The 102,413-nt window shown below is 38.6% G+C and carries 85 protein-coding genes, 1 tRNA gene and 2 pseudogenes (1 of these 88 only partly in view); 49 read left to right on the top strand and 39 right to left on the bottom strand.

The window, feature by feature from the left end; all coding sequences use genetic code 11:
* Positions 1-307: pseudogene (ssb, locus tag UXI14_RS04495) on the top strand (single-stranded DNA-binding protein); the annotation flags it as partial.
* Between the two features lie 393 nt (positions 308-700).
* Here ssb (UXI14_RS04495) and UXI14_RS04490 read toward each other — a convergent pair.
* The 8 genes from UXI14_RS04490 to UXI14_RS04455 form a co-directional block, all read right to left on the bottom strand.
* Positions 701-1,219, bottom strand: a complete 519-nt coding sequence (locus UXI14_RS04490) for a ferritin (protein ID WP_335965052.1) — start codon at positions 1,217-1,219, stop codon at positions 701-703.
* A 208-nt stretch (positions 1,220-1,427) separates the two neighbouring features.
* Complete coding sequence (locus tag UXI14_RS04485; RefSeq protein ID WP_335965058.1) at positions 1,428-1,529, bottom strand: hypothetical protein; 102 nt, start codon at positions 1,527-1,529, stop codon at positions 1,428-1,430.
* Between the two features lie 168 nt (positions 1,530-1,697).
* On the bottom strand, positions 1,698-2,171 hold the full coding sequence (locus tag UXI14_RS04480; protein ID WP_335965051.1) for a GNAT family N-acetyltransferase: 474 nt from the start codon (positions 2,169-2,171) through the stop codon (positions 1,698-1,700).
* A gap of 198 nt (positions 2,172-2,369) precedes the next feature.
* Positions 2,370-3,182 (bottom strand): alpha/beta hydrolase, encoded by an 813-nt coding sequence (locus UXI14_RS04475; RefSeq protein WP_335965050.1) that lies wholly within the window; start codon positions 3,180-3,182, stop codon positions 2,370-2,372.
* Positions 3,183-3,406: 224 nt separating this feature from the next.
* Positions 3,407-5,533: a Tex family protein gene (locus UXI14_RS04470; RefSeq protein WP_335965049.1), complete on the bottom strand. Its 2,127-nt coding sequence runs from the start codon at positions 5,531-5,533 to the stop codon at positions 3,407-3,409.
* Between the two features lie 22 nt (positions 5,534-5,555).
* A complete protein-coding gene (gene metG, locus UXI14_RS04465; RefSeq protein WP_335965048.1) occupies positions 5,556-7,652 on the bottom strand; it encodes a methionine--tRNA ligase in 2,097 nt (698 codons plus the stop codon).
* Positions 7,653-7,738: 86 nt separating this feature from the next.
* Positions 7,739-9,415, bottom strand: coding sequence for a DUF1501 domain-containing protein (locus UXI14_RS04460; protein ID WP_335965047.1), 1,677 nt, complete (start codon positions 9,413-9,415; stop codon positions 7,739-7,741).
* Positions 9,416-9,422: 7 nt separating this feature from the next.
* Complete coding sequence (locus UXI14_RS04455) at positions 9,423-10,868, bottom strand: DUF1800 domain-containing protein (protein ID WP_335965046.1); 1,446 nt, start codon at positions 10,866-10,868, stop codon at positions 9,423-9,425.
* Between the two features lie 365 nt (positions 10,869-11,233).
* Between UXI14_RS04455 and UXI14_RS04450 the strand changes: the two are divergent.
* The 3 genes and pseudogenes from UXI14_RS04450 to UXI14_RS04440 all read left to right on the top strand — a co-directional run.
* Positions 11,234-11,320: pseudogene (locus tag UXI14_RS04450) on the top strand (endonuclease); the annotation flags it as partial.
* A gap of 6 nt (positions 11,321-11,326) precedes the next feature.
* The gene (locus UXI14_RS04445) at positions 11,327-11,449 is read left to right on the top strand and encodes a hypothetical protein (protein ID WP_335965059.1); all 123 of its coding nucleotides are present in this window, start codon (positions 11,327-11,329) and stop codon (positions 11,447-11,449) included.
* A 94-nt stretch (positions 11,450-11,543) separates the two neighbouring features.
* A complete protein-coding gene (locus tag UXI14_RS04440; RefSeq protein ID WP_277900235.1) occupies positions 11,544-12,203 on the top strand; it encodes an aspartate kinase in 660 nt (219 codons plus the stop codon).
* A gap of 4 nt (positions 12,204-12,207) precedes the next feature.
* On the opposite strand, the gene UXI14_RS04435 is transcribed toward UXI14_RS04440, so the two are convergent.
* The 4 genes from UXI14_RS04435 to UXI14_RS04420 form a co-directional block, all read right to left on the bottom strand.
* Complete coding sequence (locus UXI14_RS04435; protein ID WP_335965045.1) at positions 12,208-13,518, bottom strand: TlpA disulfide reductase family protein; 1,311 nt, start codon at positions 13,516-13,518, stop codon at positions 12,208-12,210.
* A gap of 52 nt (positions 13,519-13,570) precedes the next feature.
* Complete coding sequence (gene mfd / locus UXI14_RS04430) at positions 13,571-16,933, bottom strand: transcription-repair coupling factor (RefSeq protein WP_335965044.1); 3,363 nt, start codon at positions 16,931-16,933, stop codon at positions 13,571-13,573.
* A 164-nt stretch (positions 16,934-17,097) separates the two neighbouring features.
* On the bottom strand, positions 17,098-18,117 hold the full coding sequence (galE, locus tag UXI14_RS04425) for a UDP-glucose 4-epimerase GalE (protein WP_335965043.1): 1,020 nt from the start codon (positions 18,115-18,117) through the stop codon (positions 17,098-17,100).
* Positions 18,118-18,140: 23 nt separating this feature from the next.
* Positions 18,141-19,286: a DegT/DnrJ/EryC1/StrS family aminotransferase gene (locus UXI14_RS04420; protein ID WP_335965042.1), complete on the bottom strand. Its 1,146-nt coding sequence runs from the start codon at positions 19,284-19,286 to the stop codon at positions 18,141-18,143.
* Between the two features lie 99 nt (positions 19,287-19,385).
* On the opposite strand from UXI14_RS04420, the gene UXI14_RS04415 reads away from it, so the two are divergent.
* Complete coding sequence (locus tag UXI14_RS04415; RefSeq protein WP_335965041.1) at positions 19,386-20,630, top strand: glycosyltransferase N-terminal domain-containing protein; 1,245 nt, start codon at positions 19,386-19,388, stop codon at positions 20,628-20,630.
* Positions 20,631-20,744: 114 nt separating this feature from the next.
* The gene (locus UXI14_RS04410) at positions 20,745-20,993 is read left to right on the top strand and encodes a hypothetical protein (protein WP_277900229.1); all 249 of its coding nucleotides are present in this window, start codon (positions 20,745-20,747) and stop codon (positions 20,991-20,993) included.
* A 70-nt stretch (positions 20,994-21,063) separates the two neighbouring features.
* On the opposite strand, the gene UXI14_RS04405 is transcribed toward UXI14_RS04410, so the two are convergent.
* The gene (locus UXI14_RS04405; protein WP_335965040.1) at positions 21,064-21,885 is read right to left on the bottom strand and encodes a glycoside hydrolase family 16 protein; all 822 of its coding nucleotides are present in this window, start codon (positions 21,883-21,885) and stop codon (positions 21,064-21,066) included.
* Positions 21,886-22,159: 274 nt separating this feature from the next.
* Here UXI14_RS04405 and UXI14_RS04400 point away from each other — a divergent pair, with 274 nt between their 5' ends.
* The 23 genes from UXI14_RS04400 to UXI14_RS04290 all read left to right on the top strand — a co-directional run bounded on the left by UXI14_RS04400 (position 22,160) and on the right by UXI14_RS04290 (position 57,634).
* Complete coding sequence (locus tag UXI14_RS04400) at positions 22,160-25,336, top strand: TonB-dependent receptor (protein ID WP_335965039.1); 3,177 nt, start codon at positions 22,160-22,162, stop codon at positions 25,334-25,336.
* A gap of 38 nt (positions 25,337-25,374) precedes the next feature.
* Complete coding sequence (locus UXI14_RS04395; protein ID WP_335965038.1) at positions 25,375-27,174, top strand: RagB/SusD family nutrient uptake outer membrane protein; 1,800 nt, start codon at positions 25,375-25,377, stop codon at positions 27,172-27,174.
* Between the two features lie 12 nt (positions 27,175-27,186).
* Positions 27,187-27,846, top strand: a complete 660-nt coding sequence (locus tag UXI14_RS04390) for a basic secretory protein-like protein (RefSeq protein WP_335965037.1) — start codon at positions 27,187-27,189, stop codon at positions 27,844-27,846.
* Between the two features lie 22 nt (positions 27,847-27,868).
* Positions 27,869-29,698, top strand: a complete 1,830-nt coding sequence (locus UXI14_RS04385; RefSeq protein WP_335965036.1) for a discoidin domain-containing protein — start codon at positions 27,869-27,871, stop codon at positions 29,696-29,698.
* 425 nt (positions 29,699-30,123) lie between these two features.
* The gene (locus tag UXI14_RS04380) at positions 30,124-32,358 is read left to right on the top strand and encodes a hypothetical protein (protein ID WP_335965035.1); all 2,235 of its coding nucleotides are present in this window, start codon (positions 30,124-30,126) and stop codon (positions 32,356-32,358) included.
* Between the two features lie 37 nt (positions 32,359-32,395).
* The gene (locus UXI14_RS04375) at positions 32,396-34,681 is read left to right on the top strand and encodes a GH92 family glycosyl hydrolase (protein ID WP_335965034.1); all 2,286 of its coding nucleotides are present in this window, start codon (positions 32,396-32,398) and stop codon (positions 34,679-34,681) included.
* Between the two features lie 35 nt (positions 34,682-34,716).
* Positions 34,717-38,409 carry a glycoside hydrolase family 2 TIM barrel-domain containing protein gene (locus tag UXI14_RS04370; protein WP_335965033.1) on the top strand — a complete coding sequence of 1,231 codons (3,693 nt, stop codon included), beginning with the start codon at positions 34,717-34,719 and terminating at the stop codon, positions 38,407-38,409.
* A 320-nt stretch (positions 38,410-38,729) separates the two neighbouring features.
* Positions 38,730-39,944 (top strand): site-specific integrase, encoded by a 1,215-nt coding sequence (locus UXI14_RS04365; RefSeq protein ID WP_335965032.1) that lies wholly within the window; start codon positions 38,730-38,732, stop codon positions 39,942-39,944.
* A gap of 486 nt (positions 39,945-40,430) precedes the next feature.
* A complete protein-coding gene (locus UXI14_RS04360) occupies positions 40,431-44,894 on the top strand; it encodes a CusA/CzcA family heavy metal efflux RND transporter (RefSeq protein ID WP_335965031.1) in 4,464 nt (1,487 codons plus the stop codon).
* An 11-nt stretch (positions 44,895-44,905) separates the two neighbouring features.
* On the top strand, positions 44,906-46,138 hold the full coding sequence (locus UXI14_RS04355; RefSeq protein WP_335965030.1) for an efflux RND transporter periplasmic adaptor subunit: 1,233 nt from the start codon (positions 44,906-44,908) through the stop codon (positions 46,136-46,138).
* Positions 46,139-46,328: 190 nt separating this feature from the next.
* Complete coding sequence (locus UXI14_RS04350) at positions 46,329-46,688, top strand: P-II family nitrogen regulator (protein WP_335965029.1); 360 nt, start codon at positions 46,329-46,331, stop codon at positions 46,686-46,688.
* Positions 46,681-47,097, top strand: coding sequence for a transcriptional repressor (locus tag UXI14_RS04345; protein WP_335965028.1), 417 nt, complete (start codon positions 46,681-46,683; stop codon positions 47,095-47,097). The genes UXI14_RS04350 and UXI14_RS04345 overlap by 8 nt, the downstream gene beginning before the upstream one ends.
* A gap of 9 nt (positions 47,098-47,106) precedes the next feature.
* Complete coding sequence (locus UXI14_RS04340; protein ID WP_335965027.1) at positions 47,107-47,550, top strand: transcriptional repressor; 444 nt, start codon at positions 47,107-47,109, stop codon at positions 47,548-47,550.
* A complete protein-coding gene (locus UXI14_RS04335) occupies positions 47,547-47,906 on the top strand; it encodes an STAS/SEC14 domain-containing protein (RefSeq protein WP_335965026.1) in 360 nt (119 codons plus the stop codon). The genes UXI14_RS04340 and UXI14_RS04335 overlap by 4 nt, the downstream gene beginning before the upstream one ends.
* Positions 47,907-47,923: 17 nt before the next feature.
* Positions 47,924-49,912: a heavy metal translocating P-type ATPase gene (locus UXI14_RS04330; protein ID WP_335965025.1), complete on the top strand. Its 1,989-nt coding sequence runs from the start codon at positions 47,924-47,926 to the stop codon at positions 49,910-49,912.
* 112 nt (positions 49,913-50,024) lie between these two features.
* On the top strand, positions 50,025-50,921 hold the full coding sequence (locus UXI14_RS04325; RefSeq protein ID WP_335965024.1) for a cation diffusion facilitator family transporter: 897 nt from the start codon (positions 50,025-50,027) through the stop codon (positions 50,919-50,921).
* A gap of 10 nt (positions 50,922-50,931) precedes the next feature.
* Positions 50,932-52,887 carry a heavy metal translocating P-type ATPase gene (locus UXI14_RS04320; protein WP_335965023.1) on the top strand — a complete coding sequence of 652 codons (1,956 nt, stop codon included), beginning with the start codon at positions 50,932-50,934 and terminating at the stop codon, positions 52,885-52,887.
* Positions 52,888-53,101: 214 nt separating this feature from the next.
* The gene (locus UXI14_RS04315; RefSeq protein WP_335965022.1) at positions 53,102-53,593 is read left to right on the top strand and encodes an asparaginase domain-containing protein; all 492 of its coding nucleotides are present in this window, start codon (positions 53,102-53,104) and stop codon (positions 53,591-53,593) included.
* 5 nt (positions 53,594-53,598) lie between these two features.
* On the top strand, positions 53,599-54,513 hold the full coding sequence (locus tag UXI14_RS04310; RefSeq protein ID WP_335965021.1) for a helix-turn-helix transcriptional regulator: 915 nt from the start codon (positions 53,599-53,601) through the stop codon (positions 54,511-54,513).
* A gap of 275 nt (positions 54,514-54,788) precedes the next feature.
* Entirely contained in the window at positions 54,789-55,625 is an 837-nt protein-coding gene (locus UXI14_RS04305; protein ID WP_335965020.1) for an RteC domain-containing protein, read from the top strand.
* 321 nt (positions 55,626-55,946) lie between these two features.
* Positions 55,947-56,231: a helix-turn-helix domain-containing protein gene (locus UXI14_RS04300; protein WP_335965019.1), complete on the top strand. Its 285-nt coding sequence runs from the start codon at positions 55,947-55,949 to the stop codon at positions 56,229-56,231.
* Between the two features lie 4 nt (positions 56,232-56,235).
* On the top strand, positions 56,236-56,988 hold the full coding sequence (locus UXI14_RS04295) for a hypothetical protein (RefSeq protein ID WP_335965018.1): 753 nt from the start codon (positions 56,236-56,238) through the stop codon (positions 56,986-56,988).
* A complete protein-coding gene (locus UXI14_RS04290) occupies positions 56,972-57,634 on the top strand; it encodes an ATPase (protein WP_335965017.1) in 663 nt (220 codons plus the stop codon). The genes UXI14_RS04295 and UXI14_RS04290 overlap by 17 nt, the downstream gene beginning before the upstream one ends.
* Positions 57,635-57,789: 155 nt before the next feature.
* On the opposite strand, the gene UXI14_RS04285 is transcribed toward UXI14_RS04290, so the two are convergent.
* Entirely contained in the window at positions 57,790-58,401 is a 612-nt protein-coding gene (locus UXI14_RS04285; protein WP_335965016.1) for an N-acetylmuramoyl-L-alanine amidase, read from the bottom strand.
* A 219-nt stretch (positions 58,402-58,620) separates the two neighbouring features.
* Here UXI14_RS04285 and UXI14_RS04280 point away from each other — a divergent pair, with 219 nt between their 5' ends.
* Genes UXI14_RS04280 through UXI14_RS04240 form a run of 9 tightly spaced genes read left to right on the top strand, consistent with a single transcriptional unit; the run spans position 58,621 to position 65,772 of the window.
* On the top strand, positions 58,621-58,908 hold the full coding sequence (locus UXI14_RS04280) for a hypothetical protein (RefSeq protein ID WP_121847539.1): 288 nt from the start codon (positions 58,621-58,623) through the stop codon (positions 58,906-58,908).
* Positions 58,908-59,186: a hypothetical protein gene (locus UXI14_RS04275; protein WP_335965015.1), complete on the top strand. Its 279-nt coding sequence runs from the start codon at positions 58,908-58,910 to the stop codon at positions 59,184-59,186. Before UXI14_RS04280 ends, UXI14_RS04275 begins: the two co-directional genes overlap by 1 nt.
* Positions 59,179-61,581, top strand: coding sequence for a TraG family conjugative transposon ATPase (locus tag UXI14_RS04270; protein WP_335965014.1), 2,403 nt, complete (start codon positions 59,179-59,181; stop codon positions 61,579-61,581). Before UXI14_RS04275 ends, UXI14_RS04270 begins: the two co-directional genes overlap by 8 nt.
* 4 nt (positions 61,582-61,585) lie before the next feature.
* Positions 61,586-62,167, top strand: coding sequence for a conjugal transfer protein (locus UXI14_RS04265; protein WP_335965013.1), 582 nt, complete (start codon positions 61,586-61,588; stop codon positions 62,165-62,167).
* Positions 62,168-62,169: 2 nt separating this feature from the next.
* Positions 62,170-63,012, top strand: a complete 843-nt coding sequence (locus UXI14_RS04260; RefSeq protein WP_335965012.1) for a hypothetical protein — start codon at positions 62,170-62,172, stop codon at positions 63,010-63,012.
* A gap of 11 nt (positions 63,013-63,023) precedes the next feature.
* Positions 63,024-63,647, top strand: a complete 624-nt coding sequence (locus UXI14_RS04255) for a conjugal transfer protein TraK (RefSeq protein WP_335965011.1) — start codon at positions 63,024-63,026, stop codon at positions 63,645-63,647.
* Positions 63,628-64,557, top strand: a complete 930-nt coding sequence (gene traM / locus UXI14_RS04250) for a conjugative transposon protein TraM (protein WP_335965010.1) — start codon at positions 63,628-63,630, stop codon at positions 64,555-64,557. Before UXI14_RS04255 ends, traM begins: the two co-directional genes overlap by 20 nt.
* Positions 64,554-65,393, top strand: a complete 840-nt coding sequence (locus tag UXI14_RS04245) for a DUF4138 domain-containing protein (protein ID WP_335965009.1) — start codon at positions 64,554-64,556, stop codon at positions 65,391-65,393. The genes traM and UXI14_RS04245 overlap by 4 nt, the downstream gene beginning before the upstream one ends.
* Positions 65,394-65,400: 7 nt before the next feature.
* On the top strand, positions 65,401-65,772 hold the full coding sequence (locus UXI14_RS04240) for a hypothetical protein (RefSeq protein WP_335965008.1): 372 nt from the start codon (positions 65,401-65,403) through the stop codon (positions 65,770-65,772).
* Positions 65,773-65,781: 9 nt separating this feature from the next.
* Here the strand turns inward: UXI14_RS04240 and UXI14_RS04235 are convergent, their stop codons facing one another.
* The 21 genes from UXI14_RS04235 to UXI14_RS04135 form a co-directional block, all read right to left on the bottom strand.
* Positions 65,782-67,152 carry an RNA-binding domain-containing protein gene (locus UXI14_RS04235; protein ID WP_335965007.1) on the bottom strand — a complete coding sequence of 457 codons (1,371 nt, stop codon included), beginning with the start codon at positions 67,150-67,152 and terminating at the stop codon, positions 65,782-65,784.
* Between the two features lie 42 nt (positions 67,153-67,194).
* Positions 67,195-67,713: a hypothetical protein gene (locus UXI14_RS04230; RefSeq protein WP_335965006.1), complete on the bottom strand. Its 519-nt coding sequence runs from the start codon at positions 67,711-67,713 to the stop codon at positions 67,195-67,197.
* Between the two features lies 1 nt (position 67,714).
* Positions 67,715-69,865 carry an AAA family ATPase gene (locus UXI14_RS04225; RefSeq protein ID WP_335965005.1) on the bottom strand — a complete coding sequence of 717 codons (2,151 nt, stop codon included), beginning with the start codon at positions 69,863-69,865 and terminating at the stop codon, positions 67,715-67,717.
* On the bottom strand, positions 69,862-70,092 hold the full coding sequence (locus tag UXI14_RS04220; RefSeq protein WP_335965003.1) for a hypothetical protein: 231 nt from the start codon (positions 70,090-70,092) through the stop codon (positions 69,862-69,864). Before UXI14_RS04220 ends, UXI14_RS04225 begins: the two co-directional genes overlap by 4 nt.
* A gap of 10 nt (positions 70,093-70,102) precedes the next feature.
* Positions 70,103-72,307 carry a DEAD/DEAH box helicase family protein gene (locus tag UXI14_RS04215; RefSeq protein ID WP_335965002.1) on the bottom strand — a complete coding sequence of 735 codons (2,205 nt, stop codon included), beginning with the start codon at positions 72,305-72,307 and terminating at the stop codon, positions 70,103-70,105.
* Complete coding sequence (locus tag UXI14_RS04210) at positions 72,300-73,457, bottom strand: cysteine desulfurase family protein (protein WP_335965001.1); 1,158 nt, start codon at positions 73,455-73,457, stop codon at positions 72,300-72,302. Before UXI14_RS04210 ends, UXI14_RS04215 begins: the two co-directional genes overlap by 8 nt.
* Entirely contained in the window at positions 73,454-74,689 is a 1,236-nt protein-coding gene (locus tag UXI14_RS04205) for a DNA sulfur modification protein DndB (RefSeq protein ID WP_335965000.1), read from the bottom strand. Before UXI14_RS04205 ends, UXI14_RS04210 begins: the two co-directional genes overlap by 4 nt.
* Positions 74,689-75,216, bottom strand: a complete 528-nt coding sequence (locus UXI14_RS04200; RefSeq protein ID WP_335964999.1) for a hypothetical protein — start codon at positions 75,214-75,216, stop codon at positions 74,689-74,691. Before UXI14_RS04200 ends, UXI14_RS04205 begins: the two co-directional genes overlap by 1 nt.
* A 19-nt stretch (positions 75,217-75,235) precedes the next feature.
* Complete coding sequence (locus UXI14_RS04195) at positions 75,236-76,339, bottom strand: phosphoadenosine phosphosulfate reductase family protein (protein WP_335964998.1); 1,104 nt, start codon at positions 76,337-76,339, stop codon at positions 75,236-75,238.
* A complete protein-coding gene (locus UXI14_RS04190) occupies positions 76,336-79,554 on the bottom strand; it encodes a hypothetical protein (protein ID WP_335964997.1) in 3,219 nt (1,072 codons plus the stop codon). Before UXI14_RS04190 ends, UXI14_RS04195 begins: the two co-directional genes overlap by 4 nt.
* Complete coding sequence (locus UXI14_RS04185) at positions 79,544-80,413, bottom strand: DUF4007 family protein (RefSeq protein ID WP_242937766.1); 870 nt, start codon at positions 80,411-80,413, stop codon at positions 79,544-79,546. The genes UXI14_RS04190 and UXI14_RS04185 overlap by 11 nt, the downstream gene beginning before the upstream one ends.
* 392 nt (positions 80,414-80,805) lie before the next feature.
* Entirely contained in the window at positions 80,806-82,152 is a 1,347-nt protein-coding gene (locus UXI14_RS04180; RefSeq protein ID WP_335964996.1) for a type IV secretion system DNA-binding domain-containing protein, read from the bottom strand.
* 98 nt (positions 82,153-82,250) lie between these two features.
* Positions 82,251-83,282, bottom strand: coding sequence for a MobB family relaxase (mobB, locus tag UXI14_RS04175; RefSeq protein WP_335964995.1), 1,032 nt, complete (start codon positions 83,280-83,282; stop codon positions 82,251-82,253).
* A 37-nt stretch (positions 83,283-83,319) separates the two neighbouring features.
* On the bottom strand, positions 83,320-83,718 hold the full coding sequence (locus UXI14_RS04170) for a BfmA/BtgA family mobilization protein (protein ID WP_335964994.1): 399 nt from the start codon (positions 83,716-83,718) through the stop codon (positions 83,320-83,322).
* A 432-nt stretch (positions 83,719-84,150) separates the two neighbouring features.
* Positions 84,151-84,348, bottom strand: coding sequence for a hypothetical protein (locus tag UXI14_RS04165; RefSeq protein WP_335964993.1), 198 nt, complete (start codon positions 84,346-84,348; stop codon positions 84,151-84,153).
* Between the two features lie 12 nt (positions 84,349-84,360).
* Positions 84,361-84,741: a DUF6876 family protein gene (locus tag UXI14_RS04160; protein ID WP_335964992.1), complete on the bottom strand. Its 381-nt coding sequence runs from the start codon at positions 84,739-84,741 to the stop codon at positions 84,361-84,363.
* 74 nt (positions 84,742-84,815) lie between these two features.
* Positions 84,816-85,172: a single-stranded DNA-binding protein gene (ssb, locus tag UXI14_RS04155; RefSeq protein WP_335964991.1), complete on the bottom strand. Its 357-nt coding sequence runs from the start codon at positions 85,170-85,172 to the stop codon at positions 84,816-84,818.
* 775 nt (positions 85,173-85,947) lie between these two features.
* Entirely contained in the window at positions 85,948-86,355 is a 408-nt protein-coding gene (locus UXI14_RS04150; protein ID WP_335964990.1) for a VOC family protein, read from the bottom strand.
* Positions 86,356-86,366: 11 nt separating this feature from the next.
* On the bottom strand, positions 86,367-86,741 hold the full coding sequence (locus UXI14_RS04145; RefSeq protein WP_335964989.1) for a DoxX family protein: 375 nt from the start codon (positions 86,739-86,741) through the stop codon (positions 86,367-86,369).
* 5 nt (positions 86,742-86,746) lie between these two features.
* Positions 86,747-87,244 carry an SRPBCC domain-containing protein gene (locus tag UXI14_RS04140; protein WP_335964988.1) on the bottom strand — a complete coding sequence of 166 codons (498 nt, stop codon included), beginning with the start codon at positions 87,242-87,244 and terminating at the stop codon, positions 86,747-86,749.
* A gap of 42 nt (positions 87,245-87,286) precedes the next feature.
* On the bottom strand, positions 87,287-87,613 hold the full coding sequence (locus tag UXI14_RS04135) for a metalloregulator ArsR/SmtB family transcription factor (RefSeq protein ID WP_335964987.1): 327 nt from the start codon (positions 87,611-87,613) through the stop codon (positions 87,287-87,289).
* A 500-nt stretch (positions 87,614-88,113) separates the two neighbouring features.
* Between UXI14_RS04135 and UXI14_RS04130 the strand changes: the two genes are divergently transcribed.
* A complete protein-coding gene (locus UXI14_RS04130) occupies positions 88,114-88,923 on the top strand; it encodes a LytTR family DNA-binding domain-containing protein (protein ID WP_335964986.1) in 810 nt (269 codons plus the stop codon).
* A 90-nt stretch (positions 88,924-89,013) separates the two neighbouring features.
* Positions 89,014-90,219, top strand: a complete 1,206-nt coding sequence (locus UXI14_RS04125) for an intradiol ring-cleavage dioxygenase (protein ID WP_335964985.1) — start codon at positions 89,014-89,016, stop codon at positions 90,217-90,219.
* Between the two features lie 38 nt (positions 90,220-90,257).
* Here the strand turns inward: UXI14_RS04125 and UXI14_RS04120 are convergent, their stop codons facing one another.
* Both UXI14_RS04120 and UXI14_RS04115 read right to left on the bottom strand, forming a co-directional pair.
* Positions 90,258-91,046, bottom strand: coding sequence for a DUF932 domain-containing protein (locus tag UXI14_RS04120; protein ID WP_335964983.1), 789 nt, complete (start codon positions 91,044-91,046; stop codon positions 90,258-90,260).
* A gap of 59 nt (positions 91,047-91,105) precedes the next feature.
* Positions 91,106-91,270, bottom strand: coding sequence for a hypothetical protein (locus UXI14_RS04115; RefSeq protein WP_335964982.1), 165 nt, complete (start codon positions 91,268-91,270; stop codon positions 91,106-91,108).
* A gap of 295 nt (positions 91,271-91,565) precedes the next feature.
* Between UXI14_RS04115 and UXI14_RS04110 the strand changes: the two genes are divergently transcribed.
* The 4 genes from UXI14_RS04110 (at position 91,566) to UXI14_RS04095 (ending at position 93,821) form a co-directional block, all read left to right on the top strand.
* The gene (locus tag UXI14_RS04110; protein WP_094998160.1) at positions 91,566-92,570 is read left to right on the top strand and encodes an IS110 family transposase; all 1,005 of its coding nucleotides are present in this window, start codon (positions 91,566-91,568) and stop codon (positions 92,568-92,570) included.
* A gap of 66 nt (positions 92,571-92,636) precedes the next feature.
* Entirely contained in the window at positions 92,637-93,008 is a 372-nt protein-coding gene (locus UXI14_RS04105) for a metalloregulator ArsR/SmtB family transcription factor (RefSeq protein ID WP_335964981.1), read from the top strand.
* Position 93,009: 1 nt separating this feature from the next.
* Positions 93,010-93,612 carry a mercuric transport protein MerTP gene (merTP, locus tag UXI14_RS04100; protein WP_335964980.1) on the top strand — a complete coding sequence of 201 codons (603 nt, stop codon included), beginning with the start codon at positions 93,010-93,012 and terminating at the stop codon, positions 93,610-93,612.
* A complete protein-coding gene (locus tag UXI14_RS04095) occupies positions 93,612-93,821 on the top strand; it encodes a GDCCVxC domain-containing (seleno)protein (RefSeq protein WP_335964979.1) in 210 nt (69 codons plus the stop codon). The genes merTP and UXI14_RS04095 overlap by 1 nt, the downstream gene beginning before the upstream one ends.
* Before the next feature lie 420 nt (positions 93,822-94,241).
* Here the strand turns inward: UXI14_RS04095 and UXI14_RS04090 are convergent.
* A tRNA-Leu gene (locus tag UXI14_RS04090) sits at positions 94,242-94,323 on the bottom strand.
* 273 nt (positions 94,324-94,596) lie between these two features.
* On the opposite strand from UXI14_RS04090, the gene UXI14_RS04085 reads away from it, so the two are divergent.
* The 5 genes from UXI14_RS04085 to UXI14_RS04065 all read left to right on the top strand — a co-directional run bounded on the left by UXI14_RS04085 (position 94,597) and on the right by UXI14_RS04065 (position 101,695).
* Positions 94,597-95,985 carry a dipeptidase gene (locus tag UXI14_RS04085; RefSeq protein WP_335964978.1) on the top strand — a complete coding sequence of 463 codons (1,389 nt, stop codon included), beginning with the start codon at positions 94,597-94,599 and terminating at the stop codon, positions 95,983-95,985.
* A 375-nt stretch (positions 95,986-96,360) separates the two neighbouring features.
* A complete protein-coding gene (locus tag UXI14_RS04080; RefSeq protein WP_335964977.1) occupies positions 96,361-97,749 on the top strand; it encodes an aminopeptidase P family protein in 1,389 nt (462 codons plus the stop codon).
* Between the two features lie 18 nt (positions 97,750-97,767).
* On the top strand, positions 97,768-99,999 hold the full coding sequence (locus UXI14_RS04075) for a DPP IV N-terminal domain-containing protein (RefSeq protein ID WP_335964976.1): 2,232 nt from the start codon (positions 97,768-97,770) through the stop codon (positions 99,997-99,999).
* Between the two features lie 112 nt (positions 100,000-100,111).
* Complete coding sequence (locus UXI14_RS04070; RefSeq protein ID WP_335964975.1) at positions 100,112-100,522, top strand: hypothetical protein; 411 nt, start codon at positions 100,112-100,114, stop codon at positions 100,520-100,522.
* A gap of 72 nt (positions 100,523-100,594) precedes the next feature.
* Positions 100,595-101,695 (top strand): DUF4407 domain-containing protein, encoded by a 1,101-nt coding sequence (locus tag UXI14_RS04065; protein ID WP_335964974.1) that lies wholly within the window; start codon positions 100,595-100,597, stop codon positions 101,693-101,695.
* 8 nt (positions 101,696-101,703) lie between these two features.
* Here UXI14_RS04065 and UXI14_RS04060 read toward each other — a convergent pair whose 3' ends face one another.
* Positions 101,704-102,413, bottom strand: the final stretch of a protein-coding gene (locus tag UXI14_RS04060) for a hypothetical protein (RefSeq protein WP_335964973.1). It continues 868 nt past the right edge of the window; the window shows 710 of its 1,578 coding nt (coding positions 869-1,578); its start codon lies beyond the right edge, outside the window; the stop codon is at positions 101,704-101,706.

The raw sequence follows: 102,413 nt of genomic DNA, 5'->3' as shown, positions 1-102,413 counted from the left end.
GTTAATAGGTAATTTAGGAAATGATCCTGAGATTATCAATTTAGAAAGCGGAAAAAATTGGCAAAATTTTCCATTGCTGCCAACGATAGTTATAAAAACCAAAATGGAGAACTAATTAAGGACACCCAATGGCACCAAGTGGTAGCGTGGGGGAACACCGCAAAAATCGTCGAGAAATACTTGGTTAAGGGAAACGAGGTAGCCATAGAGGGAAAAACTAACCTCGAGAACCTATCAGGACAAAGAAGGTGTAAAGCGTTATGTTACCGAAATAAATTGTAACGAATTGCTAATGTTGAGTAAATAAATTTTTTGCATAGTTTGAAGAAAGCAAAAAAAGCCCCTAAAATTGAGATTTTAGGGGCTTTTTATATTGAACTCATCTTGACTTTTTTTGATGGAAATGTAAATAACAATCTTGGGCTTGATTGAATATTTTTTATAAGGAAAACTATGCGGCCTTCTCTTTAATCAGGTCAAAGCAAGGACATTTTTTACAACGCTTGGACTCGCTTTTTTTATATTTTTCGCAACATTTAGATTTTAAGCCTTTAATTTTAAGCTCTTTAACCTTTTTGTTTTTCTTCTTCTCTTTGTCTTTTTTCTTCTTGCCCAACGGAAAAAATATTTGATTACCGAGGACAAATATATTTATTTATACTTAATCTAAATAAACTTTAACATTTTTATGGTCGAAAAACTATTCGTCGGGAGTTGAAGCCGAACTGGTTACCGTTAATTGCTGTATGTCCCGATCGAATAAATACAAACCGCCCTTATCGTCGCCTATAAGGTTTATTTTGTCCAGAATGGTCCTGGCCATGGCTTCTTCTTCAATTTGTTCGGCAACGTACCATTGCAGGAAGTTATGTGTGGCATAATCTTTCTCTTCTAAAGTAATATGGACAAGGTTGTTGATGCTTTCTGAAACAAGGATTTCATGGTCATGGAGCATTTGAAACATTTCCTGAAAACTTCCAAAAGTTACATTGGGGGCTTTTAAGGCCGAAATCTTTGCATGGCCGCCACGCTCGTTTATAAATTTTACAAGTTTGAGCATATGTTCACGCTCTTCGTTGGATTGGTCGTACATAAACTGCGCAACGCCTTCTAGGCCTTTAACTTCCGCCCAACAGGCCATTGCCAGATATATTTGGGAAGATTCGGCTTCTACGGTTATTTGGTTATTTAATACAGTTTCTATTTTTTTTGCTAACATGATCTTTTTTTATAAAGTTAAGGAAATATCGGTTTGCTCCTATAATTTAAAAGGACAGGGATGTAATTTATAAATAGTCTAATTTTTAGTAGTCAAAAAATGGAGGGAGTAATTGTTTTGCTTATTGCAGGGAAATATTTAAAAGGCTTTTGCAGTTGTTTTTATAAATATCGGTTTGTGCAATGGCTACTATTGTTGGCAAACGTTTTTATATTTGTAAAGTCAGGTTCAATTTTACTCCTAATGCATTGAAAATTTTCATCACAGTTTCAAAAGTTACATTTCCTGTGCTATTTTCAAGTCTTGAAATCTGAACTTTTTTACTCCAACTAATTCGCCCAATTGTTCTTGTGTCAATTTTCTCTTTTTCCGAGCGGTTTTAATCATATCTCCAATTAGCTCAAGTTTTAGTTCAAATTCATATTCATCTCTTTCTTTTGTTCCTTTTTACCGCTAAATCTAAAATGATTTTTCCAACTTACTTTTTAGTTGATTTCCAGATGACTTTAATTCCGTTGATGTTTTTCTTTTTCAGTTGAATGTCTGTTCGTATTTCAAATCCGTTCTTGCGATAAAATCCAATCGGTGATAAATAGTTTTCCCCATTTTGTTTGGGTTCGTCGTCATTGTCAATAACCCATCCGTTCAATTCTGAATTTCGTTCTTTTGCCAAATTTAAAAATCTGGAACCTAACCCTTGTCCTTGCAGGGAAAAATCCACGAGCATCGCAAAACACTGCTCATTATCCCTTATAAAATAAATTAGCCATCCTTTTACAGTTTCGTTTTCATCGAAAAGCAATATGTGGTTTTTGTCGGAAAGTTTATCAAGATATTGGTCGAATTCGACTAAATTGAGGAGGCTTAACCCTTTTGGGTATTCGCTGTTCCACAATTGAATTACCTCAAGTTTTTGTTTCTCATTCAAGATTTCTGTTTCCGTAAAATTCATTTTCCGATTCCAATTTTGATTCTGGGTATAATTTTTTTTCAGCTTGCTTACAACGTTTAGTATATGCAAAGTAGGTGATTTCGGGCTTCAAACTTATCAAACCGTTGAGAAGTTGATGCGGTCTACAGCCCATGAATTTACTACTATCTCGCCTATGTGTTTGTATAGCATTGTTGGCAACTGTTTTTCTTTTATTCATTATTTTTTCAAATATTTATCCGATTGTGTCTTGTTATCTATTCCACCAAGGAATTTAAGTGCTTTTGAAGTGAACGGAATCTTTGCGTCATAAATTGGTACATGTTCGCCACCTGAAATAATCCATAATTCGGAATTCGGAATAAAACGTTTCATGCTTTCAGAAATTTCAATCGGGAAAAAGTTATCACAATCTCCTTGTACAATAAGCGTTTGAGCAGTAATGGCTGATAAATCTTGTTCAGTTAAACTCATATCGTCATAGTTTTCTCCCAATGCGTTAAATTGAGCAATAAGTTGACGTATTTGTTCATCTCCACGTTTTGCACACTCTCGATACATTTCTCGTACTTCCTGTGGCAAGGTTTCAAATGAAGCTCTGCGCATAATGGCTCTTGCTTGTTCGGGGAAATAAGAAGTTGCACTAATTAATATCATTGAATCAATGCGCTTGGGTTGGTTTATTGCCATATGCAGTAGAGTCATACCACCGGAACTCATTCCCATGGCAGAAAAACTGTCAATCCCTAACTTGTCAAGCAAAAAGAACACGTCATTTGCAGAATCCTGATGAGTGAATTTATTCACTGGATTTGTTGAATATCCATGTCCGCGCATATCTATGACTATCAAACGATAATTCTCTGAAAGTTTAGATATAAAAGGATGCCAATTCTGTGAACAACCACCAAATCCATGCAAGAGCACTAATGGTTTTCCATCTCCGTATTCCTCGTAGTACATCTCAAAATCATTAATCTGAACGGTATGACCAAAAGAATTTGTCTTTTTAGATGCGTATTTAGTTTTCAAGTGTATCTCTTTTAAATGGTTGCCAACTCCCAAATATCATTAGTCAGTTTTTTAAAGAATTTTGGGTCAGAATGTTGTTTAGCTCTTTTTATGTTCTGAAATATTTTCTTTCTTTTAAGTCTTGTTTTGCACAAATTTAAATACTTCTTTCAATATATTTACAACCAACTCCCTCACCATCCAAAACTGGGTTTACATCACCTTCAAAGATACCTTTTTTAGACTTAAAAATTCATGGAAAGCTGAATACGTTTACGTTGCATGTCAACTTCCAATACTTTTACCTGTACATGTTGTTGGAGCGTTACCACTTCGTTAACATCGGTAACATAAGCATTGGTGAGGTTTGAAATATGCACCAAACCGCTTTCTTTTATGCCAATATCCACAAAACAGCCAAAATTGGTGATGTTGTTTACAATCCCCGGAAGGATTAGGCCGGATCTTACATCGTTTATGGTTTTAATATTGGGGTCAAATTCAAACATTTTTGCCTTTTCTCTTGGGTCAACGCCGGGTTTTTCCAGTTCTTTAAGAATGTCTTCAAGCGTTGGCAGGCCAACTTGGGCGGTGCAATATATACGGAGATCAATTTTTTTAATCAGCGGTTTGTTTCCTATCAGTTCGTTTACGGCAATTTTCATGTCTGTTGCCATTTTTTCTACAATTTGATAGCTTTCGGGGTGTACGGAAGAATCGTCTAAAGGGTTGTCGGCATTTTTTATGCGAAGAAACCCGGCACTTTGCTCAAAAGCTTTGTTTCCTAAACGGGCAACATTCTTGATTTCTTCCCTTGATGTAAACGGACCGTGTTCTTCACGATATAAAACTATATTTTCTGCCAGTTTCTCACCAATTCCCGATACATAGCTCATAAGCGGTTTACTGGCCGTATTTATGTTTACGCCAATTTTGTTTACGCAACTTTCCACAACACGGTCGAGCTTATTTTTAAGTTTGGTCTGGTCCACATCGTGTTGGTACTGGCCCACGCCAATAGATTTTGGTTCTATTTTAACGAGCTCGGCCAAAGGATCGGCCAACCTTCTCCCAATGGAGACCGAGCCCCTTACGGTAACATCGTAATTTGGAAATTCTTCCCGGGCAATTTTGGAAGCCGAATAAATAGAGGCACCCGCTTCGCTAACCACAAAAACCTGTACATCGCTATCAAAACGGATGCGTTTTATTAAATTCTCGGTTTCTCTGGATGCGGTTCCGTTACCAATGGCAATGGCCTCAATTTTATAGGCGCTTACCAAGGTGTTTATTTTTTTAATGGCCTGTGTGGCTTCTTTTCTTGGTTCGTGTGGGTAAATGGTTTCGTTATGAAGCAGTGAGCCTTGTTTATCGAGGCAAACAATTTTACAACCGGTCCTAAAACCGGGGTCTATGGCAAGAATTGTTTTTTCGCCAAGCGGCGGACTTAACAATAATTGTTGCAGGTTTTTTTCAAAAACGGTTATGGCCGTTTCGTCTGCCTTTTCTTTTGCATTGCCCAATGCTTCATTTGATAAGGCAGGGGCCAACAACCTTTTAAACGCATCTTTTACGGCCAATTCTATTTGGGCTGCGCATTCGTTGTTGGATTTAATAACACGATTCGCTATCATATCCAGTGCCCGGTCTTCATCAATGGTGACTTTTGTTTTGATAAAGCCTTCGTTTTCAGCTCTTAAAATCGCCAACAACCTGTGCGACGGGCATCTTTTTAACGGTTCTGACCAATCAAAATAATCCCTGAATTTTTGAGCTTCTTCTTCTTCCTTTTTTGTTTTTACAATTTTGGTAGAGATTTCTGCATACCGTTCGTATTGGTTTCTTAACAAATTTCTAATATCAATCCGTTCATTAACCCATTCGGCAATAATATGCCGGGCACCTTCCAAAGCTTCTTCTTCTGAAGAAATGGTATTATTGATGTATTTTGAAGCAACAAACTCCAAATCATTGGCATTTTGGGCCATGATTATTTTTGCAAGCGGTTCCAGGCCGTTTTCCCGTGCCGTATCTGTCTTGGCCTTTCGGGTTTTCTTGTACGGGAGGTACAAATCTTCCAAATCTACCAAATTGATGGTTGTTTCAATTTTTTGTTGAAGCTCGTTTGTAAGTACTTCTTGTTCTTCAAGCGATTTCAAAATGGATTCTTTTCGCTTTTGAAGAGTTTCAAATTCTTTTTTAAAACTATCAATTTCACCAATTTGTACTTCGTCTAAATTTCCAGTGACTTCTTTTCTATACCTAGAAATAAAGGGAATAGTACAATCCTGTTCAAGAAGTGCAATGGTATTTTCAATGCTCTTTTTTGAGACTGAAGTTTTAACACCGATGTATTCAATGAGTGTTTGCATGATTGTTTTAAACCGTTTTGATTTAGCTAATTAATTTTCCATTGCCTACTTGGTCTTCGTCTGGGTTGATAAATACAATTTTTCCGTCGTTGTTTTCGGTCATCAATATCATTCCTTCGCTCATAACGCCACGTAGTTTTCTAGGCGCAAGGTTTACCAAAACAGTTACTCTCTTACCAACAATGTCTTGTGCTTTAAAATCTTTTGCAATACCGGAAACAATAGTTCTCGTGTCAATTCCGGTATCGACTTTTAGCACCAGCAATTTATCGGCTTTTGGCATTTTTTCGGCTTCCAAAATGGTTCCTGTACGGATGTCGAGCTTTACAAAATCGTCGTAAGTAATGGTTTCCTTTTGTGGCTCTGTTTTAGGTGTATTTGCTTCGTTTGCGGCTTTGTTCTCTTTTTTGGTAGCTTCCAATTTGTCTAATTGTTTCTGTATTTCCCCGTCTTCTATTTTAGTGAATAACAATTCGGCTTTGTTAATGGTATGTGCCGCCGGCAATAAAATATTTTCTTCGGCAATATCGTTCCATAACGGAGCCTTGTCCAATGTATTAAAAGCAAGGATATCTTTTAGTTTTTCTGAAGTAAACGGTAAGAAAGGCTCGCTTAAAACAGCCAATGCAGAAGCTATTTGCAAGGCAATGTACATAACGGTTTTAACCCGTTCTTCGTCTTGTTTTATTACCTTCCATGGTTCTTCATCGGCCAGGTATTTATTGCCGAGCCTGGCAAGGTTCATCAATTCTTGCGAGGCTTCCCTGAAACGGTATTTTTCCATGGAAGCCGATAAAATACGGGGGTATTTTTTTAGTTCTGAAAGGGTTTGTTTGTCAATTTCAGAAAAAGTAGCTGGCTTGGGAATTTCTCCATTGTAATATTTATGGGTTAAAACCACGACACGGTTGATGAAGTTGCCAAAAATGGCCACCAATTCGTTATTATTGCGGGATTGAAAGTCTTTCCAAGTAAAATCGTTGTCTTTGGTTTCAGGGGCATTGGCGGTAAGTGTATATCTTAAAGCATCCTGTTTTTCAGGGAAATCCTCTAAATATTCATGCAGCCAAACGGCCCAGTTTTTAGAAGTTGAAAGCTTGTTGCCCTCCAAATTTAAAAATTCGTTAGCGGGAACATTCTCCGGTAAAATATAATCTCCGTGCGCTTGTAACATGGAAGGAAATATAATGCAATGAAAAACAATATTGTCTTTCCCGATAAAATGGATTAAACGTGAATCTTTCCAATAAGGTTCCCAGTCTTTTCCTTCTCTTTCTGCCCATTCTTTTGTGGAAGAGATATAGCCAATCGGGGCGTCGAACCAAACGTACAATACTTTTCCTTCGCCACCTTTTACCGGCACCGGAATGCCCCAATCTAGATCTCTTGTTACGGCGCGGGGTTTTAAGCCTTCGTCTATCCAGCTTTTTACCTGGCCATACACGTTGGGTTTCCAATCGCTTTTATGCCCTTTAATAATCCATTCGCGTAAAAATCCGTCGTATTTATCGAGTGGTAAAAACCAATGTTTTGTTTCTTTTAAAATAGGAACAGAACCTGTAATGGTAGATCTTGGATTTATAAGATCTGTTGCGTTTAAGGAGCTTCCGCAATTTTCACATTGATCACCATAAGCGCTATCGTGCCCACATTTAGGGCAAGTTCCGGTTACAAAGCGGTCGGCAAGAAATTGTTGGGCTTCTTCATCGTATAACTGTTCGGTAACTTCTTCAATAAATTTACCTTCTTCATACATTTTCTTAAAGAAGTCGGAGGCTGTTTTATGATGAATTTTAGCAGAAGTACGGGAATAATTATCAAAGGAGATTCCAAAATCCTCAAACGATTTTTTTATAATTCCGTGATATTTGTCTATTATTTCCTGAGGCGAGACACCTTCTTTTTTTGCTTTCATGGGAATAGCAACGCCATGCTCGTCGCTTCCGCAGATAAAGGCTACATCTTTTCCTTTTAATCTTAAATATCGGGCATAAATATCTGCCGGAACATATACGCCTGCTAAATGTCCAATATGTATAGGCCCATTTGTATATGGTAGGGCCGCCGTAATGGTAAATCTATTTTTGTTTTGGGGTGTATCGTTGTATTTCTGTGACATCATCAAAATTTATTCAAGTCACAAAAATAATCAATTTCAACAGAGTTTAAAGCTAAATATCACAAGGTTTTAAACAGTCCCGGACGTTAGCTCAAAATTACCGATTTGCTATAGATTTTTCCGTTGTATGAAATGCTGTAAATATACTGCCCGCGACTCAGTCTGTTATTGGTGTTTTCTTTAATATTGACCTTAAATTTACCTTCTAGCGACATTTCGTTTTTAAGGGTGCCCAAATCTTGCCCAAGGATATTGTAAAGCCTAATTACCACATGTGATGCATTTGGTACAGAATAGTTTATAAATACATTTTTGCCATTACCATAAGAAGGGAAATGGTCAAAATTTGTTATTTCTTCTTCAATGGGCTCTTCAACTTCGGGTTCGTTACCGCCATCTGCAATTGGCGGTTCGCCTTCTATAACGGTGTTGTCTTCGTTAGAACATGGCATTCCCATCCCGAGCAGGGTAGAGGCCCGTCCGTTTAATGCGGCGCTTACCAAAGTAGCATCAATACAAAGCCACTCGGCCATAATGGAGGCATAAACGTCTCTAAAATCAATGGAATTTTGCAAGTTCCCGCCTCTAATTAAATTGTTTAAATCGGGATGCTCCCCAATAAAGCCCTGACTTTCCATTCCAGGTCCAAAAAGTAGCATGGGCGCGGCTGTACCGTGGTCGGTGCCAAACGATCCGTTTTCGTAAACCCTTCTTCCGAATTCCGAAAAAGTCATGGTAAGCACTCTTTTGTGGTGCCCGCCTGCTTCCAGATCTTTAAAAAAACTGTCTGTCGAATCTGCAATTTCTGTCATTAATTTTTGATGGCGTTCCGGTTGTGCAGAATGCGTATCAAAGCCACTTAGGCTTACCATGTATATTTTTGTGCCTAGCCCGCCTTTAATCAATCTGGCTACAGTTGCCAATTGTCGGGCAAGTGAACCTTCGGGATATTCAACCGAATTGGATGCCGCTTTAAAAGCATCGGAAATTATACCGGAATATTCATAAGTGGTGTTGGCAGTGCCCCTTAAAAAATATAGCTGTTCTTCGTAAGTACATTCTGGAATAAGGTCATGAAGGCTGTGCACAACGCCTTCCTCTGCAATTCTTTCCAGTTCTGTAACGTTGTTTATGGTAAAGGCGTAGTTTACATCTTCGCCTTGAAAAATTAGGTTTCCGATATTCCCTACCTGAATGGCCGCCGGATCGGTTGGAGGGTTTAACAGGTAATTGGAAAAATCTTCATGATTGTCGAAATAGCGGCCCATCCACCCGGTATTTGTATGGTTTTCCAAATCTGTTGAAGCAAAAATATCCGAAGAACTGAAATGCGACATGTTATGGTTTTCGTAGCCCACACCGTGAATTACCTTCATTCCGCCGTTGCCCCATAACGTTTGTAGCGAATCCATGTATTTTGGAATATAAAAATCGTCGTTGAGGCGGGTTAGATTGTTAAAGGGAATGTGGATTTTAGGCCTGTAATTTGCATAGGTGTCAAAATCGTATACCGGAACAATAGTGTTTAATCCGTCATTTCCACCGTTGAGCCTAATCAGGATAAGAATATTGTCGTTTTCTGATGCAGCCAGAGCTGCGGTTAAAGGAGACGGAGAGGAGGCCGATAAAATATTGCCCCCTAATAGCATCGATCCAGAGCCGGCCAAACCTAGTGCCTGCAAAAAAGACCGACGTGACCATTTTTCGTGCTCTTCGTCGTGTTTTGCTTTATTGTTGAAAGGAGTATAGTGATGGTTGCACATAGCTTGGTTATTTAAGTTGAAATTCTGGTTGTTTGATAAGGTGCTGTAAAAGTTGAAAGACCTGCGTAGAAGCATAAGAGCTTAATAAGTTCCAATTTCCTTCATCGTAATAATTTTGAGGGACATTGCTCTTAAAAACATCGATGCAAATATTGTAATCTTCCGGGGTATGCAGTCCCAATGGCAAAAACCAATCTATAATTTGTCGGGTAATATCTTCGGGATCTGTATTTCCGGGGCCGCCGGCAATGTCCATGGCAAAATTTGCAAACTGTTCTTCGTCCATACCGAAAGCATCATTTAAGTAAAACTCCAACATTTTCCACCTTCCAATCATGGTATTTGGACCAATCCAATCGCGGTCACGCTGCCATCCCGCTACATCAACAGGATTGAATATTTCCTGGCCTATCATTCCACAAATATTAACTCCGCTCATCAATAAATCGTCGTTGATGGAAAATCCGCTTTCATTTACAAAATTCAGGAAAACATCATAATGACTTTTAATAATGACACCGCGGGCTTCTTCATCAAAAAAATGCTCGCTGGAGAAAAGTTGTATGAGTACCGGAGCCAATTCAAAATCGTTGGCAATAAAGGTATTGGCCAATTCTTGGGTTATTTCGGGTATTTGTAGAGGATTTACAAAGAACTCGTACAGCTTTCCGCAGATAAAATTGGCAACTTCATTGGGGCGCTGTTCAAAAAGGATGTCTATAATATGGCTATATCCCCAAGCTCCGGTTTGCCCAAAAATGGTTTTGGTGGTGTCGTCAAAAGCATCGGGGTTAAATATTATTTCTCCACAGCCTTCGTTACGGTTGGTATAGCCGGTTAAAGCTCGGGCCGTTTCCTTTATATCTTCTTCGGTATAACCAATTCCTTCACCCATGGTAAAGAGCTCGTAAAGTTCACGGGCATAGTTTTCGTTGGGGTTGCCCTTACCGCTTCGGTCGCCATTTAAATAAGTAAGCATGGCGTAGTCAATACCGATATCGTGAACAAATGTTTTAAAGTTTCCTATCGCGTGTAGCTGTAATAAATTAAAATATCCATATAAGTACGACGGGCAATTGTATTCTTTAAGTTCGGTAACAAAATGGTTGTGCCAGAAAAAACTTAGGCGGTCCCTAAGGTTGTTAACCCTTAACTGATTGACATAGGTGTTTTTCCACTCGTTAATATGGCCTCGTTTAATTTCCCCGTCTTCCTCAGGGTAAAAGGTATTGTCCCATGTTGCCCATTCTGGGGCATCGGTAGTGGCCAAGTTAATGGCTTCGGTAACAATTTCGGTAGCCAATTGCGCTGCCGATTTTCCTGTTTGGTTTTGTATGTTGTTGTATGAAAGTCCAAAACCGGCCCTTCTGTATAAATGTAAGACATCCTTTTTGCCCAAAGGATTGGAATATGGGGAGAGCGTGGCTGTATTACAATTGGTTTTTGCCAGCATTTTTGTTAGGTTTTTGGGTGTTAAGTTGGTTTTGTTTGGGTTTCCCCTTTGTTTATATACGTAAGTAGCTATAAATAAGGATTACCGATAAATGTACAAAATATGTATTTGTGCGGATATATTTTTTTACCTAATATGCTGAAAAACTTGAAGTTATTTCGTTTTTGAAGCGGTAATTCTATAAATAATAATTATTAACGCTAAAATAGCGGATATTGTTTTCGTGGCCGAACATAATGAATTTGGAAAAAAGCTGAAAAAATGGCTGTTGAACTCCTTAAAAAAAAGGGTACGATATTTTATGAACAAATTATAGGTTTGACAATGCCGAAGTAGATATTATTGCCCTTGACAAAGATTTTCTGGTGGGGATAGAAGTTAAGTCCAGAAGTTGACTGTTTTATGGAGCCCCCCAAAGTTTTGTAAATAAGAAGAAAATCAAGCTCATGGTAAAGGCCATGAACCATTATATTGTTGAAAACGATTTGGATTATGAGGTCCGTTTTGATATTGTGGCGGTTATTAAAAGCAAAGAAATGTATGATATTAAGCATATTCCTGATGCTTTTTATTATTTTTGAATTGTTATAAATAAAACATTTCGTTTTATTTTTTGCTTTTAAGAAAAAGATAACTTACTTTTATCGCTCCTAAAAACCAAACCAAAGACCAACAATGAAAACAATATCGTCTGTTGTAGAAAACTACATTAAATCAAAGCCATTTTTACAAAGTGCGCTGGCCCAAGGAATTATAAATCTTACATCGCTTTCCAGGAACATTAAACCAGAAATTGAAGAACAGCTCGGTAAAGACGTTCGCAACGGGGCCATTGTAATGGCATTAAAACGCCTTTCTTCTGAACTGGAATTTAGGGCCACCCACCGAATTTTAAAAGTGCTTAAAAATATTGGCGAGATAACTGTGCGGTCTTCCTTGAGTGATTATACCTTTTTAATATCCGATACGATCTTGAACAAACAGGCAAGGTTGTTACAAGAGATTAACGATAACAAAGATGTATTTTATACTTCTTCCCGAGGGGTTAACGAGACCAATATTGTGGTAAGCAACTCCATGAACGATATTGTTGAAAATATTTTTAAAGACGAAAAACTTACCCAAAAAGTAGATAAGCTTTCTTCTATAAGTGTAAAATTGCCCGAAGAAAATGTTATTATTCCGGGGATTTATTATTTTATTTTTCAACGCTTGGCTTGGGAAGGCATTATTCTACACGAGGTAATATCTACCACCAACGAGTTTACCATTATAGTTGGGGAAGACCAAATAGACATTGCTTTTAAAGTAATAAAAGACCTTAAAGGGCTTTAGAAGCCTATTTTGCGATTGTATTAATTGTTTTTTCCAAGTCTTCTAAAGAATCGGGTTTAGCAACTATTTTTTTATCTGCATCCAAAACAAAATAGGTGGGAGTAGCAGTAATATTGTATTCCTTGGCAGTGGCATTGTCCCATTTTCCCGCTCCATAGACCTGGATAAAATCCGGGTACATTTTTATAGTGTCTTTCCATGGATGCTCATCATTTTCCAGGCCGAAAGCAACTACTTGAAGTGTGTGTTTATCCTTATTGGCCAAGAATTTTTTTACTTCTGGAATTTCTTTTAAGCAATGCGAGCAAGTACTGCTCCAAAATATTAAAAGGTAATGCTTGGCATTGTCCAAATCGGAAAGTTTTCTACCGTCGTCCAGATTAAAATCCGGGGCTATGGCACCAACGCCGGCCCTTTTATATGTTGCAATTTCGTCAAGCAATTTAATGTCGCCCTGTTCTTTTGATATTTCTTCCAGGTAATTGTTCGATATGTAATTAGCAACTTCCATGTCTTTATCCGCAACGGCATTTTTCCATACACTTGTTAAAACACGCTTTTTAACATAAGGGTTGTCTCCAATAGCTGTCATTGCATTGTCTATATTGTGCATATAAGATTGGGTGTCGTTCTTGCTTGAAAATTTAAAAATATATGAAATGGGGATATTTACCAGATAAAAAGATTCCTTGATCACCGGGTCGTTAAAATCTACATTTTTAAAAAATTCTTCCTTTTCCAGTGCATTATATTCCTTTTGGCTTATTTTCTTTTCCGGTATAGGGATTCTTCCCGTTTTGATAAAATGATTGGCAAGCATGCCCTCACTTTTAGCTTCATATGTGGTCTGTACTGCCTCGATAGCATTAAAAACATTGGTAAATGTTTCTTTTGATACATCGGGAGCAAATACTGATGTTAATAGCTGTTTGGCTTCATTAAATCTAGTGTTGTATTCCTGTAAAAGCATATTTTCTTCAGAAGATAAAAAAGTAACGCCTTCTTTTTCTTTAAAAGAAAAGGAAATATCTTCATTTCCATCATAAATAAAATCAAAATGGTTTGCAATACGTGGGATACCAAAAACAAGTTGATACATTCCCGGCTGCATTTCTTCGTCAAGTGAAAAGCCTATTTTTCCTTCATCATCCAATCCGGTATATGAGATATAGGTGACATAATCTTCTGCATCAGGTTGGGTTTTGTATAAAAAAACCTTGCTGTATTGTTCTTTTGGAGCAAATGTACCAGAAATGGTATGTTGGGAAATGCAAAAACAGGGGAGTGCAAAAAATAATAGGACTAATTTTTTCATGACATTATATAATTAGAGTCGTATAAATATGCAATAATTGTTATTCTTTTTCTTACACAAGAAAAGGTTTTAATACTTGTAATGCTTTGTTTACAGATTTTATGCTTTCAAAAGTAATTAGTAAACGCAGGCCATTGCGTGTTTGTTTTTCTTTAATTTTACAAATATTTGGATGTGTTTGTACATATTGTAAAACATTTTTAAAGCATGGACTTTGGTAGAAACTGCTTTGTTGGTCCGATATAAAATAGCCTATCATTTTACCTTGCTTTAATACAATGCGTTCCAGGCCCATTTGCGTGGCAATCCATTTAATACGGACACTATTCAACAAATCGACAGCTTCTTCCGGAAGTTCCCCAAAGCGGTCGGCTAATCGGGATTGATAGGCTTCAAGCCCTTCTTCGTTTGTAATATTGCTCAGCTCGTTATAGAGGTTTAAGCGCTCGGTAATTGCGTTGATGTAATCGTCTGGGAACAATAATTGAAAATCGGTGTCCAGCTGTGTTTCTTTTACGTAAATTTTATCTTCTTTTTTTTGGTCGTAGAGGTCGGCAAATTCATTTTCCTTTAATTCTTCAATAGCTTCCTGAAGTATTTTTTGATAGGTGTCAAAACCAATTTCATTTATAAAGCCACTTTGTTCACCACCAAGTATATCTCCGGCACCCCTTATTTCTAGATCTTTCATTGCAATATTGAAACCACTTCCAAGTTCTGTAAATTGTTCCAAAGCTTGAATACGTTTACGGGCATCATCAGTCATAGCAGAATAAGGAGGTGTTATAAAATAGCAAAACGCCTTTTTGTTACTTCTACCTACACGTCCGCGCATTTGGTGTAGATCCGAAAGCCCGAAATTATTGGCATTATTAATAAAAATTGTATTGGCATTGGGCACGTCGAGTCCGCTTTCAATGATAGAAGTTGCCACCAGTACATCAAAATCACCCCGCATAAAGCTCAACATTAGCTGTTCCAGTTTTTTTCCGTCCATTTGTCCGTGGCCAATGCCAATTTTGGCATCGGGAACCAAACGCTGGATCATTCCGGCCACTTCCTTAATGTTTTCTATTCTGTTATTGATAAAGAAAACCTGCCCACCCCGTTGAATTTCGTATGAAATAGCATCTCGGATCACCTCTTCGTTTAATTGAATAACCGTACTTTCTATAGGATACCTATTTGGTGGTGGGGTCGTTATAACTGATAAATCGCGGGCTGCCATTAAGCTAAACTGCAACGTCCTCGGTATTGGTGTAGCCGTTAAGGTAAGTACGTCTACATTTTCTTTAATGGTCTTTAATTTATCTTTGACAGAAACCCCGAATTTTTGTTCTTCGTCTACAATGAGCAATCCGAGGTCTTTAAATTTTACGTTTTTGTTTACCAGTTGATGTGTTCCAATAATGATATCCACTTTTCCTTCGGCCAGCCTTTCCAAAGTGTATTTTTTTTCTTTGGCAGTCCTAAAGCGGTTAAGGTAATCTATGGTCACGGGCATATTGGCCAGCCTTTCGGTAAAGGTTTTATGGTGCTGAAAGGCCAGAATGGTGGTAGGCACCAATATGGCAACCTGTTTTCCGTTGTCAATAGCTTTAAAGGCAGCACGTATGGCTACTTCTGTTTTGCCAAAGCCTACATCCCCGCATACAAGCCTGTCCATGGGCTGTTGGCTTTCCATGTCTCGTTTTACATCTTCCGTGGCTTTGCTTTGGTCGGGCGTGTCTTCATAAATAAAAGAGGCTTCTAGTTCGTTTTGCAGATAAGAATCGGGACCGTACTGAAATCCTTTCTCTGTTTTCCGTTTGGCATAAAGTTTTATAAGGTTAAAGGCAATTTCCTTAACCTTGCTTTTGGTTTTCTTTTTAAGGTTTTTCCATGCTGCGGAACCTAATTTATATATTTTTGGGGTTTTGCCGTCCTTACCATTGTATTTGGTAATTTTATGGAGCGAATGAATACTTACATATAAAATATCGCGCTCTCCATAAATTAACTTGATGGCCTCCTGTAATTTCCCCTCAACCTGAATTTTTTGCAATCCGCCAAATCTACCAATCCCATGGTCGATATGCGTAACATAATCGCCTATTTCCAAATTGGTCAATTCTTTAAGCGTAATGGCCTGTTTTTTGGAATATCCGTTTTTGAGCTGAAATTTATGGTAGCGTTCAAAAATTTGATGGTCTGTATAGCAGGCTATTTTATGCTCATGATCTATAAAACCTTGGTACATGGAAAACACAATGGTTTGGTAATGTACGTCTTTGTCTACGTCGTTAAAAATATCGTGAAAACGTTTTGCCTGCTGTTCGGAAGCGCAAACAATATAATTTTGATAGCCTTTTTTGTAATTACCGTTAAGGTCTTCAATCAACAAGTTAAACTGTTTGTTGAATGAAGGTTGTGGTGATGTCTCGAAAGCGATGGTTTCTTGATTTTCCTCCCTTGTTTCTGTCTTGGAAAGTTCCACCGTATTGTAATTGGCCAGTTGATTTTTTAGCAATGCACCGGTACAGAAAAGTTCTTTTGGAGGAGTATGCTTTATGTCTTTTGAAAGGGTTTTAAAAGCTTCCTCGGCTTTGCTGAACAGATCGTTTACTTTTGAAAGGAACAGCTCTTTATTTTTGAGGAATACTACAGTTTTTGATGTTGTATATTTTAAAAAACTTTCGCGGTCTTCTTCCAGCAACTTGTTTTCTACATTGGGGATAATGGTAATTTTTTTAAGCTTTTCGGTAGAGAGCTGCGTTTCAACATCAAAAGAACGGATGCTGTCAACCTCATCGCCAAAAAATTCAATCCGGTAGGGTTTGTCATTCGAAAAAGAGAAAACATCTACAATTCCCCCGCGTACGGAAAATTCGCCGGGCTCCGATACAAAATCAACCCTCTTAAACTTATATTCAAAAAGCGTTTCGTTTATAAAATCAATAGAAAGTTTGTCGTTTAAATTGATTTTTAAGGTGCTTCGTTCCAGTTCTTTTTTAGTCACCACCTTTTCAAAAAGAGCTTCCGGGTAGGTTACAATAATAGCTGGTTTTTTTCTGGAATTGATCCTGTTGAGTACTTCGGCCCTTAAAAGAACATTTGCATTGTCTGTTTCTTCAATTTGATAGGGCCTGCGGTAACTTCCGGGATAAAAAAGCACATCTTTATCACCAATAAGTTGCTCTAGATCGTTTAAATGGTAAGCAGCTTCTTCTTTGTCGTTAAAAATAGCCAAAAAGGGCAAGGAAGCTTCCTTAAAGGCATTTGCCATAATAATTGACAAAGATGAACCAACAAGGCCTTTTAAATAAATATTGTTTTGGGTCTGGGCAACAGAACTCCCTAATTTCTGCTGTTGCAGAGATTCTTTATACGTAGATATAACCTGATTTAAACCAGATAGCGTGATGGTGGTACTCACTAAACCTTCTTTTCCTGCAAAGATAGTTTATCGAACTTTCATATGAAAGTAATCCTTTCTTAGAGGAATTATAATTGTATTTTGCTGAAAGGAATAACCTAAAAAGTCAGTTTAAGCATAACAGAAAGGCTCAAAACTGACTTTTCAATATTTTATTTGTTTATTTACTTTTCCCTCACTTTTTGTTCCCATTTCCAAGCCGAATCCATGGCCTCGTCCAGAGAAGATTTGGCTTTCCAGCCTAGTTCGTCATTAGCTTTGGCTGTATCGGCATATGCGGCAATTACATCGCCGGGGCGCCTGTTTACTATTTTGTAATTAAGGGGCTTGCCTGCTACCTTTTCAAAACTGTTAATGACTTCCAGAACAGAGCTTCCTGTTCCCGTTCCAACGTTAAAGACTTCGTAATTAGACTTGTTTTTATTCTCAATAAGGCGCTCTAGTGCTACTACATGGGCCTTGGCCAGATCCACGACATGAATGTAATCGCGAATGCAGGTACCGTCTTCAGTAGGGTAGTCGTCCCCAAAAACCGAAAGTTGCTCTCTTATTCCCACTCCGGTTTGTGTAATAAACGGAACGAGGTTTTGTGGGACCCCAATAGGAAGTTCGCCTATATTTGCGCTTTCGTGTGCACCAATGGGATTGAAATAGCGCAATGAAATTGCTTTGATTGTTTGGTGTACTTTGCAGGTGTCCTGAATAATTTCTTCCCCTATCTGCTTGGTGTTTCCGTATGGAGACTCTGCCTTTTTTACCGGGGCATCTTCGGTAATGGGTAATTTATCTGCTTGTCCGTATACGGTACAGGAGGAACTGAATATAAAAGGGGCGTTTTCTTTTGTTGCAAGCTCTTTTAATAAATATACAAGCGTACTTATATTGTTTTCGTAGTACAATAATGGCTTTTCCACACTTTCGCCCACTGCTTTTGAGGCCGCAAAATGTATTACCCCAGCAATATTGGTATGCTCTTTAAAAAAAGCAGAAACGTCATTTTTTTCGCGAAGGTCAAGTTTCTGAAATAAAGGTTTTTTCCCGGTAATGGCCGTTATGCCGTCTAGTACATCCAAAGAAGAATTAGAGAGGTTGTCTATCACGATTACTTCAAATCCTTTGTTTTGAAGCTCTACGACCGTATGGGATCCTATAAAACCAAGTCCTCCGGTAACTAATATTTTCATTAATTCAGTTTTTATTTTTAAGGTTAGTTAATAAATTCGTTTATTTTACCGGTAATGAAATTAATTTGTTCATCATCCAGTTCGGTGTGCATCGGTAACGAAATTACTTCTTTTACCAATTGATTGGTAACCGCAAAATCGGCTTCATTATACCTATTGTCTGTATAGGCTTTTTGTTTGTGCAAAGGGATAGGGTAATACACTCCACATGGAATTCCGTTTTCGTTAAGGAATTTCACCAATCCGTCCCGTTTTCCATTGGTAATGCGCAATGTGTATTGGTGAAAAACGTGGTGATTGTTATCGGCTTCCAGTTTCCCGTTGGCCAGAACCGGTGTAATAATATGTGTGTTGTTTTTTAGTGCATTGGTGTATTTTACGGCAGTTTCCCTTCTTTTTTTGTTATACATATCTAAAAGAGGGAGTTTGGCCCTTAAAACAGCAGCCTGTATAGAGTCTAAACGGGAGTTTACACCCACTACGTCATGATGGTAACGCTCGTACATGCCGTGGTTAACCATTCCGCGGAGCATATGTGCCAAAGCATCGTCGTTGGTAAAAATGGCTCCCCCGTCTCCGTAACAGCCCAGGTTTTTAGAAGGAAAGAAAGAAGTGGCCGCAACATGGCCAATGGCTCCCGATTTTTTGGATGTACCATTCTTAAAGGTATAATCGGCACCTATTCCCTGTGCATTGTCTTCTATAACAAATAGGTTGTGTTCTTCTGCAATTTCCATTACTGCATCCATATTGGCACATTGGCCAAAAAGATGTACCGGAACAATAGCCTTGGTTTTTGGTGTTATTGCTTTTTTGAGCGCTTCTATGTTTATGTTAAAAGTGTCTGGATCTACATCTACCAAAACGGGCGTAAGCTTAAGCAATGCTATAACTTCTACGGTGGCCGCAAAGGTAAAATCGGCTGTAATTACTTCATCGCCTTGTTCAAGCCCAAGCCCCATCATGGCAATTTGGAGTGCGTCGGTGCCATTGGCGCAGGGAATAACATGCTTAACCCCTAAATAATCTTCCAGTTCTTTTTGAAAACCATGAACTTCGGGGCCGTTTATAAATGCTGCAGATTCTAAAACTTGGGTTATGGAATTGTTTACTTGTTCTTTTATAAAACTATATTGACCCTGTAAGTCAACCATCTGTATTTTCTTCATGAAGATCGTTCTTAATGTATACAACAAAATTACAAAATAAAGTTACCGTAGCCAATGTATTAACAGAAAGTAACGTATTTTAGCGACAAAAGGAATAAAGTGCTTTTTTTGTACAATATACTGGTTTATATAACGGGATTTTTTTTAAAAATTGCCGCCCTGTTCAATGATAAGTTGAAGCTTTTTGTCGAGGGCCGCAAAATTGTTTTTGATATGTTGGCCAAAAACATAAGGACCGATGATAAAGTAATATGGTTCCATACGGCATCTTTAGGCGAGTTTGAACAAGGTCTTCCACTTATTGAGCAAGCCAAAAAGGATTTTCCGGACCATAAAATCCTGGTTACTTTTTTTTCTCCTTCCGGTTACGAAGTGAAAAAGAATACCCCGGTTGCCGATGTTGTTTGTTACCTTCCGTTAGATACGGCAAACAATGCAACTAGGTTTCTGGAAACGGTCCGCCCACGATTGGCCATTTTTGTGAAATATGAATTCTGGCCTAATTACCTTTCAGCTTTAAAAAGAAAAAGCATCCCTACTTTGTTGGTTTCGGGAATATTTAGGGAAAATCAGGCTTTTTTTCATTGGTATGGAAGTTTTATGAGAAAGTCGCTTCAAACGTTCAATCACTTTTTTGTCCAAAATGAAAGCTCCAAGCTATTGTTGGAACATATTGGGTTTGGAAACACAACCGTAAGTGGCGATACCCGTTTTGATAGGGTAGAGGAAATATTACATCGCGACAACACACTTAAATTTCTTGAAGGATTTGTAGACGATAATTTGTGTTTTGTAGCAGGGAGCACGTGGCCCGAAGACGAAAAACTAATTGTTGATTATATAAACAAGGACGCCAAAAAAAACATAAAATATATTATTGCACCGCATACGGTACAGCCTTCATCCATACAAAAGTTACGGGAAAACATTCATAAAAAAACGGTATTGTATTCAGAAAAAGAAGAGAAAAACATATCTGATTACGATGTTTTTATAGTCGATACCATTGGCATACTCACCAAAATATACAGTTATGCAACCATTGCATACGTTGGCGGTGGCGTGGGCAGTACAGGTTTGCACAATACATTGGAGCCCGCGGTTTTTGGTATTCCCGTAATTATCGGGAAAAATTACAAAGGGTTTGTTGAGGCCGAACAGCTTGTAGCATTGGGCGGGATTATACCGGTAAGCACAAAAGGTGAATTTTCCAGCACTTTAAACCATCTACTTGAAAACCAATCGGTTTTGTACGATTCAGGACAGAAAAACAAGGCATTTATTAATAAAAATAAGGGGGCAAAGATCCAAATAGGCTATTACATTCGTAAATTACTTAAATGATTTTTACAATATTTTTAATTATGTTAAAAATGTTATGAAATTATTTGTTAACGAATGAAATATATTACTACATTCGTGTTGCAAAATTTAAGTAAATAATTAAACAAAAGAACCATGAAAAAAGTAATTTTAAGTTTAGCTCTAGTATTAGCATTGGGTTTAACAGTAACTTCTTGTAAAGAAACTACTAAAGAAAAAACAGAAGATGCAGTAGAAAGCGCTGCTGACGATGTACAAGATGCTGCCGAAGATACAGGCGCTGCTATTGAAGAAGCTGCCGAGGACACTCAGGAAGCTGCTGAAGAAGCAATGGATAACGTTGAAGAAGCTGTAGATACTACTGCTGCTAAAGCTGATCTATAATTAGAACGAACATACTTCTTTGAAGTAAAAGTTATAAAACCCGGTGCACCGGGTTTTTTTGTGCGTTTTTTTAATCTTGGTAAACTTTTATATAGTCTACCACATATTCCTGCGGAAAAATACCATTGTCAACTTCGGGGCCACCAAAGTTTCCGCCAACGGCCATGTTCACAATTATAAAGGCCGGGTTGTCGAAAGGCCAGTTTTTTATTGTTTTATGCGGTGGGGCATAGGTATACACCAATTGGTCATCAACATAAAATTCAATTTTATCATGGGTCCAATGTGCCTTAAAAGTATGAAACCCATCTTCAATATCCTCAAATTTTGTCTTTTTAGAGCTGGCCTTATCGCCATAGGTGTCTGGCACGTGGATGGTTGTGTAAACCATATCGGGTTCTTTGCCTACATATTCAAGAATATCTATTTCGCCACAACTTGGCCAGCCTACTTCATCAATGTTTGCGCCCAGCATCCAAAAAGCGGGCCATATCCCTTGGCCGATAGGCAATTTGGCCCTTGCTTCAATGGTTCCGTAAGTAAACTCAAATTTATCTTTAGTGGTAATCCGGGTAGAGGTATAGGTGCTGTCTTCCAACTTTGCCGTAATGGTTAAAAAGCCATCCTTTATTTGGTGGTTTTGTTTGGTATAGATTTGCCTTTCATTGTTTCCCCATCCGCATATATTCGGGCAGCCATTGCCTAGTTCAAAATTCCAATAGGTTTCATCTAGAGCGTCCCCGTCAAAATTTTCTTCCCAAACAAGCTTGGGGCCGGTATCTTGTTCTTCATTTTGATCTTGTTTAGGTTCTTGCTCTTTGTCTTGGGCGTTGGATGTTTTGGAACATGAAAACAACATCAGCAAAATGCCGGTAATTGTAATTAGTTTCATTAAGGTTGGTTTTTTAGATAAGGGTAAAAATAATCATTAAGTTTTCATCTATACTTATTAATGGTGAAATAAATGAAAAAGTAATTGTGACCTTTATTTATTATCAAAAATCCTGCTAAAATACTGCCTAATAAACCTTTTTAAGGCCTTATAATTAAGGATAATTTAATTTTTTGTCAAAAAAGTTGTTTTGAAATTTTGCCAACTAAAACGTTTTAGTTAATTTTCACACTTTGTAAACACATAACTAACTTAACTTAAACCTGAAAAATGAATGAAATTACTAAATCGATTTAGTAAAATTATCTATCTATTAGCGATAGTATTTACACAAACAGAACTACAAAAGAATCTATTACTGAGGACAGTAAGTACTTTAATGATTCTTATGACCTTTACCAACCCGCTTTTTGCTTTTCAACAACAAGAAGGTAAAATTGAAATAGAAGGAGTTGTTTACGACGATGCAGGAATGCCGTTACCAGGTGCTTCTGTTATGGAAAAGAATACCACAAACGGGGTGCAAACCGACTTTGATGGTAAATACACCATAGCGGTCGATTCTGAAAGTGCTATTTTAGTTTTCTCCTATGTCGGGATGAAATCTCAAGAAATAGTTGTTGGGGGCCAAACCGCTATTAAAGTAACACTGCAAAACGATTTACAGTCGCTAGACGAAGTTGTGCTTGTGGGGTATGGCAAACAAAAGAAAATTAGCGTTGTTGGGGCACAATCCACAATAGAGGCCAAAGACTTGGAGCAGCCAGTGGCTAATATTGGTACCATGTTGGCCGGAAGGGTCGCCGGGTTAACCGGGGTACAACGTGATGGATTACCGGGCTACGATGGTGCAGACATCTGGATAAGGGGTATTTCTACCTTTGGTAACTCGAACCCATTAATTTTAGTAGATGGTGTTGAACGTTCGCTAGATAATCTAGACCCTCGGGACATTGCTTCATTTTCCATACTGAAAGATGCTTCTGCAACTGCCGTATATGGTATTAGAGGGGCAAATGGTGTTATATTGATTGAAACCAAGCGAGGTGAAATAGGAAAACCCGAGGTTTCTATTGATTATAATGAAGGATTTACCTTCTTTACAAGATTGCCAGACCTTGCCAATGGCGAAACGTACATGCGTTTGGCAAACGAAGCATTAACCACAAGGGGGCAAGAGCCTAAATATGCCGAAGATTACATTCAAAATACCGTAAATAATGTTGATCAGTTTTTATATCCGGATGTAGATTGGATGGATGCTGTATTTAAAGATTACGGTAGGAATAGAAGGGCATCGGTAAATGTAACCGGTGGTGCAGAAGATGCATTGTACTACGTGTCTCTTGGGTATTATGACGAAACAGGCCTTTTTATAACCGATGGCCTGGAAAGCTATAATTCGGATACACGGTTTAAGCGATACAACTTTACCTCTAATTTAACTTTAGACATTACCAAGACCACAAAGGTTAACATAGGAATTCAAGGATATTTATCAGAAGGAACCTATCCGGGAGCGGGTGTCGGTTCGGTTTTTAGTGCCGCCATGGAAGCGCCCCCAGTTGAGTATCCTATACTTTATCCCGGAGGCTATGTGCCGGGGAAAAGTTCTAATGGTGGCCTGCGTAACCCCTATGCAGATGTTGCCAGAAGAGGGTATCAAAATGAAAACAAAAATCAGATGTATTCAAATTTAAGGGTAACCCAAGAACTTAGTTTCTTAACAGAAGGATTGTCTTGGACAGGGATGTTTGCTTTTGATACCTATAACGAGCAGTTTATAAACAGAAGTAAACGCGAAAGCACTTATTTTGTCGATCAAAACTTTCCGTATACAGAAGATGGTGCTTTACTATTGAACGAAACCTTTACGGGGCAAAACTTTTTAGGATATGATAATAGTAATGGAGGGAATAGAAGGTTTTACCTGGAAACTTCCTTTAATTACGACCGTACTTTTGATAAGCATCGTTTTGGAGGTTTATTGCTTTTCAACAGGACCGATTATGTAGATGCGTTTGCTGATAATTTCACGGCTTCAATTCCATATAGAAATCAAGGATTGGCAGGTAGGATTACCTATAGCTATGATGATAGATATTTTGTTGAAGTCAATGCCGGTTATAATGGATCTGAGAATTTTGCGCCTTCAAACAGGTATGGATTCTTTCCTTCATTTGCAGCTGGTTGGATTATTTCCAACGAAGATTTTTTTGAGCCTTTATCAGGGGTTATCGATTATTTAAAAATTCGGTATTCTGATGGTAAAGTTGGATCTGCAACTACTAATAACGACAATGATAGGTTTTTATACATAAGTAGGGTAGAACAAAACGACGACTGGGGTTTTGATTTTGGAGAAAGTCCACAGTTTACTAATGGAATCCGGGAAACCTATTATGGGGTAGATGTTACTTGGGCAGAAGCCAGAAAACAAGATTTAGGAATAGAATTGAATGTATTGGACAATAGCGTTCAAATTATTTTTGATGTATTTAAAGAATACACAAAGGGCGCTTTCTTGCAAAGAGGGGATTTGCCAAATTATATCGGTCTTTATTCCGACCCTTATGGAAACTTAGGAATTGTTGAAAACAAAGGTTTTGACGGTTCTCTAAACTACAGAAAATCCTTCGGGGAATTAAATGTGGGAATAAGGGGGAACTTTTCTTACAACCGAAATGAAATTATTGAAAATGGGCAGCCGCAACAGTTATACGAATGGCAAGATAAAAGAGGAACTCCATTGCTGGCAAATTTTGGGTATGTGGCAGAACGCCTGTATACACTAGAAGACGATACTGATGGCGATGGGTTTATTACCCCAGACGATGGAGATTTCCCTACACAATTCGGGCAAATAATGCCGGGGGATATCAAGTACGAAGATTTGAACAACGATGGGAAAATAGACTCGTATGACCAAAAAGAAATTGGTCAGGGCGATGTGCCGGCACTTACCTATGGTTTTGGAATAACCGCCGATTATAAAGGTTTTGATATAAGCCTGTTTTTTCAAGGCCAAAACGAAGCCGACAGAATGATTGGCGGAAGTGGAATCCAACCGTTTGTTGGCGGTGGCGGTACCGGAAACCTATATACGGTTGCCGAAGATAGATGGACCCCGGAAAACAACAATCCATATGCACTATATCCCAGATTGTCATACGGAGATACGGGATTGGGGCAAAATAACAATACGCAAGGAAGTACATGGTGGCTACGGGAAATTAACTTTTTAAGACTAAAAACAGCCGAAATTGGCTATACGCTTCCAAAAAATATTTCCGATAAGTTAAGCTTGGGGAATACGAGATTCTACGTTCGTGGAACCAACTTATTTACCATTAGCGATTTTGACCTTTGGGATCCTGAACTAAATACAGGCAATGGAGGGGTTTACCCCAATATTTCTGTAGTATCAATGGGTGTTAATGTTTTATTTTAGAAATGAAGATTATGAAAGTATTACAACATAAAAATTTAATGATAAAGAGAGTACTGTACACCTTTTTGGTTTTGTCGGTATTTTCATGTAACGATGACTTTTTGGATCAAGTGCCGGACGATCGGTTAACTTTTGATCAAACCTTCTCAGAGAGGAGTACTGTTGAACAATATTTAGCAGCAATATACGACCAGATTCCAAGTGAATTGGATCAAAGGTATACGGCAAATAATTCAGGACCATGGATTGGCGGTTCCGATGAAGCCGAGTATGTATGGTCTTTTCACTTAGGAAATGCATTGAACATTGGCGATTGGAACCCAACAACAGGGCATGTAAGTACACTGTGGTCCAACTTTTACAGGGCTATTAGATCATCGTCTACATTTATTCAAAACATTGATAAATGTCAGGATTGCCCGCCCGAAATTTCAAATAGATTGGTAGCCGAAGCCAGAGTGCTCCGTGCTTACTTTTATTACAATTTAATTCGACTCTATGGTCCGGTGCTACTCATGGGAGACGAGCCAATTGCACCAGATGCAGACCTTAATGAATTAGGGCTGCGTAGAAATACAATGGGAGAATGCGTGAATTATATTATTAGCGAATTGGATGCAGGTGGCGAAGCTTTGGCAGAAGAAGCCTTTAAAGGAGACAGGGCCGGAAGGATGAGTAAGCCTTTTGCAATGGCAATAAAAGAAAAAGTATTATTGTTTTATGCAAGTCCACTTTTTAATGGTAATAAAGATTATGCCGATTTGGTGAATGCTGAAGGCGAAGCATTGATACCCCAGACATACGATGTTAACAAATGGAAATTAGCAGCAGATGCAGCAAAACAATTTATTAAAGAGTATGTTCCTAACACATACAATCTATACAAGGTATATGACGATAACGGAGATTACAACCCATATCTGTCAACCAGAAATGTAATGTACGATGATTACAATGAAGAAATGATATATGCAAGGCCAAGAGGAGGGATTGCATATCATTACGATGTAACACCATATCATTTAGGATATCCTACAGAAGTAAGGGGAGCCGGAGGGTTAAGTGTTACCCAAGAAATGGTAGATGCATATTTTATGTCAAATGGGCGTTCAATTGACGATCCAGAATCTGGATATGTTACCGAAGGTTTTTCAGATTTTCAAGCACCTTTCGATTTTGAATCCAGGGCCACTTTTAACCAATGGGTAAATAGAGAGCCCCGTTTTTATGTAGGGGTAACCTATAATAATAGTTTATGGATCAATAGAAATTTCGGGAATGTTATTACCACCACTTGGTATGGTGGGAATTCTGGAAGGCAAGCCGGTGCCAACGATTATCCGCCAACAGGGTATATAGTAAGAAAAAATGTTCCGCCAAGAGACTGGAGGAATACCGAACGGAGCATCCCGATGTTACGGTTGGCCGAACTCTATCTGGATTATGCAGAAGCCCTTAATGAATACGATCCTGGAAACTCAGACATATTACTTTATTTGAATTTGATACGGGAAAGAGCAGGAATTCCAACATATGGATCAGATGCACTTGCGGCACCAAGCGGTCAAGAGGCCATGAGAGAAGCCATTCATAAAGAACGTAGGATAGAACTAGCCTTTGAAAGTGTACGTTATTTTGATGCCAGACGCTGGAAAATTGCCGAAGATGCTTTTGCAGGCCCATTTCATTCAATGGATATAAATGCAAGGGAAGAAGCCGATTTTTACAATAAAATCATTTTTGAAGAACGTGTATTTGAAAAACGCCATTACCTATGGCCAATACCTCAGGACGAGCTTAATAGCAATACAAGCTTACAGCAAAACACAGGATGGTAAAAAAACGATAAAATGAAGATTGTTAAAATAGTAACATACATAGGTATTGCATTGGCATTGATCCCTCTTTTGGGGCATGCACAAAAAAGTAAAATAGAAATTTTATATGTAAACCAGGATAAAACCTTGGGCAACGATTTGGAATTACAGTTCAAGGAAATAATAAATGCCGTGTATCCCAAGCTTCTAAAAAAGTTCAACCCAAAAGCAACAAAATCTTTTGAGGTCGAAATAGATACAGCATACAAAGGCGTTGCATATGCCTCAGACAATAAAATTGTGGTAAGTGCAGACTGGATGCATAAAAAGCCAAACGATGTTGATCTAATGACACACGAAATAATGCACTTAATTCAAGCATACCCCAACAATAGTGGCCCATCGTGGTTAACAGAGGGAATAGCAGATTATGTGCGTGCTGTTTATGGGTTAAATAATAAAGCTGCAAATTGGTCTTTGCCCAAGTTTGACAAATCGCAAAACTATACAAATAGTTATAGGGTAACGGCGCGGTTTTTACTTTGGGTCGAGAAAAATCATGACAAAAGAATTGTAAAAAAATTAGATAAACATCTAAGAAGCCATACATATTCTGAAAGCCTGTGGAAAAAATACACAGGGTTGGGATTAAATCAATTATGGGAGCAATATGCCAAAGACCCTGTAATTTGAATAAACGATTAAAAAAAGACAAATGAAAAATATTTTATATAAAACTGGTTTTGTTGTAGTATTCATTACTGCCATGTTGGTTTCTTGCAACCAAGACGATGCTTTTTCACTGGATGGTTATCCAGACTCCGTTATCAACGACGATCCGCCGGGAGCCCCACCAAGGGGAATAACCGAAAATTGGAATGACCATTCCGCAGAACTCAATAGAAAGTACTTCGATTCTTACATAGCCATTTATTACGGAGATGAAGTAGATAGGGAGATGACCTGGCCTTATGCTTATTTAAGTGATTCCTGGCAACATATACTCAGTAAATATGGGCAATTTGGAAATGAAAGCGCCCGATTGTATGCGGCCATACATCAGGATCTGGACTCCGACCCATATTTTAGTACTTATTTTAACGAAGAAACTTCCTTTAGGAGTTTGATAGATTTTTCTGTTGAAGGAATCGAGATGTCCCCGACAAATCTTGACGTTCCTACTTCATTGCTGAGCGAAATCGTGGAAAATTCTTCATATGAAACCTTAGGCTCGCCTGCACATGCTGTTTGGCAGGATAAATTTTCAGAAATTTTCCGGTACGATATGTATACTTCTTTAGAATTAACCGATGATGCTTCACGTATATACGATACATCCATAAACAGTGCAAGCACATTTCCTTCACCAGACACATATTGGTTTAGGGATTGGTTTTATCCACTATACGAAACATATAATGGAACAGTAGTCTTCAATAATTTTTTCAAAGTATTGTCGCAATACTATAAAAAAAGCGGAGAAGCATATGATGGAGATATGAACATGGGAGAATTTGTTCACTTTTTTAGCGGTGCTACCGGGGATGACTTACAGCCAATGGCAGAAAATGCCTTCGGATGGACAGACGAGTGGGAGCAGGAATTATTGCAAGCCAGGACAGATTACCCGAACCTAAATTATCCATTCGACCCTACTTCAAAATTGGTAGACTTAACCACCGATGCAACACTTACCGTAAGCAAAGATAATGGAGACGGACCAGATGGAGGAGAAGGGTCTTTAAAATTGGTCGATAACGATATCTATACCAAGTTTTTGGTAGGAGGACTGCCTTCAGATTTCGAATTATGGTTGCAGCAAGAACTGTCTTCGCAACAGGTGGTAAATAGATATACATTGACATCGGGGAACGATGCGCCCGAAAGAGACCCAATCGATTGGGAGCTTCAAGCTTCGAACGATGGATCTACTTGGACTACTTTAGACACTAGATCTGGAGAATCATTTTCAAATAGAAACCAAACAAGGGAATTTGTTGTAGAAAACGAAGATTCCTATCTGTATTATCGTTTGTTCATAACTAAAAACGGAGGGAGTGATGCTGTTCAAATAAGTGAGTGGAGATTACTGAGTTTGGAAATGATCGATCCATCTGCTCCAATAGATGTTACCATAAATGCAACACTTAATGTTAGCAATGAGAACGCTAATGGCGCCGAAGGGGCAGAAGGTTCCTTAAAACTTATTGATGATAATGCCAATACCAAATATCTAGCAAGTTATTCTTCTGACTTTTGGTTGCAACAGGAACTAACCAGGGAAAGAACAGTTACTCAATATGCATTAACTTCCGGGAACGATGCACCGGATAGGGATCCTGTAGACTGGGAACTGCTAGGTTCTATGGACGGAAACACATGGGACGTTTTAGATTCTAGAAATGGGGAAGCATTTAGTGAGCGAAACCAAACAAGAACGTTCATGGTATCCAATACAACACCATATTTGTTTTATAGAATAAACATAACCGCAAATAATGGGAGTGATGCACTTCAATTAAGCGAGTGGAGGTTGTTTGAATAAATTTAAAGCATCAATTTTGTAGTTAGTAGAAGGCAACCCTATATAAAAAATATGTGGGTTGCCTTTATTTACTTTTTCTATGAATACAATAGCTATATGGGGAATCTCTTTTTGATATAAAAAGTTACAATTGTCCGCTATTGGCCATATCATAATGTTTGGTTTCGTTATAAAAATCGAGAAGACCGCACATTCTGATTTGATTACAGATGTTATAAAAGATTTTCTGATTGCAGAATCATAAAAAGTCAAAAACACTTTTAATAATTAAAACCTTTTAATACTTTTAGCAGATACTTTAATTATGAATAATAATCCGAAATAAAACTAAAACGTTTTAGCAATTACATGAATCTACGGTTCATATAAAAATTAAAACGTTTTAATTGAAGATGAAGCTTATAAACCACCTAATACAAACTAAAATGAAAATTTACAGAACGTTCCTTATGTCAACTTTGGCCATACCTTTTTTGATGGCCTCGTGCAATCAATCAAAAGAGGCAAAGAACCGGGAAGCAACGACTGAGAAAGATGCCCTAAAAGAAAAAACCGTTTTTCAAACGGGAAGTGGCTGGATGCCGGAAATCGATGTACGTTCAGACGTGGCAATTGTTTATGGGGTAAATGGGAATCCATCAGATAAATCTAAACTCAATAGTTTCCAGAACCGTGTAAAGTCATGGAGGGAACACGGCTACCAAACGCATTTCATGACCGGGATTGCTTGGGGGTCTTATCAAGATTATTTTTTGGGAAACTGGGACGGAAAACCTCACTTTGACGAGGGGCAGGTTGAAAAAGATGGCGATACCATTTGGCATGGGCGAAACGTGCCTTATATTGTGCCAACGGCTTCGTATTTAAATTATTTCAAAAAAGAAATTATAAAAACCGTTATAGATGCCGGAATTACTTCTATTTATTTGGAAGAACCAGAATTTTGGGCCCGTGGCGGTTACAGCGATGCATTTAAAAGAGAATGGGAAAAATTTTACGGCTTTCCATGGCGCCCACAAGATGCTTCTCCCGAAAACACATGGCTTGCCAATAAATTAAAATACCAATTGTATTACAACGCCATAAAAGAAGCGTCTGCTTATGCCAAGGCCTATGGAAAGGAGAAGGGTTACGATAACGTAAAAATATACATACCAACGCATTCACTGGTAAACTATTCTTCATGGATGATTGTAAGCCCGGAAGCAAGCTTGGCTTCGTTGCCGGATGTAGATGGGTATATAGCGCAAGTTTGGACTGGGACTTCAAGAGAGGCAACTTTTTATAATGGCAAGGTAAAAGAGCGTACTTTCGAAAATGCGTTCTTAGAATACGGTTCCATGGTTTCCATGACGGCGCCCACCGGAAGAAAAATGTATTTTTTAACAGACCCGATAGAAGATAGAAGAAAAACATGGGACGATTATAAAAAAAATTACCAGGCCACTTTTGTTGCCAAACTTTTGCATCCTTCGGTGGCAAATTACGAGGTAATGCCATGGCCGGAACGTATTTACACCAAACCTTATCAAGTAGCAGGTACCGATGAAAAGGTTTTGATCCCGGGCCATTATGCCACGCAAATGCAAATCATGATCAATGCACTGAACGATATCCCTTCTTCAGAAAATAAAGTAAGCGGAAATAACGAAATTGGTGTGCTAATGGGGAATTCGTTAATGTTTCAACGGTTCCCAACACACGACGGTTTTGAAGATCCGCGATTTTCCAATTTTTACGGACAAACATTACCCTTGTTAAAAAGAGGCATTCCCGTACAAACGGTACATATGGAAAATTTGGATTACGAAGAAACACTCAAGCATATAAAAGTCTTGGTGATGAGTTATTCCAATATGAAGCCTACCTCGCCCAAAGTGCATAAGCAAATAGCTAAATGGGTAAAAAATGGTGGTGTACTTGTCTATGTGGGGGCCGATAACGATCCGTATCAAAAAGTAATGGAATGGTGGAACCAAGATACGTATGCTTATGAGAAGCCATCGCTTCATTTATTCGAACAGATGGATATAAAAACTCCTTCAGAAGGAAATAGTTACACTTTTGGGAAAGGGTTTGTTCATCTTATAAAAGAAAATCCAAAAGAATTTGTATTGAATACCGATGCCGATCAACATTATGTGGACATCGTTAAAAAGGCATATGAAGAAGAGGCCAAAGCCGGAAAAATGATTTTTAAAAACAGCTTTCTTTTGTCCAGGGGATATTTTGATATGGCTGCGGTACTCGACGAAAGCGTGAATGCTGAAAGCTTGACGGTAAACGGACCGGTAATAGATTTGTTTGACCCGGAATTGCCGGTATTGAAACAAAAAACCATAAAACCGGGAGCGCAGAGTTTGTTAATCAATTTGAATAGGGTAGAAGATAAAAAAACACCAAAAGTTTTAGCGACTGCTGCAAGGGTATACAACGAGCATGTAGATGGTAATGAATATAGATTTACATGCAAAAGTCCGAAAAACACCAAAAATGCCATGCGGATATTGTTGCCAAAAGTGCCTGAAAAAATTAAGGTGACTAAGGTAGAAGGCGGAGAGGAATTAAAATATACAAACAATTGGGATGCAACTTCACATACGTTGTTGTTGAAATTTGAAAATTTCCCGAATGGTGTCGAGGTACAAGTAGAGTGGTAAAAAGGATAATCTAAATAAGTAACCTATTAAAAAAATAATGAGAAACAAAATATTACTATTGGGAGCCTTAATTATAAGCATCCACATTAGTGCGCAAAAAGGAAATTTAAACAAAGATTTAACCTCGTATGTAAATACTTTGCAAGGAACCAATTCTAAATTCGAGCTTACACGCGGGAATACCTATCCAACTACGGCATTGCCCTTTGCAATGAACACATGGACACCGCAAACGGGAGAAAATGGAGACGGCTGGAAATATCAATACTTTAAAGATGCCATTCACGGCTTTCAACAAGCACACCAATGTAGCTCATGGTCAAATGATTATGCTGTATTTTCTTTAATGCCAATAACAGGAAAATTAGTGCTGAACGATAAAGAAAGGGCGGCAAAATTTAGCCATGATAACGAAATAGCAAAGCCTCATTATTACAAAGTTGAATTTGACAATAAAATAACAACCGAAATGTCTCCTACCGAAAGAGGAATACACATTAGGTTTTCATTTCCTAAAAGCGAAGAAGCTTTTGTGGTTATCGATGGTTATACGGGAACGAGCAGTATAAAGATCGATCAAAAAAACAAAAGAATAACAGGTTATGTAAGAAACGGCCGGGGAATGCACAGGGTAAAAGGATTTAAAAATTATTTTATCATGGAATTCGATAAACCCTTTCAGGCCATAGGAACATGGGAAAACAGAAATGGGAACAAAAAAGAAAGCAACACTTTTGACGAAGGGGAAGGAATAGGCGCTTACATAAAGTTTAAACCGGGACAAACAATACAGGTAAAAGTGGCTTCTTCCTACATTAGTCCAGAACAAGCACAATTAAACCTAGAAAATGAGCTGGGAAAATATAAAAAGCTAGAACAAACTACCAATGCGGCAAAAAATGTTTGGAATAAACATTTAAGCAAGATTTTGGTTGAAGGAGGAACAGAAGAACAGCTAAAAACTTTTTACTCTTGTTTTTTTAGGGCCAGTTTGTTTTCTAGAAAATTTTATGAGATAAATAAAGACGGAAACCCATATTATTACAGCCCATACGATGGAAAGGTACACGATGGTTATATGTATACAGATACCGGTTTTTGGGATACGTTTAGGGCTCAATTTCCTTTAAATGCCATGCTGTATCCGGAGATGCATGGCAGGTATGTATCTGCACTGCTCGATGCTTATGAACAATGCGGGTGGTTGCCGTCTTGGTCTTTCCCAAGTGAAGCTGGAAGTATGATTGGAAACCACGCTATTTCATTATTGGCCGATGCTTGGGCAAAAGGAATACAGACCTTCGACCCTGAAAAGGCATTAGAGGCCTATTACCACGAAGCAACAAATAAAGGGCCTTGGGGGCCTGCCAATGGTAGGGAAGGTTGGAAAGAATATTATACTTTAGGGTATGTTCCGTATCCAAAATATAGAGAGGCAACAGCCAAGACATTAGAATATGCTTACGACGATTTTTGCGCATATACATTAGCCAAAACAATCGGGAACACGTTCTACGAAAAAGTTTTTGAGAGGCAGCTTTACAATTATAAAAATGTGTACAGCAAAAAAGTAGGTTTTATGCGGGGCAAAGACATACATGGGGAATGGCTTGAAAATTTCAATCCTTACGAATGGGGCGGCCCTTATACCGAAGGAAATGCATGGCATTATGTATGGTCTGTTTTTCAGGACCCAAAAGGGTTGATCGATCTTATGGGCGGTAACGAAAACTTTAACAAAAAAATGGATTCTGTATTTACGGTATCCAATAAGGTAAATGTGGGCACATATGGTGGGAAGATACATGAAATGACCGAAATGCAAATGGCCAACATGGGGCAGTATGCACATGGAAATCAACCTATACAGCACATGATATACCTCTACAATTATTCAGAACAGCCCTGGAAAGCACAAGCAAGAGCTAGAGAAGTAATGGAAAAACTATACAATTCCACAGAGAATGGCTATCCCGGCGATGAGGACCAAGGGCAAACATCGTCGTGGTATGTGTTGAGTGCCTTGGGGATGTATAGTGTTTGCCCGGGGACAAATCAATACAACATAGGAAGTCCGGTTTTTGAAAAGGCCACCATATCACTGGAAAACGGAAAGCAATTTGTTATAAAAGCACAGAACAACAACCAATCTAATGTATATATCCAATCGGCCACTTTAAATGGTGAAGATTATAGCAAAAACTATATTGAACACCAAGATATTTTAGATGGTGGGGAGTTGAATTTTATCATGGATAACGAACCCAATAAACAAAAAGGGATACAAGAAAGCGATAAGCCTTATTCTTTATCTGCTCAATGAAAAAAATATTAAAAAGAAATAAATATACTATCAGAATGAATTCGTCTAAAATTCGTGCAACAGCATCAGGCCTTATAATTTTTATTGCACTAAGCGTTATTGGTTGTGCCAATATTTCACAGGGGCTTCAAAAGGATAAATTGTACACCTTTCAAAATTCATCAGGTTTGGTTCTTGGAAATGGAGGAGACACTAAAAACCAAAGCAATCTGTTTCTGGAATCGGCAATAAAAGAAGAGAAAGGGCAAGCCTGGGAAATAACCCCGCTGGAAAATGGCTATGTTAATATATCCAACCCTTTTACGGGGAAAAGCATAGACAACTCCAATAAAGCCTCAGGAACAGGTAATCCGGTAATACAATGGAACACAGAATTAGGGAATGCAAACCAGCAATGGCAATTAAAAAAACTTGAAAATGGAAATTATTACATAATCCAAAAAAACAGTACCATGTACCTTGGTTTTGAAGAAGACAAGACTGGTGGCAAGGTTATGCAATTATCAGGTGCAAAACAAGAATGGACATTGCTTCCAGCTAAGCTTAAAGCACCCAAACCACAACCCGAGCGGAGTAAGAACGAGTGGGAAAACGAAACCATTTTTGCTGTAAATAAAGAGCCGGGACATGCAACGTATATTCCGTATCCATCATTAAATGCTTTAAAAGAAGACGCATATTTTGACAAGCCTTGGTTAGAACCAAATTCTTCATGGTACCAATCGCTCAACGGGATATGGAAATTTAAGTGGGTAAAAAATGCATCAGAGCGCCCAACCGATTTTTACAAAAATGCTTACAGTGTTTCTTCATGGGAAGAAATCCCTGTTCCTTCTTGTTGGGAAATGAAGGGGTATGGAACCCCAATATATACTAACATTACATATCCGTTTTTAAACAATCCGCCGTTTATTCAACCGCAGGAAGGTTACACCAACGAAATTGAAACGGACCCCGTAGGCTCTTATAGGCGTGACTTTATAATTCCTGAAGATTGGGGGGATAAAACGGTTTTTGTTCATTTCAATGGAGTTTATAGCGGTTTTTTTATTTGGGTAAACGGAAAAAAAGTCGGGTATAGCCAAGGCGCAAACAATGTAGCGGAGTTTAACCTTACCAAATATGTAAAACCCGGTAAAAATACAATTGCCGTTCAAGTTTTTAGATGGACAGACGGGAGTTATCTGGAAGATCAAGATATGTTTCGGATGAGCGGGATACATAAAGATGTTTATTTGTTTGCCACACCAAAGTTTCATATAAGGGATTTTTCTTTAAAAGCAGATTTTTTGACGGAGGATTTGGGTGAGGTGAATTTTAAAGCCGATTACTGGATAGCCAATCATAGCAAAAAACAAGAAACAGACTACACGGTAGAGTTATCTTTATTAGATGAAACAGGCAAGGAAGTTTTGCAGGGGTCAAAAAAAATCAGTCCGATAAAAAGAAGGAAAGAGCAACACATGGAACTTCAGCAAAAATTTAAAAAACCAAATCTTTGGTCTGCCGAAAATCCTTATTTGTATACCGCTATAATGTCATTAAGGAATAAGCAAGGGGAAATAGTTGAAACATTTTCGTCAAAATTCGGATTCAGGAAAATAGAGATAAAACAAAAACGGGTATATATCAATAATGAGCAGGTGTTTTTTAAAGGCACAAATAGGCACGAAACACATCCGGAGTTTGGGCGCACGGTTCCTGTGGAAACCATCATTAAAGATGTTACCATGATGAAACGGCACAATATCAATACCATACGTACCAGCCATTACCCCAACCAACCCAAAAGTTATGCACTTTACGATTATTACGGGCTTTATATCATGGATGAAGCCGATATTGAAGACCATGGAAACCATAGCATAAGCGATAAAATTTCCTGGTTGCCGGCATTCAAAGACCGTGTTCGTAGAATGATAGCGCGCGACAAAAACCACCCTTCCGTTATTTTTTGGTCGATGGGGAATGAAGGCGGTAATGGCAGGAACTTTGATTCTATTGCCAATATGACCAGAAAAATGGATGCATCACGCCCTGTACATTATGAAGGGAGAAATGAATCGGCAGATATCGATAGCCATATGTACCCTAGCTTGGAAAGTATGGCAAATTTTGACCAAAACAATGCTGATAAGCCCTATTTTCTTTGTGAATATGCGCATGCCATGGGGAATGCCATGGGGAATTTAGTTGAATATTGGGATTATATTGAAAATCATTCCGATAGAATGATCGGTGGCTGTATCTGGGATTGGGTAGACCAAGGAATCAACAGGCCCATACCAATGGGCGGAAATAACAATTCCCTATTGGGGAGAACATCTACAAAAGGAAATGTACCTACAGCCTATCAAAAGGTAAAAAGCGGTTTAGACCCTAAAAAAGTATTTTATTATGGCGGGGATTTTGGAGATAAACCCAACGATCTGGATTTTTGCAACAACGGACTTACCACTCCAGACCGTCGTGAAACGGCCAAGCTGAAAGAAGTAAAAAAAGTTTATCAATATATAAAAATACGGCCGGGAGCAATTAAAGAAGGAGAAGTGAAGATTGAGAACAAATATGATTTTACAAATCTAAATGCCTTTAACGTTTCTTGGGAATTGCTAGAAGATGGCCACGTTACCGGCTCGGGCAAGTTACCGTCTATCGACTTAGAACCTAACCAAGAAGGGATTATCCATATTCCATTTAAAACCGATTTTAAACCAGCTTCAGAATATTTTTTGAATGTCTATTTTTCACTTAAAGAAAAAAATAACTGGGCAGATAAAGGCTATGTAATCGCAGAGGAACAGTTGGTATTATCGCAAGGAATTGATGCTAAAAACGATAAACTTAGTGCTTCAGAAGAATTAATAGTCAATACATCAAATTCACATTTAATTGTAAAAGGAGCAAATTTTACCGCATCGATTAATACCAGCGAGGGAATATTGGATGCTTTGGCATATAATGGCGATGAGGTAATTTTTAATGGCGAAGGGTTAAAATTGAATTGGTACCGAAGTATTAGTAATGATAAATATACCGATCAAAAATACTATGAAACAACATACCATCTGGAAAAGTTTGATTATGAAGTGTCTAAAAACAAAAAAACGGTTAAAGTACGCTGTGAAGCATATGCACAAATAGCAAATAGCAAAGCAACCAAAATTCCTTACAAAGTGGTTTATACTATTGCAAACAATGGAAATATAACCGTAGACGGAACTTTTGAGACACCTTCTGAGGATGAAATAATACATCGCATAGGATTGCAAATGCAAGTAAACCCAACATTTAAAACTGTAAAATGGTATGGTCGGGGTCCTCATGAGAATTATCAGGACAGAAAGAACAGTGCCTTTTTTGGAATATACGAAAGTACCGTAGACAAAATGGCTTTAGAAAACTATTTAAGGGCACAAAGCATGGGGAATAGAGAAGAAGCCAGATGGCTTAAAATGGAAAACGCAGCAGGAAACGGATTTAAAGTAATAGCTAACAATAAATTGTCTTTTAGTGCTTTGCATTATAAAGACTCCGAACTTTGGAAAGCCAAACATAATTTTGCATTAAGCACAATTAAAAAGGCGCAAACTTATTTAAACCTGGATTGTCTACAAGAAGGAGTTGGAAATGCCAGTTGTGGTCCTATAACACTAGAGAAATATAGAATCCCTTCAAGTACTCAATTAAGTTATTCTTTTACAATTCAACCTTTAGATGTAGAATAGGTTGTGCATGGATATTAAACAAAAAAAGCTCTCAAGTAATTGAGAGCTTTTTTTCGTGCGGGTGAAAGGACTCGAACCTTCACACCTTGCGGCACTAGATCCTAAGTCTAGTATATATTGCACCGATAAAACATAAAATCGTTCATTTTCAATGATTTATGTTTTTAGTCATTTTATTCAAAGTCAATTAATATCAGTTAATATCAACATTTGTTGTACCTATGTTGTACCCAAAAGTTCCAATAAAGTAGTATCTTTAGAGTGAGTTTTTGACAAAATGTTGTACCTGATTTGGCTTTCGTATCTAAAACAGGTTCAAAATGTCAACGAGTGCAAAAATTATTCTTCGCAAAAAGCCTAACGCAAAAGGACTGTATCCGCTTGCAATTAGGATAACCAAAGACCGACGTTCAACTTACAAACATATAGGCCATTACATTGAATTAGAGGATTGGGACTCTAAAAACCTAAAAGTAAAAAAATCGCATTCTGAAGCCGAAAGCCTGAACAATTTGATAGCTTCCAAACTATCTGAAGCCAGAAAAGGGCTTATTGCATTACAGACGGATAATAAAGCTGCTACTGCTCGACAAATCAAAAAAGAAATATATAAGCCAACTTCGAGCTTAACTTTTTTTGATTTTGCTGACGAGCATCTTGAAGCCTTAGAGGCTGAAAAGAAAATCAATCGCCATTCTACAGATTCAGCTTGGGTGAGTTATATAGAAAAATATTGCTCTGGACGACATTTGACTTTTCAAGAAATCGATGAGCGCTTTCTCAAAAAATTCAAGATTCATTTAAAAGGTTCTTACTCATTGACTGAAACTACTGCAATGAATGTAATGGTCTTGATAAGGTTACTGTTCAATAGAGCCATTCGGGATAAGGTTGTTAGCAAGGAAATATACCCCTTTGGTAAGGGAAGGTTTAAAATCAAATTTCCCGAAACCACAAAAACAGGGCTTTCAGGTAAAGAAATAAAAGCTCTGGAAAGTGTTGTTGAACTAACCGATATGGAAAGACACTCATTAAACGTTTGGTTGTTCAGTTTCTATTTTGCTGGAATGCGTATTTCGGATGTTTTGTTTATAAGATGCTCTCAGATTTATGATGGGCGATTACATTATAGAATGGGAAAAAACTCAAAGTTACTGTCCCTTAAAATCCCAGCTAAGGTTGAAAAAATCTTATTACAGTACATAGAGAAAAGAGTAAATGATGATGACTTTGTTTTCCCCGAAATGAAAAAAGCCGACTTATCTGATGCGAAAGACATATATCGAAAGAAAAAAGTAGCAAACAAAAAATTCAATGACCACCTTAAAAAGATTGCGAAAAGAGCAGGCATCCAGAAAAAAGTTACGATGCATATTGCTCGACATTCTTTTGGCAATATTGCAGGCGACAACATTCATCCACTGATGCTTCAAAAATTATATCGACATACAGATTTGAAAACTACAATCAACTATCAAGCTAACTTTATCCACAAAGATGCAGATGATGCCTTAGATAGTGTTATTAATTTTTGAGACCTAATAAAGTTACAAAGCTGATCGTTGACCTTTGCACACCCTGTGCATCACAATTTGGTTATCTTTGTAATGTGAAATTATTAACATTCATATTTGGTCTCTATGTATTGACGCTTAACGCGTTTCCCTGTACGGATGCAGATGTCTTTTCCAATAATTCTCAAATTGAGGTAATGGCTTCTTCAAATTTGGATTACAACCATAGTGCTTCCGACCTTTGCCCTCCTTTCTGTACCTGCCATTGCTGTCACGTGCATACGGTTGAATTTTCTTCAGCGAATTTTAAGCCAATTAATACAGAAATATCTTCTAAGGTTTTTCTTCATTTTGAAAGTATGGGCGAAGAGCCTATTTCATCCCTTTTAGATCCTCCCAGGGTTTAATTCAGTTTTTTTTATAGGATAGCTATATCCTTTTTGACAGGTCAAGATTCCTCTGGCCACTTTTTTACATTTCAAAAACTGAATTAAATTTTCAACTTTTATGATTAATAAAATCATCGCTTTTTCCATTCGGAACAAGCTTATCGTTGGACTCTTGGTACTTGCCCTAATTGGAGTAGGTCTGTATTCAATGTCCACCATAAATTTGGGTGCACAGCCCGACATTACCAATAATCAGGTACAGGTTATCACACAGTCGCCCAACCTGGCCACCGAAGACATCGAGCAATTTGTAACCTATCCCGTAGAGTTGGCGATGGCCAATCTGCCAGGGGTTAACGAAATTCGTTCCGTTTCCCGTTTTGGGCTTTCGGTAGTGACCATCGTCTTTAAGGACGATATGGGCACGTACCTGCCCCGTCAATTGGTTGCGGAAAAACTCAATGAGGTCAAGTCCGAGATCCCCGAACAGTTCGGCAGTCCCGGAATGGGGCCTATTACTACCGGATTGGGGGAAATCTATCAATACACCTTGAAAGCTGAAGAAGGCTACGAGGACAAATATTCCCCTACCGAACTGCGAACCATACAGGACTGGATTGTAAAACGTCAATTGGCCCTAACGGAAGGTGTTGTGGAAGTCAATGCTTTTGGAGGAAAGATCAAGCAATATGAGATCGCCATCGATCCTGCCAAGCTGAATGCGATGAATGTAACAATGACGGAAGTCTTTGATGCCCTACAAGAAAACAATGTAAATACAGGAGGTGCCTATATTGAAAAAAACAAGATGGCCAATTTTATCCGTGGGGAAGGTTTGGCACGTTCGCTCGAGGATATCCGGCAGATCGTGATAAAAAACGAAAATGGCCTGCCCATTTTGGTAAAAGACGTGGCCGAAAATGTGCATTTTGGAAATCAGGTGCGCTACGGAGCCTTTACTCAGGATGGTCACGAAGCTGTGGGAGGTATGGTGCTAATGCTGCGGGGCGACAACCCTAATACGGTAGTCAATACGGTAAGAGACCGGATACAAGAAGTGCAAAAATCGCTACCGGAAGGACTTAAGATCGTTCCCTTTCTGGATCGAAGTGAACTAATAGGAAGGACTACGGCCACTATCGAGAAAAACCTGATTGAAGGGGCACTCATTGTGATTTTTGTACTAGTACTGCTACTTGGTAGTTTTCGTGGAGGTTTGGTCACTGCTTCTTTAATTCCACTTTCCTTGCTATTTGCCTTTATTTTGATGAAAGCTTTTGGTGTTTGGGCCAACCTGATGTCCCTCGGTGCAATCGACTTTGGGATCATTGTCGATGGTGCCGTGATCATTGTGGAGGGAACGGTACACGAGATTGAAAAGCGCATTAAGCGTGGGAAACAGAGTTTTAATCAATCCGAAATGGATGAAGTGGTCTATGATGCAAGTAGTACCGTGATGAATTCGGCTTTCTTTGGACAGATTATTATCCTGATCGTATTTACACCTATTTTATTCCTGACCGGGATCGAGGGCAAGATGTTCCGCCCTATGGCGTTTACTTTCGGGTTCGCGGTCCTGGGCGCAATTATCTTATGCCTTACCTACGTACCGATGATTGCCTCGCTTACAATGAAACCGGCCACCAAAAAGAAAAACTGGTTTCATAAGGTGGAAGATAAAATCTCGGGTTTTAGTAACGGGATGATGTCCCGCATCAATAACGGCTACCGGCCGGTGATCCTGAAATCTTTGAGCCACCGCATTATCGTCCTAGTCGTTGCAGTTGTATTACTTCTGGGTGCCGGATTTACTTTCAGTAAAATGGGTGGAGAGTTTATCCCCAGTATTGATGAAGGCGATATTGCAATGCAAGCCTTATTAAGGCCGGGAAGTTCCCTAAATGAATCAATTGAAACTTCCAAAAGGATAGAGCGTATAGTTCTTGATAATTTTCCAGAAGTGGAAACTATGGTAGCGAGGATTGGTGTAGCCGACATCCCTACCGACCCGATGCCAATGGATATTGCAGATAGTTACATTATTCTAGATAAGAATAAGGATAATTGGACTTCCGCGGAAACAAAGGAGGAATTAATTGAAAAGATCAAAGAAAAATTATCGGTCGTACCTGGTGTCAACTTCGTTTTTAGTCAGCCCGTGGAACTGCGATTTAACGAACTGCTTACCGGCGTTCGAGAAGACGTGGCCATCAAACTGTATGGTGAAGATCTGGATGTGCTTTCCGAAAAGGCCGGAAAAATGGCCGCTATCATCAAAACCGTTCCCGGTGCGGGTGATGTGAACCTGGAGGCCACCTCGGGATTACCACAAATGACCGTTCGCTTTAACCGAAGAAAGGTTGCCCAATATGGCCTGAACATTCAGAAACTGAACCAATATGTGAGTACCGCATTTGCCGGAGGTACGGCGGGCGTTATCTTTGAAGGCGAAAAACGCTTTGATATGGTGGTACGCTTGGATAAGCAACACCGGCAAAGCATCGATAACCTGAAAAACCTATTGATCGACCTGCCCGGCGGAAACCAGATTCCCATTAAGGAAGTGGCCGATATCAGTTACCAGCCCGGACCGATGCAAATTTCCCGAGACAATACTTCACGTAGAATATATGTGGGGGTAAACGTGCGGGGGCGCGATGTGGAATCAATGGTCAATGATATCCAGGCCAAAATGGATGAACAATTGGATCTGCCCCCTGGCTACCATATTGAATACGGTGGTGCTTTTGAAAACCTGCAACGCGCAAAAGACCGTTTAACGATTGTAGTTCCCATCGCGCTGACACTTATTTTCTTGTTGTTGTATTTCGCGTTGGGCTCTTTCTCCCAATCTATAATGATCTATATGGCGGTTCCCCTAGCGGCGATTGGCGGCATATTTGCCCTGGCCGTTCGTGGAATGCCCTTTAGTATCTCTGCGGGCGTTGGCTTTATCGTTCTCTTCGGGGTGGCGGTACTGAACGGGCTGGTGCTCATCAGCAGGTTGAACTCCTTAAAAGAAGAAGGTGTTATGGATATACGGGAACGTATTTTAATAGGGACACAGGAACGAATCCGTCCCATTTTATTGACGGCACTGGCCGCGATAATGGGCTTTTTCCCGATGGCACTTTCCCACGGGGCGGGTGCTTCGGTACAGCGGCCTTTGGCCACGGTGGTCATTGGCGGATTGATAACCGCAACCTTGCTTACGCTGATCGTTGTTCCCATTTTGTACAGTTTTGTGGAAAAAACGGGAAAAAATAACAACGGAAAATCGGGTAAAGTTGCCATAAACCCTGCCCTGATTGCCGTTTTATTGGGGCTTGGATCAATGGCTATCCCGGCAAGTGCAAGCGCACAAACGCCGGATAGCCCCCACCAAAATGCGCCCCGGCAGGACAGCCTGAAAGTTGAACAAGGGTTTACCCCAATTTCTTTACAGGACGCAGTAGAAAGAGCCCAAGCGAACTATCCCAAATTGAAGGCGGCTCAACTGGAAGTCGAGAACCAAGAGGCCCTGAAAAAAACCGCCTGGGATCTTGGGACCACCCAAATTTTTACCGGTGGCGAAGAACTGCAGGACAATGGTACAAGCGATGAAGGTATCTATCAAACCATTGGCGTCCAGCAGCAGAATATCAATGTGTTCAGTATCGGTGCCAAAAATAGAGTGCAAAATGAGAAAATTGCCCTAAGAGAAACGGCACTCGATCTAACCTCCCTTCAAGTGGAACGGGAAGTGAGCAAGGCCTGGGGCGATGCTTACACTTCCAAACGGAAGTACCAATTGTATGTGGAACTCGATTCCATTTTTAGCGATTTTGAACGGGCGGCGCGTATCCGTTATGAGACCGAGGCTTCCTCGAAGCTGGAATATTTGGCCGCCACCAATCAGGCCCGGCAGGTAAGCCTTCAGAAAATGCAGGTATATCGGGATTATCTGGGTAATCTGCAAAAACTGAACCTTTGGTTGGTAAGCGATACGCCTTACACCGTTGCTGATGCAGGTGTAGATGAAATGGACACGCCTATATTGCAGCGCAAAGATTCGATTACGAGCCATCCAATGCTGCAATACTATGAGCGGCAGATCGACGTGGCCGATGCGGAGCGTAATCTCAGCACCAAAGCGTTTTTCCCAAAGTTCAACGCACAATACGGCCGTCAAAAAATTGCAGGACAGAACGGATTTTTCAACTTTCAAGTTGGGATTTCCATTCCGCTCTTTTTCGGTCCTGAATTGGGGCAGGCGCAATCGGCGAAGATACAGACCCAGATCGCGGAGCAGAATTTCGAGGAAAAACAGCTTCAGGTCAATTCAGAATACCAGGACCTGCAACAGGATTATCTAAAATGGCTTGAATCGTGGCAATACTATGAACAGGAAGCCCTTCCGCTTGCCAAAGAGCAACGGGACGGGGCAGTTTTCGCCTATAAAGAAGGCGGTATCGATTATACCACTTTCCTGCAAACAGTACGCGACGCCATCGGCATCCAAAGCAAGTCCTGGGATGCACTTAACAATTATCTGAGATCAAAATACGAACTGGAATTTTTCCTCAATTCCGCAAAACAATAAATATTAAAGCTATGAATTTCTATATAAAACCGACTTTTTACGCAGCCTTGGTCATATTCAGTTTAAGTTCCTGTAAAGAGGAAAAAACTGCTGAAAGCGGGCACGAAGAGCATAATGAAACAGCTTCTGCCGAAAATGGTGGCGAGCATCAAGAAGGAAACGCGGGCCTAGAGAGCAAAAAACTGCACCTATCGCAACAAAAGTTTGAGGCGATGGAATTGAAAGTAGATAGTCTGCCCACCAAAAGCTTAACCGGACTGGTGGAAGCCAACGGTCAGTTGGAAGTACCGCCTCAAAACGAGGCGGCAATTACCGCGATCATTGGCGCAAATGTGACCAGCATAAAGGTCATTGAGGGAGATAAGGTAAGCAAAGGAAGTGTGTTGGGATATTTGAGCCACCCGGATCTGGTCAAGTTACAGACCGATTACACAAGCGCCTATAACAGGATGAACTTTTTGGAAAAGGAATATAATCGTCAAAAACGCCTATATGAAGCAGAAGTGGCTTCCGGCAGGAAATTCCAGGAAACCGAATCGGATTACAATAGTATGAAGGGGATGGTCAACGGGCTGGAATCACAACTTCAATTACTTCGTTTAAATCTGGATCAGTTGCGAAACGGAAAGGTCTATAATCAAGTCCCTGTAGTTAGTCCCATCAACGGCTATGTAGAAAAAGTGAATATCAAGGTGGGGCAGTTTGTACAACAACAGACCGAAATGTTTGAAATTGTAAATACCGAACATATCCACGCCGACCTTATGGTATATGAAAAGGATGTGAGTAAGGTTAAAGAAGGACAGACGGTGGAATTTAATATCGAATCCCTTCCCGAATCCGATCTGAGTGCAAAAATCTATTCCGTAGGAAAGACTTTTGAAGAAAATCCCAAAGCGGTTCACGTACACGCTGAAATTGAGAACAAGCAGGGAAACCTCTTCCCTGGAATGTACCTTACAGCAAAAATAGCCACTTCCGAAAACAAGGTAACCGCGCTCCCCGAAGAAGCGATCATTACCGAAAACGGGGAACCGTACGTTTTTACGGCCAAAAAGGTAACCGAAGGTGGCGAGGAAGAATGGGCGTTGAGCCCCTTAAAAGTCGTAACCGGTCAGGTAGATGATGGCTGGATGGAGATTAAATTGCTACAGCCGCTGGAAAAAGGGCAAATGGTAGTTTGGAACAAAGCCTATTACCTGATCTCCGAAATGAAGAAAGGCGAAACGGAACACGGACATTAAGCCTCCTAACCCCCGAAGGGGGAACTACAAGCAGAAGTGTTATAAACTGTACCTACAGCACCTTTGCTTGGCGTTCCTTCGGTAAATTAACTCCGGGCTTTCCAAAGACTGTTTGTCAATTAGTTAGTAAAAAATTTGGTGAGTCCGGTTTTTAAAAAAATTGATAGTATAATTAATAAAATTTAAAAAAATGAAAGAAATAAAAGCATTTATAAAGCCCAACAGGGTACAGAAAACCATTGAGGCACTGAGCGATGCTGGATTCAAAAGTATGACCTTGTCTCAAGGCGAAGGTACGGGCAGGTTCAAAGCTAAAGGAGCTTCCCCGTCTTTAGACTTTCATATAACCGATAGCCCGGTGGTCAAACTGGAACTGGTTTGCCAAAACGAAGAAGCGAAAAGTGCCATTGATATTATTATTGAAAATGGAAAAACACCGACCCCCGGTGATGGGATCATCTATCTTTCCAATGTAGAAGATGCTTTCCAGATCAAGACCGGAAAGTCCATAAAGCAATTTCAGAAGAAAAATGCATTGAAAAATGAGTGAAATCGAAACCCTTCTGAACAAGCATAATGTGCGGCCCACCGCAATGCGCATCCTTATTTATAAGTTTATGGCCAAAAAGGAAAGAGCCGTAACCTTGACCGAGATTGAGAAGGCTTTTGAGAAATCTGACAGGGCTACGCTATCCCGAACCATTAAAACCTTTGAGACCAACGGAATTGTACATCAAATAGACGATGGCACTGGCATACCCAAATATGCTCTCTGTGAAAGCGGGTGCAATTGTGAGGTAGATCAGGATTTGCATATTCATTTTCATTGTACCAACTGTGATGAGACCGTTTGTTTGACCGATCATAAAATTCCACATATCAACCTGCCGGAAGGATATATGGCCGAAAATGTCAATTTGGTCGTTAAAGGTATATGTGAAAAATGCAGTGCAGTTTAATTTTCAACGATGAACAAAGCCGAAAAAATACTCATAAACAAGGGGATTAGGCCTACGGAAATGAGGTTAGCTATTTATAAATACCTCAATAGAAAGTTTTATGCCGTAACCCTGAAAGAAATAGAAATGGCTTTCATCAAAAAAAGTGACTACAATAAAACCGTGGACAGAACAACAATTTATAGAACCCTGAAATTATTTCAGGATGAAGGGATTGCACATCAAATAGATGATGGCACGGCTATCGCAAAATATGCGGTTTCCAATGAAGAAGGTTTGGATTTACATCTGCACTTCCATTGTACCCATTGTGGCAACACATTCTGTTTGCCTGATAAAGTAAACCCAGATAGCTTGCCCGATAAGTACGTAATAAACGATGTGAATTTGGTTTTAAAAAGTATATGTACAAAATGTTTAAAAAAAGAAAATAACAAAAAACCTAAAAAATGATACAGATATTAGACTCAGAAAAAGAACAGGTCATTGCGGTCAAAATTGAAGGCAACATCAGTAAAAAGGATATTCAAAAAATCCACCCCCTTATACATAACATTACCAGCAAAGGGCTGAAGATAAGATGGTATTTTGAATTGGAAGACTTTACGGGTTACGATCTCGAAGGCCTATTGCAAGATTTAAAAGTAGATACTGCCCATTTAGACGATTATGGAAAAATGGTAATGGTAGGCGATAAAAAATGGCAGGAATTGGCTACGGAAGCAACTGATTTTTTTTCTGATTCCGAAGTGCGGTTTTTCGAAAGTGACCAAAAGGAAGAAGCGATTGAATGGATTAAACAGCCTTAGGGAAATCATATTTAATTATGGAAAAAAAGAAAGAACACCACAAAAAGAACAACCACAATCACGACCACGGAGGTATTTTTGGAAAGAACACCGAACTCTATTTTGCAATTTTAAGCGGCTTTACCCTTATTACCGGTTTTCTGCTGGAAAAATTCACAGGAGTTTCGGAGAATTTGCCTTTTGGGCTTTACATTGGGGCTTATTTTTTCGGCGGCTATTTTACCCTCAAGGAAGCGATTACGAAAGTTGCCAAGGGCGAGTTCGAAATTGATTTCCTTATGTTGGTCGCCGCTGCGGGTGCGGCCTATCTGGGGGAATGGGCAGAAGGTGCATTGTTGCTCTTTCTTTTCAGTCTGGGACACGCACTGGAAAACTATGCAATGGGCAAAGCAAAAAAGTCCATTGCGGCATTGACCGACCTCGCGCCTAAGACCTCCCTGATCAAAAAGGATGGCGATACCGTTGAAGTGGGCATTGAAGAACTAAAAAAAGGGGATATCATCGTAGTGCGCCCCAATAGTAAAATATCGGCCGATGGCGTGATTGTCAAAGGTTCCAGTAGCATTGACCAATCGCCTATAACGGGCGAGAGTGTTCCTGTGGACAAAAAACCTGTCGAAAATTCGGATAAAGAATATACCGGCGACAGCGATATACCCGATGAAAGCCGTGTGTTCTCTGGTACCATCAATGGCAACAACACCCTTGAGATAAAGGTGATTAAAGAGGCTAAAGATTCTACCCTAAACCGCTTGGTCACGATGGTCCAGGATGCCCAGGATCAAAAATCGCCTACACAGTTATTGACCGACAAATTTGAACGGTATTATGTGCCCTCTGTAATTTTATTGGTCATCATTTTAAATTTTGCCTTTTTGGTAATCGATGAAACTTGGAGCGAAAGCTTGTACCGATCCTTAGCGGTACTTGTGGCGGCCAGTCCCTGTGCCCTTGCTATTTCTACCCCATCTGCTGTACTCAGTGGTGTGGCCCGGGCTGCACGTGGCGGGGTCCTGATCAAGGGAGGTCGCCCACTGGAAGATTTAGGGGTGCTTACCGCGCTGGCCTTTGATAAAACGGGTACGCTTACCGAAGGAAAACCAAAGCTTACCGATGTTGAAAGTTTTGGAACAATAGTTAAAAAGGCACTATTGGAAACAGCGGTCGCTGTTGAGGAACTGAGCGACCACCCTTTAGCAAAGGCAGTTGTGCGCGATGGGATGGAGCAACTCGGAAAAGATTCCAAAATAGCTGACGCCGACGACTTAGAAGCGGTACAGGGTAAGGGCATAAAGGCCAATTATCAAGGCAATTCAATATACATCGGTAATCTGGAACTGTTCGAGGATATAGATAACGGAGTGCCTGAGGAAATTGCCGAAAAGGTAAAAGCACTTGAAGGTGAAGGAAAAACCACGATGCTAATAAAAAGGGGCAATGAATTTATAGGGATGCTCGGGCTAATGGACACGCCACGGGAAAAAGCCAAGGAAACCCTTGCCCAACTGAAGAAAATAGGCATCAAGAAAATGATAATGCTTACCGGCGACAACCAGAAAGTGGCCGACGCTGTAGCCGAGGAAATCGGTTTGACCGAAGCACGTGGAAGTCTGCTTCCCGAAGAAAAAGTGGAGGCCATCAAAAAACTTGCGGAACAGGAAAATAAACTGGCAATGGTGGGCGATGGTGTTAATGATGCACCTGCTATGGCAAACAGTACCGTTGGTATTGCAATGGGTGCAGCGGGAAGTGACGTGGCCTTGGAGACCGCAGATATAGCACTGATGGCCGATAAACTGGAAACCCTTCCCTTTGCCATTGGTTTGAGCAGAAAAGCAAAAGCGATTATCAGGCAAAACTTATGGGTTAGCTTGGGGGTTGTTGTCTTTTTAATACCTGCGACCATAATGAGCTGGGCAAGTATAGGTATCGCTGTGGCTATTCACGAAGGTTCTACATTGGTAGTGGTGATCAATGCGCTCCGACTTTTAGCCTATAAGAAATAAAATTAAGTATCAAAAGTATTCGAGTAAAATACTATGGAAGAGCAGAAACTATCGATTGTTTATCCGTCCAGAAATACAGTTAAAGAAAAATCTAAACAATAGATAACTGATTATGGCACACGATCATTCACACGGTTCACAGAACTACGGAAAAGCATTTGGCATAGGCATAACCTTAAATACTATTTATGTAGGGGTAGAACTTTATTACGGATTTATGGTCAATTCCTCCGCTCTTGTTGCAGATGCAGCCCACAACGCTAGCGATGTTTTCAGCCTTATACTGGCGTGGGCAGCTATTAAAATAGCCACAAAAAGGCCTTCAAAACGCTATACCTATGGCTTACGAAAAACGACCATTCTCGCCTCGATGATCAACGGTATTATCATTATTGGCGCGGCCGGATTGATTGCCTATGACGCCATCCAAAAATTTCAGAACCCGGCAGAGATTTCCGGCAATCTCGTTATGATTGTTGCGGCCATTGGCCTAGTGGTAAACACCGGTACCGCATTCCTATTTTGGAAAGGTTCAAAAGGCGATCTGAACATACGCGGGGCATTTTTACATATGGCTGCCGATGCCGGGGTAACCTTAGGAGTGCTGCTTGGCGGTCTGGCCATTAAATACACGGGCTTAACGTGGATAGACCCTGCGCTTAGTTTGGTCATTGTTCTGGTCATTTTATACAGTGCCTGGGGACTTCTTAGGGATTCCGTAAAAATAGCCATCGATGCCGTTCCCAAAAACATCGACATCGATGAAGTGGAAAAGTTCTTAATGGATATAGAAGGGGTCGAAGAAGTACACGATCTGCATATCTGGGCAATGAGTACCACGGAAACGGCACTTTCTACACATCTGGTCGTTCCCGATGGGCACGAGGATCAGTTTATCTATGATATCCGGGAACAATTGCACGAAAAATATGAAATAACGCATACCACCCTGCAAATCGAAAAAGAGTTTGGGGACAAAGAATATAAACCCTATCAAGGTCTGGAATAATAAAATCACGATGAAGAAAAAACAAAATTTACAGTCAATTGAAGGCTGTGGAAGTTGCTGTAACAGTAATGTCGATAGCAAAAATGATAATAGTAATACTAAAAGCTTTAAAATTTTTTGGCCCGTAATTTTCAGCTTTATTATGTTGGTGATGGGTCTCCTCTTTAAGTATTTCCTTTCCTTATCTTTTTTCCAAGATTGGGTTCGTATCCTTTGGTATGTGGTTGCCTACATTCCCGTGGGAATCCCTGTAATTATTGAAGGTTGGAAAAGTATAAAAAACGGCAATTTCTTTACCGAATTCCTATTAATGTCCATCGCCACATTAGGGGCATTTGCCATAGGCGAATATCCCGAGGGCGTGGCCGTGATGCTTTTTTACGCTGTCGGCGAACTTTTCCAAAGTGCTGCGGTCAAAAAAGCGAAGGGTAATATAAAGGCTCTTTTGGATGTGCGTCCCAATAGAGCTTTGGTATATCGTAATGGCGATTTTGTTTCCGTTAACCCCGAAGCGGTCGAGGTTGGTGAAAAAATTCAGGTACGTGTGGGCGATAAAATCCCTTTGGATGGTAAATTGTTGTCCGAAAAAGCTTCGCTCAATACTGCTGCCATTACCGGCGAAAGCAAACCCGATACCATTACAAAAGGAGATAAGGTTTTTGCCGGAAGCATCAACCTCGATGGCGTTATTGAAATCGAGACAACCAAGGAATTCAAGGACAGTTCCATTGCCCGTATCCTTGATCTCGTACAGAACGCTACTGCCCGTAAATCAAAAACGGAACTGTTCATCAGAAAGTTTGCGAGGGTGTACACCCCCATCGTGGTATTCCTTGCAATTGGACTGACATTTTTACCCTATCTATTTGTCGATAATTACATCTTTGAAGATTGGTTATACCGTGCCTTGATTTTCCTTGTTATTTCTTGTCCCTGCGCCCTGGTCATTTCGATTCCATTGGGCTATTTCGGTGGCCTTGGTGCCGCATCCCGAAATGGAATATTGTTCAAGGGAGCATCTTTCCTTGATGCGATGACTAAAGTAAACACGGTGGTAATGGATAAGACCGGAACGGTTACTAAGGGTGTGTTTAAAATCAAGGATGTTGTCAATAATGATGCTTTCCCGGAAGCGGAATTTATGAAATATCTGATGGCGATGGAAGAACAGTCCACCCATCCCATTGCCCAGGCGATATTGGAATATAAGGCCGAAGGTACGGATTTTGAAGCTTCCGAAGTATCCGAGGTTGCCGGAAAAGGCTTGAAAGGCACTGTAAACGGTAAAACCGTTTTAGTGGGTAATGAGGCACTAATGACATCAAACAATATCAGTGTTCCCAAAGAAACTGAAAGCATTGTAGAATCTATTGTAATAGTTGCCATAGATGGTCAATTTGCAGGCTACGTAACCATTGCCGATGAATTGAAGGAAGATGCCCACGAAGCAATCGAACAAATCCGTAAAGCGGGGATATCGAGAATCATAATGCTTTCTGGGGACAAGGATTCCATTACCAAAGAGGTTGGTAGGGAAATGGGCGTGGATACTGCTATGGGCGGATTGTTGCCCGAAGATAAGCTCAACGAGGTGGAGCGGCTTCAAAAAGATACGGGCACTACGGTGGCTTTTATTGGCGATGGCATCAACGATGCCCCTGTACTGGCGACCAGCGATGTAGGTATGGCAATGGGGGGCTTGGGAAGTGATGTGGCCATTGAGACCGCAGATGTCATCATCCAGACCGACCAGCCTTCTAAAATTGCCGGGGCAATTAAGATTGGCCGATCCACAAGGAAAATTGTATGGCAGAATATCACCTTGGCATTTGGTGTTAAAATTGCCGTTATGGTCTTAGGTGCTTTCGGAATGGCGACTATGTGGGAGGCCGTATTTGCAGATGTCGGTGTGGCCTTTTTGGCCATTCTCAATGCGATACGTTTGCAGAAAATGAATTGGAAATAGTATACCAGGATGTCTCAAAGTAGAAGAAATAGAAGGAAGAAAAAAGTTCAAAAACCAACTGAGAACAAAATCACAAAAAAAGATAAAATAAAAGGCATTATTGCCCTTGTTCTCTTGGTTATTGCCGCCTTTCTGCTCTACTTTTTTGTGCTGAAAGGGAATATTCACAAGCATTGAGTAAACAAGGGATTTACAAACTAATAAAGTTTATAAAATGATACACATTCTTACAACAGGAGGCACCATTGAGGGCTTGGATTATGAAAAACAAGAAAATAAGCAAAAACAAAGTAAAATAACTATTAGAGAACTTATTGAATCTGCCAATGTTTCCTTCCCATATATAATAGAAAAGGCATTTGCTAAAGATAGCCGGTCGATTACCGATGAGGATAGAAATTTTTTGCTAAAAAAAATAAAAGCTTCAAAGGCAGAAAAATTCCTGATAACCCACGGCACTTTCACAATGGAAAATACCGCAATGTACATTGGAAATCAAGGACTTAAAAAAACCATTGTTCTTGTAGGCTCATTTATAATGGGAGATTCTAAAAATACAGATGCTTCTTTCAATTTGGGTTTTGCAGTCAGTGCATTACAATTTTTAAAACCGGATGTGTATATCGCTATGAATGGTAGAATTTTTCGATGGAATAATGTCACTAAAAATATAGCAACTAACAAATTTATTTCCAAAAATGAATAAACTGAATGTTTGGAACGTCGATACATTGGACAACTTTCTTTTATCTTTTAATAGATACGGTCATTGTATTGCTCACTTTTTACTTTTCAAGAAGAAATACACGAAGTAGCCTTCGACGGTTTTTATATCTCGGCATCCTTTTCATTGCGTACAATGCCACGGGCGGATTTTTACCCATAGATAACTTTCCGGGACCATTCATACTTCAATATATCATTACGTATAGTGTGGCCATTGCACTATGCGTTTACATTGTTTACTACCTCTATAAAGAATATGACATCGTCGTATTGAAATTCAATTCATCCATTAAAAATCTCGCATTTTTAGCGAGTGGCAGCTATGTCGTTCTTTTTTTGATGCCTTATTTTTTGACCGATTCGTTAGATGCGGCTCGCTTTCTTTTTACTATTCCAATATCCTTAATAGCATTTATATTTCTAATCATTTTCTATCGTCGTATTTCAAATCCGAGCAATCCCAATGCCTTTATTTTAAGGCGAAACAAATTATCTATGGTGAGCGTAGCGAGTATAGCTCTGTTGCCCATTTGCACCGTGATAGGCGATTATCAATGGATAACCTTTACCGTAATGAATTTGGCCTTCTTTTCCATTACATCTATTGAGGTTGATAGGTATTTATACTTTTTGGAAAACAATACTCGAATGTATGAAGTATTTGCCCTGAAGAAAAAACAGCGCGAGGAATCTGTAGAGCGCAAAATAATCTATGAGGATTTAACGAGAAGGGAAATTGAAGTTGCGCTATCAATCCTTGGTAATCTTAGTTATAAGAAGATTGCCGAGGAACTTTTCATTGCCGAAAGCACCGTATCAAAACACGCCTCAAACATATTCAAGAAAACCGGTGTGAAGAACCGTCGTGAATTTTTAAAGAGATTTCGCAAAAAAAGATAAGTAAATTACCTCTCTAAAGATCTAAGCATATTCAGTGTCTCACAGGGTTTCCGTAGAAAAATACGGCTCGTTCCGTAATTAAATACGGTAAGTTTTCCTTGTACGTTTACGAAGTAAAATTATTTTAGTGAGAGTTCCATAAAATACACCAATGAACCACAAATTTAATGCCCCGTGGCATTCATTTATATCGTTTTGCAGGACTATGATATCATCTAACCAACCGCATCAACTAAATCCCATTTCTATGGTTTCATATCAAAATACACCTGCTTATGGACTTTCAATTATTAACTCAGCGACTAAAAAAAGAACTCGATGATATAAAACTTCAAAATAAGAGTATCCTTGAAAGGGCTCACCGTTCCATTGGGCTCTGCCGTGATTCATTAAGCACACTTAAAAAAGAGGTCCTGTCGCAAGGCTTCAAATCCATCCAAGATGAAATCCATTTTTTTAAAGTAACCAAACAAGTCCCTCTCGTTGAGTTAATCTACTATTCCGAAATCCATTCGTTTGAAATTCAGTTCCCAAAAATCGACTTAAAAAGCCAGCTTAAATCCATCAAAAAGAAAAGCAACAAACTCAATCGATTCTTTCTCTACAATCTGGACTTCGGAAGATACATTGAATCAGGGCAGGCGCATTTTGACAAAGAATATTACACTCGTGATTATCTCAATGGGTATCATATCACACTTTCCAAATTCTATTTTCAAGACCCGGAATTCTGCACAGCACGAGATATGTTGCTCGGCAAGTACAATGCCTACAAATCCCTAACCAAATATTTAGTGGACAAGCAAAATAGATTAAAGAACGGGTTGAATGGAAATGAGATTTCCCTATCTAACCTCGAAAAAATGCATTGGCCGTTCAGCAATACAGACTATGTGGAACTAATTTATGCGCTTCACGCTAAAGGGCTTGGCGCTAAAAATAATCTGAGCATTGTTAAAATTTCAGATTATTTAAGTCAGATTTTCGATGTTGAGCCGAAAGACATCTATAAAACCTATCAAGACATCAAATACAGAAAAAAAAGCCGAACCCTTTTCCTCGATGAGCTGTCCACTTCCCTTCTTTCTGAAATGGATAAAAGTGAGAAATAGTATTGTTTATCAGCCGTTTACACATCAAATTAAAATGTTAAAAAAAGACCGTAGTACGGTTGACCTACGGTGTTTTGGTTTTCAGTCTACTGCTTATATAATATGAATCATATTATAGATAGAATTTCGCAGTCGCACTCTCAAATACCGTCAAAACACCCCAAATTTCAAGATGTTAAACTTTGACCGTAGTACGGTCGTACTAGGGAAGAAAATCCGATAATCCATATCAAATTTGTAGAACGAAAGTCAAATTGGGTCAGGGGCTATCAAATTAGTTGACAGCGATGTGATAGTCCCTTTCTTTTAAATCGTTCTATTATGCCGACAAGTATCATCACCACAGACGACCTTCGGGAATTCAAGATGGAATTGCTCGATGACATCAAAAATCTATTGTCCAAACAGGCTTCTGGAAAAATCAAGAAATACCTTAAGTCCTCCGAAGTAATGAATTTGCTTCAAGTGAGTCCGGGAACACTTCAGAACCTTCGCATCAATGGCACCTTGCCATACACTAAAGTAGGCGGCATCATCTATTATGATGCCGAGGAAATTCAAAAGGTAATGGATGCCAACCGTGTGCAACACGGGGTAAATTCCTGAAACAATGAACTACATAAAGCTACTCAACGCGGCTTTTGAAAAGTTCTATTTTGATGACCGCCTAAACCCTACCCATATCAGTCTGTATATGGCGCTGTTCCAGGAATGGAACAGTTGCCGTTTTATGGACGAATTCTATGTGAACCGCAGGGAATTGATGCGCGTGGCCAAAATTGGGTCAAAATCTACCTATCACAGATGCATTACAGAACTTCATTCGTGGGAATATTTATCCTATTTCCCGTCCAACAATCCATACAAGGGCAGTAAAATCAAGATGTCCATTATCGGTACAAGTGATGAACCAGCTACGGGACAGTACAATCCCATATTGGAACAACTTGCGGAACAGTACTATCCCAGAGGTGTACCGCTTGAGGGACACCACCATCTCAAAAATGGACAAGCAGTGTACCAACACCGTCCCACCAATGGACAAGTATTGGTATCTAATACAAACAATATCAAACAAGAAAACTATATAAAACAGCCAAAGGACTGTCTGGCCGTCATTGATTTTTTTGAAGAAAAGAATTTTGATAAAGCTGAAGCTGAAAAGTTTTACCAGCACTACGATGAACGAGATTGGCAAACAGGCGATGGCGAACCGATTCGCGATTGGCGCGCCGTGGCCATCAACTGGATGGACAGGACCGAATTATTTGAGTCAGAAAACAAGCCAAAGAAAAAACAACCGTCCCAAATCAAGGACAACTTGCGAACCACTAAAAATAAAGATTATGGACAACCCCTCTAAAATTACCGAAGGCGGCGTGGAATATTCGCTGGGCAAGTTTGATGGTAAAAGTGTGCTTTATGATTTCCCAAAAATCTTGATTTACTTGAATGCCAAAGGCAAGTTGCTGTTTGGTAAAAAGTTTAGAATTTATGATGAAGACAAAGGTATCTTGCTGAAGCTCTGTTCCTATTTCATAAAGGATAAGGATAATTGTGAGAAGTATGACATCGATGTTGAAAAAGGCATTTTGCTTTCCGGGCCTGTGGGCTGTGGCAAAACCAGTTTGATGAAACTGCTTCGCCACATTGTGCCTTTGCAAAGACCCTATGAAATGATTCCCTGCCGGAATGTGACCTTCAGCTTTAACCATTTAGGATTTAAGACAGTTGAGGAATACGGCAACACCAAATTCTATTGTTTTGACGATTTGGGCGTGGAACCTGCCGGCCGTTTTTATGGCAAGGATCTGAACGTAATGGGTGAAGTGCTTTTATCTCGCTATGAACTCTACCTCGATACCAAACGGAAAATAAAGACCCACGCCACTACCAATCTGAATGCTGAAGAACTGGAAGAACGCTATGGCAACCGTGTCCGTAGTCGGATGCGGGAATTGTTCAACTTGATTGCTTTTGATAAAGGGGCTGTGGATAAAAGGAAGTAAAATTTTTACGCAAATTAAACTTTGGCAAAAAATAGCATATTCTGCCAAAACTTAATTTCTATCACTTCGGAAATAATTACATAATTGAATAACCTCTGAGATAAATTGCAGCACAATGTCCTTTAAGCTCTTTATTAACTCTAAAAACAGTTCTTTCATAATTCTAATGTCTTTATAAGTGATAAGATGGCGAGCGCAACCTTCTTAATATTTGAATATTCTGAAATATAATTGCCTTCATCTTCATTACTCAAAAACCCCAATTCCAAAAGTACCGATGGCATAAAGTCTGTGGTTTCCCGAAGGACCTGAAAATTGGCAAACTTTACACCTCTACTTTCAAATCCCAACTTGTCGTTCAAATCAGCTTGTAATTGAAAGCCAAACCAAGTTGCTTCATCCAAAAACTTCGACCTTTGATTGAACACATAGATTTCTACACCACGAGCATTAGGATTATCCGAATGATTGCAATGCAATGACAGGAACAAATCTACATTTAGAACTTTGGCCAGCTTGCCCCTATCACTTAAAGAAATTAAGGTATCGCTATAACGTGTTTGATAAATTTCCACTGTTTTATTGTGGTTTTTCTCGGCCAATTCTGAAATCAACCTTGCTATTTCCAAGGTGATACTCTTTTCCTTTAAGTTATTTACCCCAATTGCACCAGAATCATTTCCGCCGTGGCCAGGGTCAATTACGATGATTTTTTTCTCATCCAAATCCTGACCCAAAAGCAAGCAACTTTTGAGAAGCAAAATCATAAAACTGACGTTTTTGAGCCACTTTTTCATTTTCCAATTTTAGGTTTTCAACAGTTACACTTCAAAATTTCATAGAATTTGATGTCAAATAATAGCATTAAAAACCAAACAGTATCAAATAATATTTTATTCACAAATATTTGATTTTCAGTTATTTATATTCAAATATATGTAAATTTCACATAACGAAAATGAACCAAAATTTTAAACCCATTCGTTATGAAAAAAACATATTATTTGGCGGGCTTTCTTTCGCTCTTATCCACATCGCTTTTTGCACAAATTGGTGGTATTGAAGATTCGGTAAATGACGTTTCCGATACCATCAGAGCCATTTTCCCAATCATTTTAGGGGTCATATTCCTCATTGGATTCCTTTTTAATGCAGGTCATTTCTTTGGTGAGAATGCTGACCTTAAAAAAGGGATTACCCGTGTCTTGGTGTTTGTACTCATTGCAGGCGCGGTAGTTGGAATCTTCACCTATCTCATAGGCATCGTAGTGTAGTGAAGAAGTTTGAAATCTATAGAAATATGCGGAAACGGGCGGTCATTTTTGGCCTGCCCATTTCGCTATTTGCATTGATGATGGTATCTATTTTGGCATCGCTGCTCATTATCATCTTTTCCTTCAGTTTTGGCATCATCATCGGGCTAATGGTCTTTAATGGTGGACTTTATATTGCCTTGACTCGCATAGCCAACAATCCGCAGCTTTTCCAAATGAGCAATCCGTTCCCTAAAATAATCAGTAACAAGCGTAACTCTGGTTTCGATTATGAATAAGATGAACCTTTCAGCATACCAACCCATTACAGATATTCAGGATAATATCGTCTTTGCCAATAACGGTAATGTGATTCTTTGTTATAAAGGGACCCTACCAGAAATCTATTCGCTATCCGAAAAGGATTTTGAAGACATACACGGTGCCTGGTTTCAGGCTTTGAAGTCTTTACCTGTTGGAACGGTCGTTCACAAACAGGACATCTATTTGAAGAAGTCCTACTCTTCAGAACAGCTGCCCAACGAATCCTTTCTCGAAAAGGCAACACACAAACACTTTAAAGGGCGTGGTTATATCGAACATCAATCCTATTTGTTTTTCATTTTAACCAAAAACAAGGCACTCAAAAATCCGAAATATGTCAATCCGTTCCGTAAGGTTTCCAAAGGAATTGTCCAACAAATGGATGACAATATAAAAGTATTTGCCAATGCAGTAAGCGATTCTGTTTCCTTCATCAACAATAGCCGAAAGATGCGTTTTGTTTCGCTTCAATCGGAAGAAATACAGCAGCTCACCACGAACTATTTCAATGGATTTAGTGAAGGATTCGATACTGACATCTTACTGGAAAAAAAGAACGTCACCATTGGCGATAACCATTTTGATGCCCTGGCCGTCAATAGCGAACTGTGCTTTGGCGAAAGTGTACAGAGTAGCAAGACCAATGAGAAATTCACTTCAGACGATTTTGTGTTTCATCAAGGGTTTATTGATGGCTTAGGGCTTACGCTGAATGAGAACCACATCGTCAACCAAATTCTGTATTTGGATGACAAACAGAAATGGCGAAAACTGCTTGACAAGAAAGTTGAAGAGCTAAACAAAAGTTCAAACTTCGGTTCGCAGAATAAAGTGGTGTTGGGTAAAATCCAGCACATACTTGAACAAATCAATGCCGACGATAATGCGCGGATCATCCGAGGTCATTTGAACGTAGTTTATTGGGCGAAAGACAAAAAGAGTCTCGATGCAATCACTTCCAAAATTAAAACTGAGTTTAAAGAACTGGATATCATCCCATACTATCCGAGAGGCGAAGAACGCAAGAACTATATTCTAAACAGCTTTTGCTGTTTCTCATCCAACTTTTCGAACAATGATTTATACGTCACCGACTTAAAGCACGCACTTTGTCTGTTCATCAATAATACCAACTACAAATCAGATGATACCGGAATTATCTTTAATGACAGGGAACATAACATTCCAGTTTTAAAGGATGTTTGGGATGAACGAAAGAAGCGTATCAAAGCACGAAACTTTGCCATATTTGCACCAACAGGCGAAGGCAAATCGTTCCTTGCGAATAACATACTGCGCCAATATTTTGAAAGTGGCGTTCGCCTGGTCATCATAGACTTGGGTGGCTCGTACACAAAATTCGCCAAACTTTATCCTGAGAAGTACACCGTGCTTCGCTACGAAAGTGGAAAAAACTTGAGTATCAACCCATTCTTCATAAGCGATAAAAATGACCTGACACCAGAACGCTTAGAGGATTTATCTGTCTTTCTTTTTGAACTGTTCGCATCAGATTTAAAAGTGACCAAAGCCCAATCCGTTTCGGTCAAAAAGATATTGCGCCATTATTACGATAGCATTTCAGAAAACCATTCACTGGAAGGTTTCTACAACTTTATAGAAAGGCATCAGAAAGATATTCTGAATACCCTTAAAATCCATCCCGACTACTTTAATGTAACGAGCTTTTTGCACGTAATGTCCGAGTATGTCGGCGATGGTCTATATAGTTTTCTATTTGAGGTAAGCGAAGACCAGACCTACAAAATAGAAGACAAGCGATTGATTGTTTTTGAGCTGGACGAGGTAAAGGATAACAAAGAAATCCTGTCCGTAATGCTCAAGCTCATCAAGTCTGCCATCCAACGTACCATTTGGCGTAATCGAGCCGAAAAAGGGATTATCCTTTTCGATGAGTTTGCCAAGCAACTGAAGTTTGATAATGTATTGGAAAGTGTGGAATTCTATTACCAGGCTATTAGAAAACAAAATGGTGCCATTGGTATCATTCTGCAATCCATAAACCAGCTTCCCAACAATTCCACATCTGCAAGCATTCTTGAAAACACCCAAGTAATCTACAGTCTAAACAACGAAAAAGGCTATGATGAGCTGGTCAAAAGGCTTAACCTTTCCAGCCACGACCTAAACCAACTAAAATCCATCAAGAATAATCTTTCCGGACCTCGCAAGTACACCGAGATGTTCATCAAAATTGGGAAGGAAAGTAACATCTTCCGGTTGGAAGTTCCGAAGGAAGTCTATGCAGCTTACTTGACTGATGGAAAGGAAAACGAAGAAATAATGAAGGTCTACAACGAGCATCAGGATATGGAAAAAGCAATAATTCAATTCACATCTAAAACATAATATTATGAAAACAAAAATCAGAATTTTAATAATGACAGTAGCCTTGATGTTGTTTATGTCAGGTAGTGCTACTGCTCAAGGAATGCCAGTTTATGACAATACCAACTTCATCAGTTTGGTAAAACAACTCTTGGAATCGGGCAAACAGACGGCAGAAATGATTAAGTCCGTAAAATTCTTGAAGGATGCCAAAGAAGCTATTGAAAAAGTTTCAAGCGTTGTCCAACAGCTTAGGGCAGTTGAGGAAATCGCACAGAACAATCAGCGCCTTATCAATGTAATGCAAAATGACCTTCAGGATATTCTTAATTCGCCTTACATCAAACCCGAGGAAATAGACAAGGTTATGGGTTCTTTTGAAACCATTGTACAAAATTCATTGGACACGGTGGATTTTATAGACGAAGTTCTATCCAGCGATTACTTAAAAATGAGCGATGCCGAACGTGCAGAAATACTGAAAGCAAAAGAATTGGAATCAAAGCAAATGGTTGCCAACATCACTACAAAAACGAAACGCTATCGAGACATTATTTCTTTCAGAAAAATGCAGGATAAAGTCAATAATCGAGAAACAGGATATTAAAAATGACCGCGACCATCATTTTAGGGATTGGCTTGGAATACGTAGATACGGTGTTCCAGACCATACAGGCCAGCGACTTTTCACAATACACCATTGCTGGAATGAAAACGCTCGCTGTCCTATTTTTCTTGGTCAATATTCTTAAAAAATACAACGAAGGCGTTGCTGATAAAGACGGCTACACTTGGGGGTTGAGTCCGGGCGAATTGGCCAAGAATTTTGCCATTGTGCTTTTGGTCATATTCTCAACGCAGGTATTAGGGTTTTTTGATGGGATTTTAGTGGCCATCGAAGGGCAGTATCGAGGAACTGCACCTGCGTTGTTGCCCTTGCAGATGCAGGATATACCATTAGAGGAAGATGTAAGTCTTTTTGATGCTGCAAGTTCGGCAATGACACTTTTGTACGAGGCGTTGGTAACACCATTGTTTGGATTCAAAATTTTGGCCTTTATATTAAGTACCATACTCTGGATATTGGATTTGTTCATCTATCCGCTATTCTTGGCAGAGCGTTTTTTCCTTTTGGGAATAATGCAAGCCTTTTTTCCTTTGGTCATTAGCCTTGCCGTATTTGAAAAGTTTCGCTCGCTCGCCTATACCTTCTTTAAATTGTATGCTGCTGTTTATATGCTCGTGCCAGCCTTCTTTTTGGTCAATGTGTTTATCAATGCCATTTATACGGAAATCAACACCAATTTCTGGGTCAACCTGTTCGGAACTGACACAGGTCAGGGCTTTTTTGCACCTGTCGTTCAATTGGGTTCTGTTGGCTTTATCGTCTTCCTGAAATTCAAATTGTACAGACGTGCCACATCCTTTACGCTCAGACTCTTTACCAACTAATTCAATTCAAAATGAAAACACCCTATAAAAATATATACAACGTCCTAAAGCTCAATCGGTTTATTGTTTTGGCGGTCGTCATTTGTTCGCTGCTATCCACCACTTTTTCAGTTTGGATGGTATTCAACACCAATCAGAAGGCGCTCAACAGCGCCTTTGCAATCAATACTGATGGCACAATTATTCCGCTCAAGCTCGTTACCCAAAAAGAGAATTTTAAGGTGGAAGCATTGGCGCACCTGGAAATATTTCACACTTATTTCTACAATATTGATGCAAGCAATTATGAACGCAATCTCAAAAAAGCACTTTGGTTGGGCAACAGTTCTGTTGACAATCTGTACCGTCAGAAAAAAGCAGATGGTGTTTATAACAGATTGTTGCAGTATTCCTTGGTTCAAAAAGTATTGAGTATCGATTCAAGAATTTCAGAAAGCAATGGCACATACAATTTTACCACAACAACCATTTTTGAAATCAATAGAGGTTCAGTCATCGATACCTACGAGTTGGTTTCCACTGGAAACCTGATTATGGTTGACCGAAACTTTCCCAACAATCCACACGGCTTGTTGATTACCAATTATTTCGAAAACACTTTAAGAAAAATAGATTATGAAAGTAGAAAAGAATAAAATCATTTTTGCTGGTGTCCTCGCCATCATTTTCCTCTTCCTCATCTCATATTCAGTGATGCTTATGGAAGATGAGGACAATGATGAAGACACCTTGCAACAGACGCTTGTTCCTGAACTGGAAGATGACCAAAAGGAATACGATTCCAAACTCGATGCCATAAACGACCTCAAGGAAGTGCGTGAAAGCACCGCACCGAGCATCTACGATGAAAAGCTCTTGGATTCTACGGGACTGTATAATCCCGATTTGCCCGAACAAAAAAAGCAACGCATCGTGGATAGCATTTACAAGGCTGGTAAGATAAAGTATTCCGAAAAACGCTACCAAAATTTGGGACATAAGCGAGTTGTTCAGCAAACGGTACCAAAGGTGGATTCTGCTGAAGTTAAAAGGGAACAAAAAATTGAAGCCAAAGAATTGGGCCTGGAACATCAACTGTTCTTTGCGGCCTCGCCAAAGCCCAATGAAATTTCAATTATAGGCAATACTGATGAAACGATTTATGTAGTCGTAGATGGTGACCAAATTGTTCAAGCAAATACCCGATTACGGATGCGCCTAACCAAATCGGCTATTATCAATGGTAAACTGATGCCAAAGAACACACCGGTTTTCGGCTTTATCAGTTTTCAGCCCAATCGTGCTTTAATCGAAATTGAGAATATTAAACACCACCCTACCAAACTAAAAGCCTTCGATTTGCAAGACGGTAGTGAGGGTATCTATGTCGAAAATAACTTTAGGGAAGAGGTGACCAGAGAGGTCTTTGATGATGTAATTGGTGATATTAATATTCCAAGCGTACCGCAAGTTGGCGGACTTACACAAGTATTCAGGCGTTCTAACCGCAGGGTAAAAGTAACCGTCCTGAACAATTACAGATTAATTCTAAAACCAAAACTATGAGACGATATAATTATATATTCATAATGGTATTTGTTTTCGCTTTCGCGAAAGCGAACGCACAAACCACCCACTTACTTGATACCATTTATGCAAACGACACTAAAAATGTGGCACTATTCTTCCCAGAACCTATTCGGCAAGGTATAACTGGTTCAGATAATTTTGTCTTTACCTACAATCGTGAAAAAGAACAATATTTTGGCCTGTTGCAAGCCAAGCCTGGAAAGGAAAGTAATTTGCTGGTAGTCAATCGAAATGGCTCAATTTTTTCGTATATTGTAAGGTATAAAAAACAGCTTTCTAAGCTCAATTATTTTATTCCGATATCAAGTAGTATCGGGAATGAAAAACCGATTGTAACTGATTCAATTCTTGCTGAATCTTCTAAAGAGCGGGTAGATAACAGAACATATCATTACCAAAAATTCTGCGCATACCTTCTCAATAGTAAACAGCGCATTGGTCGAATCAAAAAGCGAAATGAAGGTATTGTTTTACGTGTTGAGAATATCGTTTTCGATAAAAAAGAACTGTACTTCGTCATCCAGATTGAGAACAATTCCACATTGGATTACGATTTGAATTTCTTGAACCTTTCGATTGAAACACGACAAAAAGGAAAAAGGAAATCGTTGCAACGATTGTATCAAGAGCCGATTTACAAACATAATCTGCCTTCAAAAATTGCAGAAGGTGAAACGGTACGGTTCGTTTATGTGTTGCCAAAATTTTCATTGTCCAATGACCGTAGGGCAATTTTAGAACTGAATGAAAAGGATGGTGAACGAAATATTGAAATGAAACTATCGCACAGATATATCAATAACCCAAATTAAAGTCACTATGAAAAATATTGGTGTTTTATTGCTCGTACTGCTATTCCTTTCGTGTGCTGATTCCACAACCAAAGTTTCAGGACCAAGTGCTACAGCCCAAGTTGTTATCGAAAGCTTTTATGAAAAGGATGAAGAAACCCTAAAAGCCAACTCAACACCACAGGCGTATTCGAACTATATGAATACCATAAATATGTTCAACGCTACGCCAAAAGATAATTCCAATTTTACTGTTTTGCAGGACACGATTATGGGCGACGTGGCTTGGGTAAAATATACCACAGCTTACGATAAAACACCAGGTCTCTTTAAGCTGGTTAAGCAAAACGGTAAGTGGTTGGCTGATGCCAGAGGTTCAAAAGATAAATCGCCTTTTTGAAAAGCGTATTTATTTATTTTTATCGAGATTGATTTCCCAATAGCCCTGTGTGCCACCTTGACGTACCAAAACACCTTTGTTCTTAATAGCTGTTATATGTTTACCAACAGCAGATTCATTGATACCTAAAGCGTCTGCTATTTCATTGTAAGTTATAGAAGAATTAGCAGCTATAAGTTTAACTACTTCTTTTTGTCTTTTAGTAAGTGTAGTTGTGGCATCAATTGCAGCATCTGTTACACCACCTGTTACACCACCTGTTACACCACCTATTCGACCACCTTTTGCACCACCATCTTCAACAGTAGTTTCTTTAGCTACAAACGTCATTCTAAGAAAGTTATCAGAAAAGCTAAAACTCTCTTTGCCATAATGTTCCAAAATACGAGGGATGCCCGAACCCAATTGCTCTACCAGTTCCAAATCCTTGAAAATCCGCATCAGTTCTTTATTGCGAGGTGCAGAAAAACCCTCAAAAAACTCTTGCTTGCTCAAACCTTCTGGTAGTCCACCAGCCGATGTAATTTCAATCCTGTTGGCAAAAATCTCAAACTTAGGTGTTATCTCATTAGTATAGTCGTTATGCACAAAAGCATTGATGATGGCTTCCCGTAAGGCGATGGGGTTCCAAAGGTTGGTCTGTTGCCGTTCTTTGGCTGTAATTTTTGTGGTTGTTCTGTTCTCGACGGCAATCTTATCAATGACCTGTTTGGTGGCTTTTACCAAACATTCGTGGCCATATTCGTTGCTTTCAATAAGGTCTGTACGGGTCTTGCCTGAATACTTGGCCACTTTAATAGAGGTATTGTTCTTGTCGGCCAAAAGATAACCTGCATAATTGAATGCGCCATCCTCAGTAAGCAGTTCCAGGTTCTTTGCAAAGGCTTTGCCCAGATTATAGCCAGCTTCCTCATAGTAGATTTTCAACTGGCCAAAGTTCAGGTCTTGTCGTCCGGCTTTAATTTTGCTGATGGAATTTCGGGTACGCTTGGCAAAGAGCTCGTCTATCATTTTCTGTGGCATCGGCTCTGCAGATGAACCCATACGGATAAAACACCCCTTTTCGCTCATCCCATACTTTCTAAGATGATAAGGTTTTTCAGGACCGCTGGCCACAATGATTTTGAGGATGTCCTTACCTTCTCGTTCTTCGCTCACGATGTCAAAAAGTCCCAAAGCTGAAGGCCGGATGTTGTTCTTCAGCCTATCCTTAATTTTAAGTTGGTCGCCATCCGCATCTGCCAAACCGTAAACATTTTCATTTTTGTCAATACCGATATAGAGAATGCCGCCCTCGCGATAGTTCAAAAAAGCAATGACCTCTTTTTCAAGCCCATCGGACAGTTCTCGTTTGTATTCTATACGGTTTGTTTCTGGCATTTTAGTAACAGTGTGTCTTTAAAGTTTTGTAGGCACATAAAATTATGCTACATTTTCTTCTAAAATCAAATTTAAAAATGAGGTCGGCTGTAAAAAATAATTCGGATTTTCCTCTAACTTTTCTTTGATAAGGATAAGACCTCCATTTGTGTATGATTCCATTGTTTTTAGAATTAATTTGATTGCTTGATCTTCATCAAGTTCCCCCTTCTCTAAGTCTATCAAGTTTATATCTGTTTTTGCGATTAATGCAATAAACATATTCTCTTGTAAGTTGGTAAAGTCTTTACGAATAGCGGAACTTTTGCTCCCCCAATGCTGAATATGATGGCTAAAGTCTGTTTTCTTTTCATTATCAGGAATTGGACTATATTCATCGTTGTAGAGACCTAGAAAAAAGGCATAGGTATATAGTTCGTAGTTAGTACTGAAATGCTTCCCCAAATTAATCTTCTTTTCACCTTCGGCTCCAAACTTTTGAGAAAGTGAAGCAAACAAGTCCTTATGTACCTCACTGTATTTTGGAATTTTAGTTTTCCATTTTTCAAATAAATTATTCATCCTATAGTGTAATTACTTGTGTGTTAATTGTCTTCAAATTATTTGGATCAAAAGGCCTCTCTAGTTTTACCCAAAAAGCTTTATCTCTTCTAACATTCTCAAATTCATTTTTGATTGAAAGTGCTTTGGTCGTTTTATCATTATTTAGAAAATCTTTAATGAGCAATATTTTTTGGTTCTCGGTTTCAAAAATTAAGTTCAAGAACTGTGCAGTTTTGTTTTCCCCAAATGATGATGTAGGTGCATCAAAAATCATCGGAAAATTTTCTTCTTTTGTTTCAGTAGCCAATTCTGAAATAGCAAAAAGAATTGAGATATGCATTGAAGTTAGCAGCGATTGATTTGGTTTATAAAAAACTCTTCCATCCTCTTGCAACTCGACTTCGACTATTGTTCGGCTAATCTTATTTCGTCTTGTGAACACAATTGTTCCGGTGAACGCATCGATGTTAATTTTCTTGAAAAAGTGATTTGACTTTGATTGTAGCTTCTCAATGAACTCATCAAACTTTTTCTCTTTGGTATCTAAAAAGATCGTTTCAATATCTCGTAATATATTTCTTGTCTTAATCAAGAATGAATTTGCAGAGTCAGTATCAATTTTATCTTTTTCCTCCTTTTTTATTTTCAGTTGAGCTTCGAGCTTTTCGTATTCAGATGTATATCTAAGTTGTTCCCTGTTACGGTTTTTTAAATCATCTTGCCAAGCATTATAATTTTTAAGTACATCTATTAATTTTTCCTCAGCGACGCTAGAATTACCCAAAATTCTTTCTCTTTCTGATTTTTCATTTTCTAACTGCTCATTAAGTTCTTCAATCTCTTTTTTCCTGTCATTGTTAAACTCAAAGAGTTCTTTAATATTAGTTCTAATAGATCGTAGATTTTTCAAATTGTCTTCGTGACTAATGCTCAAATTCTCCAGCCTATTTGTATAATCTAGCTTAAAAAGTTGCTCATACTCTTCGTCATCAGTTTCATCAGCAACTTGACTTTCTAGATAAGTTTTTAATCTTTCCATCATAAATTCATAGGCGTCAGAACCCTTTTTTGCTTCACGGTTACATACTTTGCATATTTGATCGTTGAGCATCTCTTCCATATGGGCCTTTGAAGGTACTCCGGTAGGAAGTGGAACCGCATTATTAAGCAAATCTGCTTTTGCTTTTTTCTCACCTAGTTTAATTCCCTTTTCTTTGTCAAACTCAGATTGAAGTTCTCTGCGTTTTTTGCTATGTTCAGACACCTTTTCAGCAAATTCTTTATGGTACGGTTCGAAATTGACTAGAATCCAATTTTCATCAAACAGGGATGTGGTATAGTTTTCATCAATTCTACCGTTGAGAAAAGAAATTTTTTCTTCGATTTCTTTAATCCGTTTGTTCAAAGTTTCTAAAGCATCTGCATTTTTAACGTGACTTTCTGCTAATTGTAAGTTCCCTTCAATTTTCCTGATTTCATCATCCGTAGAATTTAAATGAACCTCGAATTTCGCTTTCTCTTTTTCAAGAAGTGAAATTTCTCCTTCAAGTTTCTTGTAAAGGTTTGCATTTTTCCTGTCAAGTTTAGCAGAATCCTCTACTGCTTTTTCGGCTTTTTCCCTGAGAAAAGCACCTTTTTCTGAATATTTATCGTAGTGCTTTGCTTCAGAAAATAAGTTGATTAGGTTAACTAGGGCATTGTCACTTTCAAAAATGTTCAAATCTGCTTCACCTTTGAACATAGAGTACTTTCGGATTTGAAAAGGAAATACCCTATCGAGAAGAGTTGTACCATCAACTTGACTTCGCTCACCCAAACTATTCTCTTCAACACCCTCAATCATAAAGCTTGACGTTGAACACTGATTTTTTTTCTCCTTTTTAGCAACAAAGGATCTTGTAATTATTTTGATATCGCCATACTGCTCAACAGTCATTGAAACCCTTACCCTGAAGTTTTCGCCAATTTCAGTTTCACTTAATTTCTTTGCAGAAACAAGTAATTCCAGATCTTCATTCTCGCCGTTGAATAACCAATCTACTGCTTCAAAAAATTTTGTTTTTCCTTCCCCGTTTTCGCCTAGAATTATATTCAACCCTTCCGACAACACAAAGGAATTAGTGTCATAATAACATAAGTAATTGTCTATTTGAATCTTTCTGATAATCATAAGGCCTCGTTTAGAAATTGTGTTACTTGATTCCTTAAAACTGAGTCCGTAACTTGCGCGGTGCCATCTAGTCTTTCAACTATTAAAGCAATTGCCTTTACAATCGGCTTGTCTGAATCTAGAGCTTCCCTTACCGTAGTTGGTAAATCTGTTTTATCAAGTTCGTACTTCGATTCAAGTAGGTCGTGGTTTAAAAAATTTTTGAGTATAGTATCTTTTCTTGCCATAAGAGTAATGTTATAAATCGTTCAGGTTTAAACTATAGTAGTCTAAAATATTCTTTAGTGTTTCGTAGGTATCAGACTTATTCATAGCTAAATTGGCGAAGTCAACAACTCTCTCGAGTTCTTTCCTTACCAACCCTTTTTCCATCTCAAAAGTATTTTCTTCAGAGCCAACCTCTGGGACTACTACTAAATCGTGAATTGTTGCGTGGGTTTTATCATCGTGTAAACGTAAAACTCTTCCTCTGCGTTGAATAAACTGTCTTGGATTTCCTGTGCTAGCACAAAATATCGCTAACTCTGAACGTGGAACATCTACACCTTCATCCAAACACTTCATTGATGTTAATACGTGAGTACTACCAGATTCAAAACTCTTCAAAATATCATCACGATTAATAGAATTAGAAGTGAATTGTTTTACCATAATAGAGTCGTCTGTCTGACTAACAGCTTTTGTGTACTCATTTATCAACCTATTTTCCTCATCTGTTTCAACACTAAAATCTACATTTTCAAAATTTGATTCCACTCCCTCTGGGACATACACCAATGTATATTTTAGATTTCCGCGCTTATCATATTCGTCGTTTAGGATGTTTTTGAAAGCATTTAATTTATTAGCTGCTTTGTGAATGATTCTTTTTCTTTGAAGAAGTAACCTCTCGATTTCCGGACTGCTTTTGAAGGCACCTGTTTCTTTGTCAAACATTCCCATTCTTAATAATTGTAGGGATAATTTCCTATACTCCTCCAACTCCCGGGTGGTAAGTTTAACAACGTGTGGGTAATAAGTATAACTGCACAACCATCCTATTTGCAAGGCTTCTTCCATAGAATATGAAACTATATAAGGCGGTTCGTCATTAAAAAATTCTTGAATGGCGTTGTTTCCAAGTTCATCAAACTTTCTATGCGGTGTGGCAGAGAGCCCTATTCTCTTCTCTAAATGTACAGTTGGTAAAATTCTCAGAAGGCCTTGTGAACCCAGGTTATGGGTCTCGTCTGCTATTAAGATAGTATCATTGGGAAGTTGGGTAAAATAGCTCTGAAATTTCTTTCTCGGCAAGGAAGCGTATGTAACAATGACAACAAAGGATGTTTCAATAAGTTTTGATGCTGTGTTGAAGAAAGCAAGGTTATTGTCCCAATTTTCCTTAGAGCTTACAGTAATAATATTTTTGAAGTTAAACTTGGTGCATTCCTTTTTCCACTGCTCTACTAACGCAGTAGTGGGCACTGTTATAATGGCTCTATAGACATTTGTTCTTTTGTATTCATTCAAAAGGCAGTTAAGAGAAGTGATTGTTTTTCCTGTCCCTGTTGCCATTGCAAAAACCCCTTTGTGATTATTCGAAACCCATTCATTATACGCATTAATCTGGTATTCTCTGGGACCTTCTTTATAAGGAAATTTAGGTGTTCTGCGAATGATGTCGATTTGATTGAAAAGTTTTGTAATCGTTTTTTTTAGTTTAGGATTTGAGATGAGACTTTTTTTCTTTTTTAAGAGTTGTTCTTCTTGAACAAGTAATTCGTTAATATCTTTTTTACCAAACTTATCTTTAAGTACAACTTCTATCTCGTCCACAGGAATATACTCTACGTCTTCATCCTTTTCAGAAAAATAAGCATCAATCAATTTCCGTTGTTTTCGTATCAAGGTGTTTGATCGTCCATTTTCCCAACTCAGGAAAGCTTCTAGTTCCTCTAGATTTTCTGATAATCCATAAAGGGTGAAATTGCAGGATGCCTTATAACCTACCGAATCTTGTCCGTCACTAAAAACTCCAGATTTGTAATGGGCTATTCCTTTTCCATTTTTTGGTTTAATCACTTTGATTTCAATTCGCTTTTCAGAAATAAGAAAAGTTAAACACTCAAAAAAATGAGTATCATATTCATCCAAAACTTTTCCCAAGGAAACAACATCCATTAGATCAAAAACCTTTCCTTGAGGTTCATTATTTGCCTTTGTTATCGCTTCTTTATCCTTTGAGGAAAGCAAATGGTTTATAACCATTTTCATCTTACCACCCTTACTGATGAAGGTGGCAAAACCAACGGAAAGCAGGTTGATGGCAGAAGAACTGAAATAGCCTAACAATAAGCTAAACTGATTGCTATTGGCCAACCCGTCTAAATAAAATTGAAGCGGTTCATTTTCCGAACCTGTTTTATAATCTCGATCTTTTGACCATTCGCAGTCTTTAAGCATATTTTGATTGAGGTTCAGTTAGTTTTCTTATGGTCTCAACAACTAGTTCTACATCTTCAATTGTGTTATATTTTCCCAATGAAAAACGTAATGAAGCAAGTGCATCATCATTGCTAAGTCCCATCGATTTGAGAACGTGAGAAGGCTCGAAAATAGCTGATGAACAAGCCGAACCATTTGATACCGCAATGTTCCTCATTCTACCAATTAGCACATTAGCATCTTGTTCTTTGAAGCATATATTAGTTGTATTATAAATTCTTTTAATTGAATCGCCATTTAAAGCTGTATTGGGCATTCTTAACAATTCATATTCGAGTTTATCTCTCAATTCAGAAATGATTGTTCTATCCTCATTCATTTCATGGCTAGAAATTTCACAGGCTTTCGCTAATGCAACAATTCCAGGTACATTGAGTGTCCCACTTCTTAAACCTGTTTCGTGGCCGCCACCGTGTGTTTGGGGTGTAATATTTACTCGTTTATCATTCTTTCTTATGAATAAAGCACCGACACCTTTTGGCGCGTACATCTTATGTCCACTGAAACAAAGTAAGTCTATATCTAATTCCTTAACATCAACTGCAATTTTCCCTACTGCCTGAGTAGCATCTGTCATAAACAGAGCTCCTTTTTGGTGGGTTATCTCAGCAAATTTTTTGATGGGTTGAATGACCCCTGTCTCATTATTGACATACATAACAGAAACAAGTATAGTATCGGGTCTGATTGATCTTTCCAAGAGCTCCAAACTCAACAAGCCATTTTCTTCAACTGGCAAATATGTCACCTCAAAACCTTTTCTTTCCAAATCCCCACACGTGTCTAAAACTGCTTTATGTTCGGTCGATACTGTAATAATATGGCTTCCCTTGTGTTTGTAACTCTCCGCTATTCCCTTCATTGAGAGGTTAATTGCTTCCGTGGCTCCACTAGTGAAGACAACTTCATTAGGTTCCGACTTTATAAATCGAGCAATTTGGTTTCTGGCTTGCTTAACGTTTTCGCTTATTATTTGTCCGAAATGATGGGTGCTGCTTGAGTTGCCAAAATTATCTTTTAAATAAGGTAGCATTGCATCAACCACCCTTGGGTCAACTGGGGTGGTCGAATTGTAGTCTAAGTATGATATGTTTTGTTTTTGATTCAATCGATTTCTTGTAAAACATTATCTAAATCCTGTTCATAGGAAATTTTAGAGGCATATCCTTCTTTCAACCTTTGCAACTCATTTCCTTGAATTAGTTCTCTATCATATAAGTATATCAATAACAAATAAGTCAATGAAGTGGAATTCATCAACATTTTCTTTGCAATAGGATTCCAGACAACATAATGCCAGGGCTTACTATCTATATTAAAATTGATATTATTGAATCTTTCTAAAATCTCATCAAAGGTCTTGTCTTCCCTTTTATAGATTGTTAAGCACGCTTTGATAAATGGAATAAGACCAATTGGACGGAAAAGAAGATTTCCTCCTGTTTCACTGCTTCTAAAAGATGCAGCAGCATTAACTTCTAAGTTTAGGTAATCTGATATAAATGAAAGATTATTTTTAAACGCATCCCAATATTGAATACAAAAAGCTTTAAACTCTTCTATTTCTTCATCAGAGGGTCTAAATTTTAGATATTCAGCAACCTTACTTTTAGTTGGTTTTTTATTGAATTTGTTCTGGAAATAAACATTAAACAACTCAACATTAGCTTGATACAAGGTTATAATAGATGTTATGGCTTCTTTGTTGCTACTAGGTATGGCTTTCTGTTTTGCATAAACCACTCTTTTGTCGGTAAACAAATCATACTCTTCTAACATATATCTAGTTACTATTGCTACCGAATCATCTTCGTCTAGCGCAATAATATCATCCAATTTCACTGGTTTTGCATATCGATTCAAAGTTGTAAATAACCTTCTGGTCCGTTGTTTTCCTTCTGGATCATTTTTATGACCAATAAAAATTGCAGCTATTTGATGAGTCTTAAATTCAGGGTTCTCTTTTAAGGCTGCCTTAATACCTTCTACTCGATGTTGGCCATCGACTGGAAAAATTTTATGATTACTTGGAAAATCTAGCAAGCCCATTTTATAGGTCTCCATATCATCATACTTAAATTCAATCTCTTGCCAATCGGGATAGTCGTCGTAAACTGCTAGCACAAGGGAATTGAAAAAAACAGAAGGTTGATTGAGAATATAACTTTTAATACTTATAAAATTGTTCGTAATACTTCTCTGAATCAAATCTTTCAGTGAATCTGATTTATGCAGCTGTTCATCAATTTTTGAGACATACTTACTCACTTGTTCAAAAGTCAGGGTAGTTACATAATAATCCCAATCTCCTATTTTCGATTTTAATGCTGGTATTTTCATTATTGGAATGCTTTTATTGCCTGTTTAACTTCAGTATCAGGAATTTCAGTATTCATTGGCAAGAGCAATGAGTTAATGAATTGATTTTCAATACTGATTACATCCTCGTTATCGTCTAATGGAAAGTAGGCCAAATGCAAGTCATTCTTCCAATAATTGAACATCCTTGTAAGTTTTGGTCTTTCATTACTCTTACTAAATTTCTGAAAATATTCTTTGACACGTTTTCGAAGATTTTGATTTTCAGTTATTTGAGCTCTGCCAACATACAACGGATACTCGGTTATTCCAGAAATTATTTTACATTTTACATAAAACATATAAAGCCCTCCTTTATCGTTTGGAACATCTTGAATACCATCATCAAAATCATCTGCGTTTTCATTCAGGTACTTTATTTTTATCCAATTCTCAAACTTTAAGTCAAAATCAGTGCAGGTAAATTTCTTCCACAATTCTCCGTGAAGTTTGTACTCGACTTTTCTTAACTCTACTTCTTCTCCTAATGAAAATGCGCTGCCTGTCATAATGCTAAAGACATATTATCTAAATGAAGCAAGCTGCACATCCTTCACTCTCATCATCATCTAAGATGTCAACTAGATAAGGGGATTTAACTTTGGATTTTCTTTCCATCCTTTTGATATATTCCTCTTTGATTTTTTCTATTCTTTCGGGTTGTATCAATTCTTCCAAACTTTCATTTTGTCCCCACGTATAACCATCTTTCTCATACTCCATTGCTTTCTTATATAGTTCAGGGTGTTGTTCATATAACCAAACCCATTCTATTTTTTGTTGGAAAAAGCAAAAAAAACATCCTGAACGGCTTCGAGCATATTCGCCTTTTTTTCCATTAACGTCAAATTCAATTTTATTGTAATAGGCAGGAACACCCACACCACTTTCCTCTAAAATTTTAAAAATATCAGCTTTAACTAATACTTCGTCATTGTCCAATAGCGGAAACATTTCTTCTTTTGCCAAAGGATAATCTGTTGTTTTCAAAAAGTCGAAAACTAAGTGATTAAAAGCCTTTATGTTTGAGTCTAGTAATACATTGAGTTTCTGATCGAGGGTAAATTGAGGACTTACATTTTGTGATAGAGCCTGAAAAGCCTTTTCTTGATTTTGACCAAAATCTATATTCTTGGACATTGATACTACTTGCTCTATATTTTGATTGGACAGCATCTTTTTTACCACGTCTTTACTCCAAATATTCTTTCGAAAAGGAAATATTGACTGAATATTCTTTTTAGTAGATATATAGCCTTCTCTTTCTTCATCACCCCTGATACCAACGTATGAAACTACAGGATCATCACCAACATAGTCCTCAAAAGGTGCTAATTTCAATTTTTTAGTACACCAGCGCGCATTGGATGAAGGCAAAAAACCGCCGTACATTTTTAGAAAATGATCGAATGGATCTTCTGAGCTTTTCTCCGCTCCCTGTAAAAGATTAATTTTCACACCAAGATAGACTTCCAAATTTCTAATCAATTGGTATGTTTCTTCTAATTCTTTTCCAGTATCACAGGAATAAAATTCCAAGTCAATAGATGGATATTTAGTCTTAACATAAATTGCCAAGGCGGCACTATCCTTGCCTCCCGATATGCCTAATACGTGTCGCGTTTTACTCATTGTAATAATTCTTTCAATAGATTCAACACAGCTGCTATGTTCGAAGTATTGTCTTTGCCAAGTTTATTCTTCAACTCGTCCTTCAATTGCTCTATCTCTTTATTCTTACTTTTGGGCATTCTGACTACCTTTGGGTCAATCTTGCTAAAGAAAGAATCAATTTTAACTCCAATTACTTCTTCTTTACTCTCGTCTATGTCAGTTTTAGAAATTTGCGTTAAGCTATCTAAATCTAAAATCATTGATTTGAACTTCTCATATAGTAAAATCTCATCTTCATCAGAAAACCTTTCAAGAGTTTTACCCATTATGGCCTGCCCAATCGAATTTAACCAGGCTTTCTTGTCATCCAATGGTGAGTCAAGACGTTGAATGAATGCTTTTTGATTCTTTAAAAGCATATGCTTTTTTAAACCTGAAAATCGGTTTTGAAGAGATTCTCTATATTCCTCAAAATCAGTTTTACTGCCAACAAACTCATTAACTATAAACTCTTCGAATCTGTTAAGAAGACCATCGTATGCTGTCCTTAATTCCCTAACCGCATTTTGAAGATTTACTGTGTAATTTTGAAGTTTGGACTTATCCTTTTGCAGAGTGTTTAAAGTAATTCCAAGGGCGCCAGGGAACGCTTCAAAGAAAGTTTTTTCAGGATCTCTACTGTTGGCAATAGCTTTACGTATCTTCTTTGCTGAAGAAGACAATCTCTTGGTATTTTTACTATATTCTGGTAGTTGTTTGTAAAAAACTATAAATGGTTTAATAGTTTCAATAAAAGATTCGTTATCAAACTTTTCCTGAGTTCCAATATCCAGAAAAGTACGGTAGCTGTTGAAAATATCTAATTTAACACCCTCTATATCAAAGGCTTTGATGGAATACTTGTCCGGATATTTAGCAATTAACTCAAGATTTTCTTCAGAAAGGTCCGGTATATAGCTATCATCGTTAAAAATTGCAAAATCGTCACGTTTTAAAAATAGAAAAGTAGGAATCCAAAAATCAATAAATCCTTGCTTTAGCTTAAAAGGTCTTTTACCTAAAATATCGGCCAATTCTGAAATCCTAAGTTGTTCAGATTTGGCACTTTCAATAAAATCTTCTGAAGCTCTCCATAATTTATTGAACGAAGAGTTTTCATCGATGGCAACTACACCTGTTGAGTTTTCTCTTAACGGTGAAATGCCATTTTCTTTTAATAATGACAAATATATAGTTTTCTCAGGCGGGAATTTAGAATCATCGAAGCCTAAATTCTCTTGATCCCAGCAATTTGTCAAGGCTCTGAAATAATTTCTTTTTGCCGTGTGAATTGAAGAAGAAATTTTGTGCTTATTAACCAATTCATTCTTAAATAAAGGCGTTGCGTCATATACCAAACCGCAAACTTGAGAGAGTAGTTTATTAAAGTCTTTCTTATCACCGATAGTTTTTTCTTCTCCATTGAAATACCATTTTACTTCTTTGCCTACTGAATATATACTATCTGTTATGTAATGATTAAGTAGCCTTATTTGTGATTCTACGATATTTTCAAGCTCCCTCTTGGCAACCTTGTCATCTTTGTTCTCCTCTATGACTTTCTGAATTTTTTCTATCTCGAATAGCAAATTTTTTATCTCCGCAGAATTCTTGAAAAAACAATAAATTATAGCCTCTTCTTGAAGTTTGGATTTATTTTTTATGTCACTTTCTTTCAGTTTACTATTAAAGACAAGATTTATGAAACCATCAACTTCGCCTAAGGGTATTTCTTGAATCGGATAATCCGAAATAACAAACTCAAAATATCTTGGGGTACCTGTTATGAAAGAATACTGTTTTGCAAATACAGGACTAAAGAGGAAATGTTTATTCAAAAGCGTAGTTATATCAACTACTTCCGAAATTTTATTTCCCGCTTCAATTAAAGCATTGTGTATATCTAAATCCGTTCCCTCGAACAAAATGAATCTTTTGGAATGCTCGCGGTAACGAATAATGTTTTTCGTCTCTAGATTTTCAATTACGATTTTTGAGTTAGTGATACCACAAGCAACCTTTAAGTAATCAATTAAAAAATTCAAATCTAAGACCGAACCACTAGCGGAAAAGATGTTTAATAGGCCGATTACTTTAACGGTTTTGATGTAGTTGCTGATATCAAGATCAAATGCTCTTTCGACTTCCTCAATTGCTGAACGAATTGAACCCCAAGCAGAAAAATCGGGATTATACCTCGATATTAAAAACGAATAAAAATTAAAGTTTAAATAGTCGTAAACATTGGACAAATTATAAAAAGGATTTTCACGCTTATCAAATTTTGACAGACCGGTATGATCTGAAGATTCGAGAAAGGAAAACAATGATCTTTCATTTTGACCATATTTTTGAAGAGAAAGGGTAAGGATATTTGCCGAAAGAATATCTAATGGATATAGCTTTGAAGCAATATCTTTCAAGAAATCTGTATTAAAGTTGAAGGCTTTCGTTTCAGTTGTCAATGTCAAGCATTTTTCAATAGCTTGAACAGACGTACTTGCATCAAATTTTTCAACAAGATGTTCTGATGCTAAAAACAAAAGCTGCTCAACAGGCTCATTAAAAGTTATTTCACGAAAACGACCCTTGATTTTAGTCCATTCTTGTTGCTGTGTTTTACTTAAAGAATAGGCATAGGATTCTAGACTTTGGTGAACTGTTGTAATCAGTACAATGTTATGATTTGGGTTATTGCAAAATTCTGCAAGTTGCTGAACAAAATACAGTTCCCTTTCAGGGTTATTTCTCGTAGCATATTCCAAAAACTTTCCAAACTCATCAACCAAAATAAATAAGACCTTGTTCTGGTTGCCCAAGGAATGGTATCTATTAAATATCTCAGAAAGTATAATTTCCTGTTGATTTTTTTTAGATACAACATCGAATGTATCTTTAAATTGTTCTATAATTGACGTGTAAGAACCTATTATTTTAACAAAGTCAAAATTAGGATTGCTTATAAAATTTGGGTCGAAATAACGTTTTTCTCCTTTAACACTTTTTTCAAAGGCCAAAAGGAAAGAAGACTTACCGGTACCATAGGTTCCAACAACATTAAAAGAACGAATTCCCTTTTTAAAATCATTGACTATTTGACTGACAACTTGTTTTGCATTAGGCGTGGGGATATAATTAAAGTCCCTGTCAGTGTCTCTAATAATATTAACCGATGTTGTGAAATTATTTGCCATAATATTTATCTAATACCTTGAATGCTTCAACCTTTTTTTTGAACTGCAACTCTTTTATTCCCGCTTGGTCTGTAAAAGTTATCCCGTCAAATTCACTGACTATTTCAGAAATTTTGTTCATCAAACCCAAACGATTCAATGCAAAAATTGACCCTGGGCTATTGATATTAAACTCTAGGGAATTTAAACTGATTGAATTTCCATAATCCGTATTTTCAAGAATTGTATATAAAATAACGTATTCCGAGAGGTTATCCCTTTCGCTATTCTCTATATAAAATTGCTCATCTTTTCCTTTTCCTGTTGTGCTCAACAATTCGATTTCTGATAGTATTCCCGTAAAACTGTCCTCTATATTATTCCCTTTAGAATCATTTTTGTACAAGTTCGTAAAGACATTAAAATCTTTAGCAACAGTATTTTCATTGAAATTGAAATCTTTATCACCTTCAGCTATCCTCTTCAAATAATTGACGTACGTCTCTTTATTAAAAAAGAGCTTCTCTTTTCTAAATTCATTGAAGACAATGCTATAAATAGAGGCAAATTGGGTTTTTACCAAGTTATAGTGCAAAAGCCATAAACTTGCTTCATCTTCCAAAAATGGGTCATAGCCAATATTATCATCAAATAGCCTTTTTCCAAATTCAGTCGGTAAATCATTATTGTCAACAACGTTGAATGCCTTAAGCCAAAAACGAATTGAAGAAACCATATTTTTACCAACTCCAAGCTGGACAACTGCATCTTCATCATTAAAGCTTTTACTTTCAACTACATAATCGTACCCCTTTTTCAACCACAGCTGTCGACACTGAAAAGAATCGTGTCCAGAAAAAGTATATTTTATATTTTGCAAACCCAAATTTTAATGCTTGTTATTTATTGCTCATATCGTTGTGATTTGACCACCAGTAAATCCAAAAAAAGCCAGAAATTTTTAGTTTCTAGCTAATTTACATCTTCAAACCCTTAAAATCTTTTACTCGATTGATTAAAAAGTTTAGGCGAATTTCAAACCTCTAAATCTAAAATTCTGACTAAAATTCAAATCATTCAATGAGTGTTTCTACCGATAATTAAATCATTTTGAAGTGTTAAATTTAACATAAATCACAAAAGTGTAAATCTACAAAGAATCGATTCCTTTAGCAAGTTTTTGGGGTTCAACTTTGAGCTAGTTTTAAACTTTCAAATTGGAAAAAATGTTGGATTTATGATTATGTCTAGCAATTACTTTTCAAATTGACATCAATTGCTATTGAAAATCGACCTCACTTCCTCATAAACCCGCTCAAAATTCGCTCTTAAATCTGAATCCCTATATAGCTTGGTTTCTTGCGGAAGTTGTCTTTGAATTTTAGATAATCTAAACCATACTTTTTTGTCCTTTCCATCCGCAAAAGTGACGAATTCACCCTGCTTGAGTCTAAAGAAAATATCTGCTCTTCTTTTGGAAACCTCTCTTTCGCCTTTGGTAATTCGAGTGTCGGTTTTAAAGATGTTGGCGGCTTTACTTACGCTTTTTGTTGGGTTTTTGATAATTTCAAAAAAACGTTCGTAATACTTTGCCGTGTCTGGATCATTGACCTTGCCAAAGAATTGATAGGATAGGTTACTCAAAATAGCTTTGCTGGCCTTATCGCCATACATCATATCGTTTTGGATTTTGTCCTGCATTACATAAATGGTGGCGATATCATAGCTTCGCAGTGTCGCTGGAATGCGGTGCATATTGAGTAAGCGAATGGTCGGTGCTTCTTCCATTAATAGAAATGAAGGTTTGGAATTACGCACACTCATCTGTTTGGTGATGGTGTGGATGATGGTAGCGATTACTGGCGAATAAGAGGTTTCAAATTTGGGATTGTTCACCACCGAAATCACGGCTGGATTTTCTTCATCATTTATGTTCAAAGGCACTTCATCCGCAGACAATGCCATAAAAATACTTTTGGTGCTGATGCGTTTTAACGCATTGGCCAAGGTACTTTTTACACCAGCTGTTTGACGTTCGGAATCCTTTCCGCTAATGAAAGCATCTGCCATTGCTCTTGATGTGGTATTGGTTTCCAGAAACTGGACCAAGCTATCGGTATCGAGCATTTGATAAATGGCAATCAAATGGGGCAACGTGCAGAATTGTGGATAATCGGATTTCAGCTTCCAAATCAATCCGCCAATCAAACCTTCGGCAGCATCGTTAAAGAATTTGGTTGTTCCGGTGGTTCCCGATTCTCGTTGTTCCAAAAGATTTTCAATGAGCACCCTTGATACTTCGTTGACGCTTTCCTCATTTTCCAGATACTTAGGTGCAATTGGATTTACCCGATGGATAATCCTATCAAATGAAATAATCTTAATAGGTATTTCGCTTTCTTTAAAAAGCGGATACGCCATTTCGGTCAGCTCAAAGTCTTTGTAGTCGTGAATGATACCGCAGAAATTGTTTTCACGAAAGTGTTTCAAAAATCCATAGACAACGCTTTCCGTCTTTCCACTGCCGGCAGAACCAATGATGGATGCACCACGCTTTATATTGTCGATTTTGAATGTTCCTGATTTGGTCGAAAATTTCACCTGATATCTTCTATCCATTTTATTCGTTGGTTGGCTATCGTAAAAAGCATAGAAAATTATGGCCAATGACAGCACAGGCACTATAATGTAGATCACTATTTCTGTCAACGACCAACTCATATCCCGATAGAGCTTGATTTGACTGCAATTTCTGCACCTTTACGTAACCGCTTAAAAACTCGAAGTGCCAGTTGCGCTTTACTTGTTGGGATGTTTGGAATCAATGACAAGCCTGATTTACCCATCATCTTAAAGGCTAAGGCTTTTTCATTGGCTGGCAATTTCATCAAAGCTGCAAAGTAGAGTTTGGGATTCTTGACAAAATTTTTCTTCGCTTTGTAGGTTTCAGCATAATTGCGTTGGTAACCAAATGTTTTATCGAATGTCTCTTCCGCTTTCGCGAAAAAAGCATCCCTATCAAAACCACGTTTTACTTTTTTGCCGTGCATCTCAACTTCAGACGCTTTGTGTTTACTTCCTGGGGAAAGACTGAAGGAATTGGATGCGTCCTTCCTGCTGACTATGATATGGATGTGGCTTTGGTCGCCTGCCTTTTTCATTCCCTGGACAATACGCTTCCCGTTTTGCTGGTGTGGCGCTTCACGTTCCAGTTTGGCAATTTTAAGCTTTAACCTATCGATATTTCCTTTTGACTCGCCCAACTGGATTTTCCGGACTTCCTGTTTTAGTTCAAGTATCTTGGTAGCAAAAGGTTGGTTTTCTCGAACCTGAAAATCCCTGCCTTTAAAAGTGCGTTGGTGTTCAATTTTGGCGAAGTATTTAATATCATCTACACTCACTTTTCGACCATTGATTTCTCTATTGAAACTGGCGGCATAATCTTTCATCAGCTCGCGGGTGTATCGTTTTAAATTTTTGCTGCTGTTTTCGAGTTTACGCAATTCGTATTTTGACGGACTGACCGTTATAGAATAAAACTTAGGTTCTTTCTTTTTTAGCTTTGCGGTGTTTCCGTCAATTTCTTTTACCACTTCCTTGGCTGAAATTTCATCACCATATTGGTTGAAAAAGTGTTCCATATCTTCCTTCGTCAAACCCTCATTTTCTTTTTCCAAATAGTCCACAAAATCCGCCGAGCTCTGACTGTAATTCGTTCCTAATTTCTGTGCCGTGATAGTGATGTACATAGTTTGAAATTTAAAGTTGATTCGTATTATTTCGCTTTTACCGCTTTGCTCTCGATTCTCTCGTGAAGCTCTCAAGTTCGCTTTCGCGAAAGCGTACTTCCTTCTTTTCTTCGGCATATTTCTTTTCCAAAATCAAGGGTTTCTTTTTAGGCTCTTCCATCTCAAAAAGGAATTGCAACATTGCAACCGTAGGTTTCGTCTGGGTCTTTTCGACATCACGCATTATGGCAATGACCGCATTGATACGCTTCAATAATTTTGCCTCGATGGTGCGCCCGGTCGGGCCTAAATTTTCCTTTGGTGAAATCTCGTTGTAGAAGAAAAAATCGAGGATGGTTTCCATTGCCTCGGTGTGTGTTTTGAAGTGTGTGCGTGAGAATTCCTGAAAACGTTTTGCTGTTTCCTTTTTGAATCTAATGCCGATAAATGTGTCCATATTTCGCCGATTTGTCGCAAATCCTTCCCGAAAAATGGCCGTTTTGAGGGCATTTGTCGCAAATAGCTGAAAATCAAAAGATTAAAATTTTTTTAAACAATTGATTATCAATGATTTGAAAACGAAAAGGAATCTGTAACATCGCGTAGCGTGTTACCCTCTTGCTATTCCTTTTCGTCCCGCTCGCGGGACAAAAATCCGTACAATCTAGCTCAAAAGCTGAATGCCATTTTTAGGGATAATAAAATTTCCGATATGTGATTTATTCGATGTGTAAGAGTATCGGCGAAAGTCAAAAAGTGGATAACCTTACTTTAAATTGTATGCTGAATTTCAGCGAAATAAAGATACGAAATTTTGTTGGTCTAAATAGTTTTCGGAAACAAAAACACCCCTGAAATTTCAGAGGTGCGTTTCATAAAAAATAATAGTTCAAATATTAAATACATAGGTATAGGAATATAAATTCCGTAACGCTTCCTCGTCAAGCATTTTTTCTAAATTGGTATGGTGCTTGGTGGCATAGTCCATCAAATCCTTGCCATATTTTTTCTTGACATCTTCCTTGGAATTGGTAAGCAATCGCTCTTGTGCTTCCTCACTCAAATCGGTAAAATTTAGATAAATCATAGCTTCCCGATTTTAGTATTCGCTTGGTAGCATCAGCGTATAGTTCACGAAAAACATCCGCAGTTCATCCAATGGAAAATCGGTGGCGTGGTATCGGTGCGTTTCCAAAACATTGTCATTTCCATCACTGTATATGATTTCAGCTTCGTAACCGGTGTAGTCCTGTTTTTCTGCGGACATCCTTTTAAAGTCAATCGTGATAAACTCGCTTCGGTTCATAAGACTTTTGGCTATTACCGAAGCATCCGTTATGAGCCAAAAACATTCGGCAACTTCGGCTAGGTATTTCAGTCCATCGGTAAATTGGGTTCGCAATAGTGGAATTTGGTAGAACATTTCAGTTCCCGTAAAATATTGCAACCGCTCTTTTATTTCATTAATTTGTGCTCTCATTTTGATTTCGATTTAGAAATTAATAATGAAAAGAGGGCGAAACTTTCCACAGGTGCGCCCTCTTTCTTTTAGGTCTATTCGTTAGAACCGTTACCGTTATTTGTACCCAACAATAGGATTTCGTTGGCTTCGATTTCGGTTACGTATCGTTTGATACCGTCCTTGTCCTCATAGCTTCGGGATTTCAGTTTCCCGCTTACGCCTACCTCTTTTCCTTTGACTACATACTGTTCAACAATTTCAGCAGTCTTGCCCCAAGCAACCACGGTATGCCATTCGGTGCTTTGTTCTTTCTCGCCTTTCTTGTTCTTGTAATATTCATTTGTGGCAAGCGAAAAACGGGCTACTTTACTTCCGCTTTCAAGATTTGTAATGGTTGGCTCTTGACCAACGTTTCCAATAAGTTGTACGTGATTTCTTAAAGTACTCATAACTAAAAATTTAAAGATTAATAATTCCCTGTTTAATTCAATTGAAATGAAATTTTAAGGGGTGTTTGTTTGATTTCTTTCGTGCGTAGCACAATGGGTGACGTGGGTTTTGTCAAGACTTTCAGGGAATAAATCAGGTGTGTCTGCGACGTAGTAAAATGCTCGCATTTTCAAGGAAGTAGATACCTTATTTTTCGCTGAAACTTGCCACGGTCTTGACAAGTTCCATAAGGGCATTAGCAATTCTTTTAAAGCTGGTCGTGAGTTGAGCGTACGGGAAGTTAAGCGAGGCGAGCGATCAGGTTTAATGTAGAATTGGTTATGCACTGCCTGTTTTTCGATGCCCCGAAAAACATTCAAGGCTTCATCCATTATAAACCCCTTAAAATGTGTGGGACAGTGCCTTGGTTTTTAAGAATTTTCGAGCAAGGGCTCAAGAAGTTCTTGCCGTAAATTCTGTTAAGAAAATCGAGGTGCTGACCTTCCGATTTGGTAAGGCGGACTTAATCATCAATTTTAGTTCGGGAATGTAGTGTTCCTTCCCAGCCTAAGCGGGAAGGGTGAGCGAAATGGAAAGCTGAAATTGGGGATTGTGTCCAAGATAGTTGTAGTGAAGCTCTTTTCCCGGAATCTAGGGAAACGGAATGCAGGGGAATGTGCTGAGCGGGTAAAGAAGTTGAACTGGTTCATTATCTGTAGTGCAAGTAAATGAAAAACGGCTTAGATTCGCACCTAAACCGCTATTTCATAAACACGTCTTTGTTGTGGGCAGTTTTTATTCCGTTGGCATTTTTGACATATCCATATAGAACATTTCCCAAGTGTGTCCGTCTAAATCTTCGATTGTTCGTTGTTGCATAAAACCGTAATCCCTTAATTCGTTAGGTTCATTTCCGCCTGCCCTTAATCCGTTTTCCAAGATTTCATTCATTTCATCCACGCTATCGGAAGACAAAGAATAAAGTCCGGCAATATTTGCTTTTGTGTCTGCAATTGGCTTGGTGGCAAAGGTTGAAAACTTTTCGTGTGCCATTAGCATTACAAAAATTGTATCGCTCCATACCATACATTTTGTGTTGTCGTCTGAAAATTGAGGATTGTTTGTAAACCCCAACGCTGTATAAAAGTCCATTGATTTTTTGACGTCTTTTACAGCTAAATTGATAAAGATTTGTTTTGCCATTTTTTTGATTTTTAGTTTAATGATTGGATTTTGTTTTTGTAATGGTAAGAAAGTGCAAGTATGCCCAAGAAAGCCAAAGGCATAATCATATAACCGATGTTTCTATCCACACAAGCGTGGCTTATGAACGCAAAAATAAGTGTGAATGCAAGCCCTGAATATGCCCATTCTTTAAGCTTTTCAGGTGTTTTTGGGTAAACAATCGCAAGAACTCCAAGGACTTTTGCTATCGCTAAAGCGTATGCAAAATAATCTGGATAGCCTAAAGCCTTTGTTCCGATTGTCATATACTCTGGTGCAAAAATCCAAGTACTCATTGGCATAACGGCTTCCCAAAGAGCTATGATAATTGTAGCCGTCCAAAAAATAATTTTAGCTTTTTTCATTGTCTTTATGATTTTAAAAGTTCTGCTAAATGGTTTAATGTTACTGTAAACCCTTCTTTGAAGCCCATTTGTATGTGCGTTTCAAGGTCTTCAAGTTTTGCGTGTTTGATAGAAATCTTTACTGTTGTAATTCCATCAACTTCATCAAAATCCAAGTTCCAGTTGGCAGAAGGCATTTGCTCGTTAATGTTTTCGTCCTTGTCTGCAAAAGCATCCTTGAATTGGAAGTTGTCCTTGGGCGAAATTGAAGTAAAGTCCTGAATGGACCAGTGTTCCTCGCCTTCGGGTCCAACCATTGCATAAAATCTCCGTCCACCTTCTTCAAAGTTCATATACTTTGTTCTTGATTTCCAAGGTTGTGGTGCCCACCATTGGTCAAGAATTTCCTGCTTGGTAAAAGCATCCCAAACCATTGGTTGTTCTGCATCAAATGCTCGGTTTACGAAAACGGTACTGGTTTTTTTGTCGACCGTAAAGTCGAATAACAGATTATTTTTACTCATGGCTTTTTATTTTTAGGCTGCGGTATTCGTGAATCTTCGATTTCATTTTTTCTTGTTTTTAAGTGTTGATAATAAATTGTCAAGTTGGCCAAAACGGTTTTCCCAAATTTTTCTGAACTGTTCCAACCATTTATCGATTTCTTTCATTTTTTCGATTTTCAGTTCATAGTAGATTTCTCGCCCTTGTTGGTTTGCTTCTAATAGGTCGCATTCGTTCAAAATTTGGATGTGTTTTGAAATGGTAGGTCTCGCTGCATCAAAGTTTTCTGCAATTGCTCCCGCTGTCATAGCTTGTGAGGTTAGCAATACTAATATCGCTCGTCTTGTTGGGTCGGAAATAGCTTGAAATATGTCTCTTCTTAATTTCATTATGAAGTCATTTGACTACAAATATATATGAAGCCATTTAACTACGCAAATATTTTGTCAAACTTTTTCTTTGGAAGTTAAAATTAAGTCGGAAGGATTGATGTTTTAGGCAGGTCTTAAATTGCCCACAACTTGTTATATTCATAACATTAATAGTGTTATTCAATTATTGTACAGTACAGTAATTAAAATAACTTTTGAGTACCTTTTAAAGCGGTCTTAATCCCAAATTTTAGCTTGGAAAAGAAGCGTTCCTTCCCAGCCTTTGCGGTTAGGGCGAGCGGAATGGAAAGTTAAAATTGGGGATTGTGTCCAAGATATTTGTAGTGAAGCTTTTTTCCCGAAGTGTAGTGGTTTCCTGATTTTTCAGCAGGAAACCGTGGAATGTAGGAGAATATGCTGAGTGGGTTGTAAAAAAGATGTTGCAGTCTCGCCAAAAAATATGTAGTCTTAATTTCATTATCTTGTGACATCAATACACTTTGATAGATTACAAGAATTTGAGACCATCTATAAGCACATATTACCCGGTTAACTTCATCAAATCACAAAAGGTTTGGGTAATAGCGCTCTGCTTGCTAATTGTCTTTGCCATTTTCCAAGATTATTTGTTCAGCAGGTTATATGATACTGGATTTTATATTTCTGAATCGCTACTGTATAACACCCTTTGGGTTTTTGCCATTGCTATTATTTGGTTAGAAGTTTATGCCTACAGAAAACTGAAAATTCAAGTTACACTTCCTAAAATATTAGCGGTGCTCACGTCGAGCATAGTTTTGAGTCTTGCCCAAATAACGGTTTCTACATTATTCTTCATTGCCATTAGCAACCTTGTGTTTACGCCAGCTCATCGCTTTGGTACCATTTTCAACGCCTATTTGTCCAACCAGTTCTTTTTTCTGATGGTTATTTACGCTACTGTTCCCTTAATTGAAAAAGCGGTAACATACAGCGTAAAAAGTACTCACAAAACATTAAAATATCCAGATAGAATACAGGTGAAGACGGGAACGAAAACCGTTCAAGTTAAAACAAGTACAATTAGCCATATCACAACCAACAAACCGCATTCCATAATCTTTACGGATGATACAACCTACTTTGATGACCGTAGCCTAAAGGCTTTTGAACAATTGCTTCATCCAGATAATTTTATTCGAGTACATCGCTCAGTCATCATCAATATAGAACACGTTGAAGAGATTTCTTCTCGACAAAATGGTGATTATGATGCGTTACTTTCTGATGGAAATACAGTTAGATTGAGCAGACATTACAGAAACAGCTGGAAACAACTTCTCCACTAAGATGGTTAAGAACACCACTCAGGTTATTTCATCATTTTCAATTATGCACGAGTGTTTTTAATCTCCTATTTTCGGGTTTAAAAACCATCTATGAAGACATTATCGCATCTCCTTTTTATCTCTCTATTCTCGATTACGTTATCTGGATGTGAGGGCCAAAATAAATCAGTCACAAAAGAAAGAGGAACTTTGAGTCAGGATTTCGATAAATCGCCTCCCTTCTATTACAAGATGCCCTCTGAACTTTCCGAGGAAGACATTAGCCCTGCCTGGAACAATGATGGTGAACAAATACTATTGACTGGAACGGTGTATGAATCCGACGGTAGAACACCAGCTGCAAATGTTATTCTTTATTACTACCAAACAGATGCAAGGGGCGTTTACAGCACCAAGCAAGATGAACCGCGGAATATGCCTAAAAACAAATTGGGTCAAACCCACGGTCACATTAGAGGCTGGGTCAAGACAAACACCGAAGGCGCCTATTCCATTTACACAGTAAAACCTGGCACCTATCCCAGCAGGGATGAACCAGCTCACATCCATCTTAATGTAAAAGAACCTGACATAGAAACGCCTTATTACATTGATGATTTTGTTTTTGACAACGACCCTATGTTGACCACGAAAAAGAGAAATGCCTTGGAAAATCGAGGTGGGTCCGGCGTTATACGATTTGTAGAAAAAGATTCTCTGAAAATCGGTGAGCGTACTATTATTCTGGGATTGAACGTTCCCGATTATCCAAAACAAAGTAAACGTAAAACCAATTCAGGAAAGCAGGTGGGCGAACACGTCAGTTCTTTTACGCCATATCACGCCTTCGGTCAGGACAAAGGAACAAAAACCTGTCCTATCTGTAAGTATGGGTGGTATCACGGTATATTGTTTTTTGTTGGTAATAATCCAGATTGGGAAGCCATTAAAAAGTGGCTCGTTTTTTTAGATAGTGAAAGCATTAAAAGAAATGAATACCTAAAATCGTATTTCGTTTATGGAAACAGCAAAAACTTTGATAAAGAAGAGCGCATCAATTTTTTAGAAAATTTGGGGAAGGAACTTAAGCTCAAGAAGATTGCATTAACCTTTGTTCCCTCATTTTCGGACAAAGCATCAGATGTTTATCTTAATGAAATAAATCAGAATGCCAGCAATACATTTATTGTATATAGAAGAAGTAATATAATTGGGAAGTATCAAGACTTAAATCCCACGCAAGAGAATTTTGACATTATAAAAGCCCTATTAGATAATGAAAGCGAATATTTTAAACTGTCAAAGCCCAAAAACTAAAAAAATCCAGTTTAAGGTACTGGACAAACCTTTTAAATCTATGTCAGGGCATACACTTCATCGAACAACTTTTTATCCAATCGTTCCTGCTGGCCAAAACTCTTTTTCAAGACATTGTGCAATACTGAATTAAAGGCATTGTAACCTAACCATAGATTTGGTTCTTCATCAAGTAAAAGGGCTTCGTAATTGAGGATTTCTAAAACCTCTCTCGACTTCTTTGATGGGTCGCTGTTCTTATCGCTACATTCATAACGGAACAACTTTGTTCTGTAAAGAATGGCTTTCACGAACTCTTTGGTATCGATGATTTTAAATTCCTTCATCTTGTCGAATTTCCTTGTGATAGTGTAGAACTCGTTGTCCAAGAATTTATCGAACAGATTATTCAACCTTGGCATTATAAGGTTTGTATTGTTCCTGCTGTGCTTTATTGAAAATTCGATTTCGGCCTGTGAAACGTGAAGACCATTGGAACATACTTTTCTGTAGAATCCGAAGTGGCCAGAGGTCTTTTCACTTCCATCATACGAGTTCTTGAACCGTAGCATTGGCAGTATCAAGTCCTTATCATTCTTGACCGTAAATTGGCTTTTGTCATCGATTATAAAGTCGGTTATGAACGACCTGTCATTTTTGTTGATGGTGCGTTTGGGGTAGTTGAGTCCGGCATCAGTCAACATTTCCTCTGCCTTCTTGAAGAACAATTGGTTTGGAATGTGGCCGTAGCTTTTCGATACCACGTTGACGATTTTGCCATTTGAGATGATGGCATTTTCAAGTCCGCGACGGGATTCCATCTGGGTCAGGCTTTTTAAGGATTTCATTTCGTTTGAAACGAAAATCTCATCTTGTTGCAAATCTTGTAAATACGTAGCTTTTGAATTTAAGGTTGAACATTTTGTGAGAGCACAGCGTAATACTCTGGATGCTTCTCTCTGTAGTAAGCCAGATGACTTTCGGCACCTTCAATCCTATAATTTTCTTTACTTGATTGATAATGTGCCTCGGCTTCTTTGACCGAAATCTTCGCTTTTGTTGCTTGTTTCATAATGTTGAAATTTTAGTTAAACAATATTTGAGCATCACCCAAACGGAAGCTAAAATCACAGCTCAAAAGGAAACGGAATCGTTACTTAGCCGATAGAAATAATATTGTTAGAACAGATACAGTTCTATCTTGAAATTAATAGTTCCACTTACTGCAATAGCTTTAGAAACGGAATAGAGGAAATCTACTATTTATATTAAGTACGGTAAGTTATTTGAGCCTAAGCCAGAGAGTATTACGGGCATAACCCACTAACGATTTAAGCCGCTCAAAAGGAACATCAAAAACACTTATTATGAAAATATATGGAATCGACCTGTCCAAAGAGAAATTTGACGTAAGCTATGTTATTACAGGTGAGGAGAAAAAAAGGATTGTAAAAAATGACTTTAAGGGTATCTGCAGCTTTTTGAAACAAGTTGAAGATAACTGTATCCTGGTAGCTGAACATACGGGAACTTATGGAGACCTGTTAGTTCATCTCTGTTACCAGTTCCAAGTCAAAATAGCATTGGTCTCCGGCTATAACATTAAGCATAGCTTGGGGTTGCAACGGGGAAAGAGTGATTCGAAGGATGCATATCGTATCAGGAAATACGGTGAGAGGTTCACTGAAGAATTACACTTAACAGAGCCAAAGCCCGAGTCGGTCAAAGAGCTCAAGGAACTTTATAGTTTGCGGGAACAGTTGTCAAAGAACAGAACATCCCTTTTATTGGGAATGAAAACAAGAAAGCATGGTCCTTCACAGAGTATTGTGGCTCATAGAAGCTATCAGAGAGCCATTATGAATGTGGAAATTGAAATTGGGTCCATCGAAAAGGAAATCGAAAAAATCGTTCAGAGCGATTCCGATTTAAAGGATAACTACAAGCTTATTACAAGTATCAAAGGCATTGGCCCGGTAATCGCAAACAATCTGATCATCAAAACTGAAAACTTCAAACGTATTACAACGGCCAAAAAGGCTGCGGCCTTTGCCGGGGTATGCCCATATCCAAATTCCTCCGGAAAAACGTCCATGAAGTCCAAGACCAGTCATCTAGCCGACAAAAAACTAAAATCATTGTTGTTCCTAGCCGCCAAGACTGCCGTGGCGCACAATAAGGAGTATAGTCTGTATGCACAACGTAAAAAACTTGAGGGAAAACCTTATTTCCTGATAATGAACAATGTGTCCAATAAAATTTTAAGAACCGTTTATGGAGTGGTCCAAAATAGGAAACCATACGATATCAACCATATTTGCATGGACCCTAGAAATATAGCCAGACCATACTTGTCGTTTAAGGACAACTAACAGAATTATTTCAAACTTATTTAAGTATTTGCTTAAATAATTATATCTTAGCTTAAAATTCGTCCCATGAAACTTGAAATCAGCTGTACCAGAGCAGAGGCAGACCATCAACAAATTCTTCGTTGTAAAGAAGATTTGAACAGAACAGCTGATTCCATAGAGGATGTAAGCAGATTGATGGCACTTGCAGGCAATGAAGTTCGCTTTAAAATATTGTTCCTGTTGCAAAAGGAGATTGAGTTATGCCCCTGCGACTTTGCAGATATTTTGGAAATGAGTGTTCCCGCCGTTTCACAACATTTACGTAAAATGAAGGATGCTAAAATCATTGGTGCCCGCAGGCAGGGTCAGACCATTTTCTATCACATATCAAAGAAGAATGAAACTTTTTTTGCCGCTATTTTAAGTAATGTTCAATCTAAAAGAAAAATTGCGTAAAATGAAAAAGACGATAACCTCCAATCAAGGTGCTTTTGCTGGCCTTTTCTCGGCGATTGTGGCTTCTCTATGCTGTATTACACCTGTATTGGCATTGTTTTCAGGTGTCACAGGTGTTGCCTCCACTTTTTCCTGGATAGAGCCTTACAGGCCAGTTTTAATAGGCCTCACCCTTTTGACCCTAGGTTTTGCCTGGTACCAAAAAATAAAATCACTCCCACAAGATATTGATTGTGTCTGCGGGGATGACAAGCCTAAATTCATCCAATCAAAAACATTTCTGTTTTTGGTGACCATTTTTGCGGGTATTATGTTGGCATTTCCCTATTACTCACATTTGTTTTATCCCAATTCAAATATCGAGAAACAGGTCGTTTACGTATCCGAAAGCAATGTAGGTGAATTGAACTATTCCATTCAGGGAATGACGTGTGCGGGTTGCGAAGCCCATATCGAGCACGAAGTCAATCAATTGAACGGTATTTTGGAAGTGGATGCGAACTACGAAACATCCAGTGCTTTTATAAAGTATGATAAGGGTAAGGTAACACCTGATGAAATAGCATCCGCCATTGCAAAAACAGGTTACAAAATCGTAGACTAATGGAAGTGATTCTAAAATCCACTGTTGCCTGTCCACACTGTGGTCACCAAAAAGAGGAGGAAATGCCAACAACTTCCTGCCAATTCTTCTACGACTGTGAGAATTGCAATAAAGTATTAAAACCAAAACAGGGTGATTGTTGCGTTTTTTGTTCATATGGCTCCGTGGCTTGCCCGCCCATTCAATCCGGTACTAGTTGCTGTAATTGATGATTTTAACAAACTCCATATCAAGTCAAATAATCTACAGTTCTATATAACCATGGAAATTTTGGGAAAATAATAGGGCTCAATTCTTTTAAAAAATTTGGTTTTTAATAGAGTATATAAATGAGTAAGGGCGGAAGCGATGGCTTTATGCCGTAGTCTTTTGATGGAAGTATTTTACGAGTTTAACTTTCGGGAATATTGTATGATAATAAACCCCCAATCGAAAAACAAGAGTCGAGATAACCTAAATTCTATGAATTTATATTGATTGACATAGTGGTTAATATCAAATGAAAGTATATGACACTAAATCAAAGTTTATCTTGAAAATAGGTCAAATGTTGTACCTATGTTGTACCCGTGTCTTTTTTCAGTGTGTTTTTGAAATAAAAAAGCCGAAGATTTCTCTTCGGCTTTAAGTGCGGGTGAAGGGACTCGAACCCCCACACCTTGCGGCATCAGATCCTAAGTCTGACGTGTCTACCAATTCCACCACACCCGCATAAAGTGCAAATTAACACTTTTTATTTGGTTAAATCCTAAGTCTAGCGTGTCTACCAATTCCACCACACCCGCATTTATATATTAATAAGAACTTTTTGGCTTAATTACTAAGTCCAATCTGTCTGTCAATTCCCCGCCCGAACCACAAAGGGCACGTATTATACCCGCGACGAATTTGTGGGTGCAAATATAATTCAATTTTTGAATATTCAAACTTTATAATCAAAAAAACTTCTTTTTTTGTACATTTGATTTTACAACAAAATACTTCATGGAAAATATAAAGTCGTATATCGATACGCACAGGGATCGATTCATATCAGAACTTATAGAATTATTAAAAATGCCATCGGTTAGTGCCGACCCAGCTTTCTCCCAAGACGTCCTTAATACTGCCGATGCCGTTAAAAATGCACTGGAAAGGGCAGGTTGCGATCATGTCGAGATTTGCGAAACTCCCGGATATCCAATTGTCTATGGAGAAAAGATAATAGATAAAACACTTCCCACGGTTTTGGTATACGGCCATTATGATGTACAGCCACCAGATCCCATAGATTTATGGGAATCGCCTCCTTTTGAACCAATAATAAAGGAAACCGAACTGCACCCCGAAGGAGCTATTTTTGCACGAGGTGCCTGCGACGACAAAGGACAAATGTACATGCATGTAAAAGCCTTGGAATACATGACGCAAACAGGAAACCTTCCCTGTAACGTGAAATTTATGATTGAAGGAGAAGAAGAAGTGGGGTCCGAAAGCTTGGAATGGTTTATTATCAACAGCCGGGAAAAGCTGTCCAACGATGTCATCCTGATTTCCGATACCGGAATGATAGCCAAAGACGTCCCGTCCATTACCACAGGCTTGCGTGGCTTAAGTTATGTTGAAGTAGAAGTAATAGGCCCCAACCGCGATTTACACAGCGGCTTGTACGGTGGTGCGGTGGCCAACCCCATTAACGTGCTCAATAAAATGATAGCCACATTGCACGACGAAAACAACCATATTACCATTCCCGGTTTTTACGATAAAGTAGATGAACTTTCCGTAGAAGAGCGCGCCGAAATGGAAAAGGCACCTTTCTCGTTGGAAGATTATAAAAAAGCATTGGCCATAAACGATGTGTATGGCGAAAAAGACTATACCACCAACGAGCGTAGCAGCATCCGCCCGACACTGGATGTAAATGGAATATGGGGCGGTTATATTGGCGAAGGCGCCAAAACGGTAATTGCCAGCAAGGCATCGGCCAAAATATCCATGCGGTTGGTACCGCACCAAGATTGGCGGGAAATAACCGATCTGTTTCAGGCATATTTTGAAAGCTTGGCACCGGCAGGGGTAAAAGTTATTGTAAAACCCCACCACGGCGGGCATCCATATGTCACGCCTATAGACAGCACAGGGTACCAGGCGGCAAGCAGGGCATACGAGGAAACCTTTGGCAAAACGCCCATCCCGCAACGTAGCGGTGGGAGTATCCCTATTGTTTCTCTGTTTGAAAAGGAATTGAAAAGCAAGACTATATTAATGGGCTTTGGCCTCAATAGCGATGCCATACACTCGCCCAACGAGCATTACGGCATATGGAATTATTTAAAAGGCATTGAGACCATACCATATTTTTATAAATACTTTACCGAGTTGAGCAGGTAAAGTATTCTGAAAAAACAAAAACTACCCTTATGGCCTGCAAGGTTTTTTCAATCTTGCAGGAGTGTGCATATGTAATATTGCCGAGACATAAAAAGCGATCCGTTTACGAAAAAATATAAATCAGTTCTTATTTCGTGGATTAGTACAGCAATGGGGATTTGCCAGTTTACTGGCAAAAAAGCCAGAGCAGTGCATGGGAAAGCCAGAGCAGTGCTCATTACCACAATATTCAATAAATTATTTCCCTTAGCTTCTTATAAAACTACAAATATTAACCGGAAATGATACTAAATTAACCTTAACACCTTAAATTGTTGCGAAACCCCCGTATTATTGTCAAATTTGAAAGATTTTATTCCCATAAACCATAAATCTATGTTTTCACAAGAAGTTTATATAGCCAGAAGGGCAACATTAAAGTCCAATTTAAAAAAAGGGGTCTTGCTTTTTCCCGGAAACGGGGAAAGTGGAATGAACTGCAAGGACAATTGGTACCCCTTCCGCCAGGACAGTACTTTTTTATACTACACGGGCATTAATATTCCCGATGTTTATTTTGTAATTGATGTTGAAAACGATGAAGAAATCCTTTTTGGCAACAACCCGACACCCGAAGAAATAGTTTGGATCGGTGCCGTAACACCATTGGAAGAATTGGCCGCAAAGGCTGGCATAAAAACGGTAAGACCGTTAAAGGAGTTGGCTTCATATGTCAAGAAGGCCCAACAACGGGAAGCCGTTCATTATTTGCCGCCATACCGCCCTGCAACAGTTATTCAGGTAAGCCAATTCTTGAATATCCCGGTTTCCGAAGTAGAAAAAAAATGCTCGGTTCCCTTTATCAAGGCCGTGGTGGCCCAGCGTGAAATAAAAGAGGCCATTGAAGTAGAGCAGATCCATAAAGCGGTAAATACAACCGCTGCCATGCATACCTATGCCATGCAAAATGCCGTGGCCGGTAAAACCGAAAAGGAAATTGCAGGCGATTTACAGGCCATAGCCATTGGTGGTGGCGGGAACATTTCGTTTCCCATCATCCTTACAACCAACGGGCAGTATTTGCACAACCATGCCACCGAAAATAAAATTAAAAACGGCAATTTGGTATTGTGCGATTGCGGTGCAGAAACCAGCATGGGCTATGCGGGCGACATGACGCGCACATTCCCCTCGGCAGCGCGTTTTACCGACCTGCAAAAAGAAGTATACAACATCGTGCTGTATGCGCACAACTCGGCCATAGAAACATTAGAGCCGGGCGTTCGCTTTAAGGATGTGCATTTATTGGCGGCATCCAAATTGGTAGAAGGATTAAAAGGAATGGGGCTCATGAAGGGAAATACAGACGAAGCCGTACATGCCGGGGCACATACCTTGTTTTTTCAATGCGGTCTGGGGCATATGATGGGCCTTGACGTGCACGATATGGAAAACCTTGGCGAACCCTATGTAGGCTATACCGATAGCTTGAAAAAAAGTACGGTATTTGGCTTAAAGTCGCTGCGGTTGGGAAAAGAACTGCAAGAAGGCATTGTAATTACGGTAGAGCCCGGTATATATTTCAATCCGTTTTTAATTGATGCCTGGAAAGCCCAAAATAAATATGCCGATTTTGTGAATTATGCTGCCGTTGAAAAATTTAAGGATTTTGGCGGCATCCGTATCGAAGAAGATTTTTTAATAACCAAAAACGGTAGCAAGTTATTGGGCAACCCATTGGCAAAAACCGTCGATGACGTTGAAGCACTCAAAAATGCTATTTAATAAACTTACTAGATAAAAATGAAAAAAATAAACTGGCTTTTATACTTTTTCCTAACGGTTTGTACCATAGCGCAGGCACAGGAAAAGCTTACATTGGATGCTATTTATAATTCTTCGGAATACCGGGGGGATTACCAACGGCCCATTTCGTGGATATCTGGGGGCGATGCCTTTGTAACTATTGAAAAAAACGATGAAGGAGAAGACCAATTGATAAAATATATCAGTAAAAACAATAAAAAAGAGGTGTTTGTTGCTGCGGAAGCATTAACTTCTACAGGAACATCAAAAGCGTTGTCTATTGAAGATTTCACCCTTTCTGAAGACGAGAGTAAAGTATTGATATTTACAAATTCCAGTAGGGTATGGAGGTCTAATACAAAAGGCGATTATTGGGTATACGATTTTGATGCCCAAAAGTTGCAACAAATAGGGAAGAAATTTCCGTCATCGTCGCTTATGTTCGCCAAATTTTCAAACGATAATAAGTACGTTGCCTATGTACACGATTTTAATATTTACAAAGAAGATTTTAATACCGGAGAAATTACACAATTTACTACCGATGGTACCAAAGATATTATTAATGGTACATTTGATTGGGTGTATGAAGAAGAATTTGGTATGCGCGACGGTTTCTCATGGAGCCCCGATGCAAAACACATTGCCTTTTGGCAGTTGGATGCATCAAAAATCGGGACTTTTTACATGATTAACAATACCGATTCCATTTACTCAAAGCCAATTCCTGTTCAATATCCAAAAGTAGGGCAAGATCCATCGAGTGCTAAAGTGGCGGTGGTAAATACTTCCTCTAAAAAAATAGACTGGATAGCCATTCCGGGAGATTCGGTGCAACATTACCTTCCCGGAATGCAATGGGTAAATAACGATTTATTGTTGATTCAGCAAATAAACAGAAAACAGAACCAACTAAATATCTACACCTACCGTCCGTCTACAAATTCGGTCAAAAAAATCTATACGGAAACAGAAGACACATGGGTGGATATTGGGTATCCAGATGTATCGTCCAACCAGTGGGGCGGAAATACATTGTTGCTTACCGATAACAACACTGCCTTTTTGCGCATGACAGAAACCGACGGATGGCGGCATGTTTATAAAGTTGATGTTAAAACCGGAGAGAAAGTAGTATTGACGCCTGGCGAGTACGATGTGGCATCGTTTTATGGGGTTTCAAACAAAGAGTTGTTTTTTAGTGCCTCGCCCGACAATCCTACGCAACGGTATTTGTATAGTGTTCCGTTAAGCGGAAAAGGGACTTTAAAAAGGTTGACTCCCGAATTGTTCAGTGGGATTAACACTTATAATATTGCCCCAAATGGCAAATATGCCATTCATAATCATACAGATGTTAATACACCAAGGACCACGCGCTTGATTAGCCTGCCAAACCATAACACCATTATAACCTTGGTGTCTAATGAGCGGCTAAAACAAAAACTGGGCAATTTGGAAATGCCCGTCACCGAATTTTTTACGGTAACCACTTCCGAAGGAATTGAAATTGACGGACGTATAACAAAGCCTGCCAATTTTGATGCGTCTAAAAAATACCCCGTAGTGTTTAATGTATATGGCGAGCCTTGGGGGCAAGTGGCAACCGATAGCTGGATTGGTTTGTACGATATGTTTTTGGCACAACAGGGTTTTGTGGTAATAAAAATGGACAACCGTGGAACGCCTTCTTTAAAGGGCAGTAATTGGCGTAAGTCGATTTACAGAAAAGTAGGGGTTGTAAACACCAAAGACCAAGCATTGGCCGCAAAAGAAGTTTTAAAATGGAATTTTGTAGATACAGGCCGCATATCGGTATGGGGCTGGAGCGGTGGCGGCTCCATGACATTGAATTTAATGTTTAGATATCCGGAAGTTTATAAAACCGGTATTGCCGTTGCTGCGGTTGCCAACCAGTTGTTTTACGATAATGTTTATCAAGAAAGGTATATGGGGTTGCCGCAAGAGAATAAGGAAGACTTTATAGAAGGATCGCCCGTAACTTATGCAAAAAACTTGGAAGGGAATTTATTGGTAGTCCATGGCACTGGAGACGATAATGTACATTACCAAAACACCGAATATTTAATAAATGAATTGATACGGCAGAACAAACAGTTTGATTTAATGGTATACCCCAACCGTTCGCATGGTATTTACGAAGGGCAGAACACATCACGGCATTTGTATACGCTCATTACTAATTATCTATTGGAGCATAACAAGTAAGTTTTAAATATAAACATTGTTTTTACGATAAAACCGGGGCAAATGCCTCGGTTTTTTATGGAATAGTATTTGATTGCACTATGGCTATTGACTAATTATACCATAAAAAATCATGAAAATTACATATAGAATCTTATATGTGCTCTTTTTAATAATAGCTTGTAATGGAGCATTGGCACAGTCAACAACAAAACATCCGTCTGTATTATATATAAATGTCATTATTAATTATGAAGGTAAAATAAAGATCAAGGATAATGTTTTAAACTTGAACGAAGTTCAAGCCTATACCCGCAATTATGTAAGACAACAACCTGCTTTTAAATATAATGGGGTTGTCTATAGGGTTTATGCAGATGAAGATTTAGAATTAGGGACGATAATGGATTTAGAGCAAGAATTGCAAAAAGCCTTTGAAGGAAAAAGAGAACGCTATTTATTGAATACGAAAACGGTTATATTGGACGAACCCGATCTGTGGAATAAATTGAAAACGCTGGAAATCAAAGCTGTAAAAGATTAATTATGATAAAAAATGTAACATTTTTATAGTTTAGGCGTTATATGGAGTATCAATCTTAAACCTAATTATGTTATGATGAAAAAATTTTTCTGGATGTGTTCGGGCGCCGATACCGATATTCTTGAACAATGTTCCAAAGCCGAACAGATAAAACAGGCCGGAATTGGAGGTACCGTATTTTTTACGGCCGTAATGGCAACCATTGCAGCATCGTATGCATTGTATACGGTTTTCGATTCTATATGGACGTCCATTTTCTTTGGTTTGGTTTGGGGGCTACTTATTTTTAACCTGGACCGTTTTATTGTTTCAACCATTAAAAAGAAAGACGATTTTAAAAGCGAGCTATTGCAGGCTTTACCAAGAATTGTTCTAGCCATTATCATTGCTGTTGTAATTGCAAAACCACTTGAGTTGAAAATATTCCAAAAGGAGATTGACCAGGTGTTATTGGAAGAAAAAAACCAAATGACGCTCGATAACAAGGAGCAATTGGCGCTTCAGTACACGCCACAAATGGAGGAACTTTCAACCGAAATTAATGGTTTGAAGAATGAAATATCCCAAAAAGAAAACGAAGTAAACAGTTTATACAATACTTATATAGCCGAAGCCGAAGGCAGGGAAGGTACCTTAAAAATTGGGAAGGGCCCTGTTTATAAAGAAAAAAGGGAAAAACACGATACAGCCCTTGCAGAACTCGATGAATTGAGGGATAAAAACAATAACAAAATAGCAGTTAAGGAAGCCGAAATTGCCTCGTTGCAAGAGGGGTATTTAAAAAAAGTAGAAAACACCCAACCAACCATTGATGGTTTCGATGGGCTCATGGCACGTGTCAATGCATTGGATAAATTGCCGTGGCTGCCTTCATTTTTTATTTTTCTATTGTTTTTGGCCATAGAAACGGCACCAATTATATCCAAGCTTTTGGCACCCAAAGGCGAATACGACATCAAGCTGGAAGATGTAGAAAGCACCGTTAAAAATTGGGTGGAACAAAAAGAATATCAGCGCAAGCAACAATTGGCAACCGATGCCATGATTAACGATAAAGTCTATGAAGATTTAGCCGCCGATGATGAACTATATCAGTACAAAAGAAAAACAGCACGAGAGGTTTTGCAACTTCAAGCCGATGCATTTTATAAACAGCAAAAACAGAATTTGTAGTATAGAGGTTATTCTTCTGGCCTAATTGGGAAAGAGGCTACAACGGTATAGCCACGCCTTTTTGGCGTAAAGGAAATGTTTCCGTCGATTTTGTTAAATATTTTGGTCAAACTTTGCTGCCCAATGCCATTGCTTTGGGCCGTAAATTTCGATTTTATCTTTTTATGGCCATCGTCCCGGAGCTTAATATTGCAAGTGTTGTGCTTAATGGTGATATGGATGTCCAGGTTTTTTGCATTGGCGTGTTTAATGGTGTTGGAAATACTTTCTTTTATTAAATGGTAAATAGCTCTCTGTTCTTCCTTGTTAAGGGAGTTTATAATATGCTCTTTTACATCGGTGTTCATGGTAACGGTAATATGCAACAAACCTACCTCGTCAAACTGGTGCTGGAGCCCTTCCAGATATTCTACTATATTTAAGTGGCGGTCTTCTTTTTCTCCATTGATAAGGCTGTGAGCAAAATTTCTGGAATCGCGGTATATAGTGTCCAATTCTTCGATGATTGAAGAAAACCGTTGCTTGGAACTTTCTGTAGTGGCGTTCTTTTTATAATCGGTTGTAAGGTATTTTACTGCCAAAATATTGCTCAATAAATCGTCGTGTATTTTTTCCCCTATTTCTTTTCTGTTGTCTGTAATTTTCCTGTCAACATCTTTTAGCGAATCTTCAAGCAACCGTATCCGTTGGTTGTGTTTTTCTTCATTTATTAAATTTT

Origin of the sequence: Galbibacter sp. PAP.153, assembly GCF_037029175.1 — a bacterium.
Taxonomy (GTDB): Bacteria; Bacteroidota; Bacteroidia; order Flavobacteriales; family Flavobacteriaceae; genus Galbibacter; species Galbibacter pacificus.
Note: the sequence above shows the minus strand (reverse complement) of the source record. Positions and strands in the feature narration are given on the sequence as shown.

Bases quoted from the DNA above. Each gene is read 5' to 3' on its own strand.
- UXI14_RS04135 (WP_335964987.1), bottom strand. From the start codon at position 87,613: ATGAAATTAAGAAGAGACATATTTCAAGCTATTTCCGACCCAACAAGA.
- UXI14_RS04165 (WP_335964993.1), bottom strand. From the start codon at position 84,348: ATGATTTATCTAAATTTTACCGATTTGAGTGAGGAAGCACAAGAGCGA.
- UXI14_RS04150 (WP_335964990.1), bottom strand. From the start codon at position 86,355: ATGGCAAAACAAATCTTTATCAATTTAGCTGTAAAAGACGTCAAAAAA.
- UXI14_RS04200 (WP_335964999.1), bottom strand. From the start codon at position 75,216: ATGACAGGCAGCGCATTTTCATTAGGAGAAGAAGTAGAGTTAAGAAAA.
- UXI14_RS04085 (WP_335964978.1), top strand. From the start codon at position 94,597: ATGGAAAATATAAAGTCGTATATCGATACGCACAGGGATCGATTCATA.
- UXI14_RS04340 (WP_335965027.1), top strand. From the start codon at position 47,107: ATGAACAAAGCCGAAAAAATACTCATAAACAAGGGGATTAGGCCTACG.
- UXI14_RS04115 (WP_335964982.1), bottom strand. From the start codon at position 91,270: ATGAAACAAGCAACAAAAGCGAAGATTTCGGTCAAAGAAGCCGAGGCA.
- UXI14_RS04440 (WP_277900235.1), top strand. From the start codon at position 11,544: ATGAAAACAATATCGTCTGTTGTAGAAAACTACATTAAATCAAAGCCA.
- UXI14_RS04470 (WP_335965049.1), bottom strand. From the start codon at position 5,533: ATGCAAACACTCATTGAATACATCGGTGTTAAAACTTCAGTCTCAAAA.
- UXI14_RS04170 (WP_335964994.1), bottom strand. From the start codon at position 83,718: ATGGACACATTTATCGGCATTAGATTCAAAAAGGAAACAGCAAAACGT.
- UXI14_RS04260 (WP_335965012.1), top strand. From the start codon at position 62,170: ATGACCGCGACCATCATTTTAGGGATTGGCTTGGAATACGTAGATACG.
- UXI14_RS04140 (WP_335964988.1), bottom strand. From the start codon at position 87,244: ATGAGTAAAAATAATCTGTTATTCGACTTTACGGTCGACAAAAAAACC.
- UXI14_RS04335 (WP_335965026.1), top strand. From the start codon at position 47,547: ATGATACAGATATTAGACTCAGAAAAAGAACAGGTCATTGCGGTCAAA.
- UXI14_RS04360 (WP_335965031.1), top strand. From the start codon at position 40,431: ATGATTAATAAAATCATCGCTTTTTCCATTCGGAACAAGCTTATCGTT.
- UXI14_RS04205 (WP_335965000.1), bottom strand. From the start codon at position 74,689: ATGAAAATACCAGCATTAAAATCGAAAATAGGAGATTGGGATTATTAT.
- UXI14_RS04280 (WP_121847539.1), top strand. From the start codon at position 58,621: ATGAAAAAAACATATTATTTGGCGGGCTTTCTTTCGCTCTTATCCACA.
- UXI14_RS04325 (WP_335965024.1), top strand. From the start codon at position 50,025: ATGGCACACGATCATTCACACGGTTCACAGAACTACGGAAAAGCATTT.
- UXI14_RS04160 (WP_335964992.1), bottom strand. From the start codon at position 84,741: ATGAGAGCACAAATTAATGAAATAAAAGAGCGGTTGCAATATTTTACG.
- UXI14_RS04375 (WP_335965034.1), top strand. From the start codon at position 32,396: ATGAGAAACAAAATATTACTATTGGGAGCCTTAATTATAAGCATCCAC.
- UXI14_RS04365 (WP_335965032.1), top strand. From the start codon at position 38,730: ATGTCAACGAGTGCAAAAATTATTCTTCGCAAAAAGCCTAACGCAAAA.
- metG (WP_335965048.1), bottom strand. From the start codon at position 7,652: ATGTCACAGAAATACAACGATACACCCCAAAACAAAAATAGATTTACC.
- UXI14_RS04300 (WP_335965019.1), top strand. From the start codon at position 55,947: ATGCCGACAAGTATCATCACCACAGACGACCTTCGGGAATTCAAGATG.
- UXI14_RS04310 (WP_335965021.1), top strand. From the start codon at position 53,599: ATGTTTGGAACGTCGATACATTGGACAACTTTCTTTTATCTTTTAATA.
- mobB (WP_335964995.1), bottom strand. From the start codon at position 83,282: ATGTACATCACTATCACGGCACAGAAATTAGGAACGAATTACAGTCAG.
- UXI14_RS04460 (WP_335965047.1), bottom strand. From the start codon at position 9,415: ATGTGCAACCATCACTATACTCCTTTCAACAATAAAGCAAAACACGAC.
- UXI14_RS04410 (WP_277900229.1), top strand. From the start codon at position 20,745: ATGAAAAAAGTAATTTTAAGTTTAGCTCTAGTATTAGCATTGGGTTTA.
- UXI14_RS04095 (WP_335964979.1), top strand. From the start codon at position 93,612: ATGGAAGTGATTCTAAAATCCACTGTTGCCTGTCCACACTGTGGTCAC.
- galE (WP_335965043.1), bottom strand. From the start codon at position 18,117: ATGAAAATATTAGTTACCGGAGGACTTGGTTTTATAGGATCCCATACG.
- UXI14_RS04265 (WP_335965013.1), top strand. From the start codon at position 61,586: ATGAAAACAAAAATCAGAATTTTAATAATGACAGTAGCCTTGATGTTG.
- merTP (WP_335964980.1), top strand. From the start codon at position 93,010: ATGAAAAAGACGATAACCTCCAATCAAGGTGCTTTTGCTGGCCTTTTC.
- UXI14_RS04305 (WP_335965020.1), top strand. From the start codon at position 54,789: ATGGACTTTCAATTATTAACTCAGCGACTAAAAAAAGAACTCGATGAT.
- UXI14_RS04420 (WP_335965042.1), bottom strand. From the start codon at position 19,286: ATGAAGAAAATACAGATGGTTGACTTACAGGGTCAATATAGTTTTATA.
- UXI14_RS04225 (WP_335965005.1), bottom strand. From the start codon at position 69,865: ATGATTATCAGAAAGATTCAAATAGACAATTACTTATGTTATTATGAC.
- UXI14_RS04070 (WP_335964975.1), top strand. From the start codon at position 100,112: ATGAAAATTACATATAGAATCTTATATGTGCTCTTTTTAATAATAGCT.
- UXI14_RS04480 (WP_335965051.1), bottom strand. From the start codon at position 2,171: ATGAATTTTACGGAAACAGAAATCTTGAATGAGAAACAAAAACTTGAG.
- UXI14_RS04270 (WP_335965014.1), top strand. From the start codon at position 59,179: ATGAATAAGATGAACCTTTCAGCATACCAACCCATTACAGATATTCAG.
- UXI14_RS04290 (WP_335965017.1), top strand. From the start codon at position 56,972: ATGGACAACCCCTCTAAAATTACCGAAGGCGGCGTGGAATATTCGCTG.
- ssb (WP_335964991.1), bottom strand. From the start codon at position 85,172: ATGAGTACTTTAAGAAATCACGTACAACTTATTGGAAACGTTGGTCAA.
- UXI14_RS04330 (WP_335965025.1), top strand. From the start codon at position 47,924: ATGGAAAAAAAGAAAGAACACCACAAAAAGAACAACCACAATCACGAC.
- UXI14_RS04295 (WP_335965018.1), top strand. From the start codon at position 56,236: ATGAACTACATAAAGCTACTCAACGCGGCTTTTGAAAAGTTCTATTTT.
- UXI14_RS04380 (WP_335965035.1), top strand. From the start codon at position 30,124: ATGAAAATTTACAGAACGTTCCTTATGTCAACTTTGGCCATACCTTTT.
- UXI14_RS04490 (WP_335965052.1), bottom strand. From the start codon at position 1,219: ATGTTAGCAAAAAAAATAGAAACTGTATTAAATAACCAAATAACCGTA.
- UXI14_RS04350 (WP_335965029.1), top strand. From the start codon at position 46,329: ATGAAAGAAATAAAAGCATTTATAAAGCCCAACAGGGTACAGAAAACC.
- UXI14_RS04390 (WP_335965037.1), top strand. From the start codon at position 27,187: ATGAAGATTGTTAAAATAGTAACATACATAGGTATTGCATTGGCATTG.
- UXI14_RS04455 (WP_335965046.1), bottom strand. From the start codon at position 10,868: ATGCTGGCAAAAACCAATTGTAATACAGCCACGCTCTCCCCATATTCC.
- UXI14_RS04105 (WP_335964981.1), top strand. From the start codon at position 92,637: ATGAAACTTGAAATCAGCTGTACCAGAGCAGAGGCAGACCATCAACAA.
- UXI14_RS04245 (WP_335965009.1), top strand. From the start codon at position 64,554: ATGAGACGATATAATTATATATTCATAATGGTATTTGTTTTCGCTTTC.
- UXI14_RS04065 (WP_335964974.1), top strand. From the start codon at position 100,595: ATGATGAAAAAATTTTTCTGGATGTGTTCGGGCGCCGATACCGATATT.
- UXI14_RS04195 (WP_335964998.1), bottom strand. From the start codon at position 76,339: ATGAGTAAAACGCGACACGTATTAGGCATATCGGGAGGCAAGGATAGT.
- UXI14_RS04400 (WP_335965039.1), top strand. From the start codon at position 22,160: ATGAAATTACTAAATCGATTTAGTAAAATTATCTATCTATTAGCGATA.
- UXI14_RS04355 (WP_335965030.1), top strand. From the start codon at position 44,906: ATGAATTTCTATATAAAACCGACTTTTTACGCAGCCTTGGTCATATTC.
- UXI14_RS04145 (WP_335964989.1), bottom strand. From the start codon at position 86,741: ATGAAAAAAGCTAAAATTATTTTTTGGACGGCTACAATTATCATAGCT.
- UXI14_RS04080 (WP_335964977.1), top strand. From the start codon at position 96,361: ATGTTTTCACAAGAAGTTTATATAGCCAGAAGGGCAACATTAAAGTCC.
- UXI14_RS04315 (WP_335965022.1), top strand. From the start codon at position 53,102: ATGATACACATTCTTACAACAGGAGGCACCATTGAGGGCTTGGATTAT.
- UXI14_RS04110 (WP_094998160.1), top strand. From the start codon at position 91,566: ATGAAAATATATGGAATCGACCTGTCCAAAGAGAAATTTGACGTAAGC.
- UXI14_RS04240 (WP_335965008.1), top strand. From the start codon at position 65,401: ATGAAAAATATTGGTGTTTTATTGCTCGTACTGCTATTCCTTTCGTGT.
- UXI14_RS04405 (WP_335965040.1), bottom strand. From the start codon at position 21,885: ATGAAACTAATTACAATTACCGGCATTTTGCTGATGTTGTTTTCATGT.
- UXI14_RS04395 (WP_335965038.1), top strand. From the start codon at position 25,375: ATGATAAAGAGAGTACTGTACACCTTTTTGGTTTTGTCGGTATTTTCA.
- UXI14_RS04180 (WP_335964996.1), bottom strand. From the start codon at position 82,152: ATGGATAGAAGATATCAGGTGAAATTTTCGACCAAATCAGGAACATTC.
- UXI14_RS04230 (WP_335965006.1), bottom strand. From the start codon at position 67,713: ATGAATAATTTATTTGAAAAATGGAAAACTAAAATTCCAAAATACAGT.
- UXI14_RS04320 (WP_335965023.1), top strand. From the start codon at position 50,932: ATGAAGAAAAAACAAAATTTACAGTCAATTGAAGGCTGTGGAAGTTGC.
- UXI14_RS04255 (WP_335965011.1), top strand. From the start codon at position 63,024: ATGAAAACACCCTATAAAAATATATACAACGTCCTAAAGCTCAATCGG.
- UXI14_RS04235 (WP_335965007.1), bottom strand. From the start codon at position 67,152: ATGCCAGAAACAAACCGTATAGAATACAAACGAGAACTGTCCGATGGG.
- UXI14_RS04125 (WP_335964985.1), top strand. From the start codon at position 89,014: ATGAAGACATTATCGCATCTCCTTTTTATCTCTCTATTCTCGATTACG.
- UXI14_RS04075 (WP_335964976.1), top strand. From the start codon at position 97,768: ATGAAAAAAATAAACTGGCTTTTATACTTTTTCCTAACGGTTTGTACC.
- UXI14_RS04435 (WP_335965045.1), bottom strand. From the start codon at position 13,518: ATGAAAAAATTAGTCCTATTATTTTTTGCACTCCCCTGTTTTTGCATT.
- UXI14_RS04215 (WP_335965002.1), bottom strand. From the start codon at position 72,307: ATGCTTAAAGACTGCGAATGGTCAAAAGATCGAGATTATAAAACAGGT.
- traM (WP_335965010.1), top strand. From the start codon at position 63,628: ATGAAAGTAGAAAAGAATAAAATCATTTTTGCTGGTGTCCTCGCCATC.
- UXI14_RS04345 (WP_335965028.1), top strand. From the start codon at position 46,681: ATGAGTGAAATCGAAACCCTTCTGAACAAGCATAATGTGCGGCCCACC.
- UXI14_RS04220 (WP_335965003.1), bottom strand. From the start codon at position 70,092: ATGGCAAGAAAAGATACTATACTCAAAAATTTTTTAAACCACGACCTA.
- UXI14_RS04285 (WP_335965016.1), bottom strand. From the start codon at position 58,401: ATGATTTTGCTTCTCAAAAGTTGCTTGCTTTTGGGTCAGGATTTGGAT.
- UXI14_RS04370 (WP_335965033.1), top strand. From the start codon at position 34,717: ATGAATTCGTCTAAAATTCGTGCAACAGCATCAGGCCTTATAATTTTT.
- UXI14_RS04445 (WP_335965059.1), top strand. From the start codon at position 11,327: ATGAACCATTATATTGTTGAAAACGATTTGGATTATGAGGTCCGTTTT.
- UXI14_RS04385 (WP_335965036.1), top strand. From the start codon at position 27,869: ATGAAAAATATTTTATATAAAACTGGTTTTGTTGTAGTATTCATTACT.
- UXI14_RS04190 (WP_335964997.1), bottom strand. From the start codon at position 79,554: ATGGCAAATAATTTCACAACATCGGTTAATATTATTAGAGACACTGAC.
- UXI14_RS04120 (WP_335964983.1), bottom strand. From the start codon at position 91,046: ATGAAATCCTTAAAAAGCCTGACCCAGATGGAATCCCGTCGCGGACTT.